The 115,343-nt window shown below is 48.2% G+C and carries 103 protein-coding genes and 1 tRNA gene (1 of these 104 running past the window's edge); 57 read left to right on the top strand and 47 right to left on the bottom strand.

Annotated features, from left to right (window positions below; genetic code table 11):
- Positions 1-185 precede the first annotated feature (185 nt).
- The 4 genes from ACM5Q9_RS00005 to paaG all read right to left on the bottom strand — a co-directional run bounded on the left by ACM5Q9_RS00005 (position 186) and on the right by paaG (position 3,501).
- Positions 186-788, bottom strand: coding sequence for a TetR/AcrR family transcriptional regulator (locus tag ACM5Q9_RS00005; RefSeq protein WP_418142700.1), 603 nt, complete (start codon positions 786-788; stop codon positions 186-188).
- 97 nt (positions 789-885) lie between these two features.
- Positions 886-2,199 carry a phenylacetate--CoA ligase PaaK gene (gene paaK / locus ACM5Q9_RS00010; protein ID WP_169293913.1) on the bottom strand — a complete coding sequence of 438 codons (1,314 nt, stop codon included), beginning with the start codon at positions 2,197-2,199 and terminating at the stop codon, positions 886-888.
- Between the two features lie 52 nt (positions 2,200-2,251).
- Positions 2,252-2,698 carry a hydroxyphenylacetyl-CoA thioesterase PaaI gene (paaI, locus tag ACM5Q9_RS00015; protein WP_169293914.1) on the bottom strand — a complete coding sequence of 149 codons (447 nt, stop codon included), beginning with the start codon at positions 2,696-2,698 and terminating at the stop codon, positions 2,252-2,254.
- A 2-nt stretch (positions 2,699-2,700) separates the two neighbouring features.
- The gene (gene paaG / locus ACM5Q9_RS00020) at positions 2,701-3,501 is read right to left on the bottom strand and encodes a 2-(1,2-epoxy-1,2-dihydrophenyl)acetyl-CoA isomerase PaaG (protein WP_169293915.1); all 801 of its coding nucleotides are present in this window, start codon (positions 3,499-3,501) and stop codon (positions 2,701-2,703) included.
- Positions 3,502-3,643: 142 nt separating this feature from the next.
- Here paaG and paaN point away from each other — a divergent pair, with 142 nt between their 5' ends.
- The 14 genes from paaN to ACM5Q9_RS00090 all read left to right on the top strand — a co-directional run bounded on the left by paaN (position 3,644) and on the right by ACM5Q9_RS00090 (position 16,313).
- Positions 3,644-5,305, top strand: a complete 1,662-nt coding sequence (gene paaN / locus ACM5Q9_RS00025; protein WP_418142701.1) for a phenylacetic acid degradation protein PaaN — start codon at positions 3,644-3,646, stop codon at positions 5,303-5,305.
- Positions 5,306-5,385: 80 nt separating this feature from the next.
- Positions 5,386-6,543, top strand: coding sequence for an ABC transporter substrate-binding protein (locus ACM5Q9_RS00030; RefSeq protein ID WP_418142702.1), 1,158 nt, complete (start codon positions 5,386-5,388; stop codon positions 6,541-6,543).
- A gap of 66 nt (positions 6,544-6,609) precedes the next feature.
- Positions 6,610-7,482, top strand: coding sequence for a branched-chain amino acid ABC transporter permease (locus tag ACM5Q9_RS00035; RefSeq protein WP_418142703.1), 873 nt, complete (start codon positions 6,610-6,612; stop codon positions 7,480-7,482).
- A 3-nt stretch (positions 7,483-7,485) separates the two neighbouring features.
- Positions 7,486-8,442 (top strand): branched-chain amino acid ABC transporter permease, encoded by a 957-nt coding sequence (locus ACM5Q9_RS00040; RefSeq protein ID WP_169293919.1) that lies wholly within the window; start codon positions 7,486-7,488, stop codon positions 8,440-8,442.
- Positions 8,442-9,233, top strand: a complete 792-nt coding sequence (locus ACM5Q9_RS00045) for an ABC transporter ATP-binding protein (RefSeq protein WP_169293920.1) — start codon at positions 8,442-8,444, stop codon at positions 9,231-9,233. The genes ACM5Q9_RS00040 and ACM5Q9_RS00045 overlap by 1 nt, the downstream gene beginning before the upstream one ends.
- Complete coding sequence (locus ACM5Q9_RS00050; RefSeq protein WP_169293921.1) at positions 9,220-9,921, top strand: ABC transporter ATP-binding protein; 702 nt, start codon at positions 9,220-9,222, stop codon at positions 9,919-9,921. The genes ACM5Q9_RS00045 and ACM5Q9_RS00050 overlap by 14 nt, the downstream gene beginning before the upstream one ends.
- 144 nt (positions 9,922-10,065) lie before the next feature.
- Positions 10,066-10,947: a PaaX family transcriptional regulator C-terminal domain-containing protein gene (locus ACM5Q9_RS00055; protein ID WP_418142704.1), complete on the top strand. Its 882-nt coding sequence runs from the start codon at positions 10,066-10,068 to the stop codon at positions 10,945-10,947.
- A 143-nt stretch (positions 10,948-11,090) separates the two neighbouring features.
- Entirely contained in the window at positions 11,091-12,080 is a 990-nt protein-coding gene (paaA, locus tag ACM5Q9_RS00060; protein WP_169293923.1) for a 1,2-phenylacetyl-CoA epoxidase subunit PaaA, read from the top strand.
- Between the two features lie 83 nt (positions 12,081-12,163).
- Complete coding sequence (gene paaB, locus ACM5Q9_RS00065) at positions 12,164-12,448, top strand: 1,2-phenylacetyl-CoA epoxidase subunit PaaB (RefSeq protein WP_169293924.1); 285 nt, start codon at positions 12,164-12,166, stop codon at positions 12,446-12,448.
- Positions 12,448-13,221, top strand: coding sequence for a 1,2-phenylacetyl-CoA epoxidase subunit PaaC (gene paaC / locus ACM5Q9_RS00070; RefSeq protein ID WP_217735288.1), 774 nt, complete (start codon positions 12,448-12,450; stop codon positions 13,219-13,221). Before paaB ends, paaC begins: the two co-directional genes overlap by 1 nt.
- 5 nt (positions 13,222-13,226) lie before the next feature.
- Positions 13,227-13,742, top strand: coding sequence for a 1,2-phenylacetyl-CoA epoxidase subunit PaaD (gene paaD / locus ACM5Q9_RS00075; protein WP_169293926.1), 516 nt, complete (start codon positions 13,227-13,229; stop codon positions 13,740-13,742).
- 18 nt (positions 13,743-13,760) lie between these two features.
- Entirely contained in the window at positions 13,761-14,837 is a 1,077-nt protein-coding gene (gene paaE, locus ACM5Q9_RS00080) for a 1,2-phenylacetyl-CoA epoxidase subunit PaaE (protein WP_169293927.1), read from the top strand.
- Positions 14,838-14,860: 23 nt separating this feature from the next.
- On the top strand, positions 14,861-15,610 hold the full coding sequence (locus ACM5Q9_RS00085) for a Phenylacetic acid catabolic protein (RefSeq protein WP_418142705.1): 750 nt from the start codon (positions 14,861-14,863) through the stop codon (positions 15,608-15,610).
- 52 nt (positions 15,611-15,662) lie between these two features.
- On the top strand, positions 15,663-16,313 hold the full coding sequence (locus tag ACM5Q9_RS00090; RefSeq protein WP_169293929.1) for a transferase hexapeptide repeat family protein: 651 nt from the start codon (positions 15,663-15,665) through the stop codon (positions 16,311-16,313).
- A 112-nt stretch (positions 16,314-16,425) separates the two neighbouring features.
- Here ACM5Q9_RS00090 and ACM5Q9_RS00095 read toward each other — a convergent pair whose 3' ends face one another.
- The gene (locus ACM5Q9_RS00095) at positions 16,426-17,157 is read right to left on the bottom strand and encodes a GntR family transcriptional regulator (RefSeq protein WP_418142706.1); all 732 of its coding nucleotides are present in this window, start codon (positions 17,155-17,157) and stop codon (positions 16,426-16,428) included.
- A gap of 236 nt (positions 17,158-17,393) precedes the next feature.
- Between ACM5Q9_RS00095 and ACM5Q9_RS00100 the strand changes: the two genes are divergently transcribed.
- The 6 genes from ACM5Q9_RS00100 (at position 17,394) to ACM5Q9_RS00125 (ending at position 22,909) form a co-directional block, all read left to right on the top strand.
- Positions 17,394-17,675 (top strand): UxaA family hydrolase, encoded by a 282-nt coding sequence (locus ACM5Q9_RS00100; protein WP_418142707.1) that lies wholly within the window; start codon positions 17,394-17,396, stop codon positions 17,673-17,675.
- A 68-nt stretch (positions 17,676-17,743) separates the two neighbouring features.
- Positions 17,744-18,919 (top strand): UxaA family hydrolase, encoded by a 1,176-nt coding sequence (locus tag ACM5Q9_RS00105; RefSeq protein ID WP_169293932.1) that lies wholly within the window; start codon positions 17,744-17,746, stop codon positions 18,917-18,919.
- 154 nt (positions 18,920-19,073) lie between these two features.
- Complete coding sequence (locus tag ACM5Q9_RS00110) at positions 19,074-19,982, top strand: Bug family tripartite tricarboxylate transporter substrate binding protein (RefSeq protein ID WP_418142708.1); 909 nt, start codon at positions 19,074-19,076, stop codon at positions 19,980-19,982.
- Positions 19,983-20,000: 18 nt separating this feature from the next.
- Positions 20,001-20,933 carry a hydroxyacid dehydrogenase gene (locus ACM5Q9_RS00115; protein ID WP_418142709.1) on the top strand — a complete coding sequence of 311 codons (933 nt, stop codon included), beginning with the start codon at positions 20,001-20,003 and terminating at the stop codon, positions 20,931-20,933.
- Between the two features lie 20 nt (positions 20,934-20,953).
- Complete coding sequence (locus ACM5Q9_RS00120; RefSeq protein ID WP_418142710.1) at positions 20,954-21,955, top strand: Ldh family oxidoreductase; 1,002 nt, start codon at positions 20,954-20,956, stop codon at positions 21,953-21,955.
- A gap of 300 nt (positions 21,956-22,255) precedes the next feature.
- Entirely contained in the window at positions 22,256-22,909 is a 654-nt protein-coding gene (locus ACM5Q9_RS00125; protein ID WP_418142711.1) for an NYN domain-containing protein, read from the top strand.
- Between the two features lie 532 nt (positions 22,910-23,441).
- On the opposite strand, the gene pgi is transcribed toward ACM5Q9_RS00125, so the two are convergent.
- The 3 genes from pgi to galU are packed head-to-tail and all read right to left on the bottom strand — an operon-like array spanning position 23,442 to position 27,270.
- The gene (gene pgi / locus ACM5Q9_RS00130; RefSeq protein WP_418142712.1) at positions 23,442-25,103 is read right to left on the bottom strand and encodes a glucose-6-phosphate isomerase; all 1,662 of its coding nucleotides are present in this window, start codon (positions 25,101-25,103) and stop codon (positions 23,442-23,444) included.
- Positions 25,103-26,356, bottom strand: a complete 1,254-nt coding sequence (locus tag ACM5Q9_RS00135) for a nucleotide sugar dehydrogenase (protein WP_418142713.1) — start codon at positions 26,354-26,356, stop codon at positions 25,103-25,105. Before ACM5Q9_RS00135 ends, pgi begins: the two co-directional genes overlap by 1 nt.
- A 38-nt stretch (positions 26,357-26,394) precedes the next feature.
- Positions 26,395-27,270, bottom strand: coding sequence for a UTP--glucose-1-phosphate uridylyltransferase GalU (galU, locus tag ACM5Q9_RS00140; protein WP_418142714.1), 876 nt, complete (start codon positions 27,268-27,270; stop codon positions 26,395-26,397).
- Positions 27,271-27,610: 340 nt separating this feature from the next.
- Here galU and ACM5Q9_RS00145 point away from each other — a divergent pair, with 340 nt between their 5' ends.
- From ACM5Q9_RS00145 to ACM5Q9_RS00155, 3 genes are read left to right on the top strand one after another with little or no spacing between them, the layout of a single operon-like run.
- A complete protein-coding gene (locus tag ACM5Q9_RS00145; RefSeq protein ID WP_418142715.1) occupies positions 27,611-28,036 on the top strand; it encodes a DUF1924 domain-containing protein in 426 nt (141 codons plus the stop codon).
- Between the two features lie 31 nt (positions 28,037-28,067).
- Positions 28,068-28,583, top strand: a complete 516-nt coding sequence (locus tag ACM5Q9_RS00150) for a diheme cytochrome c (protein WP_418142716.1) — start codon at positions 28,068-28,070, stop codon at positions 28,581-28,583.
- A gap of 32 nt (positions 28,584-28,615) precedes the next feature.
- Positions 28,616-29,344 carry a cytochrome b/b6 domain-containing protein gene (locus ACM5Q9_RS00155; protein WP_418142717.1) on the top strand — a complete coding sequence of 243 codons (729 nt, stop codon included), beginning with the start codon at positions 28,616-28,618 and terminating at the stop codon, positions 29,342-29,344.
- Between the two features lie 6 nt (positions 29,345-29,350).
- Here the strand turns inward: ACM5Q9_RS00155 and ACM5Q9_RS00160 are convergent, their stop codons facing one another.
- Positions 29,351-29,716, bottom strand: a complete 366-nt coding sequence (locus tag ACM5Q9_RS00160; RefSeq protein ID WP_418142718.1) for a hypothetical protein — start codon at positions 29,714-29,716, stop codon at positions 29,351-29,353.
- Between the two features lie 372 nt (positions 29,717-30,088).
- On the opposite strand from ACM5Q9_RS00160, the gene ACM5Q9_RS00165 reads away from it, so the two are divergent.
- Positions 30,089-30,880: a 1,6-dihydroxycyclohexa-2,4-diene-1-carboxylate dehydrogenase gene (locus tag ACM5Q9_RS00165; RefSeq protein ID WP_418142719.1), complete on the top strand. Its 792-nt coding sequence runs from the start codon at positions 30,089-30,091 to the stop codon at positions 30,878-30,880.
- Between the two features lie 64 nt (positions 30,881-30,944).
- On the top strand, positions 30,945-32,012 hold the full coding sequence (locus ACM5Q9_RS00170; protein WP_418142720.1) for a 2-keto-3-deoxygluconate permease: 1,068 nt from the start codon (positions 30,945-30,947) through the stop codon (positions 32,010-32,012).
- Positions 32,013-32,300: 288 nt separating this feature from the next.
- On the opposite strand, the gene ACM5Q9_RS00175 is transcribed toward ACM5Q9_RS00170, so the two are convergent.
- From ACM5Q9_RS00175 to ACM5Q9_RS00190, 4 genes are all read right to left on the bottom strand, one after another.
- Positions 32,301-32,846: a hypothetical protein gene (locus tag ACM5Q9_RS00175; RefSeq protein WP_418142721.1), complete on the bottom strand. Its 546-nt coding sequence runs from the start codon at positions 32,844-32,846 to the stop codon at positions 32,301-32,303.
- Entirely contained in the window at positions 32,839-34,137 is a 1,299-nt protein-coding gene (locus ACM5Q9_RS00180; protein WP_418142722.1) for an AAA family ATPase, read from the bottom strand. Before ACM5Q9_RS00180 ends, ACM5Q9_RS00175 begins: the two co-directional genes overlap by 8 nt.
- 187 nt (positions 34,138-34,324) lie before the next feature.
- Positions 34,325-35,470, bottom strand: a complete 1,146-nt coding sequence (locus ACM5Q9_RS00185; protein WP_418142723.1) for a hypothetical protein — start codon at positions 35,468-35,470, stop codon at positions 34,325-34,327.
- A 174-nt stretch (positions 35,471-35,644) separates the two neighbouring features.
- Positions 35,645-38,641 carry an autotransporter domain-containing protein gene (locus ACM5Q9_RS00190; protein WP_418142724.1) on the bottom strand — a complete coding sequence of 999 codons (2,997 nt, stop codon included), beginning with the start codon at positions 38,639-38,641 and terminating at the stop codon, positions 35,645-35,647.
- Positions 38,642-39,141: 500 nt separating this feature from the next.
- Here ACM5Q9_RS00190 and ACM5Q9_RS00195 point away from each other — a divergent pair, with 500 nt between their 5' ends.
- Positions 39,142-40,584 (top strand): IS1634 family transposase, encoded by a 1,443-nt coding sequence (locus tag ACM5Q9_RS00195; RefSeq protein WP_418143140.1) that lies wholly within the window; start codon positions 39,142-39,144, stop codon positions 40,582-40,584.
- Between the two features lie 175 nt (positions 40,585-40,759).
- On the opposite strand, the gene ACM5Q9_RS00200 is transcribed toward ACM5Q9_RS00195, so the two are convergent.
- The 16 genes from ACM5Q9_RS00200 to ACM5Q9_RS00275 form a co-directional block, all read right to left on the bottom strand.
- On the bottom strand, positions 40,760-42,877 hold the full coding sequence (locus tag ACM5Q9_RS00200) for a polysaccharide biosynthesis protein (protein ID WP_418142725.1): 2,118 nt from the start codon (positions 42,875-42,877) through the stop codon (positions 40,760-40,762).
- Between the two features lie 3 nt (positions 42,878-42,880).
- Positions 42,881-44,059, bottom strand: a complete 1,179-nt coding sequence (locus ACM5Q9_RS00205) for a DegT/DnrJ/EryC1/StrS family aminotransferase (protein ID WP_418142726.1) — start codon at positions 44,057-44,059, stop codon at positions 42,881-42,883.
- 17 nt (positions 44,060-44,076) lie between these two features.
- Positions 44,077-44,736: an acetyltransferase gene (locus ACM5Q9_RS00210; RefSeq protein WP_418142727.1), complete on the bottom strand. Its 660-nt coding sequence runs from the start codon at positions 44,734-44,736 to the stop codon at positions 44,077-44,079.
- Positions 44,737-44,762: 26 nt separating this feature from the next.
- Complete coding sequence (locus tag ACM5Q9_RS00215) at positions 44,763-45,371, bottom strand: sugar transferase (protein WP_418142728.1); 609 nt, start codon at positions 45,369-45,371, stop codon at positions 44,763-44,765.
- Positions 45,372-45,788: 417 nt separating this feature from the next.
- Positions 45,789-46,232, bottom strand: coding sequence for a glycosyltransferase (locus ACM5Q9_RS00220; protein WP_418143141.1), 444 nt, complete (start codon positions 46,230-46,232; stop codon positions 45,789-45,791).
- Positions 46,223-46,912 carry a glycosyltransferase gene (locus ACM5Q9_RS00225; RefSeq protein WP_418142729.1) on the bottom strand — a complete coding sequence of 230 codons (690 nt, stop codon included), beginning with the start codon at positions 46,910-46,912 and terminating at the stop codon, positions 46,223-46,225. The genes ACM5Q9_RS00220 and ACM5Q9_RS00225 overlap by 10 nt, the downstream gene beginning before the upstream one ends.
- Positions 46,909-47,787, bottom strand: coding sequence for a glycosyltransferase family 2 protein (locus ACM5Q9_RS00230; RefSeq protein WP_418142730.1), 879 nt, complete (start codon positions 47,785-47,787; stop codon positions 46,909-46,911). Before ACM5Q9_RS00230 ends, ACM5Q9_RS00225 begins: the two co-directional genes overlap by 4 nt.
- Before the next feature lie 530 nt (positions 47,788-48,317).
- Positions 48,318-48,668 carry a hypothetical protein gene (locus tag ACM5Q9_RS00235; protein WP_418142731.1) on the bottom strand — a complete coding sequence of 117 codons (351 nt, stop codon included), beginning with the start codon at positions 48,666-48,668 and terminating at the stop codon, positions 48,318-48,320.
- 271 nt (positions 48,669-48,939) lie between these two features.
- Complete coding sequence (locus ACM5Q9_RS00240; protein WP_418142732.1) at positions 48,940-50,016, bottom strand: glycosyltransferase; 1,077 nt, start codon at positions 50,014-50,016, stop codon at positions 48,940-48,942.
- Between the two features lie 14 nt (positions 50,017-50,030).
- Entirely contained in the window at positions 50,031-51,431 is a 1,401-nt protein-coding gene (locus ACM5Q9_RS00245; RefSeq protein ID WP_418142733.1) for an O-antigen polymerase, read from the bottom strand.
- 146 nt (positions 51,432-51,577) lie between these two features.
- Positions 51,578-52,603 (bottom strand): ATP-grasp domain-containing protein, encoded by a 1,026-nt coding sequence (locus ACM5Q9_RS00250; RefSeq protein WP_418142734.1) that lies wholly within the window; start codon positions 52,601-52,603, stop codon positions 51,578-51,580.
- On the bottom strand, positions 52,600-53,868 hold the full coding sequence (locus tag ACM5Q9_RS00255) for a flippase (RefSeq protein WP_418142735.1): 1,269 nt from the start codon (positions 53,866-53,868) through the stop codon (positions 52,600-52,602). Before ACM5Q9_RS00255 ends, ACM5Q9_RS00250 begins: the two co-directional genes overlap by 4 nt.
- A 48-nt stretch (positions 53,869-53,916) precedes the next feature.
- A complete protein-coding gene (locus tag ACM5Q9_RS00260; RefSeq protein WP_418142736.1) occupies positions 53,917-56,145 on the bottom strand; it encodes a polysaccharide biosynthesis tyrosine autokinase in 2,229 nt (742 codons plus the stop codon).
- A gap of 56 nt (positions 56,146-56,201) precedes the next feature.
- On the bottom strand, positions 56,202-56,645 hold the full coding sequence (locus ACM5Q9_RS00265) for a low molecular weight protein-tyrosine-phosphatase (RefSeq protein ID WP_418142737.1): 444 nt from the start codon (positions 56,643-56,645) through the stop codon (positions 56,202-56,204).
- Between the two features lie 11 nt (positions 56,646-56,656).
- Positions 56,657-57,772, bottom strand: a complete 1,116-nt coding sequence (locus tag ACM5Q9_RS00270) for a polysaccharide biosynthesis/export family protein (protein WP_418142738.1) — start codon at positions 57,770-57,772, stop codon at positions 56,657-56,659.
- A 482-nt stretch (positions 57,773-58,254) separates the two neighbouring features.
- Positions 58,255-58,842 (bottom strand): transcription termination/antitermination NusG family protein, encoded by a 588-nt coding sequence (locus tag ACM5Q9_RS00275; protein WP_418142739.1) that lies wholly within the window; start codon positions 58,840-58,842, stop codon positions 58,255-58,257.
- 165 nt (positions 58,843-59,007) lie between these two features.
- Here ACM5Q9_RS00275 and ACM5Q9_RS00280 point away from each other — a divergent pair.
- Positions 59,008-59,082 (top strand) — tRNA-Arg (locus tag ACM5Q9_RS00280).
- A 102-nt stretch (positions 59,083-59,184) separates the two neighbouring features.
- On the opposite strand, the gene ACM5Q9_RS00285 is transcribed toward ACM5Q9_RS00280, so the two are convergent.
- The 6 genes from ACM5Q9_RS00285 to ACM5Q9_RS00310 all read right to left on the bottom strand — a co-directional run bounded on the left by ACM5Q9_RS00285 (position 59,185) and on the right by ACM5Q9_RS00310 (position 66,079).
- Positions 59,185-60,036: an SDR family NAD(P)-dependent oxidoreductase gene (locus ACM5Q9_RS00285; RefSeq protein ID WP_418142740.1), complete on the bottom strand. Its 852-nt coding sequence runs from the start codon at positions 60,034-60,036 to the stop codon at positions 59,185-59,187.
- A gap of 81 nt (positions 60,037-60,117) precedes the next feature.
- Positions 60,118-61,335 carry a hypothetical protein gene (locus ACM5Q9_RS00290; RefSeq protein WP_418142741.1) on the bottom strand — a complete coding sequence of 406 codons (1,218 nt, stop codon included), beginning with the start codon at positions 61,333-61,335 and terminating at the stop codon, positions 60,118-60,120.
- A 38-nt stretch (positions 61,336-61,373) separates the two neighbouring features.
- Positions 61,374-62,228: an SDR family NAD(P)-dependent oxidoreductase gene (locus ACM5Q9_RS00295; RefSeq protein ID WP_418142742.1), complete on the bottom strand. Its 855-nt coding sequence runs from the start codon at positions 62,226-62,228 to the stop codon at positions 61,374-61,376.
- Between the two features lie 205 nt (positions 62,229-62,433).
- Positions 62,434-63,402, bottom strand: coding sequence for a tripartite tricarboxylate transporter substrate-binding protein (locus tag ACM5Q9_RS00300; protein ID WP_418142743.1), 969 nt, complete (start codon positions 63,400-63,402; stop codon positions 62,434-62,436).
- Positions 63,403-63,437: 35 nt separating this feature from the next.
- On the bottom strand, positions 63,438-64,214 hold the full coding sequence (locus tag ACM5Q9_RS00305) for a crotonase/enoyl-CoA hydratase family protein (RefSeq protein ID WP_418142744.1): 777 nt from the start codon (positions 64,212-64,214) through the stop codon (positions 63,438-63,440).
- Positions 64,215-64,237: 23 nt separating this feature from the next.
- On the bottom strand, positions 64,238-66,079 hold the full coding sequence (locus ACM5Q9_RS00310) for an AMP-binding protein (protein ID WP_418142745.1): 1,842 nt from the start codon (positions 66,077-66,079) through the stop codon (positions 64,238-64,240).
- A 162-nt stretch (positions 66,080-66,241) separates the two neighbouring features.
- Between ACM5Q9_RS00310 and ACM5Q9_RS00315 the strand changes: the two genes are divergently transcribed.
- The 11 genes from ACM5Q9_RS00315 (at position 66,242) to ACM5Q9_RS00365 (ending at position 78,707) form a co-directional block, all read left to right on the top strand.
- Entirely contained in the window at positions 66,242-67,411 is a 1,170-nt protein-coding gene (locus tag ACM5Q9_RS00315; protein WP_418142746.1) for a thiolase domain-containing protein, read from the top strand.
- Positions 67,412-67,422: 11 nt separating this feature from the next.
- Entirely contained in the window at positions 67,423-69,048 is a 1,626-nt protein-coding gene (locus tag ACM5Q9_RS00320; protein WP_418142747.1) for a 3-hydroxyacyl-CoA dehydrogenase NAD-binding domain-containing protein, read from the top strand.
- A gap of 15 nt (positions 69,049-69,063) precedes the next feature.
- The gene (locus tag ACM5Q9_RS00325) at positions 69,064-70,896 is read left to right on the top strand and encodes an acyl-CoA dehydrogenase family protein (protein WP_418142748.1); all 1,833 of its coding nucleotides are present in this window, start codon (positions 69,064-69,066) and stop codon (positions 70,894-70,896) included.
- Complete coding sequence (locus ACM5Q9_RS00330) at positions 70,886-71,305, top strand: MarR family winged helix-turn-helix transcriptional regulator (protein ID WP_418142749.1); 420 nt, start codon at positions 70,886-70,888, stop codon at positions 71,303-71,305. The genes ACM5Q9_RS00325 and ACM5Q9_RS00330 overlap by 11 nt, the downstream gene beginning before the upstream one ends.
- A gap of 126 nt (positions 71,306-71,431) precedes the next feature.
- On the top strand, positions 71,432-72,151 hold the full coding sequence (locus ACM5Q9_RS00335) for an IclR family transcriptional regulator (protein ID WP_418142750.1): 720 nt from the start codon (positions 71,432-71,434) through the stop codon (positions 72,149-72,151).
- A 321-nt stretch (positions 72,152-72,472) separates the two neighbouring features.
- Positions 72,473-73,363 (top strand): fumarylacetoacetate hydrolase family protein, encoded by an 891-nt coding sequence (locus ACM5Q9_RS00340; protein WP_418142751.1) that lies wholly within the window; start codon positions 72,473-72,475, stop codon positions 73,361-73,363.
- Positions 73,364-73,365: 2 nt separating this feature from the next.
- The gene (locus ACM5Q9_RS00345; RefSeq protein WP_418142752.1) at positions 73,366-74,310 is read left to right on the top strand and encodes a cupin domain-containing protein; all 945 of its coding nucleotides are present in this window, start codon (positions 73,366-73,368) and stop codon (positions 74,308-74,310) included.
- 20 nt (positions 74,311-74,330) lie between these two features.
- Positions 74,331-75,302: a Bug family tripartite tricarboxylate transporter substrate binding protein gene (locus tag ACM5Q9_RS00350; RefSeq protein ID WP_418142753.1), complete on the top strand. Its 972-nt coding sequence runs from the start codon at positions 74,331-74,333 to the stop codon at positions 75,300-75,302.
- A gap of 28 nt (positions 75,303-75,330) precedes the next feature.
- Positions 75,331-76,530: an FAD-dependent monooxygenase gene (locus ACM5Q9_RS00355; protein ID WP_418142754.1), complete on the top strand. Its 1,200-nt coding sequence runs from the start codon at positions 75,331-75,333 to the stop codon at positions 76,528-76,530.
- 30 nt (positions 76,531-76,560) lie between these two features.
- On the top strand, positions 76,561-77,487 hold the full coding sequence (locus ACM5Q9_RS00360) for a hydroxymethylglutaryl-CoA lyase (protein ID WP_418142755.1): 927 nt from the start codon (positions 76,561-76,563) through the stop codon (positions 77,485-77,487).
- A 26-nt stretch (positions 77,488-77,513) separates the two neighbouring features.
- Positions 77,514-78,707 (top strand): CaiB/BaiF CoA transferase family protein, encoded by a 1,194-nt coding sequence (locus ACM5Q9_RS00365; protein ID WP_418142756.1) that lies wholly within the window; start codon positions 77,514-77,516, stop codon positions 78,705-78,707.
- A 244-nt stretch (positions 78,708-78,951) separates the two neighbouring features.
- Here the strand turns inward: ACM5Q9_RS00365 and ACM5Q9_RS00370 are convergent, their stop codons facing one another.
- Positions 78,952-82,278: an autotransporter outer membrane beta-barrel domain-containing protein gene (locus ACM5Q9_RS00370; protein ID WP_418142757.1), complete on the bottom strand. Its 3,327-nt coding sequence runs from the start codon at positions 82,276-82,278 to the stop codon at positions 78,952-78,954.
- A gap of 292 nt (positions 82,279-82,570) precedes the next feature.
- On the opposite strand from ACM5Q9_RS00370, the gene ACM5Q9_RS00375 reads away from it, so the two are divergent.
- Positions 82,571-83,182 carry a LysE family translocator gene (locus ACM5Q9_RS00375; protein WP_418142758.1) on the top strand — a complete coding sequence of 204 codons (612 nt, stop codon included), beginning with the start codon at positions 82,571-82,573 and terminating at the stop codon, positions 83,180-83,182.
- 49 nt (positions 83,183-83,231) lie between these two features.
- Positions 83,232-83,381, top strand: a complete 150-nt coding sequence (locus ACM5Q9_RS00380) for a hypothetical protein (RefSeq protein WP_418142759.1) — start codon at positions 83,232-83,234, stop codon at positions 83,379-83,381.
- A gap of 28 nt (positions 83,382-83,409) precedes the next feature.
- Here ACM5Q9_RS00380 and ACM5Q9_RS00385 read toward each other — a convergent pair whose 3' ends face one another.
- The 3 genes from ACM5Q9_RS00385 to ACM5Q9_RS00395 form a co-directional block, all read right to left on the bottom strand.
- A complete protein-coding gene (locus ACM5Q9_RS00385) occupies positions 83,410-84,477 on the bottom strand; it encodes a maleylacetate reductase (protein WP_418142760.1) in 1,068 nt (355 codons plus the stop codon).
- A 74-nt stretch (positions 84,478-84,551) separates the two neighbouring features.
- Positions 84,552-84,974, bottom strand: coding sequence for a tripartite tricarboxylate transporter substrate-binding protein (locus tag ACM5Q9_RS00390; protein WP_418142761.1), 423 nt, complete (start codon positions 84,972-84,974; stop codon positions 84,552-84,554).
- Positions 84,925-86,202 (bottom strand): bifunctional O-acetylhomoserine aminocarboxypropyltransferase/cysteine synthase, encoded by a 1,278-nt coding sequence (locus ACM5Q9_RS00395; RefSeq protein ID WP_418142762.1) that lies wholly within the window; start codon positions 86,200-86,202, stop codon positions 84,925-84,927. The genes ACM5Q9_RS00390 and ACM5Q9_RS00395 overlap by 50 nt, the downstream gene beginning before the upstream one ends.
- Before the next feature lie 452 nt (positions 86,203-86,654).
- On the opposite strand from ACM5Q9_RS00395, the gene ACM5Q9_RS00400 reads away from it, so the two are divergent.
- Complete coding sequence (locus ACM5Q9_RS00400; protein WP_418142763.1) at positions 86,655-87,680, top strand: rhodanese-related sulfurtransferase; 1,026 nt, start codon at positions 86,655-86,657, stop codon at positions 87,678-87,680.
- 261 nt (positions 87,681-87,941) lie between these two features.
- On the opposite strand, the gene ACM5Q9_RS00405 is transcribed toward ACM5Q9_RS00400, so the two are convergent.
- Together ACM5Q9_RS00405 and trxB are read right to left on the bottom strand one after the other, a co-directional pair.
- Positions 87,942-88,646: a Smr/MutS family protein gene (locus tag ACM5Q9_RS00405; RefSeq protein ID WP_418142764.1), complete on the bottom strand. Its 705-nt coding sequence runs from the start codon at positions 88,644-88,646 to the stop codon at positions 87,942-87,944.
- Positions 88,633-89,595 carry a thioredoxin-disulfide reductase gene (gene trxB, locus ACM5Q9_RS00410; RefSeq protein ID WP_418142765.1) on the bottom strand — a complete coding sequence of 321 codons (963 nt, stop codon included), beginning with the start codon at positions 89,593-89,595 and terminating at the stop codon, positions 88,633-88,635. The genes ACM5Q9_RS00405 and trxB overlap by 14 nt, the downstream gene beginning before the upstream one ends.
- A 44-nt stretch (positions 89,596-89,639) precedes the next feature.
- On the opposite strand from trxB, the gene ACM5Q9_RS00415 reads away from it, so the two are divergent.
- From ACM5Q9_RS00415 to ACM5Q9_RS00450, 8 genes are all read left to right on the top strand, one after another.
- Positions 89,640-92,000, top strand: coding sequence for a DNA translocase FtsK (locus tag ACM5Q9_RS00415; RefSeq protein WP_418142766.1), 2,361 nt, complete (start codon positions 89,640-89,642; stop codon positions 91,998-92,000).
- Positions 92,001-92,254: 254 nt separating this feature from the next.
- Positions 92,255-92,974, top strand: a complete 720-nt coding sequence (gene lolA / locus ACM5Q9_RS00420; protein ID WP_418142767.1) for an outer membrane lipoprotein chaperone LolA — start codon at positions 92,255-92,257, stop codon at positions 92,972-92,974.
- A 4-nt stretch (positions 92,975-92,978) separates the two neighbouring features.
- Positions 92,979-94,313: a replication-associated recombination protein A gene (locus ACM5Q9_RS00425; RefSeq protein WP_418142768.1), complete on the top strand. Its 1,335-nt coding sequence runs from the start codon at positions 92,979-92,981 to the stop codon at positions 94,311-94,313.
- A 165-nt stretch (positions 94,314-94,478) separates the two neighbouring features.
- Complete coding sequence (locus tag ACM5Q9_RS00430; RefSeq protein WP_418142769.1) at positions 94,479-94,802, top strand: type II toxin-antitoxin system RelE/ParE family toxin; 324 nt, start codon at positions 94,479-94,481, stop codon at positions 94,800-94,802.
- Complete coding sequence (locus ACM5Q9_RS00435) at positions 94,799-95,074, top strand: helix-turn-helix domain-containing protein (RefSeq protein WP_418142770.1); 276 nt, start codon at positions 94,799-94,801, stop codon at positions 95,072-95,074. The genes ACM5Q9_RS00430 and ACM5Q9_RS00435 overlap by 4 nt, the downstream gene beginning before the upstream one ends.
- A gap of 197 nt (positions 95,075-95,271) precedes the next feature.
- On the top strand, positions 95,272-96,618 hold the full coding sequence (gene serS / locus ACM5Q9_RS00440; protein ID WP_418142771.1) for a serine--tRNA ligase: 1,347 nt from the start codon (positions 95,272-95,274) through the stop codon (positions 96,616-96,618).
- A 262-nt stretch (positions 96,619-96,880) separates the two neighbouring features.
- On the top strand, positions 96,881-97,651 hold the full coding sequence (gene yaaA, locus ACM5Q9_RS00445; protein WP_418142772.1) for a peroxide stress protein YaaA: 771 nt from the start codon (positions 96,881-96,883) through the stop codon (positions 97,649-97,651).
- Positions 97,648-98,883 carry an MFS transporter gene (locus ACM5Q9_RS00450; RefSeq protein WP_418142773.1) on the top strand — a complete coding sequence of 412 codons (1,236 nt, stop codon included), beginning with the start codon at positions 97,648-97,650 and terminating at the stop codon, positions 98,881-98,883. Before yaaA ends, ACM5Q9_RS00450 begins: the two co-directional genes overlap by 4 nt.
- Positions 98,884-98,938: 55 nt before the next feature.
- On the opposite strand, the gene ACM5Q9_RS00455 is transcribed toward ACM5Q9_RS00450, so the two are convergent.
- Positions 98,939-101,209, bottom strand: coding sequence for an FUSC family membrane protein (locus ACM5Q9_RS00455; protein ID WP_418142774.1), 2,271 nt, complete (start codon positions 101,207-101,209; stop codon positions 98,939-98,941).
- A 482-nt stretch (positions 101,210-101,691) separates the two neighbouring features.
- Here ACM5Q9_RS00455 and ACM5Q9_RS00460 point away from each other — a divergent pair, with 482 nt between their 5' ends.
- The 3 genes from ACM5Q9_RS00460 to ilvC all read left to right on the top strand — a co-directional run bounded on the left by ACM5Q9_RS00460 (position 101,692) and on the right by ilvC (position 105,029).
- Positions 101,692-103,428 (top strand): acetolactate synthase 3 catalytic subunit, encoded by a 1,737-nt coding sequence (locus ACM5Q9_RS00460; protein ID WP_418142776.1) that lies wholly within the window; start codon positions 101,692-101,694, stop codon positions 103,426-103,428.
- 9 nt (positions 103,429-103,437) lie between these two features.
- Positions 103,438-103,929, top strand: a complete 492-nt coding sequence (gene ilvN, locus ACM5Q9_RS00465) for an acetolactate synthase small subunit (protein WP_418142777.1) — start codon at positions 103,438-103,440, stop codon at positions 103,927-103,929.
- Between the two features lie 83 nt (positions 103,930-104,012).
- Positions 104,013-105,029: a ketol-acid reductoisomerase gene (gene ilvC / locus ACM5Q9_RS00470; RefSeq protein WP_418142778.1), complete on the top strand. Its 1,017-nt coding sequence runs from the start codon at positions 104,013-104,015 to the stop codon at positions 105,027-105,029.
- Positions 105,030-105,268: 239 nt separating this feature from the next.
- Here the strand turns inward: ilvC and ACM5Q9_RS00475 are convergent, their stop codons facing one another.
- Both ACM5Q9_RS00475 and ACM5Q9_RS00480 read right to left on the bottom strand, forming a co-directional pair.
- On the bottom strand, positions 105,269-106,258 hold the full coding sequence (locus tag ACM5Q9_RS00475; RefSeq protein ID WP_418142779.1) for an SLAC1 anion channel family protein: 990 nt from the start codon (positions 106,256-106,258) through the stop codon (positions 105,269-105,271).
- A 17-nt stretch (positions 106,259-106,275) separates the two neighbouring features.
- Positions 106,276-107,691, bottom strand: a complete 1,416-nt coding sequence (locus tag ACM5Q9_RS00480; RefSeq protein WP_418142780.1) for a dihydrolipoyl dehydrogenase — start codon at positions 107,689-107,691, stop codon at positions 106,276-106,278.
- Positions 107,692-108,040: 349 nt separating this feature from the next.
- Between ACM5Q9_RS00480 and ACM5Q9_RS00485 the strand changes: the two genes are divergently transcribed.
- Both ACM5Q9_RS00485 and ACM5Q9_RS00490 read left to right on the top strand, forming a co-directional pair.
- On the top strand, positions 108,041-108,820 hold the full coding sequence (locus ACM5Q9_RS00485) for an ABC transporter substrate-binding protein (RefSeq protein WP_418142781.1): 780 nt from the start codon (positions 108,041-108,043) through the stop codon (positions 108,818-108,820).
- A 29-nt stretch (positions 108,821-108,849) separates the two neighbouring features.
- Complete coding sequence (locus tag ACM5Q9_RS00490; protein WP_418142782.1) at positions 108,850-109,992, top strand: methionine aminotransferase; 1,143 nt, start codon at positions 108,850-108,852, stop codon at positions 109,990-109,992.
- Between the two features lie 207 nt (positions 109,993-110,199).
- Here ACM5Q9_RS00490 and ACM5Q9_RS00495 read toward each other — a convergent pair whose 3' ends face one another.
- Positions 110,200-111,159: a Bug family tripartite tricarboxylate transporter substrate binding protein gene (locus ACM5Q9_RS00495; protein WP_418142783.1), complete on the bottom strand. Its 960-nt coding sequence runs from the start codon at positions 111,157-111,159 to the stop codon at positions 110,200-110,202.
- Between the two features lie 217 nt (positions 111,160-111,376).
- Here ACM5Q9_RS00495 and ACM5Q9_RS00500 point away from each other — a divergent pair, with 217 nt between their 5' ends.
- Together ACM5Q9_RS00500 and ACM5Q9_RS00505 are read left to right on the top strand one after the other, a co-directional pair.
- Positions 111,377-112,351: a tripartite tricarboxylate transporter substrate binding protein gene (locus tag ACM5Q9_RS00500; RefSeq protein WP_418142784.1), complete on the top strand. Its 975-nt coding sequence runs from the start codon at positions 111,377-111,379 to the stop codon at positions 112,349-112,351.
- A gap of 251 nt (positions 112,352-112,602) precedes the next feature.
- Positions 112,603-113,571, top strand: a complete 969-nt coding sequence (locus ACM5Q9_RS00505) for a tripartite tricarboxylate transporter substrate binding protein (protein WP_418142785.1) — start codon at positions 112,603-112,605, stop codon at positions 113,569-113,571.
- A gap of 179 nt (positions 113,572-113,750) precedes the next feature.
- Here ACM5Q9_RS00505 and ACM5Q9_RS00510 read toward each other — a convergent pair whose 3' ends face one another.
- Positions 113,751-114,344, bottom strand: a complete 594-nt coding sequence (locus ACM5Q9_RS00510) for a nitroreductase family protein (protein WP_418142786.1) — start codon at positions 114,342-114,344, stop codon at positions 113,751-113,753.
- Positions 114,345-114,443: 99 nt separating this feature from the next.
- Positions 114,444-115,148: a pirin family protein gene (locus ACM5Q9_RS00515; protein ID WP_418142787.1), complete on the bottom strand. Its 705-nt coding sequence runs from the start codon at positions 115,146-115,148 to the stop codon at positions 114,444-114,446.
- A gap of 182 nt (positions 115,149-115,330) precedes the next feature.
- On the opposite strand from ACM5Q9_RS00515, the gene ACM5Q9_RS00520 reads away from it, so the two are divergent.
- A protein-coding gene (locus tag ACM5Q9_RS00520; protein WP_418142788.1) for a LysR substrate-binding domain-containing protein crosses the window boundary here: on the top strand, positions 115,331-115,343 show its 5' portion. It continues 944 nt past the right edge of the window; 13 of the gene's 957 nt are visible here — the first part of the coding sequence; it begins with the start codon at positions 115,331-115,333; its stop codon lies off the right edge, out of view.

Raw genomic sequence — 115,343 nt, forward strand, 5'->3', positions numbered from 1 at the left:
TCGTAGGTATCGGCGATGAGACGATAGCCACTATCGCCGGACAGATACTCCTTTACTAATTTGACTTTGAATTGCACATCATATTTTGCCATTGAAAAACCCCAATAAGTTGAAGAGGTGTCCAACTTTTTGGGGTCAGTTCACTCCCGCGTGGGAACCAAGGATGTGGCGTGAAATGGCAACGCTTACTTTATGTTTTTCAGGCCTTCCAGTACTAACGTGGTGGCCACGTCGGCATATTCTTCGCGTGTGATGGGCCCGTCGGGCTTGAACCACATGTAAACCCAGTTAAGCATGCCAAACAGGGACATGGTTACCGGTTTAAGTAAAGGACGTTTCTTATTGATTTCAGGGTTAATGTCGTGAAGGGCATCGGCAATCCGCATCACGATGCGCCTTTCAAGTTCATTTATTTCGTTGGTTTCTTCTTCTGCCAGCAAGCCGCGACAATTTAATTGAACAATATGCTTGTCATCGGCATCACGGTAGCATTCCAGTATTTGACGGACCAGTTTACGCAGGCGCAGTTCAGGCAAGTCGTTGTGCGACTCATCGGCAACGGCTTGCAATGCCTGATCCAGCTCTTCCAGATGTGAGCGGATAATATCAAAGATCAAAGCACTTTTACTGGGGTAATAGTGGTAAAGAAGTGCTTTGGAAACCTTACTGCGGGCAGCAATTTGTGACATGGAAGCTTTTTCCATGCCCAATTCTGCAAAAACTGCGGCAGCATTAACCAGGATGTGAAGTTGTTTTTCCTCGAAATCTGCTGCGCGGACGCGTGCCATACTGATTTACTGTCCTATAAAAATAAAAACCAAAAACGCTATTCTAGCTTACTTCTGATTGGGGATTATACCTAGACCCTACTCAGAACAACAGTATTTAGCGTTTTGGACGATTATCAATGACCCGTTTGGCTTTTCCTTCGGAACGCAAGAGCGTGCCGGGCAACGTAACATTAACGATTGTGCTGATCCCGACAATGCTTTTTATATGATGCGCCAGTTCTTTGGCCGAAAAATTCCGGGCATTTTCATCTTCGGCACCGGGCTGGCATTCCACATTGATCGTCATGCTATCCATACGCGAGCTGCTTCTGTTCAGTTCAATCTGGAAATGGGGAGCCAGGCCATGGCATTTCAGAATCTGTTCTTCGATCTGGGTAGGAAAGACATTGACCCCGCGCAGAATAATCATGTCATCACTGCGACCGGTAATTTTTTCCATACGGCGCATAGTACGTGCCGTACCGGGCAGAAGGCGGGTCAGGTCGCGGGTACGGTAGCGGATAATTGGCAAACCTTCTTTGGTCAGGGTCGTAAAGACCAGTTCTCCTTCTTCCCCATCGGGTAAAACCTCACCGGTTTCAGGATTAATGATTTCAGGATAAAAATGGTCTTCCCAGATATGCAGGCCATCTTTGGTTTCCACGCATTCATTGGCAACACCGGGACCCATGACTTCAGACAGGCCGTAAATATCAACAGCATGCATATCAAAGGCCTGTTCAATTTCCTGGCGCATGGCATTGGTCCAGGGTTCTGCGCCGAAAATACCAATGGCCAGTGATGATTCGCGTGGATCCAGCCCCTGACGATGGAATTCATCAAGAATGGAAAGCATGTATGACGGCGTGACCATAATGATGCGGGGTTTGAAGTCTTGAATGAGTGACACCTGGCGTTCGGTCATGCCACCGGAAATAGGTACTACCGTACACCCCAGTTTTTCGGCACCATAATGCGCCCCCAGGCCTCCGGTGAACAGGCCATAGCCGTAGGCATTATGCAGGACATCACCAGGCCGGCCACCGGCAGCGCGGATGGAGCGGGCCACCAGGGTTGCCCAAACCTCAATATCATTTTTGGTGTATCCCACAACCACCGGTTTGCCAGTGGTGCCGGAAGAGGCGTGAATGCGTGTCAATTTTTCGCGTGGCACGGAAAACATGCCGAAAGGATAGGTATCACGAAGATCTGTTTTTTGGGTAAAAGGGAATTTGGCCAGATCTGACAGGGTTTTCAGATCGGATGGATGAACCCCGGCTTTATCAAAATGCGCTTTGTAAAAAGGTGAATTTTCATAAGCATGATTAAGTGTCCATTGCATGCGTTGCAATTGCAGGGCGGACAGCTCATCACGGGATGCAATTTCGATGGGGTCCAGGTCTTCTTTTCTGGGGGTCAGGTTTTCCATTTTGTTTCCTCTAGCTTTATGTTTCTTTATTGTGTTTTTGACGATGGATCAGTCAAGATTGTGTGGTGGGCAATAAGGTGCCTTTAATCGTGCGGGCATGACCGCGAAATTCGGCGATATGTTTACCGTTCTGGTTGCGAATAACAACGTCATAGAGCCCGCTGCGGCCCTGTTTGCTGATTTCACGGGCATATGCCGTCAATTCGTCGTTTTCAAATGCCGGTTCCAGGTAGGTGATTGAGCAATGCTGGGCAACGGTGCGTTGATTATAAGTATTGCAGGCAAAAGCAAAACAGGTATCCGCAAGGGTAAAAATATAGCCGCCATGGCATGTGCCGTGGCCATTAAGCATGTGGGGCTTGATGCGCATTCGCATGCAGGCCTTGCCGGTTTCAACTTCAAGCAGTTGCATGCCCAAGTGCTGGGCGGCAAGATCGTCTTGCCACATGGCGTCAGCGCAGTCCTGGGCCAGGGTGGGGGAAAGGGTGTGATCGGACATGTTTATTTTCCTTTGAAAGCGGCTGGACGTTTTTCCAGAAAAGCGCTGACGCCCTCGGCATAATCTTCGCTGCATCCGGCCTGGCGTTGCAGCTTGCGTTCCAGCTCCAGTTGCTGGTCCAGTGTGCTGCTTGCCGCAGTCTGGATGGCCTGTTTGATCAGGCCCAGGCCGAAAGTGGGACCTTTAGCCAGTTCCCGGGCAAGTTCAGTTGCCCGGATTTGCAATTGATCATCTTCAATGACTTGCCAAATCATGCCCCAGTTGGCCGCAGTGCTCGCATCAAGTGGGGCCGCGGTTAATGCCAGCGCTTTGGCACGGGCCTCTCCGATAAGGTGGGGAAGTGTCCAGGTGCCGCCTGAATCGGGAATCAGGCCGATTTTGGAAAAAGCCTGGATGAAACGGGCGGAACGGGCAGCCAGCACAATATCGCAAGCCAGAGCCAGGTTGGCACCGGCACCGGCTGCCACCCCGTTGACAGCGCAAATGACCGGCTTGTCCAGTTCGCGGATTTGCCGTACCAGAGGGTTGTAATACTGCTCAATGGTTTCACCCAGGTCTGGTGCGGTATGGCCGTTTGCAGGGTTTCGCTCGGACAGATCCTGGCCGGCACAAAACCCCCGGCCGGCACCTGTCAGCAAAACAGCCCGCACAGCAGGGTCTTCTGCCGCCTGTGTGAGGCCTGCGCGTAATGCCAGATGCATATCGACATTGAACGAATTTAATTTGTCAGGACGGTTCAGGGTTAGATGCAAAACATGCTCTTCAAGTTTTATTGCAACACTTTCATGTGACTGAAGTCCCATGTTGTCTCCTTTAATTCGGTTTATTCAGTTGGGATTTATGGCTTTCCCGGATTTTTTTTGTATTTGATGTTCGATACTATTGCATAAACCGGCCGGTTGGTCAATAATGTGTTGAAAATAATTTCATACAGGAAAATCAGGAATGTCTAGTTTATTTGAAAAGCATGGTTCTACGCTGGAAACGGCACTTGAGGTTATCAGGCATCGCGGGTTCTGGTCTGCCTATCCGGAAATGCCCAGTACCCGTTTCTATGGGGAACATGCCAAAGAAGAGGGGCAGCAGGCCTATGATGCCCTCTTGAACAGGGATTTCAGCTTGCCCGGTCATCCCGAGCAGGGCCGGGCCGGCAATGAGCAATCCCCTTATGGTGTGGCATTGGGCATACGTTATCCGGTTGCCAGTGTGGAAAAGCTGGTGAAGCAATCACGGGAAGCCGGTAATGTCTGGGCCGATACGCCCCTGGACGTGCGTATGGGGATTTGTCTGGAAATTCTTGCTCGTCTTAACAGCATGAGCTTTGAAATAGCCAATGCCGTGATGCATACTTCCGGGCAGGCTTTCCCAATGGCATTTCAGGCCGGTGGTCCGAATGCACAGGACAGGGCCCTGGAAGCACTGGCTTACGCCTGGGCGGAAATGAGTCAGATTCCCAGCCAGACCGATTGGCTCAAGCCACAGGGCAAGGCAGGTGATCTGGTCCTGGAAAAACACTGGCGCATTATTCCACGCGGCGTTTCGTTGCTGATCGGATGCCAGACATTTCCAACCTGGAACAGCTACTCGGCATTTTTTGCCAATCTGGTGACCGGCAACACGGTTATTGCCAAGCCGCACCCATCGGCCATTCTGCCTATGGCCTTAACAGTACGGGTGGCCCGCGAAGTGCTGTCAGAACAGGGCCTGCCTGCAGATGTCGTGTTATTGGCGGCTGAAGAGGATGGCATGGGCATGGCAAAACAACTGGCTTTGCATCCTGACGTGGCGCTGATTGATTACACGGGGTCAAGCGCTTTTGGACAGTGGCTGCGTACACAGGCGGCGACCCCGCTGGTGTATACCGAAGAGGCCGGTGTGAACAGTATTGTGCTGGGCTCTACCGATAACTTTGATGCCATGTGCCAGAACATTGCTTTTTCCCTGACCCTGTACAGCGGACAAATGTGTACAACACCGCAAAACCTGTTTGTGCCGCGTGACGGGATCTTGGTCAATGGCGAGCGCAAAACGTTTGATGAAGTGACCGCCGGTATCGCCAGTGCCGTGGATGCCCTGCTGGTTGATCCTGCGCGGGCGGTCATGGTTACGGGAGCCATTGCCAATCAGGCTACGCTGGAACGCGTTGCCACCATGCGGGGAGCCGGGCGCCTGATCCGTGATTCGGCTGCCTTGCCTGGCATGGAACAGGTACGTACGGCAACACCATTGATTCAGGCTTTGGATGCCAGTGATGAAAACGTTTACGGTACCGAGTGCTTTGGCCCGGTTTCTTTTGTGATTGCCGTGGACGATGTGGAAGACGGCATACGTCGTGCCACGCAGCTGGCACGTACCAAAGGAGCGATTACAGGGGCTATTTATGAAACCGATGAAAAGCGTCTGGCTCAGGCGGTTGATGCATTTGCCCGAGCGGGTGTGAACCTGTCCGTTAATTTGGTGGGTGGGATTTTTGTCAATCAAAGTGCCGCTTTCAGTGATTTCCATGGTACGGGAGCCAATCCGGCGGGTAACTGCTGTTATGCGGACTCCGCTTTTGTGGCCAATCGGTTCAGGGTGGCGATGTGGCGTCGCCTGAAAAATAATTAAGCTGTGTTTGTTTCCGGCCGGTGTCGTCAGGTACAGGCCGGAAAGTATTTAAATGTCTGAAAATAAACAGGAGACAAAAAATGAGTCATAACAAAACAGGAAAAACAGGACGTAAATGGGCAGGGTTGCTTGCCGCTTTATGCTTTGCAACAGGCGTACAGGCAGAAATCCGCATCGGTTCCACGGTTTCGGCTACGGGGTTTGCCTCTTATCTCGGAGAGCCCGAAGCGCAAACCCTGAAAATGCTGGTGGATGACATTAATGCCAAAGGCGGTGTGCTTGGCAAGCAGCTTAAGCTGATCGCCTATGATGATGCCGGTGATGCCAACAAAGCACGTACCTTTGCCACCCGTTTGGTGGAAGATGACGAAGTGGTCGCCATTATAGGAGGCACCACAACCGGTGCAACAATGGCGATTATACCCACCGCGCAGGAAGAGGGGATACCTTTTGTGTCTCTGGCCGGTGCGATTGAAGTTATCAAGCCGGTACGCTCCCATACCTTCAAGACGCCACATACGGACCGCATGGCCTGCGCCAAGATTTTTGAGGATATGAAAAAGCGGAATCTGTTAACGGTGGGCCTGATATCGGGTTCAGACAGTTTTGGTGCATCCATGCGCAAGCAATGTCTGGATATCGTGGGTGATTATGGTATTACCGTAGTGGGCGATGAAGTCTTTGGCCCCACTGATGCGGACATGACCCCCCAGTTGACCAATTTACGCAATAAAGAGGGCGTTCAGGCAATCCTGAGCCTGGGACTGGGGTCGGGACCTGCCATTATTACCCGGAATTATGCACAACTGGCCATTGATTTGCCGCTGTACCAGTCGCATGGGGTGGCCTCGGATGCCTTTATTAAACTGGCGGGCAAAAAAGAGGCGGAAGGCGTGCGTTTGCCGGGAACCCCCTTATTGGTTGCCGAGTTGCTGGCAGAAGACGATCCGCAGCGGGAAGTGGCCTTGCGCTATAAACAACAATACGAAAGCATGGCTGGCAAGCCGGTTTCCACCTTTGGCGGATATGCGCATGATGCCTTATATCTGGTGGTGGATGCCATAGAGCGTGCCGGAAAAGCAGAACCTGCCGCCATTCGTGATGCGTTGGAAAACACAAAGGGTCTGGTAGGCACCACCGGTACTTATACCATGTCGGCTGCAGATCATCTGGGTTTGGATCTTAGTGCTTTCCGGATGCTGGAAATCCAGGATGGTAAATGGAAGCTCATCGAGTAACGCCATTTTTGTGGAGGCGCATGCCTCCATTCATCATTACGATCAGATGAAATTCCGGAGACGTACATGTCTGAGTTCATGCAGTTTTTGCTGTCCGGGCTAACCGTTGGCGCCGTCTATGCGCTGGTGGCCCTGGGTTTTACCATTATTTATAACGCGTCGGACGTGGCCAACTTTGCCCAAGGTGAGTTTGTCATGCTGGGAGGCATGATTACGGCTGCCGCCTATACGGCGGGTGCCCCCTTGTTATTGGCGGCAACCCTGGCGATTGTGCTGACGGCAGCCATTGGCATCTTTTTGAACAAGCTGGCCATTGAACCGGCCCGTGGTGCACCCGTGGCCAGCCTGATTATTATTACCATCGGGGCATCCATTTTTATTCGCGGGTTAACGCAGATATTGCTGGATAAAGAGCTCCATCGCTTTCCCGCTTTTTCTGGCGATGATCCCATTCATGTACTGGGGGCGACCATTCTGCCACAGAGTTTATGGGTGATTGCCGGGGCATTGCTGGTGTTTGTGGCGTTATGGCTGTTTTTTACCCGGACGTTAACGGGGCGGGCAGTGCTGGCAACCGCCAATAACCGTATCGCCGCTTTGCTGGTGGGAATTAATACCCGTTATATCATGGCCTTGTCCTTTGCCTTATCTGCCGCCATTGGTGCCCTGGCCGGGATATTGATTACACCCATTACCCTGACAAGTTACGACATTGGCATGACGATGGCGCTGAAAGGTTTTGCCGCAGCCATGCTTGGCGGCATGGGAAATCCCAAAGGCGCCCTGGCAGGCGGCCTGGTGCTGGGTTTGCTTGAGGCCTTGACAGCGGGCTATCTCAGTTCGCAGTATAAGGACGCTGCTGCATTTGTGGTGATTCTGGCGGTGCTGTTTTTCATGCCCCAGGGTATGTTTGGCCGTAAAGTTGCCGAGAGGGTTTAAGCAATGAAAAGACTTTCTTCCAAACAGGTAACCTTGCTGGTATTGCTGGCGTTGATTGCGCTGGCCCCTTTGTTTTTCCCTTCCTCTTATTATTTGCGCATAGGCTCCCTGGTGTTTGTCAATAGTCTGTCGGTGATCAGTATTGTGATCCTGACGGGGTATGTCGGGCAGATCAGCCTGGGACATGCCGGCTTTATCGGGATAGGGGCCTATGCCTGTGCCCTGGCCCCGGTTCATTTCAATGTTTCGGTGTTAACCGCTTCCGTTCTGGGGGCCGTTGTTTCCGGTGTTGTGGCCTGGGTGGTGGGGCGGCCCATCCTGCGACTGCGGGGTTACTACCTGTCTGTCGCCACATTGGGATTTGGCATGCTGATCTTTATGGTGCTGAACAACGAGGCCTGGCTCACCGGAGGACCTGATGGCATGGTGGTTGCCGATCCCGGGATCAGGGCTTTGCTCAAAAGCTGGGGAATCTCGCTCAACAATGCCGAGTTCTGGTATGCCTTCAATGGGTTTGTTCTGCTGATCGGCGTCTGGATAGCCCTGAACTTAAAGCATAGCGCGACCGGTCGTGCCTTGCATGCCTTGCATGGTTCAGAGGTGGCGGCACGTACTGTTGGTATCGATGTGGCCCGGTTCAAATTGCGCGGCTTTGTTATTTCCGCCGTTTATGCATCGATCGCCGGTTCTTTACTGGCCATGCAAAACCGCTTTGTCACCCCCGATGTGGCGGGTTTCATGCATTCGGTTGAAATCGTTACCATGGCGGTACTGGGTGGCGCGGCGTCAGTGGTCGGGGCGATTCTGGGAGCGACCCTGTTGACGGCATTGCCACAGATACTGACCTTTTTACAGGAATATGAACAGATTGTTCTGGGCTTGATCATGATGCTGGTGATGATTTTTCTGCGCGGTGGCGTGTTACCCAGTCTGGTACGTATGGTACGGGGGAGAGGTTGATGAGTCTGCTTGACGTAAAAGGAGTGAGCATTTCATTTGGTGGCGTGCGGGCTGTGCAGGATGTCAGCTTTTCGATTGATAAGGGACAGATTGTTTCGGTCATCGGACCCAATGGCGCAGGTAAGACCACTTTATTCAATATGTTGTCGGGGGTTTATAGTCCACAACAGGGTGAAGTTCGCCTGGCGGGAGAGCTGGTGACGGGGATGCCCGCACATTTGCTGGCCCGTCGTGGCCTGTCCAGGACGTTTCAGAACCTGCAGATATTTTCAGCAATGACCGTACTGGAAAATGTCGCGACAGGATTCCACCTGCAGGAAAATGGGTCGTTATTGGCGGATTTGCTGGGCTTGCCGTCTGCACGGCGTCGTATGAAGCGTTCAGAAGAACAGTCGATGGAGCTGCTTAAAACGGTGGGGCTTGAGCGGGCGGCCGGTTTTGAAGCCGGCTCCCTGTCTTATGGTGCATTAAAGCGCCTGGAAATTGCCAGGGCGCTGGCTTTGCAACCGCAGCTTTTACTTCTGGATGAACCGGCTGCCGGCTGCAATGCGGTGGAAACCGAAGAAATTGAAAAACTGGTGGCGCAAGTGGCCAAGAGCGGAACCGCCATTTTACTGGTTGAGCACGATATGAAAATGGTGATGCGTATTTCCAATCATATTGTCGTGCTGGATCATGGTGAGAAAATTGCGGAAGGCACACCCGCCGAGGTCGTCAGTCATCCGCGGGTTATCGAGGCTTATCTGGGGGTAGCCGCTACAGAGGAGGCAACACGTTATGCTGAGTGTTAGTCAGTTACGCTCAAGTTATGGGCGGATAGAAGTGTTACATGGCGTGAGTCTGGAGATCAGTGCCGGAGAAATTGTGGTGGTGATTGGCGCCAATGGAGCGGGCAAAACAACATTATTGCACTGTCTGTCAGGCATCCAGCCCATACAGGACGGCAATATTGTTTTTCGGGGGGAAAGTTTCAATACCGTACCTGCTTATCGTCGAGTCAAACACGGCCTGGCACAGGTGCCTGAAGGCCGGCAGATTTTCACCAGCCTGAGTGTTGAGGAAAACCTGCGTCTGGGGGCTTACCTGTACACGGATGACAAGGTGGATCGTGATATGGAGGATGCCTTTAACATGTTTCCCATATTACGGGAAAAACGTAACCTGCCGGCAGGCGGTTTGTCGGGTGGGCAGCAACAGATGCTGGCTATTGCCAGGGCTTTGTTAAGCCGGCCGTCATGCCTGTTGCTTGATGAGCCCAGCATGGGGCTGGCACCCATTCTGGTGGCGCAGATTTTTGATGTGGTCAAAAACCTGAAAAGCCTGGATGTCACGGTCTTGCTGGTTGAACAGAATGCCTTTGGTGCTTTGTCGATTGCCGATCGTGGTTATGTCATGGAAACCGGGCACATCACACTGTCAGGAGAGGCGCAGGCGTTGATTGTCGACCCCCGTATCCGTTCGGCGTATTTGGGCTTGTAAATAAGCCGTGCCTCATGCCTGAATGCAGGAAGAAAACGGTGTGAGGCATACTTGAAAACCGGTCTGAAAACATATTGCTGCCAGTAATCGGTGGCAAAAGCTGGTACATTTTGAGTTTCTGGTTTTTATTGGTGTAAATATTTAATGTCCAAATCTGTTTCCCGTTCTGTCAATGAAGTTGATATGCTGACCAGGCAATTGTTGCATGCCGTCCCGCTGAAGGCGGCTGCGTTTATTGTCACGCTGTATGGAGATGTGGTGGAGCCGCGCGGGGGCGTATTGTGGATGGGCAATGTCATAGAAACCTGTGCCATGGCAGGCATCAGTGAAAATCTGGTGCGTACGGCCGTGTCGCGCCTGGTGGCTGCCGGGCAGCTGACTGGCGAGCGTATCGGGCGGCGCAGTTTTTATCGTCTTACGCCTGCCGCTCGAGCCGAATTTGCTTATGCGGCCAAGGTGCTGTATGCCTCCCGGGTTGCCCAGCAATGGCATCTGGTTTATTTGGATGGAGAAAATGCGGATGTGTCAATGCGCGGCCTGAAAAGACTGGGTTATGCGGCCTTGAATCCCAGGCTGGCCTTTGGTCCCGATGACGTGCCTTTGTCACCCGAAGCGCTTGTTTGGAAAGCCGGGGTCATTCAAGGGCAAGACCAAATGCGCAGTTTTGCGGCAGCTCACTGGGATCTGGCTGTTTATGCCGAAGCCTACCGGACGTTTATCAGGAATTTTCAGCCGGTAGAGGGCCTGTTGGGAAAACTGGGCGATGAGGAAGCGCTAACCCTTCGTTTATTAATGGTGCACCAATATCGTTATGTTGCATTGCGGGCTCCCCATTTGCCCCGCGAAGCTTTGCCGGAAAACTGGGAAGGGCATATGGCCAGATCTTTGTTTGCCCGCTTGTATCTGACATTGTCCAATAAGGCAGATGCTTATGTGTCCGGTAAGTTTGTTGATAACAATGGCGTTTTAATCGAGCAGGGGCAATCTTTGCAGCAGCGCTTGGTGTGTTTGTCGCAACTGGATTGATTTTTTTTATCTTCAAACATTACATTTTAATGGTAAATACTTATTGAATTGTAATGTTTTGAGTGGCTTAATATAGCCTTATAAGTGACCGTCCGGTCGGTTTGTTAATTTAGGGTGTAGCGTTTAAAGCAGAGGTGAAATTTATGTATGCACAGGTAATTGATACGGGTAGTGATCGTGTACGTGCAATCGGAGAAATGTCCGAGGAAGAAAAAACCTTTATGGCACGTATTGAAAAAGGGGAAAAAATAGAGCCCAAAGACTGGATGCCAGAGGGTTATCGTAAAACGCTGATCCGCCAGATTGGCCAGCATGCCCATTCAGAGGTGGTGGGGCAATTACCGGAAGGGAACTGGATTACCCGTGCCCCCACGCTGGAACGCAAGGCAATTTTGCTGGCCAAGGTCCAGGATGAGGCCGGTCATGGCCTGTATCTGTATAGCGCGGCCGAAACATTGGGTATCAGCCGGGATGAAATGACAGAACTGCTGCATGCCGGAAAAATGAAATACTCGTCTATTTTCAATTATCCGACCCTGAACTGGGCGGATATTGGTGCCGTGGGCTGGCTGGTGGATGGTGCCGCCATTATGAACCAGGTGGCTTTGCAGCGTACGTCTTATGGTCCTTACAGTCGCGCGATGATCCGTATCTGCAAGGAAGAAAGCTTTCACCAGCGTCAGGGTTATGACCTGCTTATCAAAATGTGCCAGGGCAGTCCCGAGCAAAAAGCAATGGCTCAAGATGCCATGAACCGGTTCTGGTATCCGGCATTGATGATGTTTGGCCCGTCTGATAAAGATTCGGTGCATTCAGAGCAGTCCATGGCCTGGAAAATCAAGATTAATACGAACGATGAATTGCGTCAGAAGTTTGTGGATCAGACTGTGCCTCAGGCGGAATATCTGGGTCTGACCATTCCTGACGAGAATCTGGTGTGGAACGAAGAACGCGGTTCCTATGATTTTACCCAACCCGACTGGAATGAGTTTTTTGACGTGATTGCCGGTAATGGTCCTTGTAATAAAGACCGCATGGCAGCCCGGATCAATGCCTGGAAAGATGGGGAGTGGTTTCGCGAAGGCCTGGCGGCTTATGCGAAAAAATTGCCTTTGCGTAAACAGGCTGTCTAAAACGGTAATGGGCAAAGACCGCTTTGCAAAGCGGGTCAAATTTGGATATTTAGTCACAATCAATGAGAAAAGGAGGACATATCATGTCTCAAGAATGGCCTTTATGGGAAATATTTATTCGTGGTCAGCATGGTTTAAGTCATCGTCATGTGGGCAGCCTGCATGCGCCTGATGCAGAAATGGCCATTAATAATGCCCGTGATGTATATACCCGCCGCAATGAAGGGGTCAGCATTTGGGCTGTCAGGTCTGAAGAAGTGGTGGCCAGCGCACCATCCAAACGTGGTCCCTTGTTTGAACCTTCAAATTCCAAGGTTTACCGACACCCTACTTTTTTTAAAATTCCCAAGGAAGTGGGGAGTATGTAATGAAAACAGCACATTCAGATACTTCAACGGCCTTGCAGCAGATGCTATTGAGAATGGGCGACAGCACCTTGGTGCTGGGACACCGTATTTCAGAATGGTGCGGCCACGCACCGGTCCTGGAAGAAGATATTGCCATGGCCAATATTGCCCTGGATTTTATCGGTCAAACCCAATTTTGGCTGGGGATGGCGGCAGAGCTTGAGGCCGAGGGAAAAACGGCCGATCAACTGGCCTATTTACGGGACTGTGCGCAATTTCGTAATTTGCTTTTGGCAGAGCAGCCCAATGGTGATTATGCCCATACTATCGTCAGGCAGTTTTTATTTGATGCCTGGCATTTTCTGCAATTACAGGCCTTGATGAAGTCAACCAATGCCAGCGTTGCCGAAATTGCCGCCAAAGCGATTAAAGAGGTGAATTATCATCTTGAACGAAGCAGTGATTTGCTCATCCGCCTGGGTGATGGCACTCCTGAAAGCCATACCCGCATGCAGGCGGCGCTTGATGATTTGTGGGCCTATACAGGGGAAATGTTTATGGGTGACGAGCATGACATTGCGCTGGCCAAGGCCGGTATCGCCCCCTTGCCGGAAAGTTTGCGTGATGACTGGCTGGCATGTGTGCAGGAAGTCATGCAGCAGGCCACCCTTACTTTACCGGATAATCCTTTCATGCATAAAGGTGGCAAACAGGGTCGGCATACCGAGTACCTGGGACACCTTCTGGCGCAAATGCAATTCTTGCAGCGCGCCTACCCGGGCTGTGCATGGTGATAAGCATGAATACTTTATCCCGACCAGAGCTGGAACAGGTCTGGCAATGGCTGGACGCCGTGCCAGATCCGGAAATTCCAGTTATTTCATTGGTGGATCTGGGCATTATCCGCGAGCTGTATTACGAGGGTGAAACACTGGTGGTTGTGGTAACACCCACTTATTCAGGTTGTCCGGCCACCTCAGTCATAAACGCGGATATTGAAGCGGCCTTACGTTCGCATGGCATAGAAAACCTGCGTCTGGAACGCCAGCTGTCTCCTCCCTGGAGTACTGACTGGATCAGTGAGCAGGGGCGGGAAAAGTTGCGCGATTACGGTATTGCGCCGCCGGTTACACAGGAAAGCACCGATACGGGTACCCGTATCTGGTTGCGGACAGAAAACAACCTTACGGTTGCCTGCCCGCGCTGTGGCTCCCGTCACACCACACGAGTCAGTCAGTTTGGTTCCACACCTTGCAAAGCCAATTATCGCTGCCAGGATTGTCTGGAACCATTTGATTATTTTAAATGTATTTAATCATTAGCGGAGGAGCTCATGACACGCTTTCACCCTTTGCAAGTTCTGGATGTGCATCACGACACCCGTGATGCCGTTGTTGTCACATTAAAACCGCGTCAGGAAGATGACGCATTGTTCAAGTTTATTCCCGGCCAGTATCTGACCTTCCGGCACGGGGTGGATGGTGATGAGCTGCGTCGTTCATACTCTATCTGCTCGGCCCCTGATGAGGGAGTTATACGGGTGGGCATTAAACGGGTGGATGGCGGTGCCTTTTCCACCTGGGCCAACGAAAACCTGAGTGCCGGTACTGTCCTGGAAGCAATGCCGCCCATGGGCAGCTTCCATATACCGCTGGCGTCTGATAACAAGCGACATTATTTGGGGTTTGCCGGTGGCAGCGGAATTACGCCATTACTTTCCATCATCAAAAGCACCCTGGCACAAGAGCCATTGAGCAGTTTTACACTGGTTTACGCCAATCGCCAGGTGGGTTCCATTATGTTTCGCGAAGAGCTGGAAGACCTGAAAAACGAGTATATGGGACGTTTTTCGATTATCCATTTTCTTGAAAGCGAAGGGCAGGAAAACGAGATGTTTTCAGGCCGCATCAACACTGAAAAATGCAATGCGCTGTTTAACAGCTGGATTAATCTGAAGCAAGTCCATACTGCCTTTATCTGCGGTCCTGAAGCCATGATGCTGACGATTGCCGATGCCCTGAAAGCGCATGGGATGGCCAAAGAAAATATCAAGTTTGAACTTTTTGCCTCATCACAGCCAGGCCGGGCCAGCCGACCGGTTGTGAAATCGGCCACCCGCACTGCCGCCGACCAATGCGTGGCAACCGTCACTCTGGATGGCGTGGCCCATAAGTTTGAATTCCCCAAAGAAGGACAAAGTTTGCTGGATGCCGCACTGGAAAACAATATGGATGCCCCTTATGCCTGTAAAGCTGGTATTTGTTCCACTTGTAAAGCCAAGGTGCTGGAAGGTGAAGTTGAAATGGCTGTTAACCATGCACTGGAAGATTATGAAGTGGAACAGGGGTATGTGCTGACATGTCAGTGTTATCCCCAGAGTGATCGGGTTACCGTCAGTTTTGACGAATAAGGAGCTGCAGGATGTTTGATAACATGAAAGTTGAAGAGTATCTGGCTCAGGGCGGTGTTTTCAGTTCCCCTGAAAATGCACCGGCCCGCTACCGTGCCGAATTGCTGCGTATGATGTTTGTGTTTGTGGATAGCGAATTGGCTGCCTCGGCAGGTTTTGCCTCATCCATTAATTTTGCGCCGGATATTAAAGCGCGCATTGCGGCCAGCCGGATCACACTGGAAAAAGCCGATCATGCCCAGCGGGTATTAAGGATTTTAAGCGGATTTGGCACCGATGCCGAGCGTTATGAAAAGCAGCATGACTGGACATTCCGCTTACCCAGGGAAAGTGATTTGCCTAAAGAGCGCCAGGCCGCGGATATGCGTTTGCCCGTGTTTTACTTCCCGCTGCTTAACTGGGCTGATGCCATTGCCATGAGTGTGTTACAGGGCCTGGCGGCACAAGTCCAACTTGAAGAACTGGGCCGTGTTTCGTATGATCCATTGGCAACGGCTTTCCGGGAAATCGCGCCGCGCGAGCAAGAACACACCAAGCTGTCACAAGAGGGGTTGGCGTTGCTGGTTAAAACCGGCGAACATCAACAGTCCTTGCAGCAAAGCGTGGATTATTGGTACCCCAGGGTTGCAGCCGGTTTCGGTCAGCAGAATGCGGAACGCTATGAGATGTTGCACAGGCTGGGACTGCGCCATGAAAGCAATGAAAGCCAGTTGCAGCGTTGGACGTCATTGGTGAAGAACCAGTTACAGCCATTGGGATTGCGTGTACAGTAATATAAAAATGATGTCTTGATTATGATTGCCAGTCATTGGGAGTATTGATTTAATGGCTCAGATTTTTTCTTTTGATGGAGTGATTCCTGTTGTTGATCCTTCTGCTTATGTCCATCCTGCAGCCACGTTGATTGGTGATGTACTGATTGGTCCGGCCTGCTATGTGGGGCCGGGCGCCGTATTGCGTGGTGATTTTGGCCGTATCCAGTTGCTGGCGGGCGCAAATTTTCAGGATAACTGCGTGGCACACAGTTTTCCTGATGCTGAAGTGCTTGTGGAAGAAGAAGGCCATATTGGTCATGGCACGATATTGCATGGATGTCGGGTAGGTAAAAATGCAATGGTAGGCATGAACTCCGTGGTCATGGACAGGGTGGTGATTGGTGAAAACGCCATCATTGGTGCCATGTCTTTTTTAAAGGCTTCCATGGAAATTCCAGCCGGCCATTTGGCACTGGGCTCTCCTGCCAGTGTCGTGCGGCCATTAAAACCCGAAGAAATAGCCTGGAAGCGTGAAGGCACCCTGGTTTACCAGCGGCTTGCGCTGGAATCCAGGAACAGTACGAAGCAGGTGGCTGAACCGTTAACCCGGCCGGAAGCCAACCGGAAGCGGGCTCTGGCACCCAAATATGATCCCTTGTTTATTGCCCGTTTGAAGCAGGATGCAGGGATGTCAGCGGGTATGCATTCCCACGCGGAGTGAACTCATCCCCGCAAAACCTCAATCAGCCCCCGGGTGGAGGCATCCAGGCTGTCCAGGTTGTCGCCTTTATGCATTCCCACGCTCCCGCGTGGGAACCGTTTCACTCACCAGGTCATTCCTTGGCAATATATTCGTATTTTTCAGTATTGACATAGGATTGTCGCAACTCTACCGGTTTTTCATTATACGTATAGGCAATACGGTTAATTTGCAGCAGGGCGGTATTTTCGGGTACTTGCAGCCAGGTGGCAATGTCTTTGTTGGCTTGGCATGTGATTAATTTTTCTTTGGTATCAATCACATTCACACCAAAATTATTCTGATAAAAATTATAAAGTGTGCTTGAGCGTTCGGCTAAGCTTTTCTCTGTCAGAGAGGAAAACAGATTCTCGGGAACCTGGATTTCATCAATCATGACCAGGTCATCATTCAGACTCAGTAAATTGAAAAACTCAAAAATATAGGCATCTTTGGCTAATTGAAGCTGCTCCCTGATTTCTTTGGACGCCTTTTTTTTCTGGAATTTCAGAAGCTGTGTAACAGGATAGGACTTGAGGCCGTCCCGGCGCTGGATGCGGAAAAACCTGAAAAAATGCTGGTCACTTTCTTGCGTGGCCACAAATGTGCCGCGTCCCTGGTGACGGACCAGAATATGTTCCTTGACCAGTTCATCAACGGCTTTGCGCAGTGTGCCGATAGAGACACCAAATTTCTTTGCAAGCTGGTTTTCTGGAGGAATGGCTTCGCCCCTGACCCACTCTCCACTTGCCAGTGATGCCAGTAATGATTGCTTGACAGCAAAGTATAGCGGTGTTCCCGGAACGAAATAATTTTTTTTATTCATATAGCTCAAAATGCAACTTGTTTAAGTGATGGTATCACGGAAGGAATATTGGTTCCATGGGCAGATGCGTAATTCTAACATCAAAAATTCATATAGATGATTTAGTTGACTTATATGATTAATGTGATTAATATTATTTCAACGGTAGATAAAAAAATTCAGAAAAATGTTTTATCTACCCTAAAGGTAAGTCGATTCAAGAACTGCTTATTCAATTGAAATTAAAGGAGAAGACAATGATCCATGCCGTATTGCATGATTCAAAAGATACCGTAGCGGTTGCCGTGGTAGAGGGGATAACGGCGGGTACGGAGCTTAACTGCTGGAATATGGAAGAAGACAAAATCATTTCCGTCAAGGCCACACAAGATATTCCTATTGGTCACAAAGTAGCTTTGGTAGATATGAAAGAAGGTGACACGGTGTTCAAGTACAGCGTCGACATTGGCAAGGTAGTAGCGCCCATCAAGGCAGGCGACCACGCTCATGTACATAACATCAAAACCAAGCGTTGGTAATCAATCCCGACTGACTTCGCTGTTCACCTCATTCTATTTTTTATAGACATATTTACAAGGAATTTACAATGGCTATTATTGATTCAAATACCACTTTTTATGGTTACAGAAGAGACAACGGACGGGTAGGGGTCCGTAACCACGTCATCATTCTTCCCGTGGATGATATTTCCAATGCGGCAGTTGAGGCAGTTGCCAACAATATCAAAGGAACCCTTGCCTTGCCTCACCCTTATGGCCGCCTTCAGTTTGGTGCCGACCTGGATTTGCATTTCCGTACCCTGATTGGCACGGGCTGTAACCCGAACGTGGCAGCGGTTATCGTGATTGGTATTGAAGAAGGCTGGACCAAGAAAATTGTGGATGCTATTGCCGTCACCGGTAAGCCGGTCGCCGGATTCAGCATTGAAATGCACGGCGATCATGACACCATCATGCGTGCATCCAAAAAGGCCAAAGAATTTGTGCACTATGCCACCAGCCTGAGAAGAGAAGAATGCCCGGTTTCCGAATTGTGGGTATCCACCAAATGCGGTGAGTCAGATACGACGTCAGGATGCGGGGCAAATCCGACGGTAGGCGATGCGTTTGACAAGCTCTACGCCAACGGCAATACGCTGGTGTTTGGCGAAACCTCTGAATTAACGGGCGGTGAACAAATCGTTGCGGCACGATGCGCCAATGATAAAGTGCGTGAAGACTTCATGTTCATGTTTAATCGTTACCAGGACATGATCAACCGCTGGAAAACCTCGGATCTGTCCGAGTCTCAGCCAACAAAGGGCAATATTGCCGGTGGTTTGACCACCATTGAAGAAAAAGCGCTGGGCAATATTCAGAAGATTGGTAAAAAATGTATTGTGGATGGTGTTCTGGACAAGGCGGAGATGCCCACCGGCAAAGGACTCTGGTTTATGGACTCCTCCTCAGCCGCTGCTGAAATGGTCACATTATGTGCCGCGTCAGGCTATGTGGTGCATTTCTTCCCGACAGGCCAAGGTAACGTGATTGGTAACCCCATTGTGCCGGTTATTAAAATTTGTGCGAACCCGCGCACAGTCAGAACCATGTCTGAGCATATAGATGTGGATACATCAGGACTTTTGCAACGTGAAATCAATCTGGATCAGGCGGGCGATAAATTGCTTGAATGCATGTTGGAAACGGCGAATGGCCGTTGGACAGCGGCTGAAGCGCTTGGCCATCGTGAATTCGTATTGACTCGCTTATTCGAAAGTGCCTGATTTCCAGGGCCGGTTAATAAAAAAACAAACCGGCCATTAATCCTACTCGTGGAGGAGACACCCCATGAAGCATTGTTTTAATGTAACAAAAAGAAGGATGTTGAAGTTTGGAGTATTATCAGTTTTCTGTGCCACCAGCGGGCTGGCGGCACCCGTGGCACACGCCGATTGGAAGCCGGCTCAGTATATTACGTATATTGTTCCCTTTGCGCCTGGTGGTTTGACCGATGTTGCTGCACGCATGATGGCCAAGGGGATTGGCGATAAAACGGGCTGGAATATTGTTGTCAGCAATAAAGCCGGCGCCAATGCCAACCTGGGTGCCGCTGAGGCGGCGCGTGCAAAACCGGATGGCACAACCTGGTTGGCCATTACCATGACACATGCCGTTAATAAAACCCTGTTTGGGGAAAAGGCCGGCTATGATGTTGAAGAAGACTTTGTCCCCGTTGCAAAAATTGCGTCTTCGGCAATTATGGTGGTCGTGCCGCAAAATAGCCCTATCAAAACCCTGCAGGACCTGATTGATACGGCCCAAAAGAAAACCTTGAATGTGGGCAGCAGCGGTACCGGAACACCTCCCCATATTGCCATGGCCTTGTTTCAGGACCTGACCGGTACGAAAATGACGCACGTTCCTTATAAAGGCGGTGCACCATCAATGGTGGATTTAATTGGTGGTCAGCTGGATGTGGTCTTCTCTAATTACCCGGAATCCCTGCCATACGTGCAACAGGGTAAATTGCGGGCGATTGCCGTGACATCAGACCAGCGGGCACCGGCCGTTCCGGATGTACCCACGACGGCAGAGGCAGGCTTGCCTGGATTAAAGGTGGACAACTTTACCGGCTTGCTGGCGCCCAAAGGCACTGATCCCGCTTTGGTCAAGGAAATCAGTGACCGTGTTGTCAAGGTTGTCGGTGATAGGGCGATCAGCGAGCAGTTGGTCAAGCTGGGCTTTATTCCAGACCCAATGGGATCCGATCAGTTCAAAACGTATTTGAATGAACAAATCCAGGCCTTGTCCAAAACCATTAAAGATGCCGATATTAAAGTTAATTAACGACTGCATATAATTATTATGAGCCACCTTATTGTTATTTCTGAATTTATGGACGATACCGCCGTGGATTGCCTGCGCGAGCAGGCACAGGTTGATTACCGCCCGGATCTTGTCGATAAACGTGAAACCCTTTTTCAGTCTTTGGCCAATGCCCGTGCCCTTATCGTACGTAACAGGACGCAGGTAAACCGGGAATTGCTGGAGCATGCCCCGCAACTGAAGGTGGTGGGAAGGTTGGGGGTGGGCCTGGATAATATTGATCTTCAGTTGTGTGAAGAAAAAGGTATTACCGTTTATCCAGCTTACGGGGCCAATGCCCAAGCGGTGGCTGAGTATGTGATTGCCAGCGCTTTCATATTGCTACGGGGCGCTTATCATTCCAGCGAGCAAATAGTGGAAGGTAAGTGGCCTCGTACCCAGTTGAGCAATGGCCTGGAATGTGCGGGCCGAACCATGGGACTGGTGGGCTTTGGCAGCATAGGACGGTTAACCGCCAGTCTTGCCAGGGCACTGGGCATGAAAATTATTGCCTATGATCCTTTAATCGAGGCGGACAGCCCTGTCTGGCGTGAAGCTGGGGCAACACGCATGTCATTGGATGAGTTGCTGCAGCACAGTGATGTGGTGAGCCTGCATACCCCCTTGACGCCTGAAACACGTCATCTAATCAATGAAAGGCGAATCGCATTGATGAAGCCGCAGGCTGTTCTCATTAACAGTTCCCGCGGTGGCATTGTGGATGAGCGGGCCCTGGTAGATGCGCTGAAACAGGGTAAACTGCGTGGTGCCGCGCTGGATGTGTTTGAGGATGAACCGGTCAAGGCGGGAAACAGTCTTCCCGTGATGCCCAATCTTCTTTTGACCCCGCATATTGCCGGGTTGACTGAAGAGGCCAACAAGCGGGTTTCGGACGTGATCGCGGAGAAGGTGATTGGGCATTTTGCTGAATGATGATAACAAGGATGAATGGTATGACAACAGTTTCACTGTCTGTATTAACGCAATTGGCACGCGAAACCCTGGAGGCTGCGGGGGCGAATGCGTCAATGGCCACATTAACGGCGAATGCCTTGGTGTTTGCGGATGCCCATGGTATTGCAACGCATGGCGTATCGCGGGTGCCCAGTTATGCCCTGCATTTGTCGTCAGGGCGTGCCGACGGAAATGCAGAACCTGAAATCCTGAAAGAAAAAGCTTCCTCCATATTGATTGATGCCGGTACCGGACTGGCATTTCCCGCCTGTGAGTTGGCGATTGCTTCAGCCATTAAAAAAGCGAAAGAAACCGGTATTTGTATTGCCGGCGTGACCAACAGTCATCATTTTGGTATGGCAGCCTATCATCTTGAACCTGCCACCCGGGAAAATTTGATTGGACTGGCCTTTAGCAATTCACCGGCTGCGATTCCCGCGTGGGGTGGTAAACGGCCCTTATTCGGTACCAACCCCATTGCAGCCGCTTTTCCGCGTATGCAGTCTGAGCCGGTCATGATCGACCTTTCTTTATCACAGGTGGCACGCGGCAAAGTGATTTTGGCGGCCAGAGACAATAAACCGATTCCTGATGGCTGGGCCCTGGATAGCGAGGGAAAACCCACCAACGATGCCAAGGCAGCCCTTAAAGGCAGCATGCAGGCGGCTGGTGGCGTAAAGGGGGCCATGTTGGCCATGATGGTGGAAGTGTTGTGTGTTGCCTTAACCGGTGCAAGCTTTGGTTTTGAGGCCGACCCTCTTTATGATGATGTGGGGAATAAACCAAGGTTGGGGCAAGTGTTTATCTTGATCGACCCCGAAGCACTGGCCGGGCAGCAGACTTACTTTGACCGTTTTGAAAGCCTGATTGAGGCGATGCTGGAAGATAATGGCGTACGCCTTCCTGGCGCCCGCCGTCATGACCTGGCAAAGATCGCCACCAGTGAAGGAGTGGATGTCCCGGATAGTTTGTTGATGCAGATGGGGTATCAGGCCGCTTGAGGTATGCATTCCGACGCTCTTGAACTGACCCCAATAAGTTGAAGAGGTGTCCAGCTTTTTGGGGTCAGTTCAGATCTCAGAATATATTTTTCTTGTATAAAAGGAAATTATATTTCTCTTTTTTATGAGGATGCTTTTTTCTGCGATATCAAATGAAATGTAAAAAAATATCAAAATTTCTATGTTTTTCTATGTTTTTCAGTTATACTTTCAGGTATCCAGCCCTTAGCAGTAAGCGCCACAACTATAAAGTGGTTGCCGAACCTCTGGGCTTTTCTATTTTTTAGTCACTGCAATATTATGCCAGCTGCTGTATTAATTGACGGTGCTTATTTTATTAAGCGATTTCGTAGTGTATACCCCGAAAATGCCTATAATGCGGCTCGTATGGCAGATATGGCCTGCCGATTTGCTTTAATTCATTTGGATGAAAAGACGGTCAAACACCCGCTGTATCGAATTTTCTTTTATGACTGTCCTCCAGTTGATAAAAAAATGCATTTTCCTGTTTCAAAGCGCTGTATGGATTTTAGTAAATCACCTGAAGCAATTTTTCGTAATGAGTTGCATGAATGCTTAAAGAAAAAAAGAAAATTGGCACTTAGATTAGGTAAGTTACAACATGCAAACTGGCGACTGAAGCATGGGGTAATTGAACAAATTACTAAAAAACAGCTGGATCTTGATCAATTAACCGATGACCATTATGAGTTAGATGTTCGTCAAAAGGGTGTTGATATGCGAATAGGACTTGATATAGCTTCTCTTGCTCTAAAAAAACAGGTAAATAAGATAATACTAATGGCAGGTGATGCTGATTTTGTGCCTGCAGCGAAACTTGCTCGTCGGGAAGGAATTGATTTTATACTTGATCCATTGCGGCAAGCCATACCTCCTGATCTTAATGAGCATATTGATGGCTTACGTTCTGTTATGAAAAAGCCAAACAGATAAATCTTCTCTGAAATTATTATAGGGTGTTCTCCCACGTCCAATTAGTTGGGACCTTAATTGATATTAGGATTTAACTCACCCGAGCAGGGAACTGTTATAAGTAGTCGTTGCTGATTTACTTCAATTTGGATTCCATGCCAGAAAAGTGAATGAATTTTTTGGCCTTATGAGTGAAAATTTTCCTTCTATAAACGAGAGGATTGTTAACATTTCAGAAGAGGATCCTGGGAATTGGGAAGAAAATTACCGGCATGCATTGAATGCCTTATTACACATGAAGTCTTTCGTGTTAGGTTATGCACATGCTGATCATAGAAAGATATTTTTAAGCGCCGAATCTAACCTGATTACGACATACATAAAAGTTGAATGGGTGTCCAACTTTTTGGGGTCAGTTCAGAGCGTGGGAGCCAGTACAACCAGTAAGTGACGGCCGACCACCCCGTCAGGCTTCGCCTGCCACCCCTCCGCAGAGGGGAATTTTCCGCTGGTTCCCATGCTCCTGCGTGGGAGCCAGTAAAGTGTCCCGCACTCACCCCCGCAAAACCTCAATCAGCCCCCGGGTGGAGGCATCCAGGCCGTCCAGGTTGTCGCCTTCACCATTAAGCAAGGGTAGCAACTGGTTGGCAATTTCCTTGCCTTTTTCCACGCCCCATTGGTCAAAGGGGTTGATGTTCCACAGGACTGATTGCACGAATACCTTATGCTCATACATCGCGATCAGCATGCCCAGGCTGTACGGGTTGAGTTCGTTTAATAAAATCGTGCTGCTGGGCTGGTTGCCTTCATATTGCTTGTAAGCGGGCAATGATTCCAGCACATCGGCCCCCAGCGCCTGGTTGCCAAATGCCAGCAATCGGGACTGGGCCAGGCAATTGGACAGGGCCAGGTGGTGCTGCGCCACCAGGGCCTCGGCATTTTCGGCATAGGTAAACTGGTTGGCGTTATAGCGCTTGACCGGGGCAATGAAATCGCAGCTGACGGCATGCGTACCCTGGTGCAGCAACTGGTAAAACGCATGCTGGGCATTGGGGCCGACTTCGCCCCATATAATCGGGCAGGTGTCAAGGTTGACCGCTTTGCCGTTGCGCTGAACGGATTTGCCATTCGACTCCATTTCCAGCTGCTGCAAATAAGAAGAAAAATACTTCAGCCGGCCATCATAAGGCAGCATGGCATGGGTCTGGATATCCAGAAAATTATTGTTCCAGGCACCAATCAGCCCCATTAATACGGGAATGTTTTGCGCAAAAGGCGCGGACTGGAAATGCCGGTCAATCGAATGGGCACCCGCCAGAAACTGCCGGAAGCCTTCCACCCCAATGGTTAGGGCAATCGGCAAGCCAATGCACGACCATAAAGAATAGCGTCCGCCCACCCAATCCCAAAGCAGGAACTGGTTGTCGGGGGCGATGCCCCAGGCCGTCATCTTTTCAGGTTTGGTGGAAACACCCACAAAATGGTGTCGCAACACCTGCGTATACTGCCCCAGGGCTTTTTCCAGCCACAAACGCACGGTTTGCGCGTTGGACAGGGTGTCGATGGTGCTGAACGACTTGGAAGAAATAATGAACAGGGTGGTTTCCGGGCGCAGCCGGTGCAGCAGTTCAGATAATTGGCTGCCGTCCATGGTGGAGACGAAATGCATGTTGAGCGGTTTGACCGTTGCCTGCCTGAAATCGGCCAGGGCATGTGAGGCCATTAACGGCCCCAGGTCTGAGCCGCCCACGCCAATATTGACGACATCCTGGATGACCTCGCCGGTAGCACCCCGGTATTGGCCCGCATGAATCTTTTCAACCAGGGCAAACATGCGCTGCAATTGCGCATGTACCTGCTGCGCCAGCGCCGGATGGCTGGCATCATTTTGGGGCAGGCGCAAGGCCCAGTGCATCACACTGCGCTGCTCGGTGTAATTAATGGCTTCTTCAGAAAACAGCCGTTTGATCCAGCCCGACAAATCCTGGGCATTTGCAAAATCAATCAAACGGTTCAGCACTTTCCGGTCAAGGCGGTGTTTGCTGAAATCATACACAACCTCATCAAACCGCACATGAAAACGTGCGAAACGTTCTGCATCTTGGGCAAACAAATCCTTCAAATGAACCGACTGGAACTGTTGGCCGGCTTCGGTTAAACCGGCCAGCACGGATTGGGTATCGTTAAGTGGCAAACGTTGAATACGGTGACTCATTATCGTCCTACTCCCATATAGGCAAAGCCCTGCGCCTTGACATATTCGGGGTCGTAAATATTGCGGCCATCCAGCACCAGGGGATGCTGCATATGCTGAAGCAAATACTTGTAATCGGGGCTCCAGTACTGTTTCCAGGCGGTCAGCAAACACAGGGCATGCGCATTCTGCACGGCCTCGTATTGGTCGTTGCACAACACCAAATCATCACGCTGCCCGTAAATGGCCGCAATTTCAGGCAGGGCCTGCGGGTCGTGCAGTTTTACCGTCACACCCTGGGCCCATAAGGCCTTTAACATGACATGAACCGGTGACTGCTGCACATTGGATGTATTTTCTTTAAAAGAAGCGCCCCAAATGGCCACTGTTTTACCCGCCAGTTCACCGTGATAATAATTCCACAGTTTTCTGAACAGCAATTCTTTTTGCTGCTCGTTAATCTCCCACACCTGCGCCAGCAGGCGGCTTTTTACCCCGGTGTCAGACACCGTATCGGACAGGGTTAAAATATCGTGAGAGAAATTATCTCCCCCAAAACCGGCCCCCGGGTATAAATACGCGGCGCCAATGCGGCTGTCTGCCGCCATGCCCTGGCGCACATGGGCAATATCAATACCCAGCTTTTCAGCCACCACCGCCAAATCATTCATATAACTGATGCGGGTGGCCAGCATGCCCGAAATGCTTAACTTGGTGAATTCGGCATCCAGCACCGGCATGAACAAATACTGCTGCTCGCGGGGAAAGAGCGGACGCAAGAACTCACGCACTTTTTTCTGCACGGCCAATTCGGTACAGCCCACGATCAGCTGCGTTACCTGCGAGAAACTGCTCAGTGCCTTGCCTTCCTGAATAATATCGGGCAGATAAATCCAGTCATCTTCGGGCAGTACTTGCCGGAGCCGGCGGGTGCCCTGCAATCCCAGGGTGGACGCGTTAATCATGAGTTTGGGGTGAATGACCGTGCGTTGCGCCAGTTCATGCAACAGTGCCTGGCCCGCCGCTTCTTCTGCCGGACTGAAACTGAAGAAATACACGTCGATATCCAGCGGCAGGGCAGACAACTCGCTACACGCCAGAAAACCGCCTTCAAACTGCTTTTCCAGCAAGCGGTTAACGCTTTCATCGGGGAAATGCTGCTTGAACAGTTCACACTGCCTGGCGTCACACCAAAACACCTGGTGCCCGCACTCGGCCAGCAGGGCTGCCATCACCCCGGCGTAGAGTGTTTTTCCGAAAATAGCCACTTTCATGCGTTTTTCCTGTTGTTTTCTTGTTAGGTGGTGGGCGGTTAGATAGCCAGCTCTTTGATCAGGCTCTTGAAATCTTCGCCCAAAGCAGGGTGCTCTACCCCATAGTGCAACACCGCTTTTAAATAGCCCAGCTTGTTGCCACAATCAAACGTTTGTCCCTTCATGCGATAGGCTTCGACGGTTTCTTCTTTTTGCAGCAGGGCAATTGCATCGGTAAGCTGTATTTCATTGCCAGCCCCTCTGGGGGTAACGGCCAGCAACTGCATAATGCGCGCCGGCAATACATAGCGACCCACCACCGACAGGTTGGAAGGCGCCGTACCCACCGCAGGTTTTTCGACAATACCTTGCATGGCAATGCTTTCACCTTCTGCTGGGGTACTGGCAACGTCAACAATCCCGTACTGGTCCACCATCTCGTCGGGTACCGATTCAACCATAATTTGCGCCGCCGCAGATTGGCCAAAGCGTTGAGTCATTAAAGACAGGTCATTCTTGCCAGAAGCATTTTTAACCAGCACATCGGGCAGCAGCACGGCAAATGGCTCATTGCCGGTTACCGCCCGGGCGCATAAAACCGCATGCCCCAGGCCCAGGGGTTGGGGCTGACGCACGCTGATCACGCTTACATTGGGTGGCAGAATTTCCGTGATTTCCTTTAGCAGGTCAAATTTTTTCTTCTGCTCCAGTGTGGTTTCAAGCTCAAAATTGCGGTCGAAATAATTTTCAATAGAGGCCTTGGCGGAATGGGTGACCAGAATAATCTGTTCAATCCCCGCTTCAACCGCTTCCTTAACGACGTATTCAATGGCAGGGCGGTCTACCACAGTGACCATTTCCTTGGGAATGGATTTGCTGGCAGGAAGAAAACGGGTGCCTAAACCGGCAACGGGAAGAATGGCTTTTTTAATCATGAGGCGTATTGGGCTAAGTGTAGCGATGTAGTTGGTATGTGTCAGTGATTTTGGGTCAGGGGCTTTGGGGTAATTGTGGTTTTGTTAGTTTTGGATGGTGATTGTTTTGTGAATGATAATACCGTGACTTTACAAGCGTTTGTCATGGTTTCTTGGATTTTAACTGGATTTCAGACTTCATTGCCTAAAAAAGCGGTTTGATGAACGGGAGATGAACAAGCCGTTCAGAATAGGTTCAAGCAAAGATCACTACACTGGTTTCCATCAAGCAAGTTTAAGGCCCGTTCCCACGATCTGCGTGGGAATGCATACCACAACATAACATCAGGAAATCACTACCATGCCCAACTTACGTTCAAACATCCTCAACAGCCTGGCATTTACCGCCTTGGTGCTAACGGGGTCACTCATGTTTCAAAATGCCCATGCGGGCGACACCACGCCACAGGCCCAGTTGCAACACTGGAACACGCAGGCCGGTACGGCAGGCAAGGCAGAAAACGGAAAAATATTTTTCAACCAGAAACATGGCAAGGAATGGTCTTGCGCCTCTTGTCATGGTGCGGCTCCGGTAAAAACGGGCACCCATGCCAATACCGGCAAAAGCATTCCGCCATTGGCACCAGCCGCCAACGACAATGCGTTTACCGATACGGCCAAAGTCAACAAATGGTTTCGTCGCAACTGCAAGGATGTGCTTGGCCGGGAATGCACCGCTGCTGAAAAAGCCGACGTCATTGCCTATCTGCTTAGCTTGAAACTGTAATTTTACCTCTTGAACCTGATGGAGCCACCTGATGAAAACCGTCAACCCGCTTACATTCATATTGATGACTTCAGCGCTTTGCCTGGCCACGATGTCCAGTGCCATGGCTGATAGTGATCAACTAATGCCTATTCAGACCCCCCCGTCTTACCAGCAGGAATGTGCAGCCTGCCATATTGCCTATCCCCCCGGCATGCTACCCCAAAACTCTTGGCGGCAAATGATGGGTGACCTTGAAAACCACTATGGCACAGATGCTTCTCTTGACGATGAAACTGTTAAACAACTGACCCAATGGCTTGAAAGCCATGCCGGCACGTACAAACGGGTGGCCGAAGCACCGCCAGAAAACAGGATTACCCGCTCAAAATGGTTTGTACGCAAACACCGGGAAGTACGTCCCGAGGTATGGCGGCTGGACAGTGTTAAAAGCGCTGCCAATTGCGCCGCCTGCCATACCGGTGCGGAAAGGGGCGAGTTTGATGATGACAACCTGAAGTTTCCGACCGGACTGGACAGTCGTTCCCGTCGCGCATGGAATGATTAATTAAAAATTAAAGTAAAGGACATGACCGTATTATGCAAACCCTTTCATCTTCTCAGGCCAATCAAGCCACTACTCGCTCAACCCGGCGCGTCAGCGATGCGCCTACCCGTATGTTTCACTGGCTGTTTGCCGCCAGCTTTTTAATTGCCTACCTGACGGCAGATGGCGAGCAATGGCGGCTATTGCATGTCACCTCGGGCTACACCATGGCCGGGTTGCTGGTTTTCCGGATTGTGTACGGCCTGTTCGGCCCACGGCAAGTTAGCCTGAAATCGTTGTGGAATAAAGTGTCTAATGCGCCCCAGTGGCTGCGTAATGCGATAAGCAGCCAGTCTGTGTCAGGCATCAACTGGCGGCAGGGCCAGAACATGCTGATGGCATTGGCGATTATCCTGTTGCTGTTAATGACCATTCCCCTAACGTTAAGTGGCTATGGCACCTATAACGATTGGAGCGATTTTCTGGGGGGAGATTGGCTGGAAGACTTGCACGAGTTTTTTGGTGAGGCGTTTTTGATTGTGGTGTTGGCGCATTTAGGCCTGATTATAGGTTTGAGTTTTTTACGTCGAAAAAACCAGGCTAGCCCCATGCTGACAGGCCGGGTTGAAGGCACTGGACCGGACTTGGTTAAAAACAATCGTGGCTGGCTGGCCATTTTGATACTGGTGACTGTATTGGCTTATGGCGCCTTTGAATGGCAACAATCACCCAACGGCCTGGTTTCGCCCGTGGCAATCAGCAGCATTGGGGAGGATGATTGAGCGGTATTAATTCGGGCATGAGGACAATATTGGTCCTTTGACCGTTTTCACCTTGCCATCTTTTTTATCCTTTGCGTCAACCCTTACTTTAAGCCCGTTTTTCATCATGTCTTTCAGGGTGTCATCACCGCACATGACCCGTCGCATTTGGTCAATGGGTGACATGATTGCCGTTTGCGGGTAGGCGTCCAGGTCTCTTCGCATGGTAAAAACCTGTACCGGGCCTTCCTTGCCTTTATAAGAAAGCTCCCAGCCTTTGGGGGTGGACATGGTTTCCATATAAAACGCGGCAATCAGAGGGCCCGAGAATGTTTCGGCAAAAGCCGGAGTTGTGGCGGCAGCCAATAAGCAGGCAACTAGATATTTCTTCATGATGAATTTCCTTATGTAGTGTCGTTTCGGCATAGTATATGGCAAACCATTGAAAATGCCAGCGTAATTTGCTCCCGGTTTGGCAGGGTGTTTGCTGGGTGATGCGTTCCCAGGCGGAGCGTAAAAAGTTGCTGCGGGGTGACAACTATCTTATCAACGAGGGTTAGCGTTAACCCTGTATTCAAAATTTAACTGTAAATATAAGCACTTGATTTTTTTGCTTAATCGTTGACCTATATCTTAAAGGTATGGGTTCTGATCTTTATGGTATTAGACGCCTTTGCGAAAACACTAATAAGCTTGAGCCTCAGTTTTAAATCAAAAACATTTCTCATGGAAATGAACATAAATATGAAGGATTAGAGGTGAGTAATGAGATTCGCTAATAAGGTAGTGATTGTAACTGGCGCTGCTCAGGGTATTGGTGAAGGTTTGGCAACACGAGTTTCGCAGGAAGGCGGCACAACAGTGCTGGTGGATCGCTCACCCCTTGTGAAAGACGTGGCTGAAAAAATCAAGAATAACGACAGCAATGCAAAAGTTTCCTGGGTTGAGGCTGATCTGGAGACTTACGAAGGGGCAGAAAAGATGGCGGCTCATGCGATTGAGCATTACGGCCAAATCGATGTTCTTTTCAATAACGTTGGCGGAACAATCTGGACAAGACCCTTCGAAAAATATGAGCCGGCGCACATTGTGGATGAAGTGAACCGGTCTTTATTTCCAACGTTATGGTGCTGCCGTGCGGTACTACCCTACATGGTGGAAAAAAAACGTGGGGTTATTGTGAACGTTTCCTCTATCGCTACCAGAAGTATCTATCGTGTTCCTTATGCGGCGGCCAAAGGTGGCGTGAATGCGTTAACTGCATCGCTTGCCATGGAAGCTGCCCCTAAAGGTGTTCGTGTGGTGGCTGTTGCTGTTGGCGGTACAGAGGCGCCTGCACGTCGCATCCCCAGAAACCCCTTGGGCAACCCATCAGATCTTGCTGAACAGGATCAGATTTGGTACCAGGAAATCATAGAACAAACAAAAGACAGTACCTATTTTGGCCGTTACGGAACCATTGATGAGATGGTCGCACCCTTGCTGTTCATGGCTTCCGATGAGGCGTCATACATTACAGGCACAGTGCTTCCCTCCGGTGGTGGCGATCAAGGTTAAAAAATTACCAAGAATGTTCATGAGATATATCAATTTTTAAAATAAACACAAAAGGATAGACAAAATGGAAAATTACACAAGTTTTGATAAGGTTCTGCTTAAGCTTTTAAAAATACCTGGTGCATTGATGATTGTGCCTTTGTTCCTTGGTGTCATATTTAATACTTTCGCACCTGAAGTATTGAATATTGGCAGCTTTACAACCGCGCTGTTCAAGAATGGACTGGCTGTTTTAATCGGGCTTTTCTTTCTGTCTGTAGGTTCCCAAATCAGTTTTCGTTCGGCACTGCCCTCGGTGGAAAAGGGAATCGTTTTACTGGTGGCAAAATTCGGCATAGCCGTTATTTTCGGGCTTAGTGTTGCTTTTTTTGCGCCGGATGGCGTGCTGTTTGGATTGCTTCCACTGGCCATTATTGCCGGGATGTCCAACTCAAACGGTTCACTGTATGTCGCCCTGACCAGCCAGTTTGGCAACAAGACAGATAAGGGGGCCATTTCCATTCTGTCGATCAATGATGGTCCTTTCCTTACTCTGGTTGCATTGGGCGTTGCCGGTCTTGCCGCTTTCCCCCTGATGGCTCTTTTTGCCGCTGTTTTCCCCATGATCTTTGGTTTCATTCTTGGAAACAGCAGTACGATTGCCCGTAATTTTTTGGCTCCCGGTGAAAAACTGATTATTCCTTTTGCCGCTTTTGCCATTGGCGCCGGTATTAATCTGGAGGTATTGCTGGGCCAAGGTGCAATTGGGGTGTTATTGGGCATTGCAACAGCCGTTATTTCGGGTGGTGCCGCGATTATTTCCCTGTATATCTGGCATGTGGTTCGTCGTCATCCCAAACCCACCAGAAACATGGTTTCTGCCGCTTCCGAGGCAAGTGTTGCGGGTAATGCCATTGCAACGCCTGCTATTGTTGCCTCTTTGGATCCCACTTATCTGGCTGTTCAAGATGCCGCAACAGCACAAATTGCCGCAGCCGTCGTTACTACCGCTTTCGTACTGCCGTTTTTTGTAGCCTGGTTTGCGGGCTGGCAAAAACGTCATGGCATCACGCCGGAAAATGAAGAAGCATTGTATGAGGTGGAACAGACGAGTGAGGAAGTTGGCTACGAGATAAAACCAGCTACTCGCTGAGGTTGCTTGAAGGGGAGTGTATTGGCTCCCGCGTGGGAGCCTCCCCCTCGGGCAGGATGTTCCTGGCTCCCATGCTCTTGCGTGGGAGCCTCCTTTGGCAGAATCGCTGACATACATGAAGTATCGGAAAAACAGTTTGACAGAGGGGGCGTCCAGATCTGTTTCAGGCAGGCTGACTGCCTTGATCCATCGCAGAGGACACAGCTTGGGGTCTTCATCACATAAGCGGTTGATGACTATGACCCGGAGCATGGGAGCGAGTAAGTAAGATACCTCTGTAGAAACAAGTCAATACTTACTGCCGTCGCATCTTAAATCTTGAAATTCGTCTACAAAAAAATCAATGCTTTCTGTCAGAATCCGGTCATAAAAGTAATTGAAATCCTGATTGAGTTTTTCCAGATTAAACAGTATGGCACTTCTTTGAATGTGACGGTAGTCAAAATAACGGGGTTTATTGCCGGTTTTAAAAACAACGTAAAAGTGATATTGGCAATCACGGGGCGTGAAGTTTTTCAGCATTTCCTGAAGAATTTCAGTGCCATTTGTAAATTTTCTTTGAATCTCATGATTATCAATTTGACTACTACGTTGATTTTTAAATTCAACGCAGTAAAGTCTTTTATTGTCGATATGGATGGCATCTGGTGAGGCGGGTAGCCTGCTTTTGTTGTAATTGGCTTTGATATATTCATCAAAATTATATACATTGGGCCTGTTTTCATCCTGGCACAGATATTGTTGATGTGCGTCATCGTAACTGGTTTGTTTGAAACTTGATTTATATGCACCAAGCTCTTTTTCCAGAAAATCTTTGAGCTTGAATTTACTCACCGCGCAACACCTCGGCATCCATTTTGCGGAATACTTCAAAAGGTTCGGCCAATACCTGAAAAATTTCCCCCAGCCTGTCTTCATTTTTTATGCAGCGGTTTTCTGCCAGAAAAAAACGGGATTTTTTTGCCAGACCTGCCTGGTCACCGTATCGTTTCAGGGCTTCTATAATATATGGACTATGGGAAGAAAGAAGGATATAAATCCCATTTCTGGCCAGTCTTACCAGAAATTCCGCCAGCTTCAGTTGCCATTTTGGGTGCAGGTGGTTTTCTGGTTCATCAAAAACCAGCATGCTGTTTTTACTGATAAAGTCATTGGCAATCAGTATTTGCAGCAAGCCAAAAACCTTAATACCGCTGGCGGTATTTTTTATGGAAATATCTTCTTGATTTCGTCTGAAGACAAAGTCACGTGCATTTTTATCATAGGCAATTTCACCATTAACGATATTGTGCAGTTCGTTTAACAATTCAGTCTTATCAATATCAAACAGGCTGTTGGGTAGTACAGGGTTACGTAATTTATCAAATAAATCTTTGGTATGCAGCGTGGTATAGGCCATCCCTAAATTGCCCAGTCTTCTTTTGTCTATATCCAGCAGGGTTTGGCTGCGGATAAGCACGTCATGGTAGTTCAGGACAAGTGCAGAATCAATGAAAGTGGCATCTTTTAATTCGATAGGCTCAATTTCACTAAGCAAGGTTACACCATTATGCTGATCTACTTCCAGGTGAATCAGGGTGATATTGTTATCCAGCAGTTGAATATAGCCTTTGCTTGCTCCTTGCAGAAGAAGGGATGAGTCAAATTCTGAGGCAAAAATTTTGTTAAAGGCATTTTCAATTGCTTTGCGCTGGTTTTCAGGTTGGGCAACCAGTTCTTTTATTTCGTTATGCAATTGAACAACATGTTCTTTTTGTTCGATGTTTAATTCTGCCGTGTGTATCAGTTCATTAAGGAGACTATCAAAGACAGGCCATTGTTCGCTTGAGATTTGTTCGTTAAGCGAGTGAGAGCGCAAAAACATCATGCGTTCTGTTAGTGAGTCATTCTTTGTTTTCAGGTTTGCACGCAGAAAAAAATAAATCTCATTGAGTTTTTCATTGATCCAGTAATCTTTGGATTCTCGCAAATCTTCTTTATACCGGTTGACTGCTTTAAGAATACAGAAAACGATTTTACCAATAGTGCTTTTACCGTTGTCATTTTCTCCGGCAATAACACACAAAGAGTGCAGGTCAATTTCTGCTTGACGGATCATGCCTATGTTTTCAATGAGTAGCTTCATTATTGATATCTGTCTGGATTGTCGGATTTGTTATTGATGCTTGTGCCAGGGGGCTTTACGGTTTGCACAAGTTTTGCACGAATGACTGCAGTTTATTATACATGAAGTTGATATCCTTCCCTCCCTCTCGCTGATGCCCGGCCCTGCTGGAGCCCTTGGCATAATCACCGCTCTCAGCCTCAAACCCTTAAATAAAATCCAGTACTTCGCTCTGCATGAGTGTTTCATATCGAAACTCAAGGTAGGGTTTGAGTTTGTTCAAACTGGTGATATCCCGACGTAGTGATTGCAGGGTTTGGGCATGTGCCTTGGTCTCTTTCAGGTGTTTCTTGATGGCGCGTTGGGTGGCTGCTGGCGATTTCCGCTGAAACTGGCGATACAAATCTGCAGTAAGTGGTTCTTCATGCAGAATATCTTCTTTGGTAATGAGCAAGTCCAGGTACTGCCGTTCAAGCAAATCGGTTGCACTATCCAGGTCTTCACCCAGCTCTTGCAAGGGAGACTGGCCAACATATTCGGCGTAAAAAGCAAAGATGCGTGGGATGTCATTGGTGTTCCGGGCCTCAATCAGCTCGCTCATCAAACGGTTTTTTTCCTGGCGTGCCGCTTCGTTTTTTTCTTTATCCGGGTGTAAAATACCGGCGACTTTGCGAAACAGCTTATTCACCGATGAGGACTTCATCAGTCGTTTCAAGGCCTGGCTTTGTTCCAGGCGCTCTTGCTCAAAAGCCTGTTGTTGTTTGAAAAAGTGGTGAAAAAATGATTCGCTCTCATCAGCGTCATCCTGTTCCTGGCCGGGATGACTTGCCGCACCGGTTTGTTCAAATTCGTTAAAAAAATCGTGCGGGTCATTTTCAGAAAAGTAATCTTCGTGCGTTGATTCTGGCATGCTGCCGTCATGAAACTCGGGCTCGTATGGCTGAGATTCGCACTGAATCGACAAGTGCGGATACATGGCATCTAACGCGTCATTCAACCCCTGCGTGATGGGGGCCAGGTCAAGGTGAACGCTGAACGGATTATCCTGCATGGCGCGCAGATATTGCGTTAGCCAGGACATTAATGTTTCACGCTGCCACTGCGGCATGGATTTTCTGCTGAAAAACCCAAGCAGGTGAAGGCATGTATCGTACATGGCTTCCATGCACGCTTTTTCTGTGTCCCGGATTTGATCAAGTGTTTCACGGATAAAAATCTGGACATTTTCCCGGAACTCATCATTTTCTTTCTGCTGGTTGATAACCTGTTGCCAAGCCCTATTAAAACGCTGTTCCTTGGGAGAATGTGTGGTTTTGTTAAGCTGTTGCCCGGTTTTGGTGGTGGTGAGTGACATTCAAGTGATTCCAGGATTAATAATGAGTGATCTTGCCATAGCGGATATATGCATTTTACTCGCTCCCATGCTCCAGCGTGGGAGCCTCCTTTGACAGAATCGCTGACATACATGAAGTATGGGACAACTAGTCTGACCGAAGGGGGTTGTGAACCACGCGTTGTGGTTGTCTGGTTAGAACCTCACCTTCAGATACAACGATCCGGCGTTGCTGGTGTTACCACCGCCGAACTCACCACTGTAGTTCAAGCCAATGCTCGCGTTTTTATGCACATCGACCTCGCCATTCAGCCCTAACTGCAGACTGTTGCGGCTGATTGGGGCACCATTAACGGTAAAGCGTGCCTCACGCAGCTGATCAAACTGCAGGGTGCGCTTAGGGGTTACATCCCCTTGCGCATGACGCCATCCTATCGACGCTGAGACACGTGCAGCGCTTTCATGGCTTAGCGCAAACTCCGAGTAGCTACGCAGGCCCAGGTTAAAGCTGGTTACATCATTCGTTTTGCGTTTGCCATGCAAAGCCGCTTCGCCACCAGACTCGGTAAAACTGCCACTGCGCTGTTGTGTCCAATCCAGCCGGGCAAAGGGCTGGAGCGCCGTACTTGTGCTCACCGGCATGGCATAACCTAATTCGGTATATGCCTGTACTTGTTGGCCGTGGTAGGAGGCACTTAACGATTGTGGCTTACCCACAGTAATACCATTGCGTTTCATATCTACATCGTGATGTGTCCAGGCAGCAGAAGAACGCCAGTTCAGCACATGACCATTTGATAACGCCCACTGTGTGCCCCCGTAAATGGCCAGGGTATAACTCTCGGTCTTGGCATGGCTTTGACGATCATGCACCCGTACGTTGCCATCGTGATAACCAAACGCTGCCCCAATATGCCCACCGTTGCCAATGCGCGCATCACCGCCAATAAACAGCCCATTGGTGGTGTTGCGTACATCGGTCGTGCCACTACGACCGTTTAGGTCTGTCCACTGACGTTGTACGCTGAGCCATAACGGAGATTGCGATTCAGAAAATCTTGTAAATAAGGTGTCCATGCGACGACTTGCCGCATTTGTCCAGAGCTTGCTTTGCGTCAACAGTGCTGACTCTACGCTGGCATAGGCCTCACCACTTAGCTGATCCATTTTTGCGCCAAACTCAGTGCCCTGGCCATTTAACAACTCGTCATAAATGCTCGACAATCCTGTCGCAGGCTGATTGGAGAAGCGATCCAAGGCATTGGCAACTGCCGTCTGATTATGCCCTGAGGTGAAGTCCGAGAACGCTACACTATTGCGATGTACATTAAACGATAAGCCCGATGCCGATGCGGTCGCCCGAGGCGTTAAAAACAATAGTGACGAGTCAAACACAAGTCCTTGATTGGCGACTGTTCCGCCCGCTTCAAGGAAGTCATAAGCGATGCCTTGACGAAACACCTCACCTTGCAAGGCCACCACTGCACCGGATTGGAAGGTTGTATTACCCGTGACGTGCAAAACATCCACACGATTGTTGTTATCTACCTCGATCGCCAAGGTCGAACCCGGGGCCGCCGTGTAGTGACCATTCACCGTCAAGGTACCAATAGAGTTGCCTGGTGCAACTGTTCCCTTATTGAGCACCGAGCCTGTTGTACCCGTTCCCTCTAACACACCTTGCGTATTGACCGTCGTCATTACGCCTGGGGCAATCGTGCCATCAACGCGCAACACCCCTGCGTTAACGATATGATCACCCGTATTCTGCATACCCGTAATGCGCAATGTGCCACCGTCTACGCTGGTCGTGCCTTGGTACGTATTGCGACCGCTTAAGGTCAATGATCCTGCCCCCGTCTTACGTAACGAGCCCTTTTGGTTAAGAAAGTCGGGGTCTGTGGACAGGTCACTAATATCATTTGAAAACGTCGCGTTATACCCTTGGGTGTCGACATCAAACATCGATACAAATACCGCGGGACCACGTACCGCTTTACCGGCGTTTAATAGCCCCCACCCAAATCGATCATCTAAACGATAGCCATCATGGGGGGTTAAGTCTGTCGCCGTGGTCAACAATGACTGCTGCAGATGATAGGCGGTAAAGAAAGGAAAAGCTTCTTTAACTAAAGCTGCCACACCTGTCGCATGGGGGGCTGCCATCGAGGTGCCTTCCATCATGACATAGCCCCCGGCACTATGCACCGAATTGATGCCGACATAATCATCGGCATTACTTCCCGGTGCAGCTAAACACCAGGCTTTGGCCAGGCCGCAGGCATTGGAATACCAAGCTAGATTAGGCGTGCTACTCTCCAGATCCGCATTAACCGCCGTGACGGCGAGCCAATTAGGCTGCAGCTCGGGATCTAACAAAGGCATCCCGGCAAAAAAATCGGGATTAGGCTGTACTTCGTTGCCCGTTGCAAACACCATCAAGGTGCCGGCTTTTTGTAGGTTGTGAAAGGAGTCAATAATATTGGGAAACAACGTTTTTGCATCAAAGTAATGTGTGGCCTCTGGCAAGAAATCAGCCACATTACAGGGCTGTGAACCATCACTGGCAGCCCCGTCACTACAACTGTTCACACCAACGCTATTATTGATCACTGCAAGGCGCTGCTCTGCCATGTAGTTCCACGCGTTTGAGAATATGCGATCAGTTATTGCAGCAAACTGCTGATAATTTTCATCGTCATCGTCATCATCGTCATCATCATCGTCATCGTCATCGTCATCGTCATCGTCATCAAGAGCACCTAGTCCGTAACGAGCAACGAATAACTTCGAATTAAAGGCGACACCATGCATACCCTCACCATCGCGATTAGCCGCGATAATGCCACTTACATGCGAGCCATGGCCCATCGGAATATCATCCGTACCACTTTCTTGTGTAATTGCCTGTACTAAATTGAAGTCGTATCCACCTGCAATTTTTCCTGCAAATTCCGGATGGTTTACCACAATGCCAGAGTCCACAACGCCCACCGTCACGCCTTGACCGGTATAGCCTTGGTTATACGCATCAATCGTATTAATGAGTGAGAGGCCGCGCTGCGCGAAATATTCTTGCGTTTCGTATTCGCTCTGCGCGGCAGCAATGCTGGTTGTGAGCATAAAAACGGGAAACACTCGCCACATCACAGATAGTGTCTTTCGTCGGTTGCATTGTTTTTTTGAACTCATTTCAGCACCTGTTTCACACCGTCCAGCTTACCGTGAACAGCAACGTTCAGGTATTGGCAAGAAAGTATAAATTGCAAATTTGTAGCGCTAAATGATACCTCAAGACCTTGATATTTGGCGTTTAACTGTTGTTGAGAGAGGCAATCCTGCAACAGTAATTGAAATCCTGATTAAGCTTTGCCAGATTGAATAGTACGGTACTTCTTTGAATATGACGGTAGTCAAAATAACGGGCAAAAAAGAAGAGTCTGTCCTGGCTCCCATGCTCCTGCGTGGGAGCCTCCCCTCGGGCAGGATAGCTGACACACATGAAGTATATGACAACCAGTGTGACAAACATCGAACTTCAAAATAGCCACAATCTGAGTTTCTGTAACTTTGGGTCGTTTCATGATTTCCTCCAACAAAGATGATAATGGCAGAAATCTCTGGTTTTGGCTTGTGCTTTTTTAGGGTAAGTTTACGAAGTCACTAAATCAGGCCCCAGGCGCTACGTACAACTGGTCGAGGCCTACCGCGACGATACCGGGCGCCCCAAGCAGCGCACGGTGGCCACGTTTGGGCGGTTGGATCAACTGGGTGACTCCATCAAATCCATGCATGAGGGATTGTCTCGCCTTCTGGGTGTGGACGGCGCGCCTGCTGCGGGTAGTGGCGCCCCGCAGTTTGAATCATCTCGTGCGTTGGGCGATGTCTGGGTGCTTACCCAAATCTGGAAGCAACTGGGGCTGGACCGTTTGCGCCGGGTATTGAAACAACGAACGCGTCATCGTATTGATCTGGAAGCGTTGTTACGCGTCATGGTCATCAACCGCCTGTGTGATGCTGACTCCAAGCTGGGCACCTTACGGTGGATCAAGACCGTCAGCCTGCCTGAAACGGATCTGGATGCCATTAATCACCAGCAACTGCTGCGTACCATGGATGCCCTGTTGGAACATCAGGAAGTGATTGATCAGGTTCTGGCCGATGCTGTACGGCCACTCGTCAGTGAAGATCTTTCCGTTGTTTTCTACGATATGACCACCATCCGGGCTGAAGGCCTGTCGGAGACCGACGAAGAGATCCGCCAGTTTGGCAAATCCAAGGAAGGAGGTCTTGCCCGTCAATTCATGCTGGGTCTGGTGCAAACCGCCGAAGGGATTCCCCTGTATCACGAGGTCTTCCCGGGCAACACGGCCGAGGTCGGCACCTTGAAGTCATCGTTACTTAAAGTACTGGAACGCTTTCCGATCAAGCGGGTCATTGCCGTTGCCGATCGGGGCTTGCTGTCGCTCGATAACCTGGAGACCTTGCAAAAAATCGTGCTGCCATCCGGCGCACCGCTGGAATTCATTCTGGCGGTACCGGGCCGCCGGTACAACGAATTTGCCGATCTGCTGGCACCGTTTAATCAGCGTGTGCAGCATGCTGAGGAACCCGACATCGTGGGTGAGGAACAATGGAACAACCTGCGGTTGGTCGTCGCGCATAATCGGTACCGAGCTGCTGAGCAAACCGCGCAACGGGATGCCAGCATCGCCCTGGATGGCAAACTGCTACTAGTCACCAATACGGAGGATCTGAAGGCGAGCGAAGTCATCGCCCGTTATAAATCCCTGGCCGATATCGAACGCGGATTCAAGATGCTCAAATCAGATATCGAAATCGGACCGGTCTATCATCGCTTGCCCGATCGCATCCGGGCGCATGCGTATATCTGTTTTATCGCGTTGGTGCTTGCGCGTGTCATGCGTGAACGACTGTATCAAAATCCGGTGCCCGACATCTGCTCACCGGAACGGGCCTTGTCAATATTGCGCCGGATTCAGACCCATCAAGTTACGTTTGAGGGCCAGGCACCCATTACAGGGATCTCTGCCATTGATGCGGAACAAGCCGCGATATTGGCCAGCCTGAAGGTTAAAAAGCCACTGACGGATCTTGCTTATGTGAACTTGTAATGGAGCGTTTTTAAAACGATTCATTACAAATCAATCACTTACATTTCTAACTGTCGAACTCGGGAGTTCAGCAGAGCGAGAGAACGAGTAAACGAACGAGTAGGAGTAGACGGGTAGGGAGGGTTTCCTAGCTCCCATGCTCCAGCATGTGAACCCGTCCTGCCTCAATCTCCCCTCAAGCAGAAAGCTTATCTTTTTCTTGTTTTTTCACACCCTGCAAACCCACTCCACCCACATATTCAGGCAACTGCACATTTTCCCTAAGCGCTTCCTGCTGCTTATGCACCCAGTCCACAATATGCTCATCTGGTTTGAACCCTTCCACCAGTAAATGAAACACATCACGTACTTTCTGGTAGTCATACGCACGAATTGAATCATCCAAAGTAGCCAAATGAAACTTGAGTTCTTCCCATTTGGTATGCAGTTCGTTAGCCCGTTGAATCATGGGGTGTTCGGTTTTACTGACGTTACTGCCAATTAACAATTCCTCGTACAGTTTTTCGCCGGGGCGCAGGCCGGTGAATTTTATTTCCATCTCACCCTCGGGGTTTTCTTTAGACTTCAAGGTTAAGCCTGAAAGCTGGATCATTTTCTTGGCTAAATCCACAATCTTTACCGGTTCACCCATGTCCAGCACGAACACGTCTCCACCACGTCCCATGGAACCGGCCTGGATCACCAGCTGGGCGGCTTCGGGGATGGTCATGAAGTAGCGGGTAATTTCCGGATGCGTGACGGTAAGGGGGCCACCGTTGGCGATTTGTTTGCGGAACAGGGGAATAACCGAACCGGAAGAACCCAGTACATTGCCAAAACGCACCATGGTAAAACGGGTCTGGTTGGAAAAGTGCCCGTATTCCTCTGCCCCAAACAGCACTGGGGTAGATTCCCGCGCTAGGGCCTGCAGCACCAGTTCGGCCATGCGCTTGGTACTGCCCATGATATTGGTGGGGCGTACGGCCTTGTCGGTGGAAATCAGCACAAAATTCTTTACATGGGCCCGAATGGCTGACTGTGCGGTATACAGGGTGCCAAAAATATTGTTCCGTACGCCTTCGGCTATATTGTGTTCCACCATAGGCACATGCTTGTAAGCGGCGGCGTGGTAAACCGTATCTACCTTCCAGCCGCTCATGGCGTCAAACAGGCGGCTTTGGTTGCGAATGGAACCCAGTATGGGCACCACTTTTAAATCCAGTTGCTTGTTGCGCACGTAAATACTTATTTCACGGTGAATATCGTAAAGGGCGAATTCAGAATGTTCAAATAAAATAAGTACTTTAGGTTGCAGGTGGACAATCTGGCGGCACAGTTCCGAGCCAATCGAGCCACCGGCACCGGTTACCATGACCACCTGATTTTTTACACATTGCTCAAACAGCGCCATATTGGGGGCGACGGGGTCTCGTCCCAGCAGGTCGGCAATATCCACTTCACGCAGGTCTTGCACTTTAATTTTACCGCTGACCAGATCCATCATGCCAGGTACGGTGCGAACCAGTACCTTGTAAGGAGCCAGGGCATTAATAATTTCAAGGCGACGCGCACGGGTGGCAGAAGGAATGGCCAGCAACACCTTTTCGGTTTCGGTGTTGACAATCACCTCGCCCAATTGTTGGGGGTCAAAAACCGTTACCCCTGCAATCACACGGCCGATCAGGGCGGGGTTATCGTCTATGAACCCCACCACTTTCATGTTGCTTTCCATGTTAATGCCATTGAGCAACTGGTTGCCAGAGCGGCCAGCCCCATAAATAAGCACTTTCGTACGCTTGTCGCTGCTGTTTTTGGGTTTGCCATTGTAAAAAGGAATAAATACTGACAAACCCGATGAGTCCTTGCTGAAATAATGGCGCATTAACAGCCGCAGGCCACCTGTCATCAGCAGCATAAGCAGCCAGTAAATAAAAATCACGCCACGCGGTACGACCGGGCTAGTGGGCCCGATATAAATAACAATACCCAGTAAAATCGTGGCAATGGTTACCCCCTCAAAAATGGTGGTGCTGGCCTGGGAACCCAGGTAACGCATCACGGCCCGGTAAAATCCTTTAACCGCAAAAATAGGCAGGCTCACCAGCGGTGCCATAATAAACAGCCAGGCATGGCCGCCAAATGGCTGGATAAAATCGGCGGTGTCCAACCGCAGGTAAAAGGCCAGCCACAAAGACAGCCAGATAATGGCCACATCAGCCACCACCTGCAACAGGCGTTTGTTGCTGCGGTCCAGCTGCAGTAAACGATTCCGCAGCTTTTGTTCCAGGTTGGAATCCTTTTTGGAAACCGTCATTGCCTAACTCCTACTGGCCTGTTCCATGACATTGCTTAAAACCTGGCAGGTTTTATCTATTTCTGCCGGGGTCAGGGTGGGGTGCACCAGGAACATCAAGGACGTTTCACCCAGTTCCATGGCTACCGGCAGGCGCTGGGCCGGGCGCAGGTTGGTATTGTCGAACGCCTTTTCCAGATACACTTCAGAGCAGGAGCCGGAAAAGGCCGGCACACCTGCTGCCACCATTTCATTAATAATACGGTCGCGGTTCCAGTCGGGTTTTAACTGCTCAGGCTGCACGAACACATAGCATTTGTAGGCGGCATGTTCGCTGCCTTCGGGCACTTCCGGCACCCGCAGGGCAGGCAGCTGTTTGGCGGTTTCCCATATTTGCTTGGCGTTTTGCTGGCGAAGTCTCGTCCATTCCTGCATGCGTTCCAGCTGGATCAGGCCAAGTACGGCCTGTACTTCGGTCATGCGCCAGTTGGTACCAAAGCTCTCATGCAACCAACGAAAACCGGGTGCATGTTCACGTTCGTACACGGCTTCCCAGCTTTTGCCATGGTCCTTATAGGCCCACATTTTTAACCAGTAATCCCGGTTATTGGTGGTAACCATGCCGCCTTCACCCCCGGTGGTCATGATTTTGTCTTGGCAGAAAGACCAGGCACCAATATGCCCAATGCTGCCCACCGGCTTGCCTTTGTAAATGGCCCCATGCGCCTGGGCGCAATCTTCCACCACATACAGGTCATGTTCCCGGGCCAAGGCCATAATAGGGTCCATATCGCAGGGCCAGCCCGCCAGGTGTACGCATACAATGGCCTTGGTATTGGGCGTTAATACGGCTTTGATGGTTTCTGCCGTAATGTTTTGTGAATCACGGCAAACATCGGCAAACACCGGTTTGGCACCGGTATTAATAATGCTGGACACCGAAGCCAGGAAGGTGCGAGAAGTCACGATAACCTCATCACCCTGACCAATATCCAGCGCCTTGAAAGCAAGGTCCAGCGCCAGCGTACCGTTTGCCACGGCCACCGCATGGGCAGTATGTGTCCAGGTAGCAAAGGCTTTTTCAAAATCCCGGCATTGTGTGCCTGTCCAGTAATTAACCTTATTGGATAAAATAACATCACGAACGGCATCGGCCTCTTCAACAGTGAAAGAGGGCCAGGGAGAGAAGGGGGTATTCAGCATGATGATTTGACTTTTAACTAATTTTTAACCAAGGGTTTGGCCGGATTGCCCACAACCGTGGCTCCAGCAGGAACATTTTTTGTTACCACGGCACCCATGCCAACCACGGCACCGCGACCAATAACCAGCGGTTCGCCGGGTTTGCCTTGTTTAAAAACTACTCCAGTACCGATATATGCGTAATCTTCAATAACTATATTGCCATTACATTTAACACCTGGGGCAAATGTGACGTAGTCACCAATGACACTATCATGCCCAACAAAACTATAAAGATTAGCGTGGAAATGTTTCCCTACTTTTATGTTGGAGTTCATGGTAACGAAAGGGCTAAGGATAGTCCCTTCACCAATTTCAGCATTATCCAAAATAACAACGTTTGATGCGAATACCGACCAAGGATTTATATTGTCCCGGTAAATTTTTTCTGCTAAATTCTGACGTGTTTTGCTGTTTGCAATTGCGATGGTTATATAACGTGAGCTAGCGTCTGTGCTTAAAAACTCCTCATAAGATAAAACCTTATGACCATTTATAATGGATGCCTCTGGTTTGTCGTCAATGAATACTAAACGACTGCTATCAATATTCTGTTTTTTTAATTGTTCTCGTGCTAATGGCATAACTTGACGACCATAGCCACTTGAACCATAAACAGCATAAAATGGATTTTGCATATTTTCTCCTAATATTATTCGTTGAACTATTCAGATTTTTCAGTTTCTGAACCAGAAAATTTTGACATGGTGACTTCTTTTGATTGATTAATTCCATCACGCACAAACACTTTTTTTATGGTCATGAACAAAATTTTGATATCTAACCAAAAAGATTGATTCTCTACATACCAGACATCCAGCTTGAATTTTTCTTCCCAACTAATGGCGTTACGGCCGTTTACTTGTGCCCACCCTGTTACACCAGGGCGTACTTCATGACGTCTGGATTGTTCTTTGTTGTATAGCGGTAAATATTCCATCAGAAGGGGGCGCGGCCCCACCAGGCTCATATCGCCTTTCAATACATTCCACAGTTCGGGAAGTTCATCAAGACTTGTTGAACGAAGAAAATTACCAAATGGCGTCATGCGTTCTGAGTTGGGAAGTGGGTCACCGTTTTTGTCAAATGCATCGAGCATGGTACGGAACTTGACCATGGTAAAGGGCTTACCGTTCAGGCCAGGGCGTACCTGGCGGAAGAGAACGGGGGAGCCCAGTTTTTTTGAGATTTGCCATGCCACAATTGTGATGACTGGCGAAAGTAAAATGAGGGCGATGGCTGAGGCTATGATATCGATAAGTCGTTTATGCATGAAATGAATAAAAAGAAATTTTTATTAATGGAGATAAACTTATTTAGTTTAAATTAAATGATCAGTGTCAGCTAAGAATTTATTCATATAAGCAGTTCTACATATTTTTACGAATATACAGATCTATGTAGCTTGCATATAATTCAAAAATCAACCGAACATTAAATTGCTCCGCTTGATGTGGTAGCTGAGTATTACTGATGTTTGTTCAAATTAAGAAAATCGAGCATCATTTGTTCCGGTTTAACCAACCGATTATTCCCATTTTTATTCCGGATGCCCATATTAGCAATATCTCTTACATTTAAGTCAGCTGGAAAATGACTCATATTTAATACCTACTGGTACGGCCATTTTTTTTGATGGACGTTATTTTCAATAAAATGTATTGCATTATAATTTAAATTCTTCAGTTGCTTATTTGAATTGAGAGTAATATGATAACGCTTGTTTTAATACATCGTTATGATTATAATTTTTTATTACTTCAGTTCGGCAATTGTTTTTCATCGAAATTAAATATTCTTTAGATTTAAGTAAAGTCTGCATTTTATTTTTTAAATCTATTGCATCTTTTTTTGTAACAAAAAATCCATTTCTCCCTTCTATTACAATCTCAGAATGTCCCGTAATTTTTGAAACTAAAACTGGAACTCCCATTAAATTTGCTTCTAAAACTGATAGACCAAACCCTTCTCGATAAGAAGGAGATACAAAAAGATCCATAATGCTTAAATATTTTTTAACATCAATTTGAAAACCTAATTCAATAATATTTTTATTGTTTTTTATGATTTTCATGGTTTCCTCTTTGAGAGGATCTAATTCTATTTCATATCGTCCAATTAAAATTAGTTTAATATTTTTTGTTCAAGTTGATTGAAAGCATAAACTAGTTCATTTATGCCTTTGTCACCAACTAAACGACCGACAAAGCCAAAAACAAAGTCTTCTTCAGAGATGGCAAGTTCTTGATAAATTTTTTTTTTATTATAGTTTGCTACTAAAAAATCCTGAACAGGAAGGCCATTAGGGCTTCCATTATGAATAATAGATATTTTTTTATTTGTTAAATTTTCTTTAGCTTTTTGTTTAACTCCATTGCTGACTGCAATAATATCTGTTGCACAAAAACAGCATAGTTTTTCAATAGCTATTAAAATTTTTTGTTTTTTTTCTATCTCACCTTCATAGCGTAGACCATGAATGTAATATATACGAGTTGGTACTCTGGTGATAAATCCTGAAAATAATCCTAGCAATGCTGCTTTAGGTGTATTGCAATGTATAACAGCGGGACGTTGGATCAAAAATAACCAAAAAAATTTAATAAAACTAATAATATCGTTGTTTATAGAAATATTACGTTTCATAGAAATAGATTTATATTTTACATTTTCATTGTGTGCTATTGACTCAAGTTTTTCTCCGGGTGAACTAATTAAAGTTACATCAAAGTCCTGATTTAGTTTTTTTATTTGATTTTTAAAAAAAAATAAAGAATTTGGTATTGTGGTTATTAAAAATAATTTTTTTTTCATGATTTAATTATACTTAGCTGCCTATGATATTCTTGTTTTATTTCAGGAGTAATAAGGGTGGAATTTCTTCTTTTATAAATAATTGACATTAAATTTAAAGTGGAGGCAATTTTAATTATGGTTTTTTTTAATTTTAAAGCTCTGATTATTTTTTTATATTCTAAATCAGTCAAAATCCCATGATGATATTTATTAATAATATCAATTTGTACATTATAAGCACGAAGCATTTTTTGTTTAGTAACATTATTTTCTTCACGATAATAATATAAATAATCCGATAAAAAACCTACTTTTAAGTCATTATTAATAGCAGCTTTAATCCATAACTCATAATCCTGGCCTGTGAAAGTTGTTTCATTGTATAGATTTCTATTGTACCAGTTTTTTTTTGCAATAATTGTAGCATGGGCTATGCCAGCCTTTCCAACTAAAGCATCGGCTTTTGAGGGTTTTTTTTGATGAACTGTTCTTAAACCATTTAATGAATCATTGTTTTTAATAGAAAGTATTGATGTTGCAACTAAATCATAATGAGGATTTTTTATTAGAAACTCAATTTGTTTTTCTATTCTATTATTTGGTATTAAATCGTCTGCATCCATGCGAGCGATGTAATCATATTTGGCTTCACGTATTATTTGATTTAATCGGATAGGTAATTTTTTATTTTTTCCATCAGCGATAATACGAATTCTATCATCTTTAAATGATTGTGCGATTTTTAAAGAGCTATCAGTTGATCCATCATCTATTAGAATAAGCTCCCAATATGTATATGTTTGTGCTAATACTGATTTAATTGCATTTGCTAAATATTTTTCAGCGTTATAAATCGGCATCCCTATTGTTAAGTATATTGGATTGTTATTCATAGTTGAAATATTAAAAATTGGTTCGATAATTTAAAAGAATAAATTAATGGGTTTAGTGTTTTTTTGAAAATAAAAAAAATTAGTATTTCTTTAATTAGTTGAGATATCAATAATATTTTTTGAGTGTTAAAATATCTCCACTCTATTTCCGAAGCTTGATTCCAATCAGCAAGATACATTGTGAACCTTTTTTAATAAATTCACTCCCAACAAATTTCATATGGTTTATATCGGGTTTAAATGAGCTTAATCTAAGAATTTCCATCTCTAGAGCTGTTGGTAAATAAGCTTCAAAATTTAATTGATTAATTGGATCATAGTGCTCAACGATTAATGCTTTCTCATGAGGTATAAGAGCCCTTAGAGTCAAGATATATTATCTGATTACAAGCAATAATACGTTCATTAATCATATAGCTAGCTAAACTATTAATTATTTTTGCTTCTGACTTTGAAAGGGTTTTAAGAAATTCTAAATTTCGAATAGAATACTTGTTGGGTAATTTAACTTCTCATACTAAGACACTACCTCATAATCTTTGTAAATCTTCAACAGATATTTTTTCAGCATATTCTTGCCAAATAAACAGCGAGTCTTTATCAGGATCTAGTGGCGATAGACCTTGGATATCATTGGAAAGTTGTTCTTCTGAAAATAAAATAGCTTTTGATATATTAATTTTGGTTCGAGCAACTATGTAAGTAGAGGTTAGGTTTCCAGATTCGATTACATCATGTAGGGTTATTGTAGGTTCAATATGTACTATGTCTTTAGGAATATTCGTTTTTTCAGAATTTGTTATTAAAAAAGTACCATCTATTCTAAGTTGTTTTTTTTCGTTTAAGATATCTGCTGTGTTTTTATTGGTTTGTACAAGCATAAGAATTTCATTTCTCCTAACTTTATTTAATACACGTCTTTCTCTATTTTTTGCCATAGAAAAAGTAATGAACCCATACCTTTTTAAGTTAGAGTCTCCCATAATTTTATTATTAATTTTTCACCTGCTAAGTCTATATATTTTTCTGATTTTTTAACTTAATTTAAAAATGAATTATTCATTTACTAAATATAATAATTCTAAAATTATTTGGAAAGTTATTCAATTTAAATTAATTATTTGTTGATTTTAAATTTGGCTATCAATAAAATTACTTTTTTGTGTCAATAATAAATTCAATATATTGATGGCAAATTTTTTCTTTTGAATATTTCTCTCTAAAATTTAAATATTCTTTTTTCATTTTATTTATTAAATCCTTAGATTGCATTAGTTTAGATAGTTTTTTTACATATATTTCTTTTTCTTGTAAAGGAATTAAAAAACCATTTTCACCATCTTGAATAATATCAGCAGGGCCTGCAGAACAATCATAAGCAATACTAGCTAAGGGAAAAGCAACTGCTTCGCTTAATGCATTTGGAAAGCCTTCGGATATGGAAGTAAAAGCAAAAATGCTTCCAAGTGAAAAATAATAATCAATATTTTTTACAGCTCCAATCAGTCTAATTCTTTTTTCTTCTCCTAATAATTTAATTTTTTTTTCTAAAATTTCTCTTTCGGGACCTTCACCAAGTATTATTAATTCCCAATCTCTATTTTTATCAGCTTGTAAAAAAATATCAATTAATTCTGAGAAATTTTTACTAGGAATTAATCGGCCCATTGATATTATTACATTATTATATTTTTTCTCAAGTGAATCATCAATTGTACGTAATGGATTAGGTATTACTGTAATATTAGAATTATATTTCTTTTTTTTTGCTATATCCTTGGCTTGTTGGGTTTGAGAAATAAGTCCATTCGATAAAGGATAAAGGATTTTTTGAAAAAATCTTGTTTGTATGGGAAGTTTTTTTTGTGGGCTACTCCTGTCAGAAATAAAAACTTTACAACTAGATAATTTTGATCCAATTATTGATAAAGGATTGAAGACTTCACTGAATGATAAAACAGTATGAGGAGATTCTTTGCGAAGAGTTTTGACTAAATATTTAATCATTCTTATTTTTTCTAAAATGCCACCTTTATAGGGATTTTTAGGTGAAATAATATTGATGTTATTATTTAAAGGATATGCAACTTCATTTGATATTAAACAAATAATTGTAACTCTTAGTCCTATGTTATCAGCATGATTTGCAATAAGACTTAAAACTCTTTCCATTCCCCCCATTTGTAGTGATGGAGTAATTAAACATATTTTTTTTGAGACGTGTTTCATTTTAAAATAATTTTTTATTTTTTTGGAAGAAATTTATTAATAAATAAGAAGCAATGGTGCAGAATTAAAAGATAAATTATTGACTGTAATGGATATAATAACTGTCCTCTATTAATGGATAAAGCATCCATTAATAAACAAAGATAAATTAGTACATAAATCATATTAAATGAATTTGCTTTGATGAAAGATTTTGCAGAAAATCTACCAAATAAGAACATTATAATAAAAACACCATAAATACTAAAATTTACATAAATATCTGCTATAACTTCACTGCCTACACCCCATGTGGCATGATTTCCTAGGCTAATTATAGTAAAGAAGTTACTAGTTCCCCTGTACATGAGTGGTATGTCAAAGGTATTAACAACAATTCCAGCCAAAAAAGGAAATGCTCCAGCAATATTTACGAGGTATGTTGTGCCATATAAGTATGGATGCTTTTCAGGGACACTATCAAGAGCCATATATAAAATTCGATTTGAGCCTGCAAGTTCTCCAGTAATGTTGATACTGTCAGAATCAATCAACGAAGAATATCCTCTTTCAAATATATTTTGATTATTAAAAGTACTGCTATCTTTTCCACGCCCCATCCCTATAATTGTAAAAATTAAAGCTCCGGTAAGAATAAAAAATATTATTTTTTTTAAAGATATGGGTTTGATAAAAATTGCATAAGAACCAAAAAATAATATTAAAATTTTAAGGATAGGGCCTCTATCTCCAATTAATAAAAAAATTAAAATAAAAGATGAGACAATAATAAAAAATATGCGATTTGATAAAAAATCTTTAAAAATAGTATAGATTTTTGAGGATTGAGAAATTTCTTTAAAAAAATATATTATTCTTAAATATAATAAAGCATTAAGAATTAGAAAAATATACTTCGCCCCTTCCCCCCAACTCTCTCCACCATCATATATACCAGAAAATAAAACAGGACCTGCTGTAATTATAAAAAATATAAACGTTAATGTTAATAAAGAATCATGGACTAAATGATTTGTTTTTTTTTGAAAATTTATTTTTTGGGTTGTTTTATCATTTACCGTTTTATAGGAAGAGTAGCCCCACATCCATATTGTAATGCTTATTACGCTAAGCCAAGTAGAAAAATTAACTATGTTTTTGTTGATCCATATAAGTTCTGGTTTTTCTGGTTCAATGCCAAGCGATGCTAATGCTGGAATTTGTATGTGAACAATAGTAAATCCAATTAGAAATATAAAATCAAATCGCATCCAGTTTTTCGTTATTTTTTTATGACGAATAAAAAATAAAATTACTAATGTAAAATATATACATGTATAGACTAAGTTTAATGAGGGGCTGAATTCACCGATTATAGATGGTGTGAGAATTAATAATATTAAGATTGCACCCAAATAAAAAAGAGTGTTAAGCATATTTTATGATATGTTATTCAAAAAATTAAAAATAAATAAGAGTTAATATATTAAATTAGATTTAATATTATGATTTTTTATTTATTTAAAATTTTTTATTATTTAAATAATGATGGTTTCTAAGGGAAAGTTTAAAAATAAATAGTTTAGTTTTTCTTTAAGTTATTTATTAATTGCTCAATCATCCATTCTTGCGGAGTGAATGATTCCTCATGCCAGTTTAAGTGTTTATCCCAATAGCCAGGGCATTTGTCATAAGGTTTAACTGCAAATCCATAAGAAATTTCAACAATTAAAGGTAATCCATTTTTATCATGAATAAAGTCATAAGCTACTGATTGGGCATTTATTTTTTTATTGATATTAAAAGCTAAACTGACACAACGTTCATCTATACTCTGTCGATCAAATTCTATTGCTCCGCTACCTGATGCTCGAAAGTCATTTTCTCTGACTAATCGTTTAACAGCAAAGGCTTTATCTCCAATGATGATGATGCGTAAGTCAGATTTGTTGTTTGGTACAAAATCTTGGAAATATATATAGCCTCTTTCAGGCGCTTTTTTTCTTGAAAACTCTGTAGATATAAAAAATCTTACTAATCCTTTTAGTACATAAATAAAGGATTCTTTTTTTTCTTTAAATTTTCTATAACATTCACTTAATGCTGCAACACGATCATACTGAGAAAAACCTTTGCCAAAAGCTTTGTTGATTAATTTTAGTGCTTCATCTTTAGATTTGACCAAGCGTACATTTGATGCGCCAGCTCCACCTCTCAGTTTAAAAACTTTAGGATAGTTTGTTTTTTTGGCCCAGTTGGTGGCCTTTTCCTTGTCATAAAATACATAGCTGGGGACAAGTGGGGCATCTATAGCCTCAAGTAAATATTTTTGTGCTACTTTATCATCGAAATGCCATCCAGTTTTGAAGTCAGGAAACACTCTTATGCTTGCGTGTTCTAATGCAAAGAGAATTTTTTTAGCTACCATAGTATCTTTATTGATAGCATGGTTGTGGTGCCACATCAATACATTACAATCATGCAATTGTTGGATGATATCGTTATCAAATGCGTTGACTATTTTATAAGGGATTTTTTTCTTGTCACAATAAGAAATCCAGCGGTCAGAGAAGCTGCTGGGGCGATGATGTATAGCTATTTTTTTCATATGGATAACTCTTTTTGTTTTATTTTTCTTGCTTTAAGCATTACAGCTCCGCCTAACAGTATTCTGGTTAATGTAATAGTTATTGCGGCTCCAATAAAATCAAAATAGTGAATTAATGGAAACGATAAGATAAAACCTGCTGCTGAAACAATAATCGTAATATTTCTCAATGATTTTTCATATCCTTTAATAATCATATAGTTGGTGCCATATATGTTATTTAGAGATAAAAATACAATCGACAGGGATAATATTTGTAAAACTAATGCGGCCGGCTCGAATTCAGGAGTAAAAAACACATCAATTATCAATGGTGCTGCGAGACTTAAAGAAATAAAAAGTATGATAGCAAGACTCATTTGAACCCTGATATATAAATCATGCTTATTTATTTTTCTAGATAAGAACGGAAAAAATACTCTGGATATCACCATCAAAAATTGCTGGCCAATCTCTACAAATTTTCTTCCTGCGTCTAACATACCATTTGATATGCTTCCACCATAAAACCCCAGCAACACAGTAGAGAAGCTGTTGTAAAGATTCGGCATTATGTTATTGATAAAAATATCTGTACTGTTTTTGGTAGTGAGCATAATTTGTCGCCATTGCGGAGCATGAATTTTCACTTGCCATTTCACTATAATGATATACATGGAAAAAAAACCACATGTCAGATAGCCCAAGCTCATAAGTATGGGCTGTAGAATAAAGTCTTCTTTTTTATTAATGAATATAAACACCATCGCTGTGAACAGTGCTTTTGATAGCAAGTTGAAGATGGTAATGTATTTCATTCGTTCCATGGCCTGAAAAAACCAGTCAGGAAACATGATGTGACCGGGAATCAAGAGGAAGGTAACGAGAAGAATCGCCTGGTTTTCCTGAAAATAGGGTACAGTTGTTATTAGTATCAATAACAGGCTAAACGAAATTGCCATAAGAAGTGCTCTCGCCCAAAGCACATTGGAGAATATTTTAGATACTTTTTCTGGATTTTCTCTATTCTGGGCAACATCCCGGGTGGCAGTATAGTTGAATCCCCAGTCAGTAATTGTCTGAAACCAGACGATCACTGCTCCAGCGAACGCTATTTTACCAAATCCTTCTACACCTATTACTCGGGCAAGATAGGGTATGGTTAGCAAAGGGAAAACATAGCCAGTAATTTGCAACAGCATCATATAGCCGAAATTGCTGACTAATGTTCTGCTGTCTTTGCTTTTACTGACACGGACTTGCAATGCCTTTATTTTTTTTAGCATGTATTTTTAAAAGCCGTAAGTGGGCATTGCCTTGATATCCCGTACCTATTAAGCCTCAGAACCATACTCATAATTCGAATATTTGTAGTACCCATACTTCGAACCATAACGGCGATTCTTCGCTACCATATCGTTAAATATCACGCCCTTAACCTGTCCACCCGCCTGGCGTATGCGCTTGGTAGATTCATCTATTTCACCCAGGGTGGTTTCATTGGCTCGTGCCAGCAGGAAGGTGGCGCCTGCGTGGGGTGCCAGTGTCATGGCATCAGACACGGCCAGTACTGGGGGGCTGTCTACCAGTATCAGATCATAATGTTTGGCTAGTTGCTGTAGCTTTTCTATCGCTTGGGCAGACAGCAGTAATTCTGAAGGATTGGGGGGCAGTACGCCGGTGCTCATGAAGTCTACGTTGGGTAGTACATTTTTATGAATGGCTTGTTCTGCGCTAATGGAACCGCTAATGAATTCACTGGTGCCGTTGTTACGATGCTTGCCAAAGTATTGGTTAATATAGCCTTTACGCAGGTCGGCATCTATCAGCAATATTTTTTTGTTGGCTGAGCCCAGTACCGCTGCAAAGTTTACGCTAATGAATGATTTCCCAATACTGGGGGTAGGGCCGGTAATTAAAACAATGTTGTTTGCTGCTTCCAGCATGGCAAACTGTAATGCGGTGCGCAGGCTGCGCAGGCTTTCTACAGCCGGGTCTTGCGGGGCTACATAGGCCAGTACATGGTTACCAGGTGTTTTGTCATGTGCTTGCTGGTATTGTGCCAGTTGTTGCTGTGAACGGGGTACGGTGGCAAATACATGCATGCCCAGGTTGCTTTCAATTTCATTGGCTTCTTTAATACCTGGGTGCAGCATACTGCGTGCAATGGCAACACCCGTGCCCAGCATTAGTCCAAGTAAAACGCCTAGCGCCAATACCAGTACTTTTTTGGGCTTAATGGGGTTGTTAGGTGTTACTGCATCGTCAATCACCCGTACATTACCCACTTTGCCTTCTTTCACCAAACGTAGTTGCTGGGCGCTGTTTAGCAGGTTTACATACATTTCACTGTTCACTTTTACGTTGCGGGTAAGGGTAAGCAGCTGTTGTTCCAGTTCCGGCATTTTTTTTACGCTGCTGGTAACTTTGGCAATTTCCTTGTTAAGCGCGGCTATTTGCTGGTCGATGGCTTTAATGCTGGGGTGGGCGGCGGTAAACTGGGGGGTTAGTTCACGCCTTTTTTGTTGCAGCTCCAGCAGCTTCAGTTGCAGGTTAACGCTGGTGTCTAAAGAGGCCTTGCCTTCTGCACCCAGGTCAAAGGTGCCTTTTTTGTCGCGGAATTCAGTGTACTGGCTTTCAGATTCCTGCATTTGCTGGCGCAGTTCAGGTAGGAAGGCATCCAGAAAACTTAAGGATTTGTCGGCTTCAGCGGCTTTGCGGTCTATGTTCTGTTTTACATAAACGTTGCCCAGGGTGTTCAGGATTTCGGTAATTAAACGGCGGTCTGGGCCTTCTAGCGTAACGGCTAGCATGCCAGATTGTTTGCCTTTTTCGCTTACCTGCAAGTCTCTTTGCAATTGCGCAATTTTTGCCTGGCGAGAGGTGCTGATTACGGTAAAACGGGCACCAGGCCTGGCTTGCAGGCTGGCAATGTTAACGCGGCCAGGCTCACCGTTATATAGGAATTCGTGGGTTTGGTCGGTTGGGCCGCTTACCAGTAAATCATTGTTTTCGGTGTACAGGTCGTAGCCGGTTTCAGTGGCCACCAGTTTCAGTTCTGTACCCAGCAGTTCATTGGGTACGTCCAGTTGGCTTAAGCGGATGCTTTCGGTACCCGATACATACCCCCCAAAACCAAAAATGCCGGGGTTTGAAAGTTCTGTGGCCCGTTTGGCCAGCCATTGGCCAATAATGGGAATGTAATCGGGGGTGGCGCTGTTGTTCAGTTGCAGTCGGTCTACGGTTTCACCCACCACCATGCGTGAACGCAGTATTTCAATTTCAGCCGCTACGGGGGAGCCGGCATCAAACAGCAGGGCCAGTTCGCCCATGGCGGGGTTGGTATTGCCCTGGTTTTGTTCTACCTGAATCAGGGTGTTGGCCTGGTAGATGGGGGTGCTGAACATGGCGTAGGCAATGGCCAGCAGGGTGCAAACGCAGGTAATGGCAACAATCAGCCATTTGGCATCTAAAATGGTGTCAAGAATGGCCAGTAAATCTATTTCGTCGTTATCTTTTTGTGGGTTTAAAGACGAAGAAGGGTTTTGCTGTGGTACGGTCATGAAATGCTTGGTTTAGATAAGTGTAAGGGTGAAACAGGAGTGGTGGAAAACCCTGCTTAACTGATTTGTTTGATCAGGTTGGCCCAGTGGCTGACGCCTTGTGCAATAAGCTGGTGTGAGGTTTCAAACGCAGTGCGGTCTTTTCGGTAGGGGTCGGCAATTTCGGTTTTTTGGCTGGGGCTGGTGTGGCCCAGGCAATGTACTTTGCCACGGGTAAACGGGTATTTTTGTTCCAGCTCTTGTTTGTGGGCGGTTTCCATCACCAGAATCAAGTCTGCCTGGGTGCACATGTAGCTGCTGATTTGCTGGGCACGGTGGGCGGAAATGTCCAGCCCGTGTTCCAAGGCAATTTCCTGGGCGGTTTTGTCTGCCGCATGTCCGCTTAGGGCGGCCAGGCCGGCCGACCAGATGTTTTTTTCGGGCAGGGCGGCCTTTAGCAGTGCTTCAGCCACCGGGCTGCGGCAGATGTTGCCAATACAAACGGTTAATATATTGTTCATTACTGCCGGGTTTAGTTGGTGGCGTTTACCGTGGAAACAACGGCACCATAGCTGGGCAGAATGTTGCTGATGACACGGTTCCAGCGTACCACGCGGGCGGGGTCTACATAGACCATGTCTTGCGGTTTCAGCTGGAAGCCGCTGGCCAGGATAAGGGCGGTGGGCGAGTTGGCGTTCAGGTGGAAAATTTCAGCCTGTTCCTGTTTGCCTTTGCGAATCACGTAAATTTGGCCGGGGTTACTACTAATAGAGGTCCCCCCTTTTTCACCCAATGCCTGGGCCAGGGTAAGCTGGCCGTCGTTCATGAGCAGTGCTTCTGGTTTTAATACTTCACCCATCATGAATACTTTCGCGATGTCGCGGTTGTTAACCCGCAGCATGTCACCGTTTTTAAGCATGATGCGGTTGGGGTTAATGCCCTGTGCGGTTAGTTGTGCCAGGTTGATGACGGTTTCTTTGCCATTGCGAATGAGCACAATGGAAGAGCGGTCTGCCTTTTCGGTAAGTCCGCCTGCACGGTTAAGGGCTTCGGGCAGGGTCATGGGAATGTCGTTCAGGTTTTGCAGGCCGGGTTTGTTGACTTCACCATCAAGGTAAACACGGCTGTTGCGGTATGAACGGATTTGGACGGTAAGTTGCGGATCTGTAATGTAGGTGGACAGGGTTTTGGTTAGTTTGTCGCGAATTTGCAGTTCTGTCAGGCCAGATACTTTGACTGCACCGGCAAACGGGAACTGGATACGGCCATCGGCACTAACGTTATAGCCGGTGCCGACGTTGCCGCCTTCAGTACTGGCAGCGGCGGTGGCGCCAGCCAGGGAAAGTTCGGGGTGATCCCACACAATAATGTTCAGGATGTCACCAGGGCCTACGGTGTAGGCGGTAGGATTGCCAAACAGGTGGTTGACATTGCTAATAACTGGCTGGTTCAGGGCTTGCTGATTAATAAGTGCTGCGTCTATGGTTATTAAGGCACCGGCGGGTGCTTCACCGTCTTTTAGTTGTTCGTTGTTGTCCAGTTCGTTCTGGACTGAACCGGGGCCCCCCATGTACATGCCAGGCGCCATGGCGCAGGCGGAAAGGGCAGCGGAAGTAACGGCTAAAAGTAAGGTTGTTTTTATACGCATAGGTCAGTTTCTTCGATTAATGGATTATATGGGCAATTTGGGCATTGGGTTTTATTGTAAGGGGCGACCAAACTGGGTATGAAGCGAAATTATAGGCCTTTTATGTACCTGTTTGTGCAATTGCATAATTTGCAGGCAGGCTACCGCAATGTTTTCATGTGTTTTTTTGAAAACATTGGCTTGGATTCTGATTTTTATGTTGCGGGGCAATAAAGGGCTAACCCTGTATCTTGTATAAGACGGGGGTTAGTTTAGGTGATAAATGCAAAGAAATGACATGTTTCATATTGAATTTTGATTTTTTTGTTGTTTTATTGCGGTTTTTGTTTATATAAATGTCAAGTTGTTTTGATTTTTATCATTGCATTGGGGTTTTGTTATTTTTTAGCCACATTTTTAATGTTGTGCTTGATTGAAATGTTGTTGAAATATTTAATAAAAACAGCGGATTATGTGTTTTTTAGATGATTTTTTATATTACTTTAAATAATGTCAAGCTGATTCGGTTCAAGCTTAATGGTTTTGGGTTTGCCCAAGATGTTCAACAATACAACAACCCGTTTGGATGAGGCCGTTTGCACCAGTCCTTCCAGCCCTTGAAGGGGGGTGTTGTGGTTAAGCGTGACTTTGGTGCCCGGTTTCAGGGGACTGATGTCGTTGAAGCTGGCCTGGTTACGGTGTTGTTCAAATTCCTGGATGGCGGCAATAAGGTCGGCAGGCATGGTGGCCAGTTCCACGCCAAAGCGCACCAGTGTAACAATGCCGCGCGTGTGCTGGGCTTTGTTAATGGCCTGTTCCTGGCGGGGTTGCTGCAGGAAGAGATAGCGCGGGAACATGGGTTCGTGCACGACCTGTATTTCCTGGTTAAGGGCGTTTTTAGCCGGTTTTTTAAGTATTTTGTAGCGCGGCAGGTAGGCGTTGAAGTCTTGCTGTAAAAGCTGGCTTAAGGCAAATTCTTCTTGCCGTGGTTTGGTGTAGGCAACGTACCATGGGAAACGGGCGGTTTTGTGTTCTGGTTGCACCGGTTGTGTGGTGGTGTTTTCTGGAACAGGGTGTTTGGATTGTCTCATAGGCTCGCTGTTGTTGTCTGCTTGGGGGTAGTGTAGCAATATCTGGAAGAGGATGGTAGGCATTACCACGCGGAGCGTGGGAGCCAGGGAGTAAATTAACAGCGGTAAAGCGCTTGTTGCTTGTTTGAAATTTATTCTAATGCTATATTAACGGGCTGATTGCGTGTCCCTGTAGTTCAATGGATAGAACAGGTTCCTCCTAAGAATCAGATCCAGGTTCGATTCCTGGTGGGGACGCCATCATTATAATTATAATAAAGACTGTTTTTTGCATCTGTTAATGCGTATGCATTCCCACGCGGAGCGTGGGAATGAGCCGGTTGCTGGTGCAACCTGATCTGGCTACACGATTATTTTCCCCAGCCTGCGTTGCCGTGCAATATTCAGCAAGTATTGGTCGGGTATGTCCTGGCAATCAACATCAATACAGCTTTTTGAACCCGCTGCGTCTGTATCGTCACCATAGATAACGCGCTTGTTTTCGGCCACTCCGGCCAGTATTTGTTGGGCTGACTGCTGGGGCGTTTGGCAGTTTTCCGGTGCTGCGCCTTTCCAGATGGCGGTGGCCGTGGTGCCCGGCGTTGCCGAGCAGATTTTGATGTTGTCGTCCCAGAATTCGGCCCGCAGGGAAAGCGTCAGGGCGTTTAAGGCGGCTTTGGTGGCGGCGTACATTGATTGGTAGGGCATGGGGTAGAAGGCAATGCCGGAAATGATGTTAACGATTTGACCGCTGCCTTGTTTTTGCATGATCGGGATGGCATAACGGCATCCATACAGTGCGCCATAAAAATTCAGTGCAAAGGCGTTTTCCCAATCCTCATTACTTTGGACCTTGAAACCGAGCTTGTCCATTTCCTGCGCCTGGGAGGGTTGCACGAAATACCCGGATAGGCCGGTACCTGCGTTGTTGATGAGCAGGTCAATTTCCCCACCGAACCATTCCGCTGCACTTTCGATTAGGGCTTTGACATGATGCTCTTGGGTCACGTCACAAAGTATGCCTTTGACGTTGCCTGGATACTGCTGTTGCAACCTGCTAGTGTGTTTTTTCAGGTTTTCTTGGTGAAAATCAGCCAGTACTACTTGCTTGGCGCCAGCGTGCAGGACTTCTTCAACCAGTGCCAGACCAATACCCGAGGCCGCACCGGTAACGATGATTGTTTTTCCCTTGAAGTAGTCGTTGTAGGGTTTCATTTTGCTTCATCCTTCCTTAACGGTTTAAATTTTGCAAGGCATACGGAGCCCACTTTTTATATGTGCCCATGCAGAAAGGCATTACGAAATGCCCAAGGTTTGTGGGTTGGTTTTATCCAGCTTCATCAAGAGGCTTAGCAAATATAACAGCACCAGGCCATTGGTGGCCAGAATGAAGCCAAGCAGCAGGCCCGGCATTAAATTGGAAAAGAACATGGTGGCCCCAAACAGGATAGATAGCAGATTCATGGCTAGCTGCGCTAAAAAAACCTTTTTCAAGATAATCGCTTCGGGTTGGTGGGCAAGTGGTGGTATATTTTGTGGCGGTTGATTTTTATAAGTAAGCACACTTTTTCCTAAACCAAGGAAACCGCCCGCCATGTTCAGCGCACCAACCAAAACGGTCAGGAAGGGCACCATGAGGTTGGGAATCATGCAGGAAATAATACCAAGCACCGCAAACATCACCCCCAACGCAATGACCAGCCATGAGCGCTGAAAGGGCCCGATTGGCGTGTTTCCTGAAGCCAGCATTTGAATGGAAAATAACATCATCAGCAGGCCAAGCTGCGCGCTGCCAGAAAAGGGCAATATGTCCAGATTCACCGGAATCAGCAGCAATCCCAACAAAACCATGAACAGCCCCATCAGTAGCATCATCGCTTGTTCGGTTGATAGCGCAGCATTTCCTTGCGCGGGTTTTGCGGAGGCTGGATAGATGTGATGAATTTTCTTTAACACGCCGGCAAGATACACGATTGATGCGCCAAAAAGCATGATTACGATTGAGTTGGCGGGTGCTTGTATTAATTCTTCCTGCCAGATCATTGCGCCGATGAGGATCGACAAAGCGTAAACTATGGTACAGGCAAGTATTAACTGCCAGAAAATTCCCCCATATTGTTTCCAGGCCCGGTATTTATTGCTGGAAACAATCATCTGCAAAAACAAGACCAGGCCTCCGGCACCAAAACAGAAGGTTAACAGGACGCGCTGGATATCGTTCAAGATGTTGGGAACAAAACTGCTTGTGATACCCACAGCGGCGATGAATAGTCCGATACCAAGCATGGTTTTTGAGCGCAGAAAATCCCCGATGGGGGATTTTCCGAGCATGATCATTTGCAAAGCAAACAGAATCAGAAACAGGCCATATAAACCATTTTTGTAATAAGGAATGGCCCCGAGGGATATGGGAAACAACAATAAACCCGACACCAGCACAGCGGTTCCTGACACTAGCAGGATAACGACTTCTAGTGACAGGTCGGGTTTTTCCAATATCTTTTTTATCTGCATTGCAGTGGTCCGCCAAGATTAAAGGCTGCCGATGGTTATTACTCCCAGGTGTTTTCGCTTGCCCGATAAATGGGATCTGCCTGCCTTTGTTTTGCAAGCATCTGCATTGTTTCTTCCACTTCGTTCGAGTCGGTTCTTAAGGCCTGGAGCATTTTTCGGGCAAAATCCTGCACGGGAATTATCGGCTGGCCGGCTTGTATACCTGTCAGGATTTCTTGGGCCGCCTCATCAATGCTGATGCATTCGGGTGGTTTGGGTAATTCTTGGTGAATTTTGTAGTCTAGCGAGCGATAAAAAATCATGGTATCTACCGCACCGGGGCAGATGGTGGAGACTTTGATATTATGAAAAGCCATTTCATGACGCAGGTCTTCACCAAAACCCAGCACGGCATATTTAGAGGCCGCATATACGGTTTGGTAGGGCAGTGGCACAATGCCGCATACAGAAGAGGTATTAACGATGTGTCCATGGCCCTGTTTGATCATAATGGGCACAACGGCATGCACACAGTTCACAACGCCAAACAGGTTTACATCGAAGACGGTATTCCAGTCTTCCCGCTTGGTCACGGTAAACGCCTGGCCAAATCCTACGCCAGCGTTGCAGAATATGTAGTCGATGGGGCCTCTGCTGCCCACATATTCAATATAGTCCTGAACCGCTTTCTGGTCACGCACATCCAGGACTTGGGCGTTGACCATTGCGCCGTATTGCCGCAAAGATTCTGCTGCGGCAGCAATGTTTTGGGGGGTTCGGCTGCTCATGTACACTTCAGCGCCCCGTGCCAGCAAAGCGCGGCTTAGCCCCAGGCCTATGCCCGTAGACGCCCCGGTAATAATTACTTTTTTTCCCTTGAAGAAATCTTCGTTACTTTGCGCTGCACGGTTCATGGTCATTCTCCTTGTGATGTCATGAAGGCTAAAAAGCGGCCGGTTTTTCGCTGTCAAACCAGTTTGTATGGCTTGTATTTGTGAAGAGGACAGCGATAGATATCTTGCGTCTTTTTGGCATCATAACGCAATACTCGCTTACTATGAAGGGTAACTGGACAGTTAGCAGGGCCTCGTTCCCACGCGGAGCGTGGGAATTCATACCCTAAGGCTGGTAACCAGAGTCTTTGATGACCTTGCCCCAATATTCTATGTCACGATGTAGCGATTTTTCCATTTCATCAGCGGGAACGAACTTGGCAGAGAGCATGGCCTTGGATTTGATCGATTCCTTGATATCATCCCTTGCGAGGACTTTTTTCAGTGCGGCTTCCATTTTCTGGACTTCTTCGGTTGGCGTACCAGCAGGGGCAAAAAATCCTTGCCATGCCTCGTCGACTTCAAGGTTATACCCTTGCTCTTTGAAGGTAGGTACATCTGGCGCCAGTTCCCAGCGTTGATTGGCCATTACGGCAAGAATTTTGATTTTTTCTCTTGGGTGGCGTAGCGTATCCCCGGTTGGCATGATGGCTGCTGGTAGTTGCTCGCCGAGCAAATCGGCGATGATGGGGGCGGTGCCTCGATAAGCGACTGGTTCAAGGTCTGTTCCCAATGCTTTTCCGGCAACCCAGCCAACAAACTGAACCTGACCACCTGGGGCGGGGGTTCCAAACTGTGCTTTTTGTGGATTTTTTTGTATCCAGGCCGCATAGTCTTTCAGGTTGGTCGCAGGAACTTGATTACTAACAACTAGGGCCAGCGGATATGACACGACCTGAGCCACGGGGCGCAGATCTTTCATTAAGTCGTAGCGAAGGGTAGCTGGCGAATGCATGGCGGTTGGGAAGATTGCCCAGCCATCAGGCCCCATCAGATAGGTCCTTCCATCAGGGTTTGCATTTTTTACAAACTCTGCAGCAATTCGTCCGCCAGCACCGGCCCGGTTTGTCACAATGACGGTTTCGCCAAGTTCTTTGCTGAGCGGTTCAGAAAGAATCCGGGCTATCGTATCGGTTGTCCCTCCTGCGGCAAAGCCGACAACTAGTGTGATGGGGGGCTTTTCTTGTGCAACAGAGGGGATGGTAAGCGTTGCACAGGTTAAAAAAATGGCTGACTTTATAATGTTGAACTTCATTTTGTCTCCTTTTGCCTATGGTTAAGAGGCGTGGTTTAGTTAGTTTGAGCTTTACGTTGCTGGAAAAAATCCTTGATGCGTTTGTCGCTCTTGCCTGCGTTTCTGGTCATGGAGGTCACCATGGTTTCGGCAAAGAGTCCATCGGCGCTTGACATTTCACCGATCCGTGAAATGCCATGAATAATTGCGTAATTGGACGTGGGGGCATTTTGAGAGACGATTCCGGCAAGGGCTAATGCTTTATCCAGGCCTTGTCCGTTCTCAACCACATAGTGGGACAGTCCAAGGTTTGCCGATTCCTCAACCGGAATTTTTCTTCCGGTCAGCATTAATTCCATGACGCGACCGGCGCCAATAATTCTTGGAATACGAACTGAGCCGCCGCCGCCAACAAAAATGCCACGCTGGCCTTCCGGGAGTTGAAAATAAGTGGATGCTTCACTGACCCGAATATGTGTTGCGGCGGCCAGTTCAAATCCACCCCCAATAACGCCCCCTTTAAGGACGCTGATGACGGGAACCTCGCCATATTGGATCAAGTCAAAAACCCGGTGCCATTGTTTTGAGCGGCGCATGCTTACGATCGGGTCAGAGGATCTTTTCTCCATGAGTTCAAACAGGTCCAGACCCGCAGAAAAGTGTTCGCCGCTACCTTGGATGATAATGCATTGACAGTCTTCAACGGGTTGGGAAAAAAAATCCTCAAGATCACTGACCAACTCATCATCGAGTGCGTTTCTTTTTTCGGCTCTGTTAAGGGTTAATATAATGTGGTTGTCGATTCTTTCCACAAGGAGTTTTTTTTGATTCATGGCAATCTCGTTTGCTATCGCGGTTAAATTAAAATGAGGTTAGGTGATTCATCACCTTCATAAAGTTTTTCGACTTCCTGTTTCCTGTTTTCCAGAACCTTTCTTTGATTGATGTAACCTTTGTCAGTGGTTTCTCCGCTATCAATAGAGGGGGGCGTTTCCAGGATCCAGATGCGTTTGATGGCCATGCTTGAACCGGGGTGGTTTTTGTTATGTTCAAGGAAGCGCTTTTTCAGGGATTCACGCAGCTTTTCGTTCTGGAGGCAGGCTTTTATGTTGTGAGGGTCCAGATTGAATTGTCGGCAGCATTCAGCCAGGTTCAGCCACACCAGGGCGCCCAAATAAGCCCGGTCTGCGCCCGTGATGACGACGTCATTTAATAGGGGAGAGCAGGCATTCAGGCAGTCCACCCGCAGGGCGCTTACCCTGACAAAGACCCCGGATTGCAGTTTGAATTCTTCAGCCACCCGGCCTGCAAAGGCCAGGCCCTCGTGCGGGTTGGCGGGATCAACAAAAGTGGCGGCATCGCCCATTTTGAAAAAACCTTCTTCATCAAAGCTTTCTGCGGTCAGGGCAGGCTGTTTCAGGTAGCCTGGGGTGACGGCAGCACTGCGTACTCGAATTTCATAGCGGTTTTCATCATGCAGTGGCACGAGCTTCATTTCCACGCCCGGATGTGGTAACCCGATAAGGCCCGTTTTATTTGAGGGCCAGTGTACATAGGTGACTGCGGCTGAGGTTTCGGTTGATCCGTAAGCGGATACGAAGGGAATTTTATAACCAGTGTGCCGGATTGCCTGCTGCTGTATGGCATCGTAGACGGTTTCGGGAAGCTTGGCGCCTGAATAGGTCATTCGCTTGAGGTTGCGGAAGAAACTTTTTCCCAGTGCTTCATCTTTCTGTAGCGCCTCGGCGAGCATGGTATAGGAAACGGGCATGCCACTGAATCTGACGGGTGAAATTTCCTTGAGGTTTTTGAGGGTTTGCTGAAATTCGGTCGGCGTTGGTCTTCCATTATCGATATACAGTGTGCCGCCATCTTCCAGTACGCCGTTGAAGACCGCATGCCCCCCCGCGACATGGCTCCAGGGTAGCCAGTCCAGTAATATGGTTTCGGGCCTGTCATCGCCCCATTCAATCATTTGTGAGGTCATTGCCATGGCCGTGCACAGCATGGATTGCGTCACAATGGCCGCTTTCGGTATGCCGGTTGAGCCGGAAGTGAACTGGTATTTCGTAACCGTGTCACCGGTGATTTTATCAATGGAATCAGCGACATCCCGGGTGACGGGTGTTTGAATGACTTCATGCCAGGATTTTATTGATGGGTGCTTGATAGGGTTATCCACACAGATGACATGAGCATCCTGTCCGATGGCCTGCAGGGCATTTTCGTACATTTTGCCATCTTGTACAAAAATCACGGCAGGCTCCAGCAGCTCGTACATGGCCTTTAATTTGGAGAAATCACGACTCAATAAGGAGTAAGCCGTTGTGATGGGGGCATAAGGCATTCTGGCTTGCATGGCAGCCACTTCAAGGATGCCGTGCTCGATAGAGTTGGCACTTAACACCATGACGGTTTTACCCGGCTGATTCAGGTTGAGCAGGTACTGCGTGATTGCATTGACCTGTTTTTGTCCTTCCTGGTAGGAGATGGAGACCCACTGTTGGGCCTCCCCCCTTCTTTGGGCCAGCCACGGGTGATGGGGGCGCTGTTGTGCATTTCTGTGCAGCAATGAGGGGATATTCTTTTCGCGCGCTTTCAGGGCGATCTCTGATCGTACGATGAGCGTGCCATCCGGACGCGTTTCGATTGAAATATGACGTGGCAAAAAAGGAATATTGAGGAACTCAGCCTTCATGGAAAATCCTTGATCCTTAACTTAAAGTAAGGTAATCTTATATTAATTAATATCCTTATAAACCTAGGGAAATCCCCATATTTTATTGTTATTTAATGGATTTTATATTTTTCAATAGGTATTTTTGGTGTTTGCATTATTTATATATAAGGTAGCCATACAGTGGAAATAAAAAACAAAGCATATATCGCGGGTATTTACGAGCACCCTGTCAGAAAAGCGGGGGAACTGAGTACTGCACAGCTTCACGCGGATGTTGCGTTGGGTGCCCTGGAAGACGCCGGGCTGACGCTTGATGATGTTGATGCCTATTTTTGTGGCGCCGATGCGCCAGGCTTGGGTGGACTAACCATGGCCGAGTACCTGGGTTTGCGTAATCTTAAATACATGGATACAACCGAATCAGGGGGCTCGTCTTATCTTTTGCACGTGCGTCATGCGGCGCAGGCCATTGCCGCCGGTTACTGTCAAGTAGCGCTTATTACGATGGCCGATCGCCCGCTGGCGACCAAACAGGGAACCGCTTTATCGGGGGTGGATCGCAGCAGCATGCCTGATCTGCCTTTTGCGGCCGGTGTGCCTGGCATGCCGGTTTACGGATATGCCATGGTGGCAAGGCGTCATATGCATGAGTTTGGCACAACGCCAGCGCAATTGGCCTGGGTGAAGGTGGCGGCATCACATCATGCGCAGTACAACCCTCATGCGTTGCGACAAGAAGTGGTCACGGTTGAGGATGTGCTTCAGTCACCGATGGTGGCGGATCCTTTGCACCGTCTTGATTGTTGTGTGATGACCGATGGTGGTGGCGCCATCGTTGTGGTCAGCCCGGAAGTGGCTGCCGGATTAAAGCAGCCCAAGGTCAAAATTATTGGCACCGGTGAAGCAACCAAGCACAGGGATGGCGGGTTTATGGATATCAGCTATTCGGCAGGAAGGTGGTCGGGAGAGCGTGCGTTTGCCGAGGCTGGCATTTCGGTCGATGATATCCATTACGCCTCGCTGTATGACAGCTTCACCATTACGGTCATCATGCAGCTGGAAGATCTGGGTTTCTGCAGGAAAGGAGAAGGCGGAAAATTCGTGCAGGACGGTAATCTTATCAGCGGTCAGGGCAGGCTGGCTTTCAATACGGATGGGGGAGGGCTGTGCAGCAACCATCCGGGTAACAAGGGGGGGATGACGAAGTTGCTGGAAGCGGTTCGCCAGTGTCGCGGGCAGGCACATCCCTTGCTGCAAGTAAAAAATCACGAATTTGTCTTGGCCCATGCAACAGGTGCCATGATGTCAAGCTATCACAGCGCAGGAACAATCATTCTGCAGGCAGAGTAAAGGATATAAACGTGCAAACTTCATTAAATACAGCGGCAGGCGTTTTGGCGCAATTTTCGCAATTTCTCAAGGCGGGCCAACTTGGCTTCAAATGGTGTGAGCAATGCCATAAACCTCATTTCTATCCTCGTGTTCATTGTCCTCATTGTGGTCACCGGGAGACGGTTTGGCGTGTTTCAAGTGGAAAGGGGCGTATTTATTCTTTTACGATTGCCGATCGGATTGCACCGGCCATTATTGAAATGGAGGAAGGATTTCGGTTGACTTCGACCATTGTCGAGGCGGATGTTCATGCGTTGGCTATTGGGGATGAAGTGGTGGTGCATTGTTCTAAAGGACCATCCGGTGAGCCTGTTTTAAGTTTTACGACACCGGCAGCAAATCGTGCCCGGGCGTATTCCCAAAAAGCCTTGGCGCAAATTCAGGCCTCCATTCCTTCTGCTGATGATGGGGCATTTCCTTTGAACTGCGTGGCCATTATTGGCAGTGGCCGTATGGGGCGGGGTATTGCGATGGCCTTGATTAATGCGGGCATTTCCGTGATGCTTTATGATCAAACGCAAGAAGCGCTTGATGCGGCCCACAAAGCCATTCATGACGAGCAGCAAAAGCTGGTTGATAAAGCCAGAATCAGCCAGGATGAGGCGCAGCAACGTTCAGGACGCATACGCGCTACCTTGAATATGGCCGACATTGGCGCGGCCGATGTGGTGATTGAGGCGGTGTGGGAACAGATGGAATTGAAAAAAGCCATCTTTGCGCAAATAGATCAATATGCCCCATCGCATGCGATATTGTGCAGCAATACTTCTACGCTGGATATTGACCAAATTGCATCGGTCACGCGTCGCCCCGAGCGCGTTATTGGCCTGCACTTTTTCAACCCGGCGCATGTCATGCGTTTGATTGAGGTGATTAAAGGGCCACGTACCGGTACGCATGCCCTCAATCTGGCCAAAGTGCTTTCAAACCGTCTTGGCAAGATCCCGGTGGTGGTGGGTATTTGCAAGGGTTTTGTCGGGAACCGTCTTATGATGGCGCGTGAGCGACAGGCCGGCCAGTTGTTGCTGGAAGGCGCATTGCCGCAGCAAATTGACAGGGTGTTGCGTGCGTTTGGGCTACCCATGGGGACTTTCGAGCTGCAGGATATGGCAGGGGGGATTGCCGTTAATTACATGCGCAGGCAGGAAAGCGGCGAGAAGGACCTGATTATTGACAGACTTTACGAAACGGGGCGAATCGGCAAGCAGGCAGGGAAAGGATACTACGATTATGTACCGGGCAAGCGTGCGCCCGTTCCTTCTCAAGAGGTCAAAAGTATGCTTGAGGCCGCCTCGGCACAGGCGCAGATTCCCCGACGTCACATTGGCGATGAGGAGATTATTCAGCGTCTTGTTTTTCCCATGGTTAATGAGGGCTTCAAGTTGCAGGAGGAAGGTATTGTTGAGCGTGAGAGCGACATTGATATGGTATGGCAATACGGATATGGCTGGCCGTCATGGAAGGGGGGGCCGATGTATTTTGCCAGACAGCAGGGTTACGCAAACATTTACCATAAGCTTGTTGAGCTTGAACAACGTTATGGCGAGTCGTTTCGGCCTGCCCGTTTACTTAAAGAATTGGCTCTTGATCAATAATACAAGGAATGCGCCATGCTGGTTTACAAAGCACCTACAAAAGACTTTTTATTCATTTTGAACGACTTGCTGAAGGTACAGGAGCTTAAGGAGGTAGACGGATTCGAAAACCTGACGCCTGAGTTCTGCCAGGAGATTCTTTATCCGGCGGCCCGGTTTCATGAGGAGGTGCTGTTCCCGGTAGGCATCGCAGGAGACCGTCATGGCGCGCATCTTGTTGATGGCAAGGTGCTGACGCCACCCGGTTATAAAGAGGCCTGGAAGCAGTACTGTGCTTCTGGTTGGTTGCAATTAAGCATGCCCGAGGAACTGGGGGGGGCGGGTTTGCCGTCCATTATGGCGTCGATGATTGGCGAAATGCGTATTACGACGGCGCATTCTTTGGCGATGTATGGCAGCTTTTGCCTGTCGGCCGCGCGAATGCTGAATTCACTGGCACCCGAGTGGATCAGGACGCATGTGGTACCCAATCTGGCCACCGGCAATTGGACGGCCACGATGTGTCTGACGGAAAGCCATTGTGGCACCGATCTTAAACAAATCCGAACCGCTGCGGTAGTGCAGCCGGATGGCAGTTATGCGATTCATGGCAGCAAGATATTTATTTCAGGGGGCGATCATGATCTGACTGACAATATCATTCATCTTGTTCTGGCAAAAATACCGGATGCAGAGGGCAAGGTGGGATCCCGTCTGGATGATGTGAACGTGTTTATGGTGTCCAAGCACAAGATAGATGTGCAAACGGGGGAGCTGCTTGAGAAAAATGCCTGTCATGTCAGCTCAATCGAACATAAGATGGGGATTGAGGGTAGTGCAACCTGTGTTCTGAATTTTGATGGGGCACAGGCATGGCATATTGGCAGCACTTCCGGGGGCGTGAAGCGTAACTCCATGTTGCCCATGTTTCTCATGATGAATTATGCGCGTTTGAGTACAGCCTTGTCCGGGGTGGGCTATGCCGAGATCTCGGCGCAAAATGCCCTGTTTTATGCCAAGGAGCGCAGGTCAGGCAAGACCCCCATCTTCCCGTCGGGTGCCCAGGCGGATCCCATTATCAACCATCCGGATATTCGCCGTAATATTATGGGTGCCCAGGCTTTTGCTGAGGGTGCCAGAGCGACTGCTTTGCGTGTGGCGGTCTGGCAGGCTCAGGCTGAGTCAGGCAAGACAAGTGCGCAAGAAAAACTGCGTTTGAAGGATATGGTGGATGTGCTTACCCCGGTGATGAAGGCATATTTTACCGATAAGGGGTTTGATTGTGCGAGTGATTGCCTGCAAGTGTTTGGTGGACACGGCTATACCAAGGATTATGGTATTGAGCAGGTGGTCAGGAATGCGCGCATTGGAAAAATTTATGAGGGGGCCAACGGTATTCAGGCGATTGATTTGTTGCGCAGGAAGTTGCCAGACAATGACTGGAGAGCTTTTGATCATTTTTTTAAAACGATCTCTGCCTGCATCGATGCACCTTGTGCGCCTGGGGCGGCCGACCAAAGTTTGGTCCGGCGGTATGCTGAAGCCCTTGCTTTATTGCATCGCACTGTAGAGGGCATGAGGCAGGAAAGTCGGCAAGGTTCAGGTGTCTTGTCACATTTGGCCGTTGCCTATGACCTTTTGCATGCCTTTGGTATTATTGTTGTTGCATGGAATTGGCTTGAAATCCATCAATTGCTGCATGAAAAAGCCAAGGGTGCTGAATTGACACCCTTTGAGAAAAGGAAAGTTATACTGGCTTGTTTTTGGATTGAGTATGAATTACCCTTGGTTCACGCATTATGTCAGCGAATCCAGCAGGGAATTCCCTCGGTTTTGAAACTGCCACCGGAAGGATTAGATGTCGAGTAAACGCAGACCTTTTTTTTACATTCATCAACTGGAACAGCTTGTTAGATTGCAGTTGGAGAGCACCTTGAATCCCCTGGGGGTCACCGCAGGTCAGTACATGATATTAAGTCTTATTAGTCACCATGAGCCCATATCATCGGCTGAGTTGTCACGGCTTGTCAGGATTACGGCTCAATCAATGGGTGAGTTCATAAAATATTTGGAGCGTAAAGACTGGATTCTTCGAAGGGAAGATCCGTCTAACAAGCGCGTGTTGCTCATCGAGACAACGGTGGAGGGGCGTGTTTTGCTTCGCCGGTGTGAACAAGAGGTGGACAATTTGGAAAGGGAGTTTTTCAAGTCGGTGTCGGCACAGGAAATGACGCTGCTTGAAGGCATTCTTAAGAAGTTAAGTGCCGGGCAACATTAAGGTGTCAGGTGTATTGACTTCTCAGTGAGTCATGAAAATGGTGATGGATCATCTGGAAATCAATATTCAGTTATAGGCGGGAAGGAATTGTGAAAATGAGGTTTTACTTGGTTACGGATGTATATTATGCCTAAAAAATCATCAACGTTATCAATGGCTGATAATAATCCCTCGGCGGGTGGTGTGGCCGCTGTTGACAGGGCATTATCCTTGTTGGTTTCTTTTAATAAGGACGATGAGTATCTGTCTTTGATGGAGCTTGCCGACCGTACAAAAATGTACAAAAGTACCATTTTAAGACTGCTGGCCTCTCTTGAACACTATGGCCTGGTTCGCAGAACCGAGCAGGGACGGTATGGGCTTGGAGAGACGGTTGCCCAGTTATACGGGGTATATAACGCTTCATTTTCTCAGGCAGATGTCATTCTTCCCGTGCTTAAGGCATTGGTGGAAAAAACAAAGGAAAGTGCCTCGTATCATGTCATTAGCGGTAAGGGACGATTATGTTTGCATCGTATTAATTCGCCGCTGCCTATCAGCTATCAAACAAGTGTTGGTGATATTTTACCCCTGGATCAAGGGTCGGGGGGGCGAGTTCTGCAGGCCTTCAGTGGCGCTAAGGGGGAGATTTATGACCAAATTCGTAAAGAAGGCGTGATTGTGCTCGATGGTGACAGAATGCCCGATTTGGCAGGTGTTTCTGCCGCGGTATTCAATGCCAACAATGAGCTGGTTGGGGCAATTACATTAACGATGCCCTCCAGCAGGCTGGTGCCTTCTTTTAAAGAAGATGTTTTACAGGCGGCCCTGACTTTAAGTCGAAAACTGGGTTTTGTAAAAAAATAAATGAATGACATCCGCTGGATGTCATTGTAAACATGCCCGAATGGTTCGTTGTTTTTATTGGATCGATGGGTTTGCTTAAATGGGTGTGCGTATCAGATTGAGGATGGTTGCATTTATCGGGAGTTTTATTTCTTTTAGATGAAGATGCATGAAAATTATATAAAAAACAAGATATTGCCAGACAAAAGTCTGGTTTTTTTTGGACTGAATAAATCTTAAATGATTGACTTTAATGTGAAAAAAAGCCATAATTCTATTATGTAGAATCAAATTCTATTAGATAGAATTTAAATATAAATACTGATTTTTTGGAGATGGGTAATGAAATTGGCTAGGTTTAATGAGGGGCGTGTTGGTCTGGTGCTTGGCAATGAAGTGGCTGACCTTACCGAGGCCCTGGAAGTCGACACGACAGAGTGGCCATCAATGGGCTTGTTGCGTGTTATTGCAAATATTGAAAAGTATCAGCCGGTAATCGAAGAGGCGCTTAAAAATGCCCCGCGATACAGTCTTGATGACATCAAGCTGATCACGCCCATTCCCTGGCCAAATAAGGTTATCGCTTTCCCTGTTAATTACCATGACCATGGTCAGGAAATGCAGGCTGATTATCGGGCGACCCATCAAGGATTTTTCCTGAAGCCAAACTCTTCCTTGTCCGGAGCCGGAGAGCCTGTAGTACTTCCCGATGTAAATAATAGAGAAGTCCATCACGAGTGCGAGTTGGGTATCGTCATCGGCAAGGGCGGTAAAGATATTCCTGCTGAAAACTGGAAAGACCATATTTTTGGTTATGCCTGCCTGCTGGACATGGTTGTTCGCGGACGTGAAGAGCGTGTGGCACGAAAAGCCTATGATACTTTTTGTCCCGTTGGTCCATGGATAACAACCGCTGATGAGGTGAGTGATCCCTGTAATCTTGAAATGAAACTGTGGGTCAATGGTGAGTTGCGCCAGCATGCCAATACACGGGATCTGGTGTTGGATATCCCGGGCATGATTGAAATGGCATCCGCTGTCATGACTCTTTATCCGGGCGATATCATTGCAACAGGTACCCCGGCAGGTGTGGGCCAGGTCAAGGCCGGAGACACAATACGCATTGCCATTGATGACTTGGGTGAGATGAATATACCCGTGATACAAGGCGAGGGTGGTCGCACCTTTATTTTTGAAAAAGATTACACACCAAATATTATCAAGCAGAAATAATCATGAAAAATCAAATAGACACATTGGAAAAGCTTTATGAGGCATTTGATGGCTTAAGCGTAGAAGGGGGGTGGCACCGTCGCACGCCATCATTATGGCCAGAGCCCAGAAAAACCATGCATCCTTTTATGTGGACTTATGAGTCTGTGAAGCCCATTCTTGATGCGGCCGGTCATTTGGTGAGTACAGAGTTTGCAGAGCGCCGCAACTTAACCATGACCAATCCCATGGAAGGCAATATTTATTCTACCGTCAGGACCATGGTTGCGGCTTATCAAATGATCAAACCCGGCGAAACCGCAGCCTCGCATAGACATACCCCCAATGCGCTCAGGATTATCCTGGAAGGTCACGGCAGCTATACGACGGTAGAGGGCACGCGGGTTGAAATGCGTCCGGGTGATGTTTTACTGACACCTAGCATGATGTGGCACTCGCATGAGAACGTGGGGAATGAAGATTGTTATTGGGTGGATATTTTAGATGTCCCACTTGTGCATTTGCTTGAGCCCATGTTTTTTGAGCGTCATCCCAACCGTGTCGAGGACGATTTTGTGAATGCAGAAGAGTCTCCTATTGCATTTCGTTGGGAAAACACCTTGAAAAATCTTGAGGCGGCCGGCGAAAGTGGCCATCCTATGGCTGAGCGCGAAGTGCAGTTGGGTAACCCCGCGATGGTGTCGATTGCGTTATTTGTGCAGCAGTTTGGCGCAGGGTTTGCATCTGCCCGTAAACGGACAACCGCCAATCAGATTTTCACCGTTCTTGAGGGATCAGGAAAAACCTATGTGGATGACCAGGTGTTCGAGTGGAAAAAGGGCGATGTCATTGCGGTGCCCGGCTGGAGGCCTTACAGGCATGAGGTGTTGGAGCCTTCCTATATGGTATGCGCAACGGATGCCCCGGTTTATGCCGGCTTAAATCTGTTGCGTGAAGAAATTAATTAAATGCTGATCTGGAGACATACATGAAAATCCATAAAAATTTATTAAGAAATATTGTGTTAGGTGTTTTGGCTTTGGGAACCAGTGCGGCATTTGGCGCGGAAACATATCCCCAAAGACCAATCAAAATCGTTGTGCCTTATCAACCGGGCAGTGTCGTAGATACGACCAGTCGAAAAATTGCCGATCAGTTGTCAAAACGTTTGAACCAGCCGGTTGTGGTTGAAAACAAAACGGGGGCTTTCGGTCTGATTGCCTTGAAAGCGCTTAGGGATGCTCCTGCAGATGGCTATACATTAATGGTGGATACGCCTGCCATTGCAATTAATCCAAGCGTTCGCAAAGTTGACTATGATCCTTATACAGATATTCAGCCGATTGCACAGTTAATGGCTTTGCCTTTTGTTGTGGCTATTAATCCGACTGTTCCCGCGAAAAACCTCGAAGAATTCATCGCGTATGGTAAACAGAATGAAGGCAAAATGAATATTGCCGAGGGGGGGACGTCAACATTACTGGCCAGTCTTCTGTTTGGCATGGAAACAGGCGTAAAGATGCAAACCATTAGCTATAAAGGTGCGGCGCCTGCTGTCATGGCGGTGCTTCAGAATGAGTGTCAGGTGATCCCCATTGATTTGGCGAATCTTGCGTCACATATCAAGGCTGGAAAAATGATAGGTTTGTTGACGACAGGGGAAAAAAGATCACCTATGTTGCCAGATGTTCCTACCGCTAAAGAGGTGGGGCTTGACAATTTTAATGTTTCAACCTGGTTTGGTTTGTTTGCCAAAAAAGGCACGCCTCAAGAGATTTTGGATAAATTGAATGCGGTGATTAGCGATACGTTTAATGATCCTGATTACAAAGAGTATGTGGAAGCTCGTGGCGCGACGCTGAATCCCTATTCGGTTGAGGAATTTACTGAGTTCTTTAATAACGATGTAAAAACCTGGGCCAAAATAGTTAAAGACTCTGGCGTAAAGTTTGAGCAGTAATACTGACTTCAGTTTATAGGACAAAATCATGAAAAAAGATATAAAAGTAATTATTGCTGGTGGTGGCATTGGTGGTTTGTCGGCAGCATTGGCGTTATTGAAGCAAGGCTTTGATGTAGACGTCTATGAACAGGCCAAAGAACTGAGGGAAGTTGGTGCAGGGATCCAGATAAGCCCTAATGGCAGTCGTGCCCTGGATGCGTTGGGTGTTTATGATCAAGTTAAAGCAGATTCTTGTAATCCTGAGAAAAAAGAGTTTCGACTGTGGAATACCGGAAAGTCATGGTTGCTTTTTGATCTTGGAGATGAGGCAGTTGAAAAATACGGTTATCCCTATTTAACGGTTTATCGTCCCGACTTGCTCAAAGCATTGATTGATGGTGTCGAGGCCATAAAACCAAACGCCATTCATCTTGACAGTAAAGTGCATTCTTTTGTCCAGGACAAGGATTCCATCAAGCTTAAACTTGAAAATGGTCAGGAAATAAGCGGTGATCTGCTGATTGGTGCGGACGGGGTGCGTTCGGCCATTCGTAATCAATTGTGGGGGCCAACGAATCCTAATTTTTCAGGGATGGTTGCGTGGCGCGGTGTGATTCCAATGAAGAACCTGCCAGAACACTTGCAAAAAATGGTGGGTTCAACCTGGATTGGACCCGGAGGTCATGCCGTTAATTATCCCTTGCACAGGGGTGAGATCATGAACTTTGTGGGCACCATAGAGCGTAAAGACTGGCAAGTTGAATCCTGGAGCACGCAAGGCACGGTGGAAGAATGTCTGAATGACTTCAAAGGCTGGCATGAAGATGTCCAAACCATGATTCGCTTATCACCCCAGTTATTTAAATGGGCGCTGATGCAGCGCGATCCGATACCTCAATGGACTAAGGGAAGGGTGACATTGGTTGGAGATGCCGCACATGCGACGTTACCTTTCCTCGCACAGGGGGCCGTTCAGTCTATTGAAGATGGCGTGGTGCTGGCAAGGTGTCTGGATAAATATGTCCATGATTTGCCATTGGCATTTGAAAAATATGAAAGTGCCAGGATTGAGCGGACAAGCAAAATGGTGCGTGGTGCGACGGCCAATACCGGACGTTTTCATAGCGCCGAGCTGGAAACTGAAGCGGGTGCTGAAGCCTATCTGCAACGTGAGTGGAGCAGTAACCCTATTGCTGACAGGTATGACTGGCTGTATCGCTACGACGTCTTGACAGCTGAAATTTAATCAAAACACACCAATATAAAAGAGAAGTTCATGTCAAATCATACTGGCGATACCGTGTTGATTAGTGAAGTAGGCCCAAGGGATGGCTTGCAGAGTATTAAGACAATTATGCCAACCGCCTTCAAGCTTAAATGGATTTCAGCGCTTTATGATGCGGGAGTCAGGGAAATTGAAGTGGGTTCTTTTGTTCCCAGCAAGCTGTTGCCACAATTGGCCGATACAGCCGAAGTGGTGGCGCATGCATTGCAGCACCCTGGCCTGACCGTGATGGCCCTGGTGCCGAATTTGCGCGGTGCGATCTCGGCTTTTGAAGCGGGTGTGCATAAAATTACCTTGCCTGTTTCTGCAAGTGTTGCCCATTCTCTGGCCAATGTGCGCAAGACACCGGAAGAAATGATTGAAGAGGCAAAGCGCATTGTTGCCTATCGTGATGCAAATTTTCCGGCTATTAGCATAGAGGCGGGTATTTCAACCGCTTTTGGTTGTACGCTCCAGGGCAAAGTCGAGGAGGATGATGTTATTCGTCTTTCAGTCATGGCTGCCGAGGCCGGTATTGATGATATCGGGCTGTCCGATACCACTGGCTATGCAAATCCCGGACAGGTGCGCCGGTTATTTAGACGGCTATTTGATGAAGTCGGTGATAAGGCAGGTGCGGCACATATGCATAATACCCGAGGTCTTGGGATTGCAAATTGCCTTGCCGCTTTTGAAGAGGGTGTCAGAACGTTTGATTCATCTCAGGGCGGGTTGGGAGGGTGTCCGTATGCGCCAGGGGCTTCAGGAAATGTGGTTACCGAGGATCTGGTGTTTATGTTTGAGGCGATGAATGTAAAGACCCATATCAATTATGAAAAATTAATGCAGGCACGGGTTGCTTTGCAGGAAGGTTTGCCAAATGAGCCCATCTATGGAATGACGCCCGAGGCTGGCTTACCTAAAGGGTTCATTCAATAACAATAATTAATAATACAGGAGCAATAATGTCTGAAGATAAAAAACTGCCTTTGGAAGGTGTTAGGGTTGTTGAGTTTACCCACATGGTGATGGGGCCAACATGTGGAATGGTGCTGGCTGACTTGGGGGCTGAAGTCATTAAGATAGAGCCGGTGAAAGGTGATAGCACCAGACATTTAATGGGGTCGGGCGCGGGTTTTTTCCCACTTTTCAATCGAAATAAAAAAAGTATTGCTCTTGATTTGCAAAGTCCAGAGGGTATAGAGATCGCGTATAAATTGATCTCAACGGCGGATATTGTCAGTGAGAACTTCAAGTCCGGCACCATGCAAAAACTTGGCCTGGATTATGAGTCTTTACGTCGTCAAAACGAAAGTTTGATTTACGTGAGTCATAAGGGGTTTTTGTCCGGTCCCTATGCCCATCGTACAGCGCTTGATGAGGTGGTACAGATGATGGGGGGGCTTGCGTATATGACAGGTCGCTCAGGGGATCCTTTAAGAGCCGGCACCAGTATTAATGACATTATGGGAGGCCTGTTTGGTGCAATAGGTGCCATGGCGGCGCTTATGCAGCGTACACATACCGGTAAAGGAATGGAAGTCCAATCGGCTCTATTTGAGAATAATGTGTTTTTGGTGGCGCAGCATATGATGCAATATGCGGTTACTGGAAATGCGGCAAAACCAATGCCAGAGCGGATTTCCGCATGGGGTATTTACGATGTTTTCACCTTGAAAGATGATGAACAGGTGTTTCTTGGTGTGGTCAGTGATACCCAGTGGGATCTTTTTTGTAATGCTTTCGGTTTCAAGGATTTGCGTGCTGATGATCGGTTGAAATCCAATAATGCCCGAGTCCAGCAAAGGTCCTGGTTGATGCCTGCGCTGCGTGAGAGATTGGCAGGGTTTAGTGCTAAAGAGATCATGGCAGTTTTTGAAAAACATGGTTTACCTTTTGCTCCTATTTCCAAACCACAGGATCTTTTCGATGATATCCATTTAAAAACAACGGGTGGGCTTGAAACCATGTCGCTTCCGAATGGTAAAGAGACTGTCGTGCCACTTTTGCCTATTACATTAGGGGGGGATCGGCTTCATATACGTATGGGCCCCCCAAAAATTGGTCAGAACAGTCTGGAGTTATTGACTGAATTAGGTTATTCCGAGATTGAGGTGAAACAGCTTTTTGATGGAAATGTTGTGCAAGCCGTTGCTTAAGAATGTTCCCTTTGTTGGTGGTTTTCCAGCAGGAGTTGCCAAAATGTCCGCTAATGATTTTATGGGGTGGGCATTGGATGTTTTTTTCTGTGTGACGTCATTGCTCGTTCCCACGCTCCCGCGTGGTAACGAGCGTAATAGAAGCTCGCTACCAGTTCAATTAGCTAGGCTCACGGCCATGACCGGTATGCCTAACTGAAAAAAGGAATAGCTTTTATGCTATTCCTTTTAGCGTTAAGGCTATTTAAAATTGCCAATTCACGGAAAGATTGCCCGCTAATGACTTTTGTCCTGCCTTAAAGAATTGGCTAGAGACCTGGGCACTTAGCATTAGGTTTTTATCTACTTGATATGCCAATCCTGCCCGAATACCTAGCGAGTCTCGCCCGGTAACTTTGTTTTGGGTGGTAAAGGCCGCTTCAGGTGAACCGTCAAAGTGGGCATGCAGGCTTGCTTTTTTATTTAGCAATTCCCTGTCCCAGCTTACTTGTAAATTGGCCAGTACTTCATTTTGCTGGCTAGTGGGTAGGCCCATGTCCAGGGTCAAGCCAAGGCTGGAACGCAGTGAGTTGAAGTGGCTGGACTTAATCACCAAGCGGCTATCCTCAGCGCCGGACTCGTTAAGTTTGGGGCGGTAAAGGCGGGTATAGGCCAGAGAAGCCATCGGCCCTGCACTAATGCGCTCACCCAGTGCCCAACGGTAACCCCCACCGGCCAGTAGCGAGCCACTCCAGCCAGTCCAGCTGCTGGATTGGCGGGCTGCGTAGCCTTCAAATTGGATGTTGCGGTGGAGTTTGCCATCTTCAATACCCAGTTGGGCCTGGCCAAAGGCATACATGCCGGTAAGTGGCTGGGGTGCATAACGGGCGTGCAGGCCAAGGTTGAAGCCGGTAGTGTGGCCTTTGCCGCTGTACGGGTCATCAAAGTGAACAGATTGGCGGCTAATGGCACCGTAGGCCCCCCATGTCCAGGCCGGGCTACTGGCGCTGCGTGTTTCTGCACCCAACACAACGCCGTATTGCTTGCTGTTGTAGCCCACTAGAGAGCCGCGTGTGTCTTGCCATACGCCACCTCCAAAGGGGACGACAAAACCGGTTGCAGAGTCAGCGGCAGGGGTGCCCAAGCGGTCGATCATGCCGGTAGCGCGGCTGGAGATAATGTTGCCAATCTGCTGTTCTCTGTTCAACGAGCTGGCGACCATGGTGCTGTAAACGGCAGGTGTGAGCTGGTTTAGCGCCTGGGTAACCACGTGGCCGTTGCTGGCTGAAAAGTCTAGCGTTTGCAGCAAAGCGCGGTTTTGTGGGGCATTGAGGGCAGCAAGGGTATATAAAGCATTACCCGCGCTTTGGGCGTTGGGATTTTGGGCATATTGGCTGTAGGCATTGGGTTGCCTATAAATACGTATGCCCACGTTGCCTGCTTGCAGGGGGTGCATGTTCACGGAAAGCGTGGGTGAATCCAGGTCTACCGAGACGGTGTTGAAGGTGCCGTCAATAGACCCGGCTTGTACCAGGCTGGCTGATTCTAGTAGCCAGTTTTGCCCGTACCAGTCGCGTTGAGGTGCCACGGTAAGTTGCCCGTTTAAGGCGGCGTTACCGCTAACCGCGAGCAGGTCATGCTCTTGTTGGCCATTGACTTCCATGATTAAACGGCCGGTAGGAGTTTGCAGGTAGTTGCCGGTAATGTCAATGCGGCCAATGGAGTTGCCGGGTGACAGGGTGCCGTTATTCTTAAAATGGCCATTGGGGTGTAAAACGTAGCGGCCATTGCCACCCAAGGTGGCATCTGCAGCCACATTCACACCATAAACATCGTATTGCCCATTAAGCCGGGTGGTGCCGCCCATGGGGAGCAGTTCAATGTTGTTGAGGCCGGTGATGTTGCCGTTGTATTGCCAGTTAAAGTTGGCATCGGGCAGGCCGGTGGCATACCCGTTGGTATCGGCCAGTTGGCCAAAGCTAATACGGGTGAGTCGTGGATTGCCGCTTTCATCCAGTTGGGCGTAATCAGAGCGAATATTCCCTTCAATGCGTGCGCCTTGCATAATATTAATGCGGTTAACCAGGGCGTTGCGGGATAGGTAAATGGCCTGTTCTTTACCCGCCACGCGGCCGGTAAGGTCAAAGGTGTCTACCAGCGCGCCATTGAGTTCTTCGGGCAGATAAGGGGTGGGTCTGAAAAAGGTGTGTATGTAAGAACCACGGTATTCATCTTCATTGCCCACAAGGTTGTTGCCAAAGTCAAAACTGACACCAATACCCAGGTCGCCCATGGCCTGGACATCACCGCGAATGTTAAGCTGGTGATTTTTACCATAGGCGAACATGACACCGCGCCCATTCAGGCCATCGGCATAAACGCGTGTGCCAGAGGGGATGAGCAGGTGGTTGGCTTCACCATCAACGCGAATACCGGCGCCACCGCCACCAATAGACAGTAAATCAGCCCGTTGAACAAGGGTATTGCGATTGCCGTAAATGTGCAGGCCCAAGCCTAGGGTGGCCGTGTTGTATTGGCCGGGCACGTAGGCGGTGCCTTCGGGGTTGCGTAAAAAGAAGCCGTTATTGTTTTCTATATACTGATCATTCCCGTACACTGAGTAGCCAAAGAAATTGCGCCGGTCGATGTTGTAGCCCAAGTCTTGAATAACCGCCAGTTCCAGCTCCGTGAAGTTGGTGTAGTTTCGATAAGTCTGATGGCTCATGAGGCTGTTTTTTAGCTCGAAGTGGCTCATGTAGTTATTGTCTAGTATTTTTTCACCAAAGATGGTGTATCCCAGCATTTTAACGGGCATGCCGGGCATGGCACCAGCCAGCACCTCTTGAACGTTTTCACCGGTAAAGTAGCCTTGGTCTTGTCGGACGTCAAAAGCGCCAGGTGATTCCGGGTTATTGCATAACGAGCACAAGATGGCTTGGCCAGGCCGTGCCGGGTTGCCGTTGTCATCCCGCAGGCCTTCGCCCCAAGCGCTTAAGAATGGAGCGTAGTGTGGGGTGCCCGTGCCGTTGGTGTCGAATACGAAGTTAAGAATACCCACAGCATGGCCAAGCTCGTGAAACAAGACAGCGTGCTGGTCCCATGGTCCATCAGGCCGGGGTATTTGCGAAGGGATGTAGGCAAGCGTGTCAAAATTTAAGTCACCAATGGCAATCGATCCATGTTCCTCAAGCATTTCCGAGCCGGGTACGCCTGCAAAGGTTACTTGCATGGGTATGTAGGCAAATTGTTCATCCTCATCAACAAGCGGACTAGTGGTGGCAAAGGCATCCGGTGTGCTTAATGTGCCTATTTTGATAATGGCAGGTAAGGCGCCAGGGGCTGGCTTCAGTATTTCCGCCCAGTACGACATGGCGCTGATAATCTTGCTTCTGTCCAAAGCGCTTAGGGGTCGTGTTGATTCAAGGGGATTTTGGTCGGCAGGCATGAAGCTGCCATCGCCAATGCCAAAGAAACGCAGTTTAAAAACGGTTTGGCCGGTGGGAGAGGTAATCAGCTGTTCTTCAATGGCATAGGCAGAGGGGGCCATGAAAGAAAGGGAAATTGCGAGTGCCAAAGTTTTCAGCTTGTTCATGAAAATGTTTTTTAATAAGTTAATCAAAAGGATATTGCCGGTAATCAGTTTTTTTACCATGAGTGATTAGACTTAACAACAGGTTTCATTTTTTGTTTTTCCTAAGGTTGTCTGCAATCGACAACGCGGGCAAGGTCTGCAGACCGGCTATAGCTTCTGATCCGCATGAGTAATCAAATTTCTTTATTGGCTTTTTCTGTGAAAAATGGCAATATCGATTTTACTTGCCGGTCAATAAATGTTCGGGCAAGCACCCGGATTTCCCATTGCATATTATGTTTAGAGAATAGACATGTCTTTTGATACTTGGCTTCTGCTTTTGATTACGTCGTTGGGTATATCGTTAGTCCCCGGGCCCAATGCTTTGCTGGTGCTTACGCATGGGGCCTTGCATGGACGGCAGAAAGCTTTGTTTACCATTATGGGTGGCTTGCTGGGCTTTGCAATTATGATTGGCCTGTGCGTTTTTGGGATTGGCGCATTGTTGAAGTCTTCGGTGTTCTGGTTTGGTGTGTTGAAGTGGGTGGGCGGGCTATATATTATCTGGCTGGGTATAAAGCTGTGGCTGTCGCCACCTATTTTGTTGGAAGAGGACCAGGCGATGGGTCAAACCGCTAGCAGTCAGTTGTTTAGCCAGGGGGCTTTATCTGCGATTACCAACCCCAAGGCTTTGCTTTTGTTCATGGCCATGTTGCCGCAATTTATTAATCCCAATGGCAATCTGTTTGTGCAGTTTCTGATTATTGCCATTACTTATTCATTGACCGAATTTGCGGCAGAGTATCTGTGTGTGTATGCTGCCAGCCATATACGGCCCTGGCTGGCCAGGGTTGGGAAGAGGTTCAACCAGGGGTTTGGCGGCTTGTTTGTGGTGATCGGTGCGGCTTTGCCTTTGCGTTCGTAGCGGGTCGTATTAAAATCAATCTTTAGCTAACCATTTTTGGAAATAGGGCATGAGTAACGATACAGATCTTGATTTTGATACCGCTTTCGACAATATTGATTTTGACGAAATTGAAAAGAAAAACGCCGAGCGCGTTCAGCAATTGGATGAGAACGTGCCCGAGGCGGATAATGATTGTGGTGATGCCTGCAAGATTTAAGCAGGCGCGGTGTAGGGGGCTAGGGCATTTATTGGGTTGGGCGTTTGCCGTGAAAAGCGTGATCCAGTAATTGCCGTACGCTGTCAAATTCAACCGGGCGGGGGTTCCAGTAAGCATTTGCCACGGCTAGCCTGGCAGCCTGGTCAAGGTTCTCTTCTTTTAATTCCAATGCTTTTAATGAATGCGCTATGCCCAGTTCCTGCAAAAGGTCGAACAGGGCTATTGGTGCAGGGTCTTGGGGCTGTCCTAATGCTCGGGATATGCGGTTCATGGCTTCGGGGGCGGCACTGGCGTTATAGGCAATTGAGTGGGGCAGGATGACGGCATGGGTATCTGCATGTGGCAGGTTAAAGCTGCCACCCAAGGTATGACAAAGCTTATGATGCAGGGCCATGCCAGCGCTGGCCAATACCATGCCGCATAGCCAGGCGCCATAAAGACAATCATTTCTGGCTTGTAAATCCTGGGTTGATTTCTGTAACCGGCGTAAGCCTGCGGCCATGGCGCGTATGCCTTCTTCAGCCATCAAGGCACTAACGGGGTTTATATCCTGCGCATATAGGCCTTCTGCGGCATGGGCAATGGCGTTAAGGCCACTGCTTGCCGATATGGCATAGGGCAGGTTCAGGCTAAGTTCAGGGTCGTATAGTACGGTTTTGGGTAAAACATGCGGGTCTTTGTTGGTGGTTTTCAGGCCTTGGCTGGTAATGCCATAAACCATGGTCATTTCAGAACCTGAATAGGTTGACGGAATGGCAATGAACGGCAGTTGTGTTTTGCTGGCTAGGGCTTTGGCTAAGCCAATGGTAGAGCCCCCGCCAATCGCCACATAGCCATCGGCACTGGATTGGGTGGTAATGTTTAAGGCATCTTCAACAATTTCAATGGGTACGTGCATTTTTGCCTGGTCGTAAATGCCGTTTGCCCGTTCAGCCAGGAGGTGCACTACTTTTTCAGCCAGGTGCCGTTGGCCTGGTGTGCTAAGGATGAATATTTTTTTCATGCCAAGAGCATCTGCTTCAGCGGCTATGTTGTGCAGGATGCCATTACCAAAGCAGACGCGAATGGGTTGTGCTGTGTATATAAAGTGTTGCATTGTTTTTGTCTTAGTAGTTGAAAGATACGTGCGGGTATTTTTGACCGCACGTATTAACTAAAGTGGTATTAAAATCAGTTCACTTTGGCGCCTGAATTTATAACGATGTCTGCCCATTTCTTGATTTCTGTTTTGGCAAACTGGTTCAGGTCACGGGTGTTTTCACCGCCAGGCTCCAATCCCAGGTTTTTCAGCTTTTCTATAAGCTCAGGATCGTTCATGGCTTCATTGGCCGAGCTTTTTAGTTTTTGCAATGCGGGCTCGGGGGTTTTGGATAAGGCATACAGCCTGAACCAGGGTACCAAATCATAATTTGTATTGGTTTGTTCGGCGATGGTGGGAACATTGGGCGCGGCTACACTTGAACTGACCCCAAAAAGTTGGACATCCTTTCGGCCTTTTTGGGGTTTTTTCTCGTGCCCACGCTCCTGTATGTGAACAAATGCCTTAAGCCTTGCTAGCCTCCAGCGCCTGGTCCAGGTCCGCAATAATGTCATCAATATGCTCAATACCTACAGACAGCCTGATCATGTCAGCGCTAACTCCAGCAGTGGCCAGTTCTTTTTCATTCAGCTGACGGTGGGTGGTGCTGGCAGGGTGGCAGGCCAGGGATTTGGCGTCGCCAATGTTAACCAGACGGGTAATTAATTGCAGGGCATCAATGAAACGGGCGCCGCCTTCGCTACCACCTTTAATGCCGAAGGTTAAAATGCCAGACGGTTTGCCGCCCATGTATTTTTGTGCCAGGGCGTGTTCGGGGTGGCTAGGCAGCCCGGCGTATTTTACCCATGCCACTTGCGGATGGTTGTTTAGGTGTTCGGCCACTTTAAGGGTGTTTTCGCAGTGGCGCTCCATGCGCAGGGAAAGGGTTTCAATGCCCTGAATAATCAGAAAAGCACTTAATGGGGCCAGGGCTGCGCCGGTGTTGCGCAACGGGCCAACGCGGCAGCGGCCAATAAACGCGGCGGGGCCAAAAGCTTCGGTGTAGACCACGCCATGGTAGGCTGGGTCGGGTTCGTTCAAAATGGCAAAGCGTTTTTTATTTTCGGCCCAGGGGAATTTGCCTGAGTCCACCACGGCACCGGCAATGGTGGTGCCATGGCCGCCAATGTATTTGGTTAGTGAGTGCACTACAATGTCGGCACCGTGTTCAAAGGGGCGGCACAGGGCGGGCGAGGCTACGGTGTTGTCAACAATCAGCGGTACGCCATGGCGGTGGGCAGCATCAGCCAAGGCCTGGATGTCAATAATATTGCCAGCCGGGTTGCCAATGGATTCGCAGAAGACGGCTTTGGTGTTGTCGTCAATAAGCGCTTCCAGGGCGGCAATGTCGTTATGGGGCGCAAAGCGTACTTCAATGCCTTGGCGCGGGAATGAATGTGCGAACAGGTTGTAGGTACCACCGTACAGAGTGCTGACTGAAACAATGTTGTCACCGGCCCCGGCAATGGTCTGGATGGCATAAGTAATCGCGGCCATGCCCGAGGCTACTACCAGCGCTGCAATCCCGCCTTCCAGTGCGGCAACACGCTCTTCAAGCACAGCATTGGTGGGATTCATGATGCGGGTGTAAATATTGCCAGCCACTTTCAGGTCAAACAAGTCAGCACCGTGCTGGGTGTTGTCAAACGCGTAAGAAGTGGTTTGGTAAATAGGCACCGCTACGGCTTTGGTGGTGGGTTCGGGTTTGTAGCCGGCGTGAATGGCCAGTGTTTCTAACTTCATGCTTCCTCCTGGGGATAAAAACAGCAAATATGTATTCCCACGCAGGAGCGTGGGAATGAGGTAATGTGTATGTATAAGAAAAAGGTTAATCCGTAGACTAGCAGATTTTACATAACTCCAAGTTATTTTGTTATTGCAAATGGAGGTATGCGTCCCCACGCAGGCACGTGGGGACGAGGTGGTGAGGCTCCTGCGCGGGGATGTGGTTCATGCTAAAAACGGGATCTGTACTTGCGCTTGTTCCCATGCGCCAGCGCGGGAACATGGTCATCGTGAATTGGTTTTATAATGCTCTTGAAATCGGATGTTACGTTCGCCGGACCGTGTTTTTCTTGTATCTGTGGCAAAATGGCGTACCCCGTATATTTCTAATAAAATAGCGTAATCCGTGTATTTTTCAAAAAATAACGTACCCTATATATTCTTAATTTTCTTTCCTGATAACGCTTTTTATGTCCAACTTTACCATTGCCGCTTTATATAAATTTGTAGAATTGCCCGATTACGAGGCAATGCGTGAACCCTTGCAGGCTTTTTGCGAGCAGCATAATGTAAAGGGTACTTTGTTGCTGGCGCTTGAAGGCATTAATGGCACGATTGCCGGCCCGCGCGAGGGGATTGAGGCGGTGTTGGCTTATTTGCGTAATGACCCGCGCCTGGCAACCCTGGAGCATAAAGAGTCCTGGTCGGAAGACCGTGAGCCGTTTCACCGGATGCGGGTGCGCCTGAAAAAAGAAATCGTCACCATGGGGCAGCCCAATGTGAATGGGCAGAATGCAGGCACGTATGTGAAGCCCGAAGACTGGAATGCCCTGATTTCCGATCCTGATGTGGTGTTGATTGATACCCGCAATGATTACGAAGTGGATATTGGCACATTCAAGGGAGCGGTTAATCCTGAAACGGTGACGTTCCGTGAGTTTCCGCAGTGGGTTCAGGAGCAGGCCAAAGAAGGCGGTTTGCTGGACAAGAACAAGAAAAAGAAAGTGGCTATGTTCTGCACCGGCGGGATTCGTTGTGAAAAATCAACCGCTTATATGAAATCCCAGGGCTACGATGAAGTCTATCACTTGGAAGGTGGCATTCTGAAGTACCTGGAAACCATTCCCCAACCAGAAAGCCTGTGGGACGGAGAGTGCTTTGTATTTGATGAGCGGGTTTCAGTTGGGCATGGGCTGGTGCCTGGGCCATATATTCAATGTCGTGCTTGCCGACATCCTTTAAGTGATGAAGACCGTGCATCACCGCATTATGTGCGTGGCGAAAGTTGCCCGCATTGCTGGGACAAGATAACCGAAGAGCAGCGCGAACGTTTCAGGGAAAGACAGCGCCAGGTGGATTTGGCCGAAAAGCGCCATGAGGGCCATATTGGTGCAAAAATGGATGAACAAATTCGCAAGCGCCGCGAAGAAAAACTGGCACAAAAAGAAAAATCCCGTCTGATAGCACATGAGCTTGATCAACAAAAGAGCAAATAATTATTTTTATGTGTTGAAAAAGTGCATAAATTAGTGCATACCCTAAGTGTGAATTGTCACATTGTGGTGCATAATGCTCTTCATGCAGGTGAGGAGACAAAATGCTCGGCAAAGATCGGGCAACTTGCTGGTAACGGCTCTTAAGCAGTAAGCGGTTCCAAAATAAATACAAGATAGGGCGATTAATGTCACAAGCATTAATCGCCCTTATTAATTTCAGCACGGCTTATGCATTCCCACGCGAGCGTGGGAACACTTTGCTTAAGCCTTAGTGTTTAATAACACCAGCAAAGCACCGGTTCCGCCCATGCTTTCAGGGGCCTGGATAAATGCCTGGGTGGCTTCCAGTTGCCGTAGCCATGCTTTCACCATCTCTTTTAACACTGCCTGCCCGTCTTTAGAACCATAGCCTTTGCCGTGAATGATGCAAACACAACGTATCTGATGCTGCAGGCAAGACTGAATGAACCTGTCAAAACGTTCTGCGGCTTGTTCTGCGGTAGTGCCATGCAGGTCCAAGGTGGCAGAAACGGGCCAGGTGCCACGGGCCAGTTTTTTCAGCAGATCTTTACCATGGGCATGTTGCACGTAAGTATTGTCATCGGCCGGTTCGTTTTTGCCAACTTGTACTGGGCGGGTGTCTTGCCTGGCACCGGGGGCCGGGTTAAGTGCTGGCGCTGCTTTGCCTTCGGCTTGTGCCCGCCGGGCCAGTACCAAGGCATTGGGCGACTTGGGGCTGGCCACATGTGAGATACGATTGCTGCCTGGCAGGGGGGTAACCCCCTTTACCGATTGCCTGAACAGGGCGGCATCTTCACTGGACAGTGCGGCGGCTGCGGCACTGCCAGAAACGGATTTTTTCTGCCGGGCCTGTTCTTTTGCCTGTTTTTCTGCCTTGGCCTGTTCCGCGCTGTATTTTTTCTGCAGGCGTTTCAGGTCTTCAAGGCTTCCTTTAATTACCTTCATTTTCCAACCAGCGTTGTGCATCAAGGGCAGCCATACAACCTGTACCTGCACTGGTAATGGCCTGGCGGTAAATATGGTCTTGTACGTCACCGGCCGCAAAAACGCCGGGTACGGACGTCATGGTGGCAAAGCCTTGCTGGCCGCCATGGGTTTTAATGTAGCCGCCGTGTTCCATTTCCAACTGGCCTTCGAAAATGCGGGTGTTGGGTTGGTGGCCAATCGCAATGAATGCGCCCGTAACTGCCAATTCCTGTGTGGTATTATCTTGCGTGTTGCGAATGCGTACACCGGTTACACCGTTGTCGTCGCCCAGTACTTCGTCAAGAGTGTGAAACAGTTGCAGTTCCATATTGCCGTTTTTGACTTTTTCCATCATTTTGTCAATCAAGATAGGTTCGGCACGGAATTTGTCGCGGCGGTGAATAACCGTTACCTTGCGGCAGATGTTCGACAGGTACAGGGCTTCTTCAACGGCTGTGTTGCCACCGCCCACCACGACCACGTCCTGGTTGCGATAGAAAAAGCCGTCGCAGGTGGCGCAGGCAGACACGCCTTTGCCCATGAAGGCTTCTTCGGAAGGCAGGCCCAGGTATTTGGCGCTGGCGCCGGTGGCAATGATTAAACTGTCGCAGGTGTAAACATTGCCCATGTCTGAATATAGGGTGAACGGACGTTTGGACAGGTCCACGCGCTCAATCTGGTCTAGAATGATTTCAGTGTTGAAGCGTTCTGCGTGTTGTAAAAAACGCTGCATCAGGTCGGGCCCTTGCACGCCTTCGGGATCGGCTGGCCAGTTGTCTACATCGGTGGTGGTCATGAGCTGGCCGCCTTGTGCCATGCCGGTAACCAGTACCGGGTTCAGGTTGGCGCGGGCTGCATAAACTGCCGCAGAATAGCCAGCCGGGCCAGAGCCCAGAATCAAAACCTTGGAATGTTTAACATCGCTCATTTATATTCATCCTATAATGGTAATCCACAATTATAATATGACTTATGGCACGTTCTTCTAATACACTTTCAAATCGCACAGCTGGTCGCAACAAACGCAACCAGAAAAGCGGCTCTTCCCCCGCAACCGATCGCGTGGTTTCCCTGTTTGGCGAGGCCAAATGGGTGCTGTATGCGGCATTGGCCGCGGCTTTGGCGTTCACGCTGTTTACCTGGCATCCCACCGATCCCGGCTGGGTCAGCACTTCTTCCTCCCAACAGGTGCAAAACAGGCTGGGTATTGTGGGGGCTTACGTTTCAGACATTCTGTATTACCTGGTGGGGTTTTCCGCCTGGTGGTTGGTGATTTGCTTTGTGCAAAGAATGTGGGTGGGTTATCGCCGCTTAATGAAACGCATTGTGCTTGATCCAGACCTGGATTTACCCCGCGTGCACTGGGAGCAGGGCATTGGTTTTGTCATGCTGTTTCTGGGTTCAATGGGTTTTGAGGCCAGCCAGATGCAGAGTGTGGGCGAACAACTCCCCGGTGGCGCGGGCGGGGTGTTGGGGCAGAGTTTTGCCAAGTTCTTGCATGACCTGATTAGCCCCAGCAGTTCGGCCGTTGCACTGTTCCTGTTGCTGGCCTTGGGCATTAGTTTCTTTTTTGGTTTTTCATGGTTGGCGGTGGCTGAAAAAATTGGTTTTGCCATTCAGCGTTTTATTGGCAGTATTGGTAACTTTTTCAGTGCCCGCAAAGACCGCAAGGCCGGAGAGGCTGCCAAAGCGGTGCGCCAGGAAAATCTGGTAGAGCAAAAAGTAAAATTAACCCACGAACAACCGGTAAGAATAGAACCGGCCATTACCAGCATTCCCAAGTCAGAGCGGGTGATTAAGGAAAAGCAGCAAACCCTGTTCCCGGCCGTGCGCCAGGAGTCCGAAGGCACGTTGCCGGCCCTGGATTTGCTTGATCCGGCCCAGGACAACGTAGAAACCGTTTCTCCGGAAACCATTGAATATACGTCCCGCCTTATTGAAAAGAAATTGCGTGATTTTGGGGTGGAAGTTACCGTGGTGGCCGCCCAGGCCGGGCCGGTTATTACCCGCTATGAAATAGAACCGGCCACGGGGGTCAAGGGCAGCCAGATTGTTAACTTGTCCAAAGACCTGGCCCGGGCGCTTAGCTTAATTAGCATTCGGGTGGTGGAAACCATTCCCGGCAAGAATTTGATGGGGCTTGAATTGCCCAATCCGCGCCGTCAAATGGTGCGCCTGTCTGAAATTATTGGCTCCAAAACCTATCACGACAACCCTTCAGCCCTAACCATGGTGCTGGGTAAAGATATTGCCGGCAATCCGGTGGTGGCCGACCTGGCCAAGATGCCCCATTTGCTGGTGGCCGGTACGACCGGTTCAGGCAAGTCGGTGGGTATTAATGCCATGATCCTGTCTTTGTTGTACAAGGCTGATGCCTCTCAGGTTCGCTTGATCCTTATTGATCCGAAAATGCTGGAAATGAGCATTTACGAGGGCATTCCCCATTTGCTGGCTCCGGTGGTTACCGATATGCGCCAGGCTGCCAACGCGCTGAATTGGTGTGTGGGCGAAATGGAAAAGCGCTACAAGCTGATGAGTAAAATGGGGGTACGCAATTTAAGTGGTTATAACGCTAAAATTCGCGAAGCCGCCAAAAAAGGCGAGTCTATCCCCAACCCGTTTTCTTTAACCCCCGAAGAGCCCGAGCCCTTGACCACATTGCCATTTATTGTGGTGGTGATTGACGAGTTGGCCGACTTGATGATGGTGGTGGGCAAGAAAATTGAAGAGCTGATTGCCCGTTTGGCACAAAAAGCCCGTGCCTCGGGTATTCACCTGGTACTGGCTACCCAGCGGCCCAGTGTCGATGTGATTACCGGCCTGATCAAGGCCAATATTCCTACCCGTATTGCTTTCCAGGTGTCTTCAAAAATAGACTCGCGTACCATTCTTGACCAGATGGGGGCTGAAACCCTGTTGGGCCAAGGTGATATGCTGTTTCTGCCACCGGGTACCGGTTTGCCACGGCGGGTGCATGGCGCCTTTGTGGCTGATGAAGAAGTGCACCGTGTGGTAGAGTGCCTGAAAGAACAAGGCGAGGCCGACTATGTCGATGGTATTCTGGAAGGCGGCGTGCCCGGAGAAACGGGTGATGGCCTGGGCAGTGTGACCGGTTTTGCCGATCCTGAGTCTGATCCTTTATATGATCAGGCGGTGGCGATTGTGTTGAAAAACCGCCGGGCATCCATTTCTTCGGTGCAGCGTCATTTGCGCATTGGCTACAACCGTGCCGCTCGTTTGCTGGAGCAAATGGAGCAGGCGGGTGTGGTGTCTGCCATGCAGTCTAACGGCAACCGGGAAATTCTGGTGCCAGCCGGGCAGGAAGAGGGCTGATTATTTCAAGGCCGTAATTGTATTTACGCTTGTGTAACAGTGTGGTGGGGAGAATTCTGTTAAAAACAAGACGTAGGTTGCGTGAAACTTCCAGAGCTGGTTGTGTAAAATCAAACCCCACCCAATCGAAGCCCCGCCGGGGTGGTTGTGTAAAGCATTCAACCTCACCCAGTAAATCCCGCCTCCGCGGGAATTGACAAAAACACATCTAGGTTGCACTGCCAATAGTGGCGGGGTTTTCCGGAGAATATTGAATGAAGAAAAAAGCGTTTCTTGCGACCATTACCCTGACATTGGCCGCTTCCAGCTGGGGTGTTCAGGCGCAATCCATTTCGGTATCACCTTCTTTTCAGCTGCCTGATGCAGGCCTGAATACAGATTTGCAAAACTTGAAGTTTGAGGATATTCCGGAAGTCAAGAACAGTGTGCGGGCCGATGCCAGCCAGCAATTGAAGGATTTTGTGCGGAATGTGAAATCGGCCAGTGGCCAGTTTGCCCAGCAAACTACCGGTTCGGGCGCACAAACCGGTTCCTTCGGTTTCGAGCGGCCCGGCAAGTTTTACTGGAATGTGGCTACGCCCTACGAGCAGAAGGTCATCTCAGACGGAAAAACCGTATACCAGTACGATCCCGATTTAATGCAGGTGACTCAGCGTCCGGTCAACCAGGCGGTGGGGGCTTCTCCGGCAGCGATTCTGTTTGGGTCGGGTTCGCTGGACGAAAGCTTTAATGTCAGCGTGTTGCCGGCCCAAGATGGCCTGATGTGGTTGCGCGCCACCCCTAAAGTGCCTGATGCCGGTTTGTCGCACGTGGATATCGCGTTTGCCAATAACCTGCCAGCCGAGTTGGTGATCCTGGACTCTTTCGGACAAACCACCAATATCAAGATGCGTAATTTTAAATCTAACGCCAAAATTCCAGCCAGTCAGTTCCAGTTCAAGGCACCGGCCGGGGTAGATACCGTTAAAATGTAACTTAATGAACGACAATGATTTATTCCAATCCCAGGCATTAAGTTCAGCGCCACTGGCCGAGCGCTTGCGGCCGCGTACGTTAGACCAGGTAGTGGGGCAGTCGCATTTGCTGGCGCCAGGCAAGCCGTTGCGGGTGGCGTTTGAGTCTGGCCGGCCGCATTCCATGATTTTTTGGGGTCCGCCGGGTGTGGGCAAAACTACGCTGGCCCGCCTTATGACGAGTGGCTTCGATGCCCAGTTTATTGCCATTTCCGCCGTGCTGGGCGGGGTGAAAGACATTCGTGAAGCCGTGACCGCTGCGCAGGTGGCGCAAGGGCAGGGACGCAAAACTATTCTGTTTGTCGATGAAGTCCATCGGTTCAACAAGGCCCAACAAGACGCTTTTTTGCCTTATGTTGAAAGCGGCTTGTTTACCTTTATTGGCGCCACCACCGAAAACCCTTCATTTGAAATGAATTCGGCCCTGCTGTCCCGGGCCCGGGTGTACGTGCTGGAATCACTGAAGCAGGAAGAGCTGCTGGAACTAATCAACCGTGCGGTAGAGCTGGTAAACAGTGACCACCCTGAACACCCGGTAACCATGGACGAGGCGGCCCGCGCGCAGTTGGCTGCCTGGGCCGATGGTGATGCCCGCCGCCTGATTAATGCAGTAGAAGTGGTGCTGGATTCAGCCATCTCTTCAGGACGCGACCTGGTAGACACAGCCTGGCTGGAAATTGCCCTGTCGCAAAACCTGCGCCGTTTCGACAAAGGGGGCGATGCTTTCTACGACCAGATTTCCGCCCTGCATAAATCGGTACGTGGTTCAGACCCGGATGCCGCCCTGTATTGGTTTACCCGTATGCTGGATGGTGGGGCCGATGCCAAATACCTGTCGCGCCGGATTGTGCGCATGGCCTGGGAAGATATTGGCCTGGCCGACCCGCGCGCCATGCAAATTGCCAATGATGCGGCTGCCACTTATGAGCGGCTGGGTTCGCCCGAAGGAGAACTGGCTTTGGCGCAAGCGGTTATTTACCTGGCGGTGGCTGCCAAAAGCAATGCAGGTTATATGGCTTACAACCAGGCCCGCGCGTTTGTGAAACAGGACAAAAGCCGCGAAGTGCCCCCTCATCTTCGCAATGCCCCCACCAAACTCATGAAAGAACTGGGCCACGGTCACGCTTACCGCTACGCCCATGACGAACCCAATGCCTACGCCGCTGGCGAAAACTACTTCCCTGAAGGCATGCGCAAACCCGGCTGGTATCAACCCGTACCTCGCGGGCTGGAAATCAAGATTGCTGAAAAAATGGCGTTTTTGAAAACGCTGGATGAAGAAGCGCGGAAGAAGAAATAGATTAATTGTCGGGCCGGATGGATTTGGCTATGTTGAGTTATGTTGCTACGCTCTGCTTGCTATGATGATCCAGATCCGGATGCTCTTGCTTGAACATCCGGTTTATGTGTTTACCTGATAATTAAATTATGTTATCTTATATGATAACAAGAAGAAGCGTGGATAATGATCTGGAAAGTTGAGTTTTATGATGGAGTAGAGGATGTAATTCTTGATATGCCTCCTAAAATACAGGCCCGTATGATTAAATTGCTTGAACTTATGGAAAAACATGGGGCAAATTTAGGATCACCGCATACAGAGGCTTTAGGTGATGGTCTGTTTGAAATAAGAGCAAAAGCTCAAGAGGGTATTGGGCGAGGGTTATTCTGTTACTTAAAAGGTCGGCATATTTACGTTTTACATGTTTTTGTGAAAAAAACTCAAAAAATACCTAAAACAGAGCTAATGTTGGCAAAACAGCGACAAAAAGAGGTTAATTTATTATGAGTTTAAAGAAATTAAAACAGCGGGCATTTGAAAATAGTGAAGTTAAACAGGAGTACGACAAACTGACAGAGGAATTTGCGCTGGTTGATCAGTTGCTTTCCATGCGTAGCAAGGCTGGTTTAACGCAGGAAGAGGTTGCCAGGCGGATGCAAACACAAAAAAGCAATATTAGCAGGCTGGAGCGGGGCAATAGCAATCCCAGCTGGAATACTTTAGTGAAATACGCGCACGCCTGCGGTTTTGAATTGGGCTTGAATCTATTGCGTCAATAGCGCTTGCTCGTTCCCACACTCCCGCTTGGTAACGAAGATTACGTCAATAGCGTTTGCCCGTGAATTTTCTGCGGGCTGGCAGAATGCCGTTTATAATGGTAGCCTTTGGTGCTCACGTAACAATCGGCGTGAAGCAAAGTCTTCCGGCTTTCTGCCGGGAACCCCAACATACTTGAACCCTGTTTAAAAAGAAGATTATGTTAGATCCTGTTTTATTGCGCAAAGATTTACCCCGGGTGGTAGCGGCGTTGAAACGTCGTGGCGTTGAGTTTGATGAAGAACGCTTCAATGCCCTGGAAGCCCGCCGCAAGGCGGTTCAGGTTGAAACCGAAACCCTGCAGGCCCAGCGCAATGCGCTGGCCAAGCAAATTGGCAAACTCAAGTCGCAAGGACAGGATGCCAGCGAGGTGATGGCAGAATCCCAGGCCATTCCCGGCAAGTTGAAAGAACTGGAAGGGCAGTTGAACGAGATCAAGCAAGAGCTTGATGGCTGGTTAATGTCCATTCCCAACCTGCCTAATGATGCCGTACCCGATGGTAAAGACAGCGATGACAACGTTGAAGTGCGCCGCTGGTTGCCAGGCAAGGAATATGTAAAAGACGACATGCCGGCTGCGCTGGGCTTTGAAGTGGCCGATCACGTGGCGCTGGGTGAAAAACTGGGTATGGAATTTGATACTGCAGCCAAGCTCTCGGGTTCACGCTTTGTGTTCATGCGTGGCCAAATGGCGCGCCTGCACCGTGCCCTGTCACAGTTCATGCTAGACCTGCACACTGCGGAACACGGCTACACCGAATGCTACACCCCTTACATTGTCAACAGTTCCACCCTGTTTGGTACGGGTCAGCTGCCCAAGTTCAAGGAAGACATGTTCTGGGTGACCAAAGGGGGCGATGATGAACCCCAGGTAGACGAGCAGGGCAACCCGGTGGCCAAAGAAGAGCTGTATCTTATTTCCACCTCTGAAATCACGCTCACCAGTACGGTGGCCGATGAAATCGTGCCCGGTGCCAGTTTGCCCATCAGGCTGACCGCGCATACGCCTTGTTTTCGCTCCGAGGCCGGCAGTGGTGGTCGTGACACCCGTGGCATGATTCGCCAGCACCAGTTTGACAAGGTTGAAATGGTGCAGGTGGTGCATCCTGAAAAATCTTATGATGCACTGGAAGAAATGGTTGGCCATGCCGAAAAAGTATTGCAGCTGCTGGGCGTGCCTTACCGTGTGGTCTTGTTGTGCGCCGGTGACATGGGATTTGGCGCCAGCAAAACCTATGACCTTGAAGTGTGGATTCCTTCCCAGGATACCTGGCGCGAGATTTCTTCGGTTTCCAATTGCGAGGCTTTCCAGGCCCGTCGCATGCAGGCGCGTTTCCGTAACGAGCAGGGCAAGACCGAATACGCCCATACCTTGAACGGTTCCGGCCTGGCCGTGGGCCGTGCCCTGGTGGCGGTGCTTGAAAATTACCAGCAGGCTGACGGCAGCATTGTGGTGCCAGAGGTATTGCAACCTTACATGGGTGGCCTCAAGGTACTTCAACCTTAAATGTACATCCCCACGCAGGAGCATGGGGACGAGAGCGAGCGTAGTGAGTACGTAATGCCCGCAGTTAAAGTTGATGATGAAAAGGCATATAAAAGCGGAATAAGTTTTTCATATCAAGGCCTTGTCTATTTTTTATTGGACAAGGCCTTATGTTTGGTTTAAATATAAAGGCATTATCAGATATTTTTCTGTGTTCCATTTAATTGCCTGTCCGGGTGCAAAGCGTGCCGGGCGGCATTCTTCACAAAAGTAGGTTGAATTTATGTTATTTGTTTTATCTCCCGCCAAAAAACTGGATTACGATACCCCGTTGGCCATTAACAAACATACCCAGCCTTTCTTTGTACCGCAGGCCGCTGAATTAATTAATATTCTTAAAACCAAGTCTGCCGAAGAGATTTCCGCCCTGATGAGTTTAAGTCCGGCGTTGTCCGAGTTGAATGCAGGCCGGTATGTTGCCTGGACGACTACGTTTAACCAGCAGAATTCACGCCAGGCTCTGTTTGCTTTTAATGGCGATGTGTATGAAGGCCTTGAGGCGCAAACCCTGAATGAAGCCCAGGTTGACTGGGCTCAGGAACATATTGCCATTTTAAGCGGGCTTTATGGGGTGTTGCGTCCGCTTGATTTGATGCAGCCTTACCGGCTTGAAATGGGCACCCGGCTGGAAAATGCCAAGGGTAAAAACCTGTATGCGTTCTGGGGTAGCCAGATTGCCGCTTACCTGAATGCGCGTTTGCAGGCGCTGGATGCCAGGGTGGTGGTAAATCTGGCCTCTGAAGAATATTTCAAATCGGTTGACCTTAAAACATTGGATGCGCGTGTGGTACAGTGCGTATTCCAGGATTATAAAAATGGTGTTTACAAAATCATCAGTTTCAATGCCAAGCGGGCACGTGGACTGATGGCACGTTTTGCCATAGAGACAAAAGCACAAAAACCCGAAGACCTGCAGTTATTTGACAAGGAGGATTACAGGTTTGATCCTGAGGTATCCAGCCCGGACAAGCTTGTATTCAGAAGGAAGCAATGAATGCAAAAACAGGCATACGCATTTTTTTAATTTTTGCGATAGGTTATTTTTTATCGTATGTATTCAGGGGCTTAAACATTGGGTTTGCCCCTTTTTTGGCTGCAGAGCTGGGGTTATCGGCTGGCGACCTCGGTTTGCTAACCAGTGCGTATTTTGCCAGTTTTGCCCTGGCGCAATTGCCCGCCGGTCTGGCGCTGGATACTTTCGGTGCCCGTAAAACCGAGGCCTGCCTGCTCTTGGTGGCTGCCGTGGGAACTGTGGTTTATGGTATGTCCAGTGGCATGATTGGCCTGTTTGCGGGCCGTTTTTTAATTGGGGCAGGCGTGTCGGTGTGTTTGGGGGCCGCTTTTATGGCGCTGGCGCAAAATTTCCCCATGTCCCGCTTGCCCATGCTCAATGGCGTACTGGTGGCGTTGGGTGGCATGGGTGGAGTGGTAGTGGGGACGCCACTGGCCTCCTTGCTTGAACACTATTCATGGCAAACCATTAGTATTGGCATGGCCGGTTGTACCTTGCTGGTTGCTGCGCTGATATGGTTTGGCGTGGTCGAGCCCAAGGCACAGCGAAACAGGCCCAAAATGTCTTTCCGCAAGCAACTGGAAGGTACCCGGCGTATTCTTTCACACCGTGTGTTCTGGCAATTGGCTTCTTTGCCTTCGGTTTGTGGTGGTGCATTTTATGCGGCCCAGTCATTATGGGTGCGTCCTTACATGATTCAGGCGCAGGGCATGTTGCCTGAACAGGCTGACCGTCTGGTTTCCCTGCTAGGCCTTACCATGGTGGCCGGTACGGCGGTTACCGGTTTACTGGCCCGCAAACTGGAGCGCCTGGGCTTGAACTTGTTCCGTTTTGCCGGGTTGGGCATGTTGGCTTTCCTGTTTATCCAACTAGTGGTAATCATGCAGTGGCCAGTGCCTGATGTGCTGTTGTGGAGTGCTTACGGGTTTTCTGCCTCCAGCGGCATTCTGGCTTATTCAGTCATGGCCGAAGTGTTTCCTCAGCAGGTGGTGGGACGAGTGACCACGGCTTTTAACATGGTGTACTTTGTGTGTATTTTTTCCATGCAGATGGGAATTGGTTATATTTTGGACGTCTGGCCTCATCAAGATGGCATCTATCCGGTCCAGGCGCATATCACAGCCTGGGGGATTATGCTGGGCCTGCAATTGCTGGCTGCTTTATGGTATTTCTGGCCAGCGGCGCTTAAGGTAGAGTCTGCTGAATTTGCTTGAAGCTGTTGGTTCCCACGCGAGCGTGGGAACCAGAAGACAGGAAGACTCACCGCTTCTATGCTTCTGCTGGGGAGTGAGAAGTCGTGCCCGTTAAACCCGCCTCTTGGTCTGGCGCCTTTTCAATGGATGGCATCAGGCCCAGTTCAGCGGCCTGTTTGCGTATGTTTTGCACTGCTTTTTGCATTTGCTTCAGCGGGAAGGCCAGGTTGCTATAGTCGCCGTCGGTTTCAATCTGGCTGGGCGGATCGGGTACTTCGGTGCGGTTTTCATCCAGCATGGCCTCAATGTAATTGAGTGATTGTTGCATTTTCGGAGGCGTTTCGGGCAGGCTGGCCAGGTAAGGAATCAGCGAATTGATTTCACTGCCTACCGTATCGTTTTGCACCAGCAGCTTGTTTAACTGCCTGATGTGAATTTGCTTGGATTTAGGCTCGTTCAGCATGCGGGCCACACTGTCGGCAAATTCGCTGTAGGCGGTATGCAGGTTTTTTCGGGCCAGCTGGGTGCTGAAAAAGAAAATATTATCAGCCGGAGACGGGTCTTTTTCCCGGTTACTCTGTTGCTGGCTGGATTGTGCATACAGCATGGCGTTTTGCAGGTAATCGTGATTGGCCTGAATGGTTTTGCGGGCCAGTTTCAGGATTTGCTGCTTTTCCCACCAGGGGAAAACAAAACTGCAGCCAAATGCAATTAAGCAGGCAAGGGCGGTATCCAGTGCCCGCTCGCCAATAATAAACAGCACGCTGGGGGTCAGGAAATAAAAACCAATCAGTACGTAAATGGTAATGTAGGTAGAGCCCAGGCGGTAGTTGGTGGCCACAAAAGCGTTACCTAACACCATGGCCATGAGCATGATAATGAACAGGACCACGGGATTGTCGGTAAGCAAAAACAGCAACAGTGTAATGGCGCAGCCCAGAATGGTGCCGGTCAGCCGCTTTTCGGTGCGCTGGCGGGTTAAGGCAAAACCGGGGCGCATAATAATCAGAATCGTGATCACGATCCAGTAACTGTGCGTAGTCAGGGTACGGATGGTTGCCGAATCCGAATAGAGCAGCGGGGCAAGGTTAATGCCCAGCAATACCACGAATACCGCCAGCGTAACGCGCAAGGCATAGCGGAAAATGGCCGATCCCATATTCAGGTTGCGACGGAGTTTATCCAGGCGGATTTCCTGGCTGGTTTGAAACTGGATCAGCGAGTGGTCGCGACGAAGCGTGTTCAAAGGCTCGATTTTGGTGTTTTCGCGCAGGTTGTCGGCAATACGGTTGATAAAGCGGTTGGCATTACGCATGCGTCGCAAAATTTGCACCGCCAGTGCATAGGTTTCCGGGTCTTCTTTTTGCAGGCCGTTGTTGCGCAACTGTTCGATTTCAAACTCAATGGCCCGCAATTCCGCCTTGACACTGTTGCGGTAATCAACCGGGCGGTTGCGGGACAGGCTAAGGGCCGTGCGGTTCAGGGTACGGCTTTGTTTGAACAGGGTGTCGCGCATGAAGAGCAGAATGTCGTGGTCCCTGAAGCGTTCGCGAAGCCGGACGTAGTCGGTTTGGGTGGCCACCAGGGTGTCCAGCAGGGCAATCATGTCAATGAAAATATTCCACAAAATAATGCGCTGGCGGTCATTGCGGTGTTTGCCTTCGGGCAGGTTCCTGAGTACGACGTCACGGGCGGTTTGGTGACGGTTGGTCATGGACACCATTTTGGGCGTGAGCTGTCGGTAACAGTCGTCCAGGTCTTTGGCCGTGTCGTACAGGTCGGCACGGGCTTTCATGTAGTCGGCTGTGGCATACAGGGCATCTGCCAGGGTTTGGCGCTCTTCACGAAAACGGAAAATATGACTGCTGATAATGCTGAACAGGAAATAGCTGGCGCTACCCAGGAGGGTATACTGGGTATGATTCAGGGCCTGTTCCGGAGTCAGCGGGGTGCTTAAGGTCAGCATCATGATGAGCATGCAGCCAAAACCAATGAAACCGCCCCTGACCCCATACACCGACAGCATGGAAAAGAAAAACACCTGGGCGCAAATGACAATCAGCACCAGTGGCGGGTATGGGTTGATCAGGCCGGTAAGCAAGGCGGCCAGGTTGCCCATGATGAGCCCGGCCAGCATTTCATTGAAGCGGGATTTTTTGGTGCCGCCAGGCTGGTCGATTAGCGCAATACAAAGTGCACCGGCCGCAAACGCCATGCCTTCATTGTGTTTCTGGAAGATCCCCAGGAATATGACAACCGGCAACAGGACGCCGATTGCCTTGCGTACGGCGTAGAAAAGACTGGGGCTGTAAAGGAATTTGGTGATGTTTTCAGCGCGTAAATCCATTGGGGGCTAATTCGTTGAATGTGTTGAGGTTATTGATGTTAACCATCTTAATATGAATTGCTCCTGAATGGCCCAGGCCGGGCTGCAAATTTGTGACCCGCTTGCCACAGCCGTTTAGGCGAAATTGCAATTGTTGTTTGCTTTCCGTGCTGCAATGCGGTACATTTAAAGCTTGTTTATTTTGCAAAACCTTAAGCAAAATAAGTGGTTTGCATAGTTTTCATGCTATCCGCATGATTTTTTTGCGCCCAGCAGTAAATAGAATACAGCTCTTGGCCGCGCCACAAGCGTTGTTGCCTAAGCCTCCATTTCGAACTATTTTGCGTTTTTAAACGCGTTAGCGAAAGTTGGTTGATCATGCATGCGCTGGTTTTTCAGCGTCCTCGGGTGGATTTTCTCCGTGAGAAATGAAGCGCCGTCGATGAAGAACAAAGCGGTTCATGTATGCGGTTTTAATACCAGTCAATGCAACCCAGCCAGTTATGAAAGGAAATAACATGGAACTCAATGGCGCCGATATCGTCGTGCGTTGCCTTGCCGAAGAAGGTGTTCAACACATTTTTGGCTACCCAGGCGGCGCGGTGCTCTACATCTACGACGCAATCTATAAACAAAAAGATTTTCAGCATATCCTGGTTCGTCATGAACAGGCAGCCGTACATGCGGCCGATGCCTATTCACGTACCTCGCAAAAAGTGGGTGTCTGTCTGGTTACCAGCGGTCCTGGCTTAACCAATGCGGTTACCGGTATTGCCACGGCCTACATGGACTCCATCCCCATGGTGATCATCAGTGGCCAGGTTAGTACCAAAGCCATTGGCGAAGACGCCTTCCAGGAATGCGATACGGTGGGTATTACCCGTCCCTGTGTCAAACACAACTTCCTGGTCCGTGATGTAAAAGATCTTGCCGACACCATGCGCAAGGCCTTCTTCATTGCCAAAACAGGTCGTCCTGGCCCCGTGTTGGTGGATATTCCCAAAGACGTGTCCATGGACAGCTGCAAGTATTCACCCTCCAAGACCGAAGTAAAAATGCGTTCTTACGCGCCGGTCGTCAAGGGGCATCATGGCCAAATCAAGAAAGCGGCCCAGTTGCTGCTTAATGCCAGCCGTCCCATGATTTATACGGGTGGCGGCGTGGTGTTGTCCAATGCCGCCCCTGAATTGCGTGAACTGGTCAAGTTAACCGGTGCTCCGTGTACCAACACCTTAATGGGCCTGGGTTCCTTGAATGCCGATTCAGAACAGTATCTGGGCATGCCAGGCATGCATGGTACGTATGAAGCCAATATGGCCATGCAAAACTGTGATGTCCTCATTGCCATTGGTGCCCGTTTTGATGACCGGGTGATTGGCAATACCAAGCATTTTGCCCAGGTAAACCGCAAAATCATTCATATCGACGTCGACCCTTCCTCTATTTCAAAGCGTGTCAAGGTAGATATCCCTATCGTGGGTAACGTCAAAGACGTGCTGCTAGACCTGAATGAAATAGTCCGTGAGGCGGGTGACGTTCGCAAGAAAAATGAAAAAAGCCTCAAGGCTTGGTGGGAACAGATCAAGGTCTGGCAAGATAAACAGTGCCTTAAGTATGAACCTTCCAACGAGCTTATCCGTCCGCAGTTTGTGGTGGAAAAACTCTGGGAAGTCACTAACGGCAATGCGTTTGTCACATCAGACGTTGGCCAGCACCAAATGTGGGCGGCCCAGTATTACCGTTTCAACGAGCCTCGTCGCTGGGTGAATTCGGGTGGCTTGGGTACCATGGGGGTGGGCCTGCCTTACGCCATGGGTGTGCAAATGGCCAACCCCGATGCGCAAATTGCGGTTATCACGGGCGACGGTTCCATTCAGATGAACATCCAGGAACTGGGCACTTGCAAACAGTATCATTTCACACCTAAAGTACTGTGTCTTAACAACCGTTACCTGGGCATGGTACGCCAGTGGCAAGAGATTGATTACGGTGGCCGTTATTCAGAGTCCTATATGGAGTCGCTGCCCGATTTCGTCAAGCTGGTGGAAAGTTACGGCCATATTGGCATGCGCATCGATAAACCTGCAGATGTGGAACCTGCACTGAAAGAAGCATACGGTAAATATAAAGATCGTCTGGTCTTTATTGATTTCATTACCGATCCTGCTGAAAACGTCTGGCCTATGGTCAAGGCGGGTAAGGGTCTTACCGAAATGCTGCTGGGTTCAGAAGATCTGTAAGGAGCCAACATGAAACACGTAATTTCCATCTTGCTAGAAAACGAACCCGGTGCGCTGTCGCGGGTCGTGGGTTTGTTTTCCGCGCGGGGCTATAATATTGAAACCTTAACGGTAGCGCCTACCGAAGACGCCACCCTGTCTCGCCTGACCATCATGACCACCGGTTCCGAAGAGGTGATTGAACAAATCACCAAGCATTTGAACCGTCTGGTCGATGTGGTCAAGGTGGTTGACCTTACCGAAGGTGCCCACATAGAGCGCGAACTCATGTTAATCAAGGTTCGTGCCGTGGGTAAGGAACGCGAAGAAGTCAAACGCATGGCGGATATCTTCCGTGGACATATCGTTGATGTAACCGATAAGTCCTACACGATAGAACTCACCGGTACTCAGGAAAAAACCCAGGCATTCATTGATGCCCTGGATCGCAGTGCCATTCTTGAGACCGTTCGCACCGGCGTATCCGGTATCGGGCGCGGTGAAAGGATTTTGAAGCTGTAATTGTTGTGAAATCAGGTATGATTCCCCTGATGCAGTTCAAACCATTTTTTTGATTTATAAAAATATATATTTTGAGGCTTTAAATGAAAGTTTTTTACGACAAAGATTGTGACCTGTCCTTGATCAAGGGCAAAAACGTTGCCATTATCGGTTATGGTTCTCAAGGCCATGCCCACGCCCTGAACCTGCACGAGTCAGGTGTTAACGTGACCGTTGGTCTGCGCAAAAGTGGCGCAAGCTGGAACAAAGCGGTTAACGCTGGCCTGAAAGTGGCTGAAGTGGCTGATGCCGTTAAGTCTGCTGACCTGGTCATGATTCTTCTGCCTGATGAAAACATCGCTGAAGTGTATAACAACCAGGTTGCTGCCAACCTGAAACCCGGTGCTGCACTGGCATTCGCTCATGGCTTCAACGTTCACTACGGCCAGGTTGTACCTCGTGCCGACGTAGACGTGATCATGATTGCACCGAAAGCACCTGGTCATACCGTACGTGGTACTTACTCACAAGGTGGTGGCGTTCCTGCGCTGGTTGCCGTGCATCAGGATAACTCCGGTGCCGCTCGCGACATCGCTTTGTCTTACGCTTCTGCTATTGGTAGCGGCCGTGCCGGTATTATCGAAACCAACTTCCGTGAAGAAACCGAAACCGACCTGTTCGGTGAGCAGGCCGTTCTGTGCGGTGGTGCCGTTGAATTGATCAAAGCCGGTTTTGAAACTCTGGTTGAAGCCGGTTATGCCCCAGAAATGGCTTACTTCGAATGTTTGCACGAACTGAAACTGATCGTAGACCTGATCTACGAAGGCGGTATCGCAAACATGAACTACTCTATTTCCAACAACGCTGAATACGGTGAATACGTTACCGGCCCACGCGTGGTTACGGAAGCCACCAAACAAGCCATGCGTGACACCCTGAAAGACATTCAAACCGGTGAATACGCAAAAAGCTTCATCCTGGAAAACCAGGCTGGCGCACCCACACTGCGTTCACGCCGTCGCCTGAATGCCGAGCATCCTATCGAGCAAGTAGGTGCACAACTGCGCGCCATGATGCCTTGGATTGCTGCCAACAAACTGGTTGACCAGTCTAAAAACTAATTTTGGTTTGCGGGTCAGAAGACTCGTTCACTAAAAACTCAGCCCTGTATTTCCCCACTTTTGGTGGGGTAAATACAGGGCTGAATTGTTTTTAACTACAGAAAAAAATACCTTTTGAAAATAATGTAGCGTTTATGTCAAAGTTCTACTGGTTCCCACGCTTCCGCGTGGGAACCAGTTTTTTCTGCCCGTAGTACTCTCCCTATTCCCACGCAGAGTATTTAAATGAAAAATTTTTTCTAATGCTCAGGCAGGCAGATTTGTTTGCGTTTAACGGCCTGCAGGGTGCGGTATGTCAAAATTAAAATGATGCCGCTCAGCACAAATAGCAACAGGCCTGCCAGCAGGCTGTAGAAGCTGCCAGGGTTTTGAGTGGCCATTTCGGTGGTGGCAATAGTGATGGCCGCCAGCGGAAACGAGTAAGCCCAGGCTGAAATGGCAAACGGCAACCTGAAAAACCGCATGGCATTGCTGGCCAACAGCAAGGTAAGGAATAGGGCAAAGAAATACAGGACTCTGGCAAAGCCATCCAGCTGGTGGTTATTAAGGGCCAGGTAGGAAATAAAGGCCACAGATGGCGGTGCAATCAGAATGAACAGAGTGGGCGTTAATTTGGCCGGTAGCGGTTCATGAAAAAAAATACGATAAAAAACAATCGTCATTAACACTATCCAGAACACCAGGCCAATACTGAAAAAGAACCAGCTGATGTCCATCGGTGCATGGTGCACGCCGGCAATGGGAATCAGGATATTGCCCACCACCGGAATGAACCATGCCGGGTTGGCATGGGTAATTTGGTAATGGCTTTTGTTCAGCCAGCTGTTAATCACGGCAATGGTAAGCAGAAAGTGCCCGATGGTGGCCACTGTCCACATCCATTTTGAAACGCCGGGTACCGATAGCCATGAAATGGAGACCAGTAGCAAGCCAATGGTGATGGCGGCCATGAAATTGATTTTAACGGGGTGGCACCATTCTTTTTTCACTTCTTCAGGAAAGCGCAACAGTTTGCTGGTGTAAACAAGAAGCAGAAACACATACAGCAGGGTGGCCAGCCAGCGGATGCCAATCCCGGGGCCAAGCGGCAGGCCAAAGGCCTGTGCGGCTTTCAGCCAGGCAATGGCCAGGCCGGCCATACCCATGACGGAAGAAAACAGGGCAACAGGAAAATAGGCAAGCCGACTGTTTTGTTGAACGGGAAGGGTGGAGGTAATGGAATGATTCATGTTTAAAATATCCCGGGTTAATGACAATTCAAGACAGACAGGCCAAAGGGATAGGGTGATTGCACAGGCATTTGGCGGATAATATCCTGCAGCGCAGACTGGACCATTTCCTCAAGGACAGGATGATAAAAAGGCATTTGCAGCAAAGAGGCTGCGGTTTCTTTGCGTTGAATGGCCCATGCCAGCAGGTGGGCCAAATGTTCGCCACGGGCAGTCATGCCGGCAGCGCCCAGTAAGGTGCCGTTTTCGGCGTCGGCATAAATATGCAGCAGGCTGTTTTCTTCATGCAAAACCCGGGCCCGGCCATTGCTGGAGCCCTGTGCCTTGCCGGTAATAATGTTGCGTTCTGTAAGGTTGCCAATAGTTTCACCCACACTGAAAACATCCGGATCTGAAAAGGCAATGCCCAAGGACACCATGCGTCTGAAGCAAACGGGGCTGTCTTGCACGGCATTGAAGCCGGCAATACTGCCTTCGGCACTGGCTTCATGCATTAAGGTTTTGCTGCCAGTGCAGTCGCCAGCGAGAAAGACCGGCAGGCCTGTGACCTGCATGGTATGCGGATTAAAGGAAGGGATGCCTTTGTCATTGAGTGGGAACCCGGCTTCCTGCAGGTTCAGGGAGTCAAGGTTGGGGCGACGGCCCAGTGCTGCCAGCAGCAGGTCTACCTGGGCTTGGCGTGCACCCGACTGTAAAAGTACCCCTTTGTCGACCAGGCTTACGGCGGTTGGCTGGCCAAGCCATAACTCCATTTCCTGGCTGAAGCGCTGAATGGCCTGTTCGTTAATTTTAGGGTCAGCAATGCCTGCAATGGCCGGTGATAAATCAGCCCCCACCACCTTGATACCCAGGCGTGACAGGGCCAGGCCCATTTCCATCCCGATGGCGCCAAGCCCTAAAATACCAATACTGGCGGGTAGTTCTTTAAGTTCAAACAGTTCGTCAGTGCTGACGGTGTATTCCAGAACCGGATCAAGCCAGCCGGGTATGGCGGGTCGTGAGCCGTTGGCGATAATGACTTTCTTTGCAGAAACCAGGGTGGTTTGGTCGTTGTTGCTGACTTCCAGGGTCGTAGGGTTCAGAAAGCGTGCGGTGCCGGTTAAAAGATTGTCTTGTGCCGTTGAAATGGCCATATTGCTGGCCCGGCCTGCAAAGAAATCCCGCTGTTTTTGTAGCTGTGCCCAAGTGTCATTAAGTTTGTCTGCATCCAAAGCGGTGGCAGGGTTTTGCATATTTTCTTGCAATCGCTGGACAGCACCGGCATGCAAGGCCAGTTTTGATGGCATGCAGCCCACCCGTGCACACGTGGTGCCTAAAGGGCCCTTATCAATAAGAACGAACTGTTTATTGGCACGGCGTACTTCCCTAAGCGCATATAGGCCGGCAGTACCTGCGCCAATAATGGCAACATCGGTGTGTATGGTTTTGTGCATGGTATTCCTTGCTGTAAAAAGAGTCGTAATGGCTTACAGGTAAATATTATATAAAATAATATAATATATTTTTATATAATTATTTGTTCAGAATCAATGTGCATGGAAAATAGTTGCGTCTCGTCACTGTTTCTTTATCTTGTTACGGATGTTGGCAAGGCTTGTTGCCTGGTATGGGTTTGTGGCCCATAAACGGTTGATCAATCCATTAATTGCGTGTAGCCTTATTGTTACTCGCTAGCGGTTCAGGCTGGTGTTTTCTGCCAGGGCAGGGGGCGCAGACTGTATCGACACATGTTATAAAACGATCAACCTCTGTGCAAGCAGAGGTTTTTTTGTAGGAAAATAGATGAATATCAAACCTTTGATTTTGGCTGGCATGCTTGCCATGGCCTCTGTTACCAGTGTGGCCCAGACCAACGAAACATTAAAAATTGGCGTAGAGGCGCTTTATCCACCCTTCGAAAGCAAGGCCCCCGATGGTACGCTGATTGGTTTCGATATCGAGTTGGGGGAGGCAGTCTGTGCCAAAATGCAGGTCACCTGTGAATGGGAAGAAACCAGTTTCGATGGCCTGATTCCCGCCCTGAATGCACGCAAGTTCGATTTCATCAACTCTGCCATGGACATTACGGCAGCCCGTCAAAAGGTTATTAACTTTACCCAGCCCGTTTATGTGGTCCCCAGCCAGTTGTTGGTTAAAAAAGGTTCAGGCTTGCAGCCAACTCCAGAAAGCCTGAAAGATCTGTCAATCGGCGTATTGCAGGGTTCTTCTCAGGAAGCCTTTGTGCGCAAGCACTGGGGTAAAAAGGGCGTGAAAATCGTGTCTTACGCTGCACAAGACCAAATTTATCAGGATCTGGCTAATGGCCGTATTCACGGGGCAGTGCAAAATAGTCCGAGCGCCCTGGAAAGTTTCCTGAATCGCCCTGAAGGTGCCGAGTATGAGTTGGTTGAACCTTTGTTGCATGACCCGGATATTTTTGGTGAGGGTATTGCTTTTGGTTTGCGTAAAAATGATAAAGCGTTAAAACAACGCCTGGATGCCGCCATTCAGGAGTTGAAAAATGACGGTACTATAGGCAAACTGTCAGAAAAGTATTTCAATGCCAATTGGGTAGCGAAGTAATCAGCCACCTTTAACGCCAGGATGTCATTATGCAGATAAAGTCCAAGTTTGCCTCTACCGGTGGCAATATTTTCAGTGCTACCGATGATTTATTAACGCAATATGGTGCCATCAACCTGGCGCACGGTACCCCTGATTTTCCGTTCTCTCAAGAGCTTATTGAAAATGCCCATGAAGCCATGCAGGAAGAAGGCAGCTTGCAGGCACCATGGGCGGGGTTAATGGCTTTGCGTGAAAAAATTGCCGACAAGATTTCATTTCTATATACCCATAGCTACCATCCCGACACTGAAGTAACGGTGATGCCCAGTGCCAAAGAGGCCTTGTTTGCAAGCATTGCCGCGGTTGTGCATGCAGGTGATGAGGTGATTTATTTTGAACCTTCATTTGACAGCTATGCGGCGATGATTTGCATGCAGGGCGCTGTACCGGTGGCCATCAGGCTGGAAGCCCCAGATTTTAAGCCAGACTGGAATCAGGTAAAAGCCAAAATCAATGCCAGGACCCGCATGATTATCATCAATTCACCCCATAATCCGACGGGATCGGTGTTGTCTGAAGATGATGTGCAGGCTTTGCAAGCATTGGTGAAAGACAGCAATATTATTATCTTGTCTGACGAGGTCTACGAGCATCTGGTTTTTGATGAGGACGTGCATCGTTCAATGTCCTCTTACCCAGACCTGGCCGCGCGTTCTATTGTAGTCACGTCGTTTAGCAAGGTGTTTCAGGTCAGTGGCTGGCATGTTGCTTATTGCGTGGCTCCAGCTTTTCTTACGCAGGAAATCCGCAAGGTTCAGCAGTATGTAATGTTCCCGGCCGACACGCCTATGCAGTATGCGCTGTCTGCCATTATGGAGCAGCCCAATCATTACCTGACTTTATCTACCATTTACCAGGAAAAGCGGGATTTGCTGGTGCAAGCGTTGAAGTCTTCCCGGTTTGAGTTGTTACCCAGCAAGGGAGGCTATTTCATGCTGGCTGGTTTTGGGCATTTCAGTGATTTGTCTGATGTGGACATGGTCAGGAAACTCATTGTGGATCATGGCGTGGCTACCTTGCCATTGTCGGCGTTTTATTCAGATGGCACTGACCAGGCAGTAATCCGGTTGACGTTTTCCAAAGATGACGAAACACTGCTGGAAGGCGCACGGCGTTTGTGTGAGGTTTAAATTCTTTAAGCTTGTTATAGGTGTGGTAAGGGCAGCCCGGCGCAGCGACTTCGGCTCGTGCTCACTCCCACGCTCTTGCGTGGGAGTGAATGCGTTTCTGCATGTGAGTGAATACATGGTATGTGCAGGTCTGCATTCCCACGCGGACCGTGGGAATGAGTACCGGCGGTAATTAGCGCACACCGGTAGCAAATAAAATCTGCAGTCTTATTGAACCTTAATATCAGATTCTTTCACAATATTTCCATATAGCTCGGAATCCTTTTTAATCAGCTCACTCAATGCTGCCGGTGTACTGCCAACTGGCACAAAACCCGCACTCTTGAACTTCTTAATCACCTCTGGGTCTTTAACCACCTCGGCAATTTCCTTTGAAACCCGATTGGTAATCTCTTCAGGGGTGCCCGCTGGTGCCAGCAATGCCACCCATGAATTCATCTTGAAGCCCTTGAAACCAGATTCGTCCAGCGTAGGCACCGACTCTTCGCCTTCATACTTGTCTAAAGACGTCACACCCAGCACATTCAACTTGCCTTCTTTTGCATAAGGCATGGGTACCAGGATTGGGTCAAATACCATGGAAACCTGTCCGCTTAACAAATCTGCCAGGATAGGAGCGCTGCCTTTATAGGGGATATGGTTCATCTCAAGACCCGTTATTTTTGCAAAATGCGCGCCGGTTAAATGCGCACTGGAACCAATGCCGCTTGAGGCATAATTCAACGGATTTTTCTTGCCATACTCAACCAGTTCTTGCACTGAATTAACCGGCAGTTTCTTGCTGGTAAACAGGAACAACGGCAAATCGGCAATATGCGAAACCGGCGCGAAATCATCATTGGTATAAGTGAGTTTATACAAATGAGGATTGGCGGAATAAGCGGCCAATACCGTTACAAATGTATAGCCATCGGGCTTTGCGCGGGCTACCTGTGCGGTTCCAATGGTACTGTTGGCGCCGGGCTTGTTTTCTACCACAATGGTTTGTCCCAGGCGGTCAGACAATTTCTGCATAACCACCCGCGATACCGTATCGGTAGAACCGCCAGGGGTGTAAGGCACAATCACTGTAATAGGCTTGGATGGCCACTTATCTTGGGCGACTGCTGTTTGTGTAAATATAAGCGGACTAAGCGCGGTCAATGTTGCCAATACCACTTTTTTCATTGTTGAGGTCTCCTTGGTTTGTTCTGCATAGCGAAACTTAATTTTATTTATTAGGGTTAATGATAGATGTTTTAAATGAAAAAATCCAACTATGATTGATTCAAGAGTGGAAATCCTTGATGTATGCATGAAATGGTTCCGCTATCTGTTTATTACCTTAAATAAGCGTTTGGTTGCCGTAATTTTTTATAAAAATAAAACAATCAGGAAGTGAGACATGAAGTTCAAGTTGCAAGTAATTAAACCCGTCATCTTGCCCGTAATGATTGCGGGCCTCGTGTTTGGGGCGCCAGCGTTTGCCCAAGACAGCTATCCCTCCAAACCCATTACCATTATTGTACCTTACGCCCCTGGTGGTACGACTGACCTGATTGCCAGGGCCATGGCAGACAGCCTTTCTCGCCAGCTTAAGCAGACCGTGGTGATTGAAAATAAATCGGGGGCGGCCGGTTCCATGGGGGCCAATGAAATGGTGACCACCCGTCCTGACGGTTATCGTTTGGCTTTGTCGCCGGTGGGTATTTTTCGCCAGCCTTATTTGCAGCAAACCCGTTATGATCCCATCAAGGATTTAACTTATATTGCCGCCTTTGCAGAATACGACTTTACTATTTCCGTGGCGGCCGATTCTCCGATTAAAAGCATTAAAGAGTTGGTGGAGCATGCTCGAAAAAATCCGGGTGACATCGACTATGGAACACCGGGACGATTTACCGGCAATCATGTGGTCATGACTGAACTGGGTACAGCGGTCAATGCAAAATTTACCCATATCCCTTATAAGGGCGATGCTGAAAACGTGGGGGCGCTTATGGGCGGGCACATTAAAACATCGGTCGTGTCCAATAGCGTGATTCCCTTTGTGCAGGCGGGCAAGGTCAGGATTTTGGCAACGGTTGCCGAAGAACGTCCCGACGCCTTTGCCGATTATCCTACCCTTAAAGAGCTGGGGTATCCCGTCGTGATCCGTTCTCCACTGGGTTTGGCAGGTCCCAAAGGCTTGCCTGAAAATATTGTGGCTACACTGGAGAAGGCGGTAAAAGTGGCCATGGATGACCCGGCAGTTACCAAAGTCCTTAAAGACTATGGCATTCGAACCGACTATATGGATGCCGCCCAGTATACAGAGTTTGCGCGCAAGACATTCGACGAGGAGCGCAGTATTGTAGAAAGGATGAAACAGGAATCCTGATCTGTTAAGGGGGAATATCAGTCATTACATTGGCTCCCTGCCCACAAGGGTAGGGTTTGAGTTTGCTTGGCTCAATTTCAGTTTCTTGCGCTAAATCATTCCACGATGCGAAACATGGTTTTATAATGTTGATTCAATCAGCGTTGATTCAGTCAGCGAGTCTGATGATAGAATATGCAGATATGCTTAGTTTACTTACCGGGCGCTGTGCCTGATATTATTCCGACAATGGAAGCAGGAGATAGTAATAAATGAAAAGATTTTGTAAATTGGCTGTATTAAGCACTGCCATAGGCGCTGCTTTTTTTACCCCAGTAACCATGGCGAAGGGTGCTGAAAATTACCCTAGCAAGCCTATTACATTGGTTGTTCCTTATGCTGCCGGCGGTACCACCGATCTGATCGGTCGTGCGCTGGCCAACAGTATGGAACGTCAGCTTGGGCAAACCATTGTGGTAGAGAACAAACCAGGCGCTGCCGGCTCCATGGGCGCTAATGAAATGGTTAATACCAAGCCAGACGGCTACAAACTGGCCTTGACGCCAGTAGGTATTTTCCGCCAGCCTTACTTGCAGAAAACCCGTTACGACCCCGTCAAGGATCTTAGTTATATTGCGGCTTTTGCCAGTTATGACTTCGCGCTGGGTGTTAATGCGGACTCGCCATATAAAACGCTTGATGATCTGCTTAAGCAGGCCAAAGCAAAGCCCCGTGAGTTGACAATCAGTTCCCCTGGCCGTTATTCCGGCAACCACGTGGCCATTGTTGAATTGGCCAAGGCAGCGGGCGTTGAAGTTACCCACGTTCCTTACAAATCAGACTCTGAAGCCATCGGAGCCTTGATGGGTGGGCATTTGGATGCGGTTATGTCTACCAACGTGATTATTCCATTCATGGAGTCTGGCAAGTTGCGTGTCTTGGGTGTTGCGGCAGAAAAACGCCCCGAGGCCTATGCGGATGTTCCAACTTTAACCGAAGCAGGCTATTCAGTGGTTATTCCGTCTCCATTGGGTATCGCTGGTCCAAAAGGTTTGCCACAGGAAATTGTTGAGAAACTGGATCTGGCTGTGAAAGCTGCCATGGAAGATCCTGTCTTCTTGAAGGTCATTAAAGATTACGGTGTAAGAACCTACTATATGGACAACAAGGCTTACACCCAGTTTGCGATCGATAACTTTGAGAATGAAAAAGACGTTATCGAAAGAATGGGCAACGAGTAATTGACGTTGTTGTTCAGTTAAAAAAAGTCCAGCCAAATGGCTGGACTTTTTTATTGATTATTTGCTGTGGCAAAAGCGCTATAAATGCTTGCGCAAGGCGCAGGAAGCTATAAGGCTAATTGCCTGCCTGAACAACCGGGTGCGGAGCGCTTCGCCACCAGTTGTTTGGCATGCAAAAATCAGGCAAAAACGCGGAAACGTTCTGCGTCATCCATGAATGCTTTTTCAGCAGCAGGTGCTTCGATGCTGCCGAAAGGCATTTGCGCGCGCAGTTTCCAGCTCGCGGGCAGGTTCCAGCGGGTCAGGGTTTGTTCGTCAATGATTGGGTTGTAGTGTTGCAGTGAAGCACCAATCTTGTGGTCTGCCAAAGCCAGCCATACAGCGTGCTGGGCAATGCCTGAAGCCTGCTCTGACCATACCGGGAAATTGTCTGCATAAGCGGCAAATTTCTCTTGCAGGCCTTTGACCACGTTTTGGTCTTCAAAGAACAGAACGGTGCCGTAACCTGCCTTGAAGCTGTTGATTTTGGCTTCAGTGGCAGGGAAGGCGTCTGCAGGCACAATAGCGCGCAGGGTGTCTTTAACAATTTCCCAGAAAGCCTCGTGTTCAGCGTTGAACAGGATCACGGCACGCGAGCTTTGTGAGTTGAAAGAGGAAGGTGAGTTGCGGATGGCTTCCTTGATGACGGATTCAATAGTGCTGTTGTCTTCGGTGACGTTGCGGCCCAGTGCGTAGATACTGCGGCGGGATTTCAATTTATCTAAAAAACTCATGTCTAACCCTTTTGAAAAAAATAATTATGTAGTTCCTGTTCATTTTTTTCTTGCCATTCGGAACCTGACATGGCAAGTAAACTGTTCATGGCCGCCAGTTTAACTGGCGCTCATGTCAAATAATATGACTTCGGCATGACTGGCTTGCTGAATTTGCACCAGCGGTTCGGCAGACAGTTTAAGCGCGTCACCGGTATGCAGTTCCTGGCCATTAATGGTGATGTCGCCCTTAACGACATGGATATAGGCAATACGGTCATTGGCCAGGGTATATTCTGATACCTGGTTCCCGTTGAAAATGCCGGCATACAGTTTAGCATCTTGATGAATGCGCACTGAGCCCTGCTCGCCGGTTTCAGAGGCGATCAGGCACCACTTGTCTTGTTTGGCTTCATCGTCAAAGACCGCTTCTTCATAACTTGGCTCAATATCTTTTTGGTTGGGATATAACCAGATTTGCAGAAAATGTGCGGTTTCATTGGCTGAAGGGTTGAATTCGCTGTGCAAGACGCCAGTTCCGGCACTCATGCGCTGAATTTGGCCACGGCGCAAAATAGAGCCATTACCCATACTGTCTTTGTGTTCAAGTGCACCTGATAGCACATAGCTGACAATTTCCATGTTTTCATGGCCGTGCGTCCCAAAGCCTTGGCCTGGGTCTACTTTGTCTTCATTAATTACGCGCAGCGGTCCAAAACCCATTTGCTTGGGGTTGTAGTAGCTGCCAAATGAAAATGAGTGATGGCTATCTAACCAGCCGTGCTGGACGTGCCCTCGTTCATGACTTCTGGTAATAGATAACATGTCATATTCCTTAAATATAAGATCAGATTATTTGAAAATCTATGTTTCTTATAAAAGCTGTTTAAATTCGGTATGTGGGTATTATGATGTAATTAGTCCGGTTTGAAAAACGGAATGTTTTGTGGGGTATCATCAAAAAATTTGAATATAATCACCAGAAGAAAACCAATTAAGGATTTGTCATGTTCAAAATCA

The sequence above is a fragment of the Advenella sp. RU8 genome, assembly GCF_048381675.1.
Lineage (GTDB): Bacteria > Pseudomonadota > Gammaproteobacteria > Burkholderiales > Burkholderiaceae_B > Advenella.

What these genes read in the sequence shown, in the direction of transcription:
- ACM5Q9_RS00390 (WP_418142761.1), bottom strand. Translation starts at nt 84,974, where the DNA reads ATGACATTATTGCGGACCTGGACCAGGCGCTGGAGGCTAGCAAGGCTT.
- ACM5Q9_RS00115 (WP_418142709.1), top strand. Translation starts at nt 20,001, where the DNA reads ATGAGCCACCTTATTGTTATTTCTGAATTTATGGACGATACCGCCGTG.
- ACM5Q9_RS00155 (WP_418142717.1), top strand. Translation starts at nt 28,616, where the DNA reads ATGCAAACCCTTTCATCTTCTCAGGCCAATCAAGCCACTACTCGCTCA.
- ACM5Q9_RS00400 (WP_418142763.1), top strand. Translation starts at nt 86,655, where the DNA reads ATGTCCAACTTTACCATTGCCGCTTTATATAAATTTGTAGAATTGCCC.
- ACM5Q9_RS00005 (WP_418142700.1), bottom strand. Translation starts at nt 788, where the DNA reads ATGGCACGCGTCCGCGCAGCAGATTTCGAGGAAAAACAACTTCACATC.
- paaI (WP_169293914.1), bottom strand. Translation starts at nt 2,698, where the DNA reads ATGTCCGATCACACCCTTTCCCCCACCCTGGCCCAGGACTGCGCTGAC.
- ACM5Q9_RS00430 (WP_418142769.1), top strand. Translation starts at nt 94,479, where the DNA reads ATGATCTGGAAAGTTGAGTTTTATGATGGAGTAGAGGATGTAATTCTT.
- ACM5Q9_RS00240 (WP_418142732.1), bottom strand. Translation starts at nt 50,016, where the DNA reads ATGAAACACGTCTCAAAAAAAATATGTTTAATTACTCCATCACTACAA.
- ACM5Q9_RS00160 (WP_418142718.1), bottom strand. Translation starts at nt 29,716, where the DNA reads ATGAAGAAATATCTAGTTGCCTGCTTATTGGCTGCCGCCACAACTCCG.
- ACM5Q9_RS00505 (WP_418142785.1), top strand. Translation starts at nt 112,603, where the DNA reads ATGAAAAGATTTTGTAAATTGGCTGTATTAAGCACTGCCATAGGCGCT.
- ACM5Q9_RS00030 (WP_418142702.1), top strand. Translation starts at nt 5,386, where the DNA reads ATGAGTCATAACAAAACAGGAAAAACAGGACGTAAATGGGCAGGGTTG.
- paaB (WP_169293924.1), top strand. Translation starts at nt 12,164, where the DNA reads ATGTCTCAAGAATGGCCTTTATGGGAAATATTTATTCGTGGTCAGCAT.
- paaG (WP_169293915.1), bottom strand. Translation starts at nt 3,501, where the DNA reads ATGGGACTTCAGTCACATGAAAGTGTTGCAATAAAACTTGAAGAGCAT.
- ACM5Q9_RS00275 (WP_418142739.1), bottom strand. Translation starts at nt 58,842, where the DNA reads ATGAGACAATCCAAACACCCTGTTCCAGAAAACACCACCACACAACCG.
- ACM5Q9_RS00260 (WP_418142736.1), bottom strand. Translation starts at nt 56,145, where the DNA reads ATGACCGTACCACAGCAAAACCCTTCTTCGTCTTTAAACCCACAAAAA.
- ACM5Q9_RS00340 (WP_418142751.1), top strand. Translation starts at nt 72,473, where the DNA reads ATGAAATTGGCTAGGTTTAATGAGGGGCGTGTTGGTCTGGTGCTTGGC.
- pgi (WP_418142712.1), bottom strand. Translation starts at nt 25,103, where the DNA reads ATGAGTCACCGTATTCAACGTTTGCCACTTAACGATACCCAATCCGTG.
- ACM5Q9_RS00215 (WP_418142728.1), bottom strand. Translation starts at nt 45,371, where the DNA reads ATGCATAAACGACTTATCGATATCATAGCCTCAGCCATCGCCCTCATT.
- ACM5Q9_RS00350 (WP_418142753.1), top strand. Translation starts at nt 74,331, where the DNA reads ATGAAAATCCATAAAAATTTATTAAGAAATATTGTGTTAGGTGTTTTG.
- ACM5Q9_RS00225 (WP_418142729.1), bottom strand. Translation starts at nt 46,912, where the DNA reads ATGAAAAAAAAATTATTTTTAATAACCACAATACCAAATTCTTTATTT.
- ACM5Q9_RS00035 (WP_418142703.1), top strand. Translation starts at nt 6,610, where the DNA reads ATGTCTGAGTTCATGCAGTTTTTGCTGTCCGGGCTAACCGTTGGCGCC.
- ACM5Q9_RS00055 (WP_418142704.1), top strand. Translation starts at nt 10,066, where the DNA reads ATGTCCAAATCTGTTTCCCGTTCTGTCAATGAAGTTGATATGCTGACC.
- ilvC (WP_418142778.1), top strand. Translation starts at nt 104,013, where the DNA reads ATGAAAGTTTTTTACGACAAAGATTGTGACCTGTCCTTGATCAAGGGC.
- paaE (WP_169293927.1), top strand. Translation starts at nt 13,761, where the DNA reads ATGACACGCTTTCACCCTTTGCAAGTTCTGGATGTGCATCACGACACC.
- paaC (WP_217735288.1), top strand. Translation starts at nt 12,448, where the DNA reads ATGAAAACAGCACATTCAGATACTTCAACGGCCTTGCAGCAGATGCTA.
- ACM5Q9_RS00095 (WP_418142706.1), bottom strand. Translation starts at nt 17,157, where the DNA reads ATGAATAAAAAAAATTATTTCGTTCCGGGAACACCGCTATACTTTGCT.
- ACM5Q9_RS00495 (WP_418142783.1), bottom strand. Translation starts at nt 111,159, where the DNA reads ATGAAAAAAGTGGTATTGGCAACATTGACCGCGCTTAGTCCGCTTATA.
- ACM5Q9_RS00290 (WP_418142741.1), bottom strand. Translation starts at nt 61,335, where the DNA reads ATGCAGATAAAAAAGATATTGGAAAAACCCGACCTGTCACTAGAAGTC.
- ACM5Q9_RS00345 (WP_418142752.1), top strand. Translation starts at nt 73,366, where the DNA reads ATGAAAAATCAAATAGACACATTGGAAAAGCTTTATGAGGCATTTGAT.
- paaN (WP_418142701.1), top strand. Translation starts at nt 3,644, where the DNA reads ATGTCTAGTTTATTTGAAAAGCATGGTTCTACGCTGGAAACGGCACTT.
- ACM5Q9_RS00285 (WP_418142740.1), bottom strand. Translation starts at nt 60,036, where the DNA reads ATGAAACCCTACAACGACTACTTCAAGGGAAAAACAATCATCGTTACC.
- ACM5Q9_RS00330 (WP_418142749.1), top strand. Translation starts at nt 70,886, where the DNA reads ATGTCGAGTAAACGCAGACCTTTTTTTTACATTCATCAACTGGAACAG.
- ACM5Q9_RS00180 (WP_418142722.1), bottom strand. Translation starts at nt 34,137, where the DNA reads ATGAAGCTACTCATTGAAAACATAGGCATGATCCGTCAAGCAGAAATT.
- ACM5Q9_RS00105 (WP_169293932.1), top strand. Translation starts at nt 17,744, where the DNA reads ATGGCTATTATTGATTCAAATACCACTTTTTATGGTTACAGAAGAGAC.
- ACM5Q9_RS00335 (WP_418142750.1), top strand. Translation starts at nt 71,432, where the DNA reads ATGCCTAAAAAATCATCAACGTTATCAATGGCTGATAATAATCCCTCG.
- ACM5Q9_RS00370 (WP_418142757.1), bottom strand. Translation starts at nt 82,278, where the DNA reads ATGAACAAGCTGAAAACTTTGGCACTCGCAATTTCCCTTTCTTTCATG.
- ACM5Q9_RS00385 (WP_418142760.1), bottom strand. Translation starts at nt 84,477, where the DNA reads ATGCAACACTTTATATACACAGCACAACCCATTCGCGTCTGCTTTGGT.
- ACM5Q9_RS00150 (WP_418142716.1), top strand. Translation starts at nt 28,068, where the DNA reads ATGAAAACCGTCAACCCGCTTACATTCATATTGATGACTTCAGCGCTT.
- ACM5Q9_RS00365 (WP_418142756.1), top strand. Translation starts at nt 77,514, where the DNA reads ATGTCTGAAGATAAAAAACTGCCTTTGGAAGGTGTTAGGGTTGTTGAG.
- ACM5Q9_RS00360 (WP_418142755.1), top strand. Translation starts at nt 76,561, where the DNA reads ATGTCAAATCATACTGGCGATACCGTGTTGATTAGTGAAGTAGGCCCA.
- ACM5Q9_RS00235 (WP_418142731.1), bottom strand. Translation starts at nt 48,668, where the DNA reads ATGCTTGTACAAACCAATAAAAACACAGCAGATATCTTAAACGAAAAA.
- ACM5Q9_RS00355 (WP_418142754.1), top strand. Translation starts at nt 75,331, where the DNA reads ATGAAAAAAGATATAAAAGTAATTATTGCTGGTGGTGGCATTGGTGGT.
- ACM5Q9_RS00040 (WP_169293919.1), top strand. Translation starts at nt 7,486, where the DNA reads ATGAAAAGACTTTCTTCCAAACAGGTAACCTTGCTGGTATTGCTGGCG.
- ACM5Q9_RS00045 (WP_169293920.1), top strand. Translation starts at nt 8,442, where the DNA reads ATGAGTCTGCTTGACGTAAAAGGAGTGAGCATTTCATTTGGTGGCGTG.
- ACM5Q9_RS00210 (WP_418142727.1), bottom strand. Translation starts at nt 44,736, where the DNA reads ATGCAAAATCCATTTTATGCTGTTTATGGTTCAAGTGGCTATGGTCGT.
- ACM5Q9_RS00475 (WP_418142779.1), bottom strand. Translation starts at nt 106,258, where the DNA reads ATGAATCATTCCATTACCTCCACCCTTCCCGTTCAACAAAACAGTCGG.
- ACM5Q9_RS00245 (WP_418142733.1), bottom strand. Translation starts at nt 51,431, where the DNA reads ATGCTTAACACTCTTTTTTATTTGGGTGCAATCTTAATATTATTAATT.
- yaaA (WP_418142772.1), top strand. Translation starts at nt 96,881, where the DNA reads ATGTTATTTGTTTTATCTCCCGCCAAAAAACTGGATTACGATACCCCG.
- ACM5Q9_RS00270 (WP_418142738.1), bottom strand. Translation starts at nt 57,772, where the DNA reads ATGCGTATAAAAACAACCTTACTTTTAGCCGTTACTTCCGCTGCCCTT.
- ACM5Q9_RS00425 (WP_418142768.1), top strand. Translation starts at nt 92,979, where the DNA reads ATGAACGACAATGATTTATTCCAATCCCAGGCATTAAGTTCAGCGCCA.
- ACM5Q9_RS00265 (WP_418142737.1), bottom strand. Translation starts at nt 56,645, where the DNA reads ATGAACAATATATTAACCGTTTGTATTGGCAACATCTGCCGCAGCCCG.
- ACM5Q9_RS00480 (WP_418142780.1), bottom strand. Translation starts at nt 107,691, where the DNA reads ATGCACAAAACCATACACACCGATGTTGCCATTATTGGCGCAGGTACT.
- galU (WP_418142714.1), bottom strand. Translation starts at nt 27,270, where the DNA reads ATGATTAAAAAAGCCATTCTTCCCGTTGCCGGTTTAGGCACCCGTTTT.
- ACM5Q9_RS00490 (WP_418142782.1), top strand. Translation starts at nt 108,850, where the DNA reads ATGCAGATAAAGTCCAAGTTTGCCTCTACCGGTGGCAATATTTTCAGT.
- ACM5Q9_RS00405 (WP_418142764.1), bottom strand. Translation starts at nt 88,646, where the DNA reads ATGAAGGTAATTAAAGGAAGCCTTGAAGACCTGAAACGCCTGCAGAAA.
- ACM5Q9_RS00375 (WP_418142758.1), top strand. Translation starts at nt 82,571, where the DNA reads ATGTCTTTTGATACTTGGCTTCTGCTTTTGATTACGTCGTTGGGTATA.
- lolA (WP_418142767.1), top strand. Translation starts at nt 92,255, where the DNA reads ATGAAGAAAAAAGCGTTTCTTGCGACCATTACCCTGACATTGGCCGCT.
- ACM5Q9_RS00500 (WP_418142784.1), top strand. Translation starts at nt 111,377, where the DNA reads ATGAAGTTCAAGTTGCAAGTAATTAAACCCGTCATCTTGCCCGTAATG.
- ACM5Q9_RS00125 (WP_418142711.1), top strand. Translation starts at nt 22,256, where the DNA reads ATGCCAGCTGCTGTATTAATTGACGGTGCTTATTTTATTAAGCGATTT.
- ACM5Q9_RS00135 (WP_418142713.1), bottom strand. Translation starts at nt 26,356, where the DNA reads ATGAAAGTGGCTATTTTCGGAAAAACACTCTACGCCGGGGTGATGGCA.
- ACM5Q9_RS00435 (WP_418142770.1), top strand. Translation starts at nt 94,799, where the DNA reads ATGAGTTTAAAGAAATTAAAACAGCGGGCATTTGAAAATAGTGAAGTT.
- ACM5Q9_RS00395 (WP_418142762.1), bottom strand. Translation starts at nt 86,202, where the DNA reads ATGAAGTTAGAAACACTGGCCATTCACGCCGGCTACAAACCCGAACCC.
- ACM5Q9_RS00100 (WP_418142707.1), top strand. Translation starts at nt 17,394, where the DNA reads ATGATCCATGCCGTATTGCATGATTCAAAAGATACCGTAGCGGTTGCC.
- ACM5Q9_RS00255 (WP_418142735.1), bottom strand. Translation starts at nt 53,868, where the DNA reads ATGCTAAAAAAAATAAAGGCATTGCAAGTCCGTGTCAGTAAAAGCAAA.
- ACM5Q9_RS00295 (WP_418142742.1), bottom strand. Translation starts at nt 62,228, where the DNA reads ATGAACCGTGCAGCGCAAAGTAACGAAGATTTCTTCAAGGGAAAAAAA.
- ACM5Q9_RS00380 (WP_418142759.1), top strand. Translation starts at nt 83,232, where the DNA reads ATGAGTAACGATACAGATCTTGATTTTGATACCGCTTTCGACAATATT.
- paaD (WP_169293926.1), top strand. Translation starts at nt 13,227, where the DNA reads ATGAATACTTTATCCCGACCAGAGCTGGAACAGGTCTGGCAATGGCTG.
- ACM5Q9_RS00090 (WP_169293929.1), top strand. Translation starts at nt 15,663, where the DNA reads ATGGCTCAGATTTTTTCTTTTGATGGAGTGATTCCTGTTGTTGATCCT.
- ACM5Q9_RS00165 (WP_418142719.1), top strand. Translation starts at nt 30,089, where the DNA reads ATGAGATTCGCTAATAAGGTAGTGATTGTAACTGGCGCTGCTCAGGGT.
- ACM5Q9_RS00460 (WP_418142776.1), top strand. Translation starts at nt 101,692, where the DNA reads ATGAAAGGAAATAACATGGAACTCAATGGCGCCGATATCGTCGTGCGT.
- ACM5Q9_RS00205 (WP_418142726.1), bottom strand. Translation starts at nt 44,059, where the DNA reads ATGCTGAATACCCCCTTCTCTCCCTGGCCCTCTTTCACTGTTGAAGAG.
- ACM5Q9_RS00450 (WP_418142773.1), top strand. Translation starts at nt 97,648, where the DNA reads ATGAATGCAAAAACAGGCATACGCATTTTTTTAATTTTTGCGATAGGT.
- ACM5Q9_RS00305 (WP_418142744.1), bottom strand. Translation starts at nt 64,214, where the DNA reads ATGAATCAAAAAAAACTCCTTGTGGAAAGAATCGACAACCACATTATA.
- ACM5Q9_RS00145 (WP_418142715.1), top strand. Translation starts at nt 27,611, where the DNA reads ATGCCCAACTTACGTTCAAACATCCTCAACAGCCTGGCATTTACCGCC.
- ACM5Q9_RS00310 (WP_418142745.1), bottom strand. Translation starts at nt 66,079, where the DNA reads ATGAAGGCTGAGTTCCTCAATATTCCTTTTTTGCCACGTCATATTTCA.
- ACM5Q9_RS00085 (WP_418142705.1), top strand. Translation starts at nt 14,861, where the DNA reads ATGAAAGTTGAAGAGTATCTGGCTCAGGGCGGTGTTTTCAGTTCCCCT.
- ACM5Q9_RS00510 (WP_418142786.1), bottom strand. Translation starts at nt 114,344, where the DNA reads ATGAGTTTTTTAGATAAATTGAAATCCCGCCGCAGTATCTACGCACTG.
- ACM5Q9_RS00250 (WP_418142734.1), bottom strand. Translation starts at nt 52,603, where the DNA reads ATGAAAAAAATAGCTATACATCATCGCCCCAGCAGCTTCTCTGACCGC.
- ilvN (WP_418142777.1), top strand. Translation starts at nt 103,438, where the DNA reads ATGAAACACGTAATTTCCATCTTGCTAGAAAACGAACCCGGTGCGCTG.
- ACM5Q9_RS00170 (WP_418142720.1), top strand. Translation starts at nt 30,945, where the DNA reads ATGGAAAATTACACAAGTTTTGATAAGGTTCTGCTTAAGCTTTTAAAA.
- ACM5Q9_RS00325 (WP_418142748.1), top strand. Translation starts at nt 69,064, where the DNA reads ATGCTGGTTTACAAAGCACCTACAAAAGACTTTTTATTCATTTTGAAC.
- ACM5Q9_RS00200 (WP_418142725.1), bottom strand. Translation starts at nt 42,877, where the DNA reads ATGACGGTTTCCAAAAAGGATTCCAACCTGGAACAAAAGCTGCGGAAT.
- ACM5Q9_RS00415 (WP_418142766.1), top strand. Translation starts at nt 89,640, where the DNA reads ATGGCACGTTCTTCTAATACACTTTCAAATCGCACAGCTGGTCGCAAC.
- paaK (WP_169293913.1), bottom strand. Translation starts at nt 2,199, where the DNA reads ATGGAAAACCTGACCCCCAGAAAAGAAGACCTGGACCCCATCGAAATT.
- ACM5Q9_RS00455 (WP_418142774.1), bottom strand. Translation starts at nt 101,209, where the DNA reads ATGGATTTACGCGCTGAAAACATCACCAAATTCCTTTACAGCCCCAGT.
- ACM5Q9_RS00485 (WP_418142781.1), top strand. Translation starts at nt 108,041, where the DNA reads ATGAATATCAAACCTTTGATTTTGGCTGGCATGCTTGCCATGGCCTCT.
- ACM5Q9_RS00515 (WP_418142787.1), bottom strand. Translation starts at nt 115,148, where the DNA reads ATGTTATCTATTACCAGAAGTCATGAACGAGGGCACGTCCAGCACGGC.
- ACM5Q9_RS00230 (WP_418142730.1), bottom strand. Translation starts at nt 47,787, where the DNA reads ATGAATAACAATCCAATATACTTAACAATAGGGATGCCGATTTATAAC.
- ACM5Q9_RS00300 (WP_418142743.1), bottom strand. Translation starts at nt 63,402, where the DNA reads ATGAAGTTCAACATTATAAAGTCAGCCATTTTTTTAACCTGTGCAACG.
- serS (WP_418142771.1), top strand. Translation starts at nt 95,272, where the DNA reads ATGTTAGATCCTGTTTTATTGCGCAAAGATTTACCCCGGGTGGTAGCG.
- ACM5Q9_RS00185 (WP_418142723.1), bottom strand. Translation starts at nt 35,470, where the DNA reads ATGTCACTCACCACCACCAAAACCGGGCAACAGCTTAACAAAACCACA.
- ACM5Q9_RS00190 (WP_418142724.1), bottom strand. Translation starts at nt 38,641, where the DNA reads ATGAGTTCAAAAAAACAATGCAACCGACGAAAGACACTATCTGTGATG.
- paaA (WP_169293923.1), top strand. Translation starts at nt 11,091, where the DNA reads ATGTATGCACAGGTAATTGATACGGGTAGTGATCGTGTACGTGCAATC.
- trxB (WP_418142765.1), bottom strand. Translation starts at nt 89,595, where the DNA reads ATGAGCGATGTTAAACATTCCAAGGTTTTGATTCTGGGCTCTGGCCCG.
- ACM5Q9_RS00120 (WP_418142710.1), top strand. Translation starts at nt 20,954, where the DNA reads ATGACAACAGTTTCACTGTCTGTATTAACGCAATTGGCACGCGAAACC.
- ACM5Q9_RS00050 (WP_169293921.1), top strand. Translation starts at nt 9,220, where the DNA reads ATGCTGAGTGTTAGTCAGTTACGCTCAAGTTATGGGCGGATAGAAGTG.